101 protein-coding genes, 1 pseudogene and 1 riboswitch (1 of these 103 running past the window's edge) are annotated in these 115,343 nt (G+C 27.0%); of the genes and pseudogenes, 84 read left to right on the forward strand and 18 right to left on the reverse strand.

Annotated elements, in window-relative coordinates; all coding sequences use genetic code 11:
- The first annotated feature begins 297 nt into the window (after positions 1-297).
- The 7 genes from hsdR to I4U89_RS03750 all read left to right on the forward strand — a co-directional run bounded on the left by hsdR (position 298) and on the right by I4U89_RS03750 (position 10,533).
- Positions 298-3,573, forward strand: coding sequence for a type I restriction-modification system endonuclease (hsdR, locus tag I4U89_RS03720; RefSeq protein ID WP_195938452.1), 3,276 nt, complete (start codon positions 298-300; stop codon positions 3,571-3,573).
- Positions 3,574-3,588: 15 nt separating this feature from the next.
- Positions 3,589-5,004 carry a class I SAM-dependent DNA methyltransferase gene (locus I4U89_RS03725; RefSeq protein WP_195938453.1) on the forward strand — a complete coding sequence of 472 codons (1,416 nt, stop codon included), beginning with the start codon at positions 3,589-3,591 and terminating at the stop codon, positions 5,002-5,004.
- Between the two features lies 1 nt (position 5,005).
- Positions 5,006-6,331 carry a restriction endonuclease subunit S gene (locus I4U89_RS03730; RefSeq protein WP_195938455.1) on the forward strand — a complete coding sequence of 442 codons (1,326 nt, stop codon included), beginning with the start codon at positions 5,006-5,008 and terminating at the stop codon, positions 6,329-6,331.
- Positions 6,332-6,481: 150 nt separating this feature from the next.
- A complete protein-coding gene (locus tag I4U89_RS03735) occupies positions 6,482-7,582 on the forward strand; it encodes a type II toxin-antitoxin system RnlA family toxin (protein ID WP_195938457.1) in 1,101 nt (366 codons plus the stop codon).
- Between the two features lie 48 nt (positions 7,583-7,630).
- Positions 7,631-7,999: a type II toxin-antitoxin system RnlB family antitoxin gene (locus tag I4U89_RS03740; RefSeq protein WP_195938459.1), complete on the forward strand. Its 369-nt coding sequence runs from the start codon at positions 7,631-7,633 to the stop codon at positions 7,997-7,999.
- Between the two features lie 409 nt (positions 8,000-8,408).
- The gene (locus I4U89_RS03745) at positions 8,409-9,491 is read left to right on the forward strand and encodes an ATP-binding protein (RefSeq protein ID WP_195938461.1); all 1,083 of its coding nucleotides are present in this window, start codon (positions 8,409-8,411) and stop codon (positions 9,489-9,491) included.
- A gap of 631 nt (positions 9,492-10,122) precedes the next feature.
- Positions 10,123-10,533 carry a DUF3427 domain-containing protein gene (locus I4U89_RS03750; RefSeq protein ID WP_334298959.1) on the forward strand — a complete coding sequence of 137 codons (411 nt, stop codon included), beginning with the start codon at positions 10,123-10,125 and terminating at the stop codon, positions 10,531-10,533.
- Positions 10,534-10,718: 185 nt separating this feature from the next.
- Here I4U89_RS03750 and I4U89_RS03755 read toward each other — a convergent pair whose 3' ends face one another.
- Positions 10,719-12,317 (reverse strand): peptide chain release factor 3, encoded by a 1,599-nt coding sequence (locus I4U89_RS03755; RefSeq protein ID WP_195938463.1) that lies wholly within the window; start codon positions 12,315-12,317, stop codon positions 10,719-10,721.
- A 325-nt stretch (positions 12,318-12,642) separates the two neighbouring features.
- On the opposite strand from I4U89_RS03755, the gene I4U89_RS15790 reads away from it, so the two are divergent.
- Together I4U89_RS15790 and I4U89_RS03765 are read left to right on the forward strand one after the other, a co-directional pair.
- Positions 12,643-15,291, forward strand: a complete 2,649-nt coding sequence (locus I4U89_RS15790) for an AAA family ATPase (protein ID WP_279311294.1) — start codon at positions 12,643-12,645, stop codon at positions 15,289-15,291.
- Between the two features lie 4 nt (positions 15,292-15,295).
- Positions 15,296-16,558 (forward strand): McrC family protein, encoded by a 1,263-nt coding sequence (locus tag I4U89_RS03765; protein WP_195938465.1) that lies wholly within the window; start codon positions 15,296-15,298, stop codon positions 16,556-16,558.
- 109 nt (positions 16,559-16,667) lie between these two features.
- On the opposite strand, the gene I4U89_RS03770 is transcribed toward I4U89_RS03765, so the two are convergent.
- A complete protein-coding gene (locus tag I4U89_RS03770; protein ID WP_195938467.1) occupies positions 16,668-16,883 on the reverse strand; it encodes a hypothetical protein in 216 nt (71 codons plus the stop codon).
- A gap of 227 nt (positions 16,884-17,110) precedes the next feature.
- On the opposite strand from I4U89_RS03770, the gene I4U89_RS03775 reads away from it, so the two are divergent.
- From I4U89_RS03775 to rocF, 5 genes are all read left to right on the forward strand, one after another.
- A complete protein-coding gene (locus I4U89_RS03775; protein WP_195938469.1) occupies positions 17,111-18,520 on the forward strand; it encodes a Na+/H+ antiporter NhaC family protein in 1,410 nt (469 codons plus the stop codon).
- Positions 18,521-19,003: 483 nt separating this feature from the next.
- The gene (locus I4U89_RS03780) at positions 19,004-19,675 is read left to right on the forward strand and encodes a YkgJ family cysteine cluster protein (RefSeq protein ID WP_195938471.1); all 672 of its coding nucleotides are present in this window, start codon (positions 19,004-19,006) and stop codon (positions 19,673-19,675) included.
- Positions 19,676-20,085: 410 nt separating this feature from the next.
- Positions 20,086-20,349, forward strand: a complete 264-nt coding sequence (locus tag I4U89_RS03785; RefSeq protein WP_092926106.1) for a Mor transcription activator family protein — start codon at positions 20,086-20,088, stop codon at positions 20,347-20,349.
- 153 nt (positions 20,350-20,502) lie between these two features.
- Complete coding sequence (locus tag I4U89_RS03790) at positions 20,503-21,453, forward strand: aminotransferase class IV (protein WP_195938473.1); 951 nt, start codon at positions 20,503-20,505, stop codon at positions 21,451-21,453.
- Positions 21,454-21,707: 254 nt separating this feature from the next.
- A complete protein-coding gene (gene rocF / locus I4U89_RS03795) occupies positions 21,708-22,616 on the forward strand; it encodes an arginase (RefSeq protein ID WP_195938475.1) in 909 nt (302 codons plus the stop codon).
- Positions 22,617-22,928: 312 nt separating this feature from the next.
- Here the strand turns inward: rocF and I4U89_RS03800 are convergent.
- A pseudogene (locus tag I4U89_RS03800) lies at positions 22,929-23,360 on the reverse strand (tryptophan transporter); the annotation flags it as partial.
- 110 nt (positions 23,361-23,470) lie between these two features.
- On the opposite strand from I4U89_RS03800, the gene bioB reads away from it, so the two are divergent.
- The 13 genes from bioB (at position 23,471) to yjeM (ending at position 38,734) form a co-directional block, all read left to right on the forward strand.
- On the forward strand, positions 23,471-24,421 hold the full coding sequence (gene bioB / locus I4U89_RS03805; RefSeq protein WP_195938479.1) for a biotin synthase BioB: 951 nt from the start codon (positions 23,471-23,473) through the stop codon (positions 24,419-24,421).
- A gap of 22 nt (positions 24,422-24,443) precedes the next feature.
- On the forward strand, positions 24,444-25,139 hold the full coding sequence (gene bioD, locus I4U89_RS03810; protein WP_195938481.1) for a dethiobiotin synthase: 696 nt from the start codon (positions 24,444-24,446) through the stop codon (positions 25,137-25,139).
- Positions 25,140-25,212: 73 nt separating this feature from the next.
- The gene (bioA, locus tag I4U89_RS03815) at positions 25,213-26,583 is read left to right on the forward strand and encodes an adenosylmethionine--8-amino-7-oxononanoate transaminase (RefSeq protein WP_195938483.1); all 1,371 of its coding nucleotides are present in this window, start codon (positions 25,213-25,215) and stop codon (positions 26,581-26,583) included.
- 1 nt (position 26,584) lies between these two features.
- On the forward strand, positions 26,585-27,124 hold the full coding sequence (locus I4U89_RS03820; RefSeq protein WP_195938485.1) for a hypothetical protein: 540 nt from the start codon (positions 26,585-26,587) through the stop codon (positions 27,122-27,124).
- A gap of 140 nt (positions 27,125-27,264) precedes the next feature.
- Positions 27,265-28,056 carry a 6-carboxyhexanoate--CoA ligase gene (locus I4U89_RS03825; protein WP_195938487.1) on the forward strand — a complete coding sequence of 264 codons (792 nt, stop codon included), beginning with the start codon at positions 27,265-27,267 and terminating at the stop codon, positions 28,054-28,056.
- A gap of 16 nt (positions 28,057-28,072) precedes the next feature.
- Complete coding sequence (gene bioF / locus I4U89_RS03830) at positions 28,073-29,209, forward strand: 8-amino-7-oxononanoate synthase (protein ID WP_195938489.1); 1,137 nt, start codon at positions 28,073-28,075, stop codon at positions 29,207-29,209.
- A 55-nt stretch (positions 29,210-29,264) separates the two neighbouring features.
- Positions 29,265-30,203 (forward strand): adenosine deaminase, encoded by a 939-nt coding sequence (locus I4U89_RS03835; RefSeq protein ID WP_195938491.1) that lies wholly within the window; start codon positions 29,265-29,267, stop codon positions 30,201-30,203.
- 205 nt (positions 30,204-30,408) lie between these two features.
- Positions 30,409-31,668 (forward strand): MFS transporter, encoded by a 1,260-nt coding sequence (locus I4U89_RS03840; protein WP_195938493.1) that lies wholly within the window; start codon positions 30,409-30,411, stop codon positions 31,666-31,668.
- A 166-nt stretch (positions 31,669-31,834) separates the two neighbouring features.
- A complete protein-coding gene (locus I4U89_RS03845) occupies positions 31,835-33,181 on the forward strand; it encodes an alanine/glycine:cation symporter family protein (RefSeq protein ID WP_195938496.1) in 1,347 nt (448 codons plus the stop codon).
- A gap of 94 nt (positions 33,182-33,275) precedes the next feature.
- Positions 33,276-34,928: a M20/M25/M40 family metallo-hydrolase gene (locus I4U89_RS03850; RefSeq protein ID WP_195938498.1), complete on the forward strand. Its 1,653-nt coding sequence runs from the start codon at positions 33,276-33,278 to the stop codon at positions 34,926-34,928.
- Between the two features lie 141 nt (positions 34,929-35,069).
- A complete protein-coding gene (locus tag I4U89_RS03855; protein WP_195938500.1) occupies positions 35,070-35,753 on the forward strand; it encodes a hypothetical protein in 684 nt (227 codons plus the stop codon).
- A gap of 41 nt (positions 35,754-35,794) precedes the next feature.
- Positions 35,795-36,562, forward strand: a complete 768-nt coding sequence (locus I4U89_RS03860) for an EFR1 family ferrodoxin (RefSeq protein ID WP_195938502.1) — start codon at positions 35,795-35,797, stop codon at positions 36,560-36,562.
- Positions 36,563-37,201: 639 nt separating this feature from the next.
- Positions 37,202-38,734, forward strand: coding sequence for a glutamate/gamma-aminobutyrate family transporter YjeM (yjeM, locus tag I4U89_RS03865; protein WP_195938504.1), 1,533 nt, complete (start codon positions 37,202-37,204; stop codon positions 38,732-38,734).
- A gap of 66 nt (positions 38,735-38,800) precedes the next feature.
- Here yjeM and I4U89_RS03870 read toward each other — a convergent pair whose 3' ends face one another.
- The gene (locus tag I4U89_RS03870) at positions 38,801-39,079 is read right to left on the reverse strand and encodes a hypothetical protein (protein ID WP_195938506.1); all 279 of its coding nucleotides are present in this window, start codon (positions 39,077-39,079) and stop codon (positions 38,801-38,803) included.
- Between the two features lie 229 nt (positions 39,080-39,308).
- Here I4U89_RS03870 and I4U89_RS03875 point away from each other — a divergent pair, with 229 nt between their 5' ends.
- A complete protein-coding gene (locus I4U89_RS03875; RefSeq protein ID WP_195938508.1) occupies positions 39,309-39,776 on the forward strand; it encodes a hypothetical protein in 468 nt (155 codons plus the stop codon).
- Between the two features lie 63 nt (positions 39,777-39,839).
- On the opposite strand, the gene I4U89_RS03880 is transcribed toward I4U89_RS03875, so the two are convergent.
- Genes I4U89_RS03880 through I4U89_RS03895 form a run of 4 tightly spaced genes read right to left on the reverse strand, consistent with a single transcriptional unit; the run spans position 39,840 to position 42,354 of the window.
- Positions 39,840-40,652, reverse strand: a complete 813-nt coding sequence (locus tag I4U89_RS03880) for an energy-coupling factor ABC transporter ATP-binding protein (protein ID WP_195938510.1) — start codon at positions 40,650-40,652, stop codon at positions 39,840-39,842.
- A 9-nt stretch (positions 40,653-40,661) separates the two neighbouring features.
- Complete coding sequence (gene cbiQ, locus I4U89_RS03885) at positions 40,662-41,342, reverse strand: cobalt ECF transporter T component CbiQ (protein WP_195938512.1); 681 nt, start codon at positions 41,340-41,342, stop codon at positions 40,662-40,664.
- Positions 41,343-41,642, reverse strand: a complete 300-nt coding sequence (locus I4U89_RS03890) for an energy-coupling factor ABC transporter substrate-binding protein (RefSeq protein WP_092926066.1) — start codon at positions 41,640-41,642, stop codon at positions 41,343-41,345. It lies immediately after the preceding gene.
- Positions 41,626-42,354 (reverse strand): energy-coupling factor ABC transporter permease, encoded by a 729-nt coding sequence (locus I4U89_RS03895; RefSeq protein WP_195938514.1) that lies wholly within the window; start codon positions 42,352-42,354, stop codon positions 41,626-41,628. The genes I4U89_RS03890 and I4U89_RS03895 overlap by 17 nt, the downstream gene beginning before the upstream one ends.
- A 328-nt stretch (positions 42,355-42,682) precedes the next feature.
- A riboswitch (cobalamin riboswitch) is annotated at positions 42,683-42,861 on the reverse strand.
- A 197-nt stretch (positions 42,862-43,058) separates the two neighbouring features.
- Between I4U89_RS03895 and I4U89_RS03900 the strand changes: the two genes are divergently transcribed.
- From I4U89_RS03900 to I4U89_RS15795, 5 genes are read left to right on the forward strand one after another with little or no spacing between them, the layout of a single operon-like run.
- The gene (locus I4U89_RS03900; RefSeq protein WP_195938516.1) at positions 43,059-43,433 is read left to right on the forward strand and encodes a GntR family transcriptional regulator; all 375 of its coding nucleotides are present in this window, start codon (positions 43,059-43,061) and stop codon (positions 43,431-43,433) included.
- Position 43,434: 1 nt separating this feature from the next.
- Positions 43,435-44,262 (forward strand): ABC transporter ATP-binding protein, encoded by an 828-nt coding sequence (locus I4U89_RS03905; RefSeq protein ID WP_195938518.1) that lies wholly within the window; start codon positions 43,435-43,437, stop codon positions 44,260-44,262.
- 1 nt (position 44,263) lies between these two features.
- The gene (locus tag I4U89_RS03910) at positions 44,264-44,905 is read left to right on the forward strand and encodes an ABC-2 transporter permease (RefSeq protein WP_195938520.1); all 642 of its coding nucleotides are present in this window, start codon (positions 44,264-44,266) and stop codon (positions 44,903-44,905) included.
- 10 nt (positions 44,906-44,915) lie between these two features.
- Positions 44,916-45,458 carry a hypothetical protein gene (locus tag I4U89_RS03915; RefSeq protein WP_195938522.1) on the forward strand — a complete coding sequence of 181 codons (543 nt, stop codon included), beginning with the start codon at positions 44,916-44,918 and terminating at the stop codon, positions 45,456-45,458.
- 49 nt (positions 45,459-45,507) lie between these two features.
- On the forward strand, positions 45,508-45,639 hold the full coding sequence (locus tag I4U89_RS15795) for a hypothetical protein (protein WP_271932849.1): 132 nt from the start codon (positions 45,508-45,510) through the stop codon (positions 45,637-45,639).
- A 65-nt stretch (positions 45,640-45,704) separates the two neighbouring features.
- On the opposite strand, the gene I4U89_RS03920 is transcribed toward I4U89_RS15795, so the two are convergent.
- From I4U89_RS03920 to I4U89_RS03930, 3 genes are all read right to left on the reverse strand, one after another.
- A complete protein-coding gene (locus tag I4U89_RS03920; RefSeq protein WP_195938524.1) occupies positions 45,705-46,601 on the reverse strand; it encodes a CPBP family intramembrane glutamic endopeptidase in 897 nt (298 codons plus the stop codon).
- 166 nt (positions 46,602-46,767) lie between these two features.
- Positions 46,768-47,862, reverse strand: coding sequence for a DUF1648 domain-containing protein (locus tag I4U89_RS03925; protein ID WP_195938526.1), 1,095 nt, complete (start codon positions 47,860-47,862; stop codon positions 46,768-46,770).
- Positions 47,855-48,244: a GntR family transcriptional regulator gene (locus I4U89_RS03930; RefSeq protein ID WP_195938528.1), complete on the reverse strand. Its 390-nt coding sequence runs from the start codon at positions 48,242-48,244 to the stop codon at positions 47,855-47,857. Before I4U89_RS03930 ends, I4U89_RS03925 begins: the two co-directional genes overlap by 8 nt.
- A 162-nt stretch (positions 48,245-48,406) precedes the next feature.
- On the opposite strand from I4U89_RS03930, the gene I4U89_RS03935 reads away from it, so the two are divergent.
- Both I4U89_RS03935 and I4U89_RS03940 read left to right on the forward strand, forming a co-directional pair.
- Positions 48,407-48,943 (forward strand): sigma-70 family RNA polymerase sigma factor, encoded by a 537-nt coding sequence (locus I4U89_RS03935; protein WP_195938530.1) that lies wholly within the window; start codon positions 48,407-48,409, stop codon positions 48,941-48,943.
- Position 48,944: 1 nt separating this feature from the next.
- Complete coding sequence (locus I4U89_RS03940) at positions 48,945-50,363, forward strand: hypothetical protein (RefSeq protein WP_195938532.1); 1,419 nt, start codon at positions 48,945-48,947, stop codon at positions 50,361-50,363.
- Positions 50,364-51,022: 659 nt separating this feature from the next.
- On the opposite strand, the gene I4U89_RS03945 is transcribed toward I4U89_RS03940, so the two are convergent.
- Complete coding sequence (locus tag I4U89_RS03945; RefSeq protein WP_195938534.1) at positions 51,023-51,868, reverse strand: AraC family transcriptional regulator; 846 nt, start codon at positions 51,866-51,868, stop codon at positions 51,023-51,025.
- A gap of 217 nt (positions 51,869-52,085) precedes the next feature.
- On the opposite strand from I4U89_RS03945, the gene I4U89_RS03950 reads away from it, so the two are divergent.
- The 3 genes from I4U89_RS03950 (at position 52,086) to I4U89_RS03960 (ending at position 56,389) form a co-directional block, all read left to right on the forward strand.
- On the forward strand, positions 52,086-53,252 hold the full coding sequence (locus tag I4U89_RS03950; RefSeq protein ID WP_195938537.1) for a glycoside hydrolase family 5 protein: 1,167 nt from the start codon (positions 52,086-52,088) through the stop codon (positions 53,250-53,252).
- A 21-nt stretch (positions 53,253-53,273) separates the two neighbouring features.
- Positions 53,274-54,920 (forward strand): glycoside hydrolase family 43 protein, encoded by a 1,647-nt coding sequence (locus I4U89_RS03955; protein WP_195938539.1) that lies wholly within the window; start codon positions 53,274-53,276, stop codon positions 54,918-54,920.
- 92 nt (positions 54,921-55,012) lie between these two features.
- On the forward strand, positions 55,013-56,389 hold the full coding sequence (locus I4U89_RS03960; RefSeq protein ID WP_195938541.1) for an MFS transporter: 1,377 nt from the start codon (positions 55,013-55,015) through the stop codon (positions 56,387-56,389).
- Positions 56,390-56,478: 89 nt separating this feature from the next.
- Here I4U89_RS03960 and I4U89_RS03965 read toward each other — a convergent pair whose 3' ends face one another.
- Positions 56,479-57,498 (reverse strand): LacI family DNA-binding transcriptional regulator, encoded by a 1,020-nt coding sequence (locus I4U89_RS03965; RefSeq protein WP_195938543.1) that lies wholly within the window; start codon positions 57,496-57,498, stop codon positions 56,479-56,481.
- Between the two features lie 210 nt (positions 57,499-57,708).
- On the opposite strand from I4U89_RS03965, the gene xylB reads away from it, so the two are divergent.
- The 5 genes from xylB (at position 57,709) to I4U89_RS03990 (ending at position 65,419) form a co-directional block, all read left to right on the forward strand.
- Positions 57,709-59,178: a xylulokinase gene (gene xylB, locus I4U89_RS03970; protein WP_195938545.1), complete on the forward strand. Its 1,470-nt coding sequence runs from the start codon at positions 57,709-57,711 to the stop codon at positions 59,176-59,178.
- Positions 59,179-59,190: 12 nt separating this feature from the next.
- Positions 59,191-59,805 carry a DUF4867 family protein gene (locus I4U89_RS03975; RefSeq protein ID WP_195938547.1) on the forward strand — a complete coding sequence of 205 codons (615 nt, stop codon included), beginning with the start codon at positions 59,191-59,193 and terminating at the stop codon, positions 59,803-59,805.
- 29 nt (positions 59,806-59,834) lie between these two features.
- Positions 59,835-61,310 (forward strand): L-fucose/L-arabinose isomerase family protein, encoded by a 1,476-nt coding sequence (locus I4U89_RS03980; protein ID WP_195938549.1) that lies wholly within the window; start codon positions 59,835-59,837, stop codon positions 61,308-61,310.
- Between the two features lie 237 nt (positions 61,311-61,547).
- Entirely contained in the window at positions 61,548-63,893 is a 2,346-nt protein-coding gene (gene yicI / locus I4U89_RS03985) for an alpha-xylosidase (RefSeq protein ID WP_195938551.1), read from the forward strand.
- A gap of 149 nt (positions 63,894-64,042) precedes the next feature.
- Entirely contained in the window at positions 64,043-65,419 is a 1,377-nt protein-coding gene (locus tag I4U89_RS03990) for an MFS transporter (RefSeq protein WP_207744113.1), read from the forward strand.
- A gap of 27 nt (positions 65,420-65,446) precedes the next feature.
- Here I4U89_RS03990 and I4U89_RS03995 read toward each other — a convergent pair whose 3' ends face one another.
- Positions 65,447-66,298 (reverse strand): AraC family transcriptional regulator, encoded by an 852-nt coding sequence (locus tag I4U89_RS03995; RefSeq protein WP_195938553.1) that lies wholly within the window; start codon positions 66,296-66,298, stop codon positions 65,447-65,449.
- A 391-nt stretch (positions 66,299-66,689) separates the two neighbouring features.
- Between I4U89_RS03995 and I4U89_RS04000 the strand changes: the two genes are divergently transcribed.
- The 8 genes from I4U89_RS04000 to I4U89_RS04035 all read left to right on the forward strand — a co-directional run bounded on the left by I4U89_RS04000 (position 66,690) and on the right by I4U89_RS04035 (position 76,452).
- Entirely contained in the window at positions 66,690-67,040 is a 351-nt protein-coding gene (locus tag I4U89_RS04000) for a GIY-YIG nuclease family protein (protein WP_195938556.1), read from the forward strand.
- A gap of 594 nt (positions 67,041-67,634) precedes the next feature.
- A complete protein-coding gene (locus I4U89_RS04005) occupies positions 67,635-68,834 on the forward strand; it encodes a S41 family peptidase (RefSeq protein WP_195938558.1) in 1,200 nt (399 codons plus the stop codon).
- Positions 68,835-69,244: 410 nt separating this feature from the next.
- Entirely contained in the window at positions 69,245-69,406 is a 162-nt protein-coding gene (locus tag I4U89_RS04010) for a hypothetical protein (RefSeq protein WP_243279129.1), read from the forward strand.
- Between the two features lie 232 nt (positions 69,407-69,638).
- Positions 69,639-70,511 (forward strand): DUF4300 family protein, encoded by an 873-nt coding sequence (locus I4U89_RS04015; RefSeq protein ID WP_195938560.1) that lies wholly within the window; start codon positions 69,639-69,641, stop codon positions 70,509-70,511.
- Between the two features lie 430 nt (positions 70,512-70,941).
- Positions 70,942-71,652 (forward strand): LytR/AlgR family response regulator transcription factor, encoded by a 711-nt coding sequence (locus tag I4U89_RS04020; RefSeq protein WP_195938562.1) that lies wholly within the window; start codon positions 70,942-70,944, stop codon positions 71,650-71,652.
- Between the two features lie 500 nt (positions 71,653-72,152).
- Positions 72,153-72,983, forward strand: coding sequence for a sensor histidine kinase (locus I4U89_RS15665; RefSeq protein ID WP_243279130.1), 831 nt, complete (start codon positions 72,153-72,155; stop codon positions 72,981-72,983).
- A gap of 182 nt (positions 72,984-73,165) precedes the next feature.
- The gene (locus I4U89_RS04030) at positions 73,166-75,739 is read left to right on the forward strand and encodes an ABC transporter permease (protein WP_243279131.1); all 2,574 of its coding nucleotides are present in this window, start codon (positions 73,166-73,168) and stop codon (positions 75,737-75,739) included.
- Positions 75,740-75,783: 44 nt separating this feature from the next.
- Positions 75,784-76,452, forward strand: coding sequence for an ABC transporter ATP-binding protein (locus I4U89_RS04035; RefSeq protein ID WP_195938566.1), 669 nt, complete (start codon positions 75,784-75,786; stop codon positions 76,450-76,452).
- Positions 76,453-76,557: 105 nt separating this feature from the next.
- Here I4U89_RS04035 and I4U89_RS04040 read toward each other — a convergent pair whose 3' ends face one another.
- The 3 genes from I4U89_RS04040 to I4U89_RS04050 form a co-directional block, all read right to left on the reverse strand.
- Positions 76,558-76,953, reverse strand: a complete 396-nt coding sequence (locus I4U89_RS04040; protein ID WP_195938568.1) for a (deoxy)nucleoside triphosphate pyrophosphohydrolase — start codon at positions 76,951-76,953, stop codon at positions 76,558-76,560.
- 141 nt (positions 76,954-77,094) lie between these two features.
- On the reverse strand, positions 77,095-77,934 hold the full coding sequence (locus I4U89_RS04045) for a MerR family transcriptional regulator (RefSeq protein ID WP_195938570.1): 840 nt from the start codon (positions 77,932-77,934) through the stop codon (positions 77,095-77,097).
- Between the two features lie 164 nt (positions 77,935-78,098).
- On the reverse strand, positions 78,099-79,463 hold the full coding sequence (locus tag I4U89_RS04050) for an MATE family efflux transporter (RefSeq protein ID WP_195938572.1): 1,365 nt from the start codon (positions 79,461-79,463) through the stop codon (positions 78,099-78,101).
- Between the two features lie 403 nt (positions 79,464-79,866).
- On the opposite strand from I4U89_RS04050, the gene I4U89_RS04055 reads away from it, so the two are divergent.
- The 4 genes from I4U89_RS04055 to I4U89_RS04070 all read left to right on the forward strand — a co-directional run bounded on the left by I4U89_RS04055 (position 79,867) and on the right by I4U89_RS04070 (position 83,423).
- A complete protein-coding gene (locus I4U89_RS04055; protein ID WP_195938573.1) occupies positions 79,867-80,487 on the forward strand; it encodes a flavodoxin family protein in 621 nt (206 codons plus the stop codon).
- 85 nt (positions 80,488-80,572) lie between these two features.
- Positions 80,573-81,256: an MBL fold metallo-hydrolase gene (locus tag I4U89_RS04060; protein ID WP_195938575.1), complete on the forward strand. Its 684-nt coding sequence runs from the start codon at positions 80,573-80,575 to the stop codon at positions 81,254-81,256.
- A 337-nt stretch (positions 81,257-81,593) separates the two neighbouring features.
- The gene (locus I4U89_RS04065) at positions 81,594-81,959 is read left to right on the forward strand and encodes a CGGC domain-containing protein (RefSeq protein ID WP_195938577.1); all 366 of its coding nucleotides are present in this window, start codon (positions 81,594-81,596) and stop codon (positions 81,957-81,959) included.
- Between the two features lie 129 nt (positions 81,960-82,088).
- Complete coding sequence (locus I4U89_RS04070; RefSeq protein ID WP_195938579.1) at positions 82,089-83,423, forward strand: ClC family H(+)/Cl(-) exchange transporter; 1,335 nt, start codon at positions 82,089-82,091, stop codon at positions 83,421-83,423.
- A 101-nt stretch (positions 83,424-83,524) separates the two neighbouring features.
- Here the strand turns inward: I4U89_RS04070 and I4U89_RS04075 are convergent, their stop codons facing one another.
- The gene (locus I4U89_RS04075) at positions 83,525-85,447 is read right to left on the reverse strand and encodes an FUSC family protein (protein ID WP_195938581.1); all 1,923 of its coding nucleotides are present in this window, start codon (positions 85,445-85,447) and stop codon (positions 83,525-83,527) included.
- A gap of 230 nt (positions 85,448-85,677) precedes the next feature.
- On the opposite strand from I4U89_RS04075, the gene I4U89_RS04080 reads away from it, so the two are divergent.
- The 29 genes from I4U89_RS04080 to I4U89_RS04220 all read left to right on the forward strand — a co-directional run.
- Complete coding sequence (locus I4U89_RS04080) at positions 85,678-86,373, forward strand: response regulator transcription factor (protein WP_195938583.1); 696 nt, start codon at positions 85,678-85,680, stop codon at positions 86,371-86,373.
- Positions 86,363-87,424 carry a sensor histidine kinase gene (locus I4U89_RS04085; RefSeq protein ID WP_195938585.1) on the forward strand — a complete coding sequence of 354 codons (1,062 nt, stop codon included), beginning with the start codon at positions 86,363-86,365 and terminating at the stop codon, positions 87,422-87,424. Before I4U89_RS04080 ends, I4U89_RS04085 begins: the two co-directional genes overlap by 11 nt.
- Before the next feature lie 171 nt (positions 87,425-87,595).
- The gene (locus I4U89_RS04090) at positions 87,596-88,285 is read left to right on the forward strand and encodes an ABC transporter ATP-binding protein (protein ID WP_195938587.1); all 690 of its coding nucleotides are present in this window, start codon (positions 87,596-87,598) and stop codon (positions 88,283-88,285) included.
- The gene (locus tag I4U89_RS04095; protein ID WP_195938588.1) at positions 88,272-90,836 is read left to right on the forward strand and encodes an ABC transporter permease; all 2,565 of its coding nucleotides are present in this window, start codon (positions 88,272-88,274) and stop codon (positions 90,834-90,836) included. Before I4U89_RS04090 ends, I4U89_RS04095 begins: the two co-directional genes overlap by 14 nt.
- 313 nt (positions 90,837-91,149) lie before the next feature.
- The gene (locus I4U89_RS04100) at positions 91,150-93,138 is read left to right on the forward strand and encodes an elongation factor G (protein ID WP_195938590.1); all 1,989 of its coding nucleotides are present in this window, start codon (positions 91,150-91,152) and stop codon (positions 93,136-93,138) included.
- A 160-nt stretch (positions 93,139-93,298) separates the two neighbouring features.
- Positions 93,299-94,345 carry an HD domain-containing phosphohydrolase gene (locus I4U89_RS04105; RefSeq protein WP_195938592.1) on the forward strand — a complete coding sequence of 349 codons (1,047 nt, stop codon included), beginning with the start codon at positions 93,299-93,301 and terminating at the stop codon, positions 94,343-94,345.
- Positions 94,346-95,143: 798 nt separating this feature from the next.
- The gene (locus tag I4U89_RS04110) at positions 95,144-96,067 is read left to right on the forward strand and encodes a PocR ligand-binding domain-containing protein (RefSeq protein ID WP_195938594.1); all 924 of its coding nucleotides are present in this window, start codon (positions 95,144-95,146) and stop codon (positions 96,065-96,067) included.
- Positions 96,068-96,091: 24 nt separating this feature from the next.
- Positions 96,092-97,102, forward strand: a complete 1,011-nt coding sequence (locus tag I4U89_RS04115) for a phosphotransferase (protein ID WP_195938595.1) — start codon at positions 96,092-96,094, stop codon at positions 97,100-97,102.
- A gap of 142 nt (positions 97,103-97,244) precedes the next feature.
- Positions 97,245-98,105 (forward strand): hypothetical protein, encoded by an 861-nt coding sequence (locus I4U89_RS04120; protein ID WP_195938596.1) that lies wholly within the window; start codon positions 97,245-97,247, stop codon positions 98,103-98,105.
- A 209-nt stretch (positions 98,106-98,314) separates the two neighbouring features.
- Positions 98,315-98,593: a propanediol utilization microcompartment protein PduA gene (gene pduA / locus I4U89_RS04125; protein WP_092926003.1), complete on the forward strand. Its 279-nt coding sequence runs from the start codon at positions 98,315-98,317 to the stop codon at positions 98,591-98,593.
- A 35-nt stretch (positions 98,594-98,628) separates the two neighbouring features.
- The gene (gene pduB, locus I4U89_RS04130) at positions 98,629-99,441 is read left to right on the forward strand and encodes a propanediol utilization microcompartment protein PduB (protein WP_195938597.1); all 813 of its coding nucleotides are present in this window, start codon (positions 98,629-98,631) and stop codon (positions 99,439-99,441) included.
- Between the two features lie 27 nt (positions 99,442-99,468).
- A complete protein-coding gene (locus I4U89_RS04135; RefSeq protein WP_195938598.1) occupies positions 99,469-101,130 on the forward strand; it encodes a propanediol/glycerol family dehydratase large subunit in 1,662 nt (553 codons plus the stop codon).
- Positions 101,131-101,153: 23 nt separating this feature from the next.
- Positions 101,154-101,831 (forward strand): propanediol/glycerol family dehydratase medium subunit, encoded by a 678-nt coding sequence (locus I4U89_RS04140; protein ID WP_195938599.1) that lies wholly within the window; start codon positions 101,154-101,156, stop codon positions 101,829-101,831.
- Between the two features lie 15 nt (positions 101,832-101,846).
- Positions 101,847-102,371 (forward strand): diol dehydratase small subunit, encoded by a 525-nt coding sequence (locus I4U89_RS04145; RefSeq protein WP_195938601.1) that lies wholly within the window; start codon positions 101,847-101,849, stop codon positions 102,369-102,371.
- Between the two features lie 21 nt (positions 102,372-102,392).
- A complete protein-coding gene (locus tag I4U89_RS04150; RefSeq protein ID WP_195938603.1) occupies positions 102,393-104,204 on the forward strand; it encodes a diol dehydratase reactivase subunit alpha in 1,812 nt (603 codons plus the stop codon).
- Positions 104,205-104,213: 9 nt separating this feature from the next.
- Positions 104,214-104,573, forward strand: a complete 360-nt coding sequence (locus I4U89_RS04155; RefSeq protein ID WP_195938605.1) for a glycerol dehydratase reactivase beta/small subunit family protein — start codon at positions 104,214-104,216, stop codon at positions 104,571-104,573.
- A 94-nt stretch (positions 104,574-104,667) separates the two neighbouring features.
- On the forward strand, positions 104,668-105,249 hold the full coding sequence (locus tag I4U89_RS15800) for a BMC domain-containing protein (RefSeq protein ID WP_195938607.1): 582 nt from the start codon (positions 104,668-104,670) through the stop codon (positions 105,247-105,249).
- A gap of 3 nt (positions 105,250-105,252) precedes the next feature.
- Positions 105,253-105,528: a propanediol utilization microcompartment protein PduA gene (gene pduA, locus I4U89_RS04165; RefSeq protein WP_092925987.1), complete on the forward strand. Its 276-nt coding sequence runs from the start codon at positions 105,253-105,255 to the stop codon at positions 105,526-105,528.
- A gap of 20 nt (positions 105,529-105,548) precedes the next feature.
- Complete coding sequence (locus I4U89_RS04170) at positions 105,549-106,196, forward strand: phosphate propanoyltransferase (RefSeq protein WP_195938609.1); 648 nt, start codon at positions 105,549-105,551, stop codon at positions 106,194-106,196.
- 4 nt (positions 106,197-106,200) lie between these two features.
- Positions 106,201-107,022 carry an ethanolamine utilization protein EutJ gene (gene eutJ, locus I4U89_RS04175; protein WP_195938611.1) on the forward strand — a complete coding sequence of 274 codons (822 nt, stop codon included), beginning with the start codon at positions 106,201-106,203 and terminating at the stop codon, positions 107,020-107,022.
- 11 nt (positions 107,023-107,033) lie between these two features.
- Positions 107,034-107,879 (forward strand): flavoprotein, encoded by an 846-nt coding sequence (locus I4U89_RS04180; RefSeq protein ID WP_195938613.1) that lies wholly within the window; start codon positions 107,034-107,036, stop codon positions 107,877-107,879.
- Between the two features lie 15 nt (positions 107,880-107,894).
- Complete coding sequence (locus I4U89_RS04185) at positions 107,895-108,161, forward strand: EutN/CcmL family microcompartment protein (RefSeq protein ID WP_195938615.1); 267 nt, start codon at positions 107,895-107,897, stop codon at positions 108,159-108,161.
- A 10-nt stretch (positions 108,162-108,171) separates the two neighbouring features.
- Positions 108,172-109,179, forward strand: coding sequence for a cob(I)yrinic acid a,c-diamide adenosyltransferase (locus I4U89_RS04190; RefSeq protein WP_195938617.1), 1,008 nt, complete (start codon positions 108,172-108,174; stop codon positions 109,177-109,179).
- A 24-nt stretch (positions 109,180-109,203) separates the two neighbouring features.
- Complete coding sequence (locus I4U89_RS04195) at positions 109,204-110,598, forward strand: aldehyde dehydrogenase family protein (protein WP_330615521.1); 1,395 nt, start codon at positions 109,204-109,206, stop codon at positions 110,596-110,598.
- An 11-nt stretch (positions 110,599-110,609) separates the two neighbouring features.
- Positions 110,610-111,935: a 4Fe-4S dicluster domain-containing protein gene (locus I4U89_RS04200; protein ID WP_195938619.1), complete on the forward strand. Its 1,326-nt coding sequence runs from the start codon at positions 110,610-110,612 to the stop codon at positions 111,933-111,935.
- Between the two features lie 21 nt (positions 111,936-111,956).
- The gene (locus tag I4U89_RS04205; protein WP_195938621.1) at positions 111,957-112,877 is read left to right on the forward strand and encodes a hypothetical protein; all 921 of its coding nucleotides are present in this window, start codon (positions 111,957-111,959) and stop codon (positions 112,875-112,877) included.
- 118 nt (positions 112,878-112,995) lie between these two features.
- Positions 112,996-113,544, forward strand: coding sequence for a BMC domain-containing protein (locus tag I4U89_RS04210; protein ID WP_195938623.1), 549 nt, complete (start codon positions 112,996-112,998; stop codon positions 113,542-113,544).
- A 244-nt stretch (positions 113,545-113,788) separates the two neighbouring features.
- Positions 113,789-114,520, forward strand: coding sequence for a DUF4184 family protein (locus I4U89_RS04215; RefSeq protein ID WP_195938625.1), 732 nt, complete (start codon positions 113,789-113,791; stop codon positions 114,518-114,520).
- Positions 114,521-114,962: 442 nt separating this feature from the next.
- Positions 114,963-115,343, forward strand: the 5' end (the start) of a protein-coding gene (locus tag I4U89_RS04220) for an OPT family oligopeptide transporter (protein ID WP_195938627.1). Its footprint extends 1,551 nt past the window's final position; 381 of the gene's 1,932 nt are visible here — the first part of the coding sequence; it begins with the start codon at positions 114,963-114,965; its stop codon lies off the right edge, out of view.

Consider the following 115,343-nt stretch of genomic DNA (forward strand, 5'->3'; position numbering starts at 1 on the left):
ATCATCAATTCAAATATAACATATTAAATACAAAGAGGAACGTTTCGTTCCTCTTTACTTGTAAACTTAAAATATAAAAAAATCCTGGCAGAAATATATAATAATAAGCTTTAATACAATTTCTTCCAAATTAAAATAAAGAAAAATGAATTTAAATATGTTAAAATAAAGTAAAATCTTAAATTAAGATTTTTAATGATAATTTTGTTAAAATATTATTGTATAAGAGTAATTGTCAACAAATAGATAATAGATAATTATTTAGCATTATAAAATAAGTAACTTAAGGGGAGAACTATGAGTAACTTTAACTTTCTAAATGAAAAATATCCAGAGCTTGCCAAGTTAGGCGAGTTTGCTGAAAAATACATATACCAAGACTCAAATACAGCTTTCATAAAGCTAGGAATATTTGGAGAAACAATAGTAAAATATATAATAAAACTAGAAGATATAGACGAAATATATATAAGTCATGACAAAAGTCAAATAAACAGAATAAAACTTCTAAAAAAAGAAGACCTACTACCAGAAGAAATAGAAAGCATATTACAAATACTAAGAAAGAAAAGAAACCCAGCAGCACACGAAGGATACGAAAATGTAGAAGAGGCAAAAGTAAATTTAAGACTTGCACACAAACTAGCAAACTGGTTTATGGAAGTATATGGGGATTACTACTTTGAAGCACAAGAATTTGTAATGCCAGAGGAAAACAGCATAGAAAGTAGTAGTGAAAATCTAAAAAAACTAGAAGAAGAATATCAACAAAAAATAAAAGAATATGAAAATCAACTTAATAATCTAAAATCACTTAATGAAAATAAAACAGAAGACATAGCTAAAAAAGAAAAATATCTAAGAAAAGAACGCTCTAAAAAAATCGCTAAAAACATGGATTTAAGTGAAGAAGAAACAAGAATGATAATAGATGAACAACTAAGAAATGCAGGGTGGGAAGCAGACACTAAAAACTTAAGATATTCAAAAGGAACAAGACCTGTAAAAAACAAAAATATGGCAATAGCAGAATGGCCAACATCATCTAAATACAAAAAGAGTGGATATGTAGACTATGCACTATTTTGTGGAGAAAAATTAGTAGGATTTATAGAAGCTAAAAAATACTCACAAGATGTAGGTAGTCATATGATAGAAAATAAAATATATGCTAAAGGTGTAAAAGAAGAGCACATAGACTATGTAGTTGGCGGATGGGAAGAATACAACGTACCATTTTTATTTACATCAAATGGTAGAAAATATATAGAAGAAATAAAAGAAAAAAGTGGAGTACATTTTCTAGATTGTAGAAAGCCTACAAATAACCCTAAAGTACTTCAAAACTTCTACACACCACAAAATATAATGGAACTTTTACAAAGTGACTTAGAAAAATCAAATGAAGAACTAGACAAACTATCATTTGACTTTTTACAAGATCCTAAAGGAGTAGGACTTAGATATTACCAAGTAGATGCCATAAAAGCAGTAGAACTTGCTATAAAAGAAGAAAAAGAATCAGCCCTTATAACAATGGCAACAGGAACAGGAAAAACAAGAACAGTACTAGGCCTTATATATAGACTACTTAAAACAAATAGATTTAAACGTATACTATTTTTAGTAGATAGAACAAGTTTAGGAAACCAAGCTAGTGAAACATTTGAAGAGGTGAAGATAACAGACTTATTAACACTTAATCAAATATACAACATAAACAAACTAGAAGATAAAAAAATAGACAAAGAAACAAAAGTACATATAGCAACAGTACAAGCAATGGTAAAACGTATAATGTACAATAGTGATGAATCTCAAATACCAGGAGTAGGAGATTATGACGCTATAATAGTAGACGAAGCTCATAGAGGATATATACTAGACAAAGAAGTATTAGAAGAAGAACTAGAATACAAAGATGAAAAAGACTTTTTAAGTAAATACAAAAAAGTAATAGACTACTTTGATGCATTTAAAATAGCACTAACAGCAACACCAGCACTACATACTACACAAATATTTGGACCACCAGTATATAGTTATACATATAGAAATGCAGTAATAGATGGATACTTAGTAGACCATGAACCACCACACATAATAAAAACAAAACTAAGTGAAGAAGGAATACACCTTAAAAAAGGACAAACTGTAGTAAAATATGATCCTGTAACAAAAGAAGTAATAAATGGTGCAGAACTTGAAGATGATGTAGAATTTGAAATAGATTCATTTAACAAAAGAATAATAGTAGAAAGTCATACAAGAGAAGCTTTAATGGAAGTGGCTAAATATATAAGTCCAGATGATGAAGGAAAAACACTAATATTTGCAACAAATGATTATCATGCAGATATGATAGTTAGAATACTAAAAGAAATATATACAGAGCTACTAGGTGGAGTAGATGATGATAGCATATTAAAAATAACAGGAAAGTTAAAAGATCCTGAACTTGCTATAAAACAATTTAAAAATGAGAAATATCCAAACATAGCAGTAACAGTAGATTTATTATCAACAGGAATAGACGTACCAAGAATAAATAAACTAGTCTTTTTAAGAAGGGTAAAATCAAGAATACTATATGAACAAATGCTAGGAAGAGCAACAAGACTTTGTGATGATATAGGAAAAACTCACTTTGAAATATATGACTGTGTAAAATTATACGAAGCACTAAAACACGTTACAACTATGAAACCAGTAGTAGTTGATAGTAAAGAAAGCTTTAAACAATTACAAGAACAACTAACTGGGGATATAAATATAGAAGCAAAGAAAAACATAGTAAATAAAGTAATAGCAAAACTACAAAGAAAGAAAAAACTAATAAAAGAAGAAGCAGTATTTAAATCATTAAGTGGAAATAAATCTCTAGCAGAGTTTATAAAAGAATTAAAAGAATTAGATACTCAAAGTGCTATAAAGACATTAATAGAAAATGACAAACTAATAAGCTACTTAGATGAAAAAGCAATAAATAAAAATCTAATAATAGTAGCTAATGAAATAGATGAAGTAGTAGAACACACTAGAGGATATGGAAAAGGTAAAAGACCAGAAGATTATATAAATGAATTTGAAAACTATATAAAAGAAAACATGAATGAAATAGCAGCATTAAATGTATTATGTACAAAACCAAAGCAAATGACTAGAAATGATTTAAAAGCTATAAAAGCAATACTTGATGATAATGGATTTAGTGAAGAATACCTAAAAACTGCATATAAAGATATGACAAACGAAGAAATAACAGCAGATATAATAGCTTTTATAAGACAAAAAGCAATAGGAAGCGCGCTTATGTCTAAAGAAGAACGAGTTAAAAAAGCTATGAGTAAAATAAAGAAAGAATTTAAATTTACACCACTTCAAGAAAAATGGCTACAAAAAATAGAGAAATATATGATAAAAGAAGTTATAATAGACAAAGAAGTATTTGAAATTGGTAACTTTAAAAGAGAAGGTGGATTTAAGAGATATAACACAGTATTTGATGATAAATTAGATGAAGTTATAGATAAATTAAAAGAGCATATGTTTAGTGATAATGAATTAGCATAAGAAAGGAAAGACAACATGAACACACAAGAAATAGTAAACAAACTTTGGAACCTTTGTAACGTACTTAGAGATGATGGTATAACATATCATCAGTACGTTACAGAACTAACATACATTTTATTTTTAAAGATGGCAAAGGAAACAGGAGTAGAAGATAATATACCAGAAGGTTATAGATGGGGCGATTTAACAAAACTATCTGGTATAGAGCTTAAAAAGTTCTACAAAGAATTACTAACACATCTAGGAGAAGACTGTGATGGTAGAGTAAGGGAAATATACAATGGAGCTTCAACAAACATAGAAGAGCCTAAAAACTTAGAAAAAATAATAAAAAGCATAGACGAACTAGACTGGTACTCAGCAAAAGAAGAAGGACTAGGAGACTTATACGAGGGACTACTTGAAAAAAATGCATCTGAGAAAAAATCAGGAGCAGGTCAGTACTTCACTCCAAGAGTACTAATAGATATTATGGTTAAATTAATAGATCCAAAACCAGGAGAAAGATGTAATGACCCTGCATGTGGTACATTTGGATTTATGATAGCAGCAGACCATTATATAAAATCTAAAACAGATGACTTATTTGATTTAGAATTAGATGAACAAGAATTCCAAAGAAATGAAGCATTCTCAGGATGTGAGTTAGTACATGATACGCATAGACTAGCTATGATGAATGCTATGCTTCATGATATAGAAGGAAATATATACCTAGGAGATACATTATCAAACTTAGGTAAGCAAATGAAAAACTTAGATGTAGTACTATCTAACCCACCATTTGGTACGAAAAAAGGTGGAGAGAGAACTACTCGTGATGACTTAGTTTATCAAACTTCAAACAAGCAGTTAAACTTTTTACAACATATATATAGATCACTTAAAGCAGATGGAAAAGCAAGATGTGCAGTAGTTCTTCCTGATAATGTATTATTCCAAGAGGGTGATGGTACTAAGATTAGAACGGACTTAATGGATAAGTGTAATTTACACACTATACTTAGACTTCCTACAGGAATTTTCTATGCACAAGGTGTTAAGACTAATGTGCTGTTCTTTACTAGAGGTGTTGATGAGAAGGAAAATACTAAGGATGTTTGGTTCTATGATTTAAGAACTAACATGCCTAACTTTGGTAAGACTAATCCACTTAAGGAAAGTCATTTTGATGATTTTGTTAAGGCTTATATGGCAGAGGATAGAGAAGCTATAGAGGATGAGAGATGGAATAAGATAAGCAGGGAAGAGATAAGAGAGAAAAATGATAATCTTGATTTAGGGCTTATTAAGGATGATAGTATACTAGATTATGAGGATTTGCCAGATCCTGTTGAAAGTGCTGAGGAAGCTGTTGCAAAGCTTGAGGAAGCTACTGATTTACTTATGAGTGTTATTAAGGAATTAAAGGCTTTAGGTGGTGAGTAGGATGGCGAAAAAGAAGTTGACGATTGATGATGTGCTTGTGCCTAAGGATGAGATTCCTTATGAGGTGCCTGAGAATTGGTGTTGGGTTAAGTTAGGTTATATATCTAAAGTAACTATGGGACAAAGTCCTAAGGGAAGTAGTTATAATGATGAAGGAATAGGTGAAATACTTATAAATGGGCCCGTAGAGTTTGGACCAACTCCATTTTCAAGAACACTAGAAAAGAAATGGACTACTGAACCCACTAAGATGTGTGATAAAGATGATATTATAATGTGTGTAAGAGGATCTGTAGGTAAGTTAAATATCGCTGGAAATAGTGCTTGTATAGGTAGAGGAGTATGTGCTATAAAACCATTTATAAATGAAAAATATTTACTTTATATTCTTAATTTTAAGCAAGATGAAATAAGTAGAATGGGGACAGGAACTACATTTTTAAATATAAGTAGCAAAGATATACATAATATATCAATTCCAGTACCTCCTTTAGCTGAGCAAGAAAGGATTGTTAATAGGATTGAGAGCCTTTTTGAAAAGGTTGATAAGGCGGCAGGACTTGTTGATGAGGCTAGGGAAGGTTTTGAGAAGAGAAGGGCTGCTATTTTGGAGAGGGCTTTTAGTGGTGAGTTGACTAAGAAGTGGCGTGAGGAGAATGGTGTTAGTGATGAGTGGAATAAAATAAGTTTAGAAGGTATATGCTCTTTTAAAAATGGATTGTCTAAAAGGAGTGGTAAAGAAGGAATAGATAAAAAAGTATTAAGATTAGCAGATATAAATATTAAAGAACATAAGATATATTGTGATGAATCAAGGGTAATAAAACTAGTAGATAAAGAGATTGAAAAATATAAAGTTGAAAATAATGATTTGTTATTAATAAGGGTAAATGGAAGTAGAAATATTGTTGGAAAAGTAGTTGTTTATGAGGGGAATGATATAGTTGCATATTGTGACCATTTAATAAAGATTACACCAGATAATAAATTAATACTTAATAAATATTTGTGGTATTTAATAAATTCAGATTCAGTGAGAAAAATACTGCTAGATAGAGTAGTTTCCTCAGCAGGTCAAAATACTATAAGTCAAGGCAGTTTAAGTGGAATTATAGTTAAACTTTCGACTATAGATGAGCAAAATGAAATAATTTATACTTTAGACAAGTTATTCAATAGTGAGTTTAATATTGAAGAGTTAGCAGGTATTGGTGAAAATATAGATATTATTAAGAAATCTATTTTAGCCAAGGCTTTTAGAGGAGAGCTTGGAAGTAATGATTTGGATGAAGAAAGTAGTATTCAATCATTAATAAAATTAATATAGAACTATACTATGTAGACTTAAGACCTATATTTTATATAGGTCTTTTTAACATAAATTTATTATATAATTTGTTTATAACTTAAACTATATTGAGAGAGTATTTAAATTATGGTAAAATAAACCTATGAAAAAATAGAGGAGTATTAGGTAATGAATGATAATTTTAAAAATTTAAATATCAACAGAAATAATTTAAATGGTTTGATTAAATCATATTGTGAAGCTAACATTGAGGGGGAATTTAAATTTACTGAAATAATATCAATTAATGATAAAAATAATGTATATCAAGCTCAAGTTGAAAGCAATGGCAAAATATCATTATTGAATTTTTACTATAATAGAAATGGTACAACAACAATTTCATATAAAGTTGGCAAAAATCAAGCTTTGTCATTAGAAATATCAAGATACATAAAACAAAATGGAGTAGTGGATGATAGAAATAATATACACTCTACTATTAAAAGTGTTGATACTGAAAGTTTTGAATTATTAGTTGAGTATATTTCTGAAGAAGTAGATACTGACATTATTGAAAAGTTAGAGATACCATATGGTTATAAATATAAATTTAAGAGTAATAAATTTAATGATTCATTAACATTAATTCATTACTATACTAAAAATAAACTTACAATTCAAGGAAAACCATTATATTTATACAGTGAAGTAATTAGTTTCTTATCTGAATTTATAGGATTTGAAGAGATAATTGATAGCCAAGCTGCTATGTATAATATTGATTTGAAAGCTGAAGATGTCAGAACAGAAATCAATGAATGTTTAGAGAAGAGTTATGACTATTTAGGAGAAAATTTAAAGAGTGTTTTAAGTCCAGCATTTGCATTAAGAAAAATTGAGATAGAAATGGATGACTATTCTGTATTTGTTTATCCAGCGCTGAGAGCATTAGAGGGATATCTTAAAAAAATAATATTTGAAAAAAATATTGAAATAGATAGGAATTTTAATATGTTTGAAGAACATTCTATAAATAGAGGATATTATTGCTTAAAATATAAAATAGCACAGGAATTGGGGTGCAGTAAAACAAGAAATTGTTTAGAAAAAATTTATAATTTCTTAAGGGTAAACAGGCATCCTTTATTTCATGCAAGCTATGATGACTCTTCAATATTAATAATTAAAGATAGAAAAGAGGCAAATAGAATTGTTAATGAAACTATTGCTTTAATAGAAGAAACTTATTGTGAAATAGAACATACAATAAAATGTGTATTAAATTAATTTATAGTAGTAATAATTATATAAGGATAAAGAAAAGGAGGTGGAATTATGCAAATATATGAAATAGCAAAAACTAAAGATATAGAGTATAGCAGTATAATATTTTCCACCGACTGCAGTAATCCAATTGATGATTTAACTAACATAGAAAAAGATTTAAGACATGAAGGATATATAGGTAAAGTTATATTTGATTTATTGCTAGTAAATGGTAATTGCAATAACAGATTTATTGAAGCATTTTTTAATGGACAGAAATTCGATAGACAGAGTTTTAAAAATCATAATTTAATATCTCAAGAACTTAAAGCTATAATAACAGATTTCTACTATATAAATTCTGGTATTGTAGAAAATAGCAGACTTTCTAAACCTATTAAGTTTTTAATAAAAAGAAAAAAGTTACCTTTTAATTAATTTTACATAAATGAAATTTAAAGATTAATTAATTAGAAATAACAATAGAAATATGCCTTGTATAATATTAAAAAGTCCTCTTTATTTTAGGGGACTTTTATAATATATAAAATAATATAATTTATCATACTGTAACTACTACTATATACAGTAAAACAACTAGAAAATATATGGGTACATTGGAAATAATAACATAAATTCAATAACTACAAAAGTACTATACAAAATAATAAATTTAAATAAGCAAGCAAACTTACTTATCGCGTCTTTGGGATGTAGGAGGTATTGAAAAATACCTTACTCTATATAAGGAGATAAAGTGTTGAGTTTACATTAATGTTACAAAAAATGGAATTTTTTTTAAATTCTTGCATATCATATAGTAATTTTTAAGTATCTATATGAGGGGATGATTATAATTAAAGATAATAAAATTAATGTAGGGATAAAATACCTAAAAACAAATTTAAAATACGAAATAGAGGGTATTAAAAGCTCTATATGTCAGCTGATTCATAATTCTGTTGAGGCAAGAGATAATAAATTGACAAAAGAAGATCCTTGTAAAATTAAAATTATAATAGATACAGACTCAATTTCTATTAATGATAATAGTGGAGGAATAAAAAAAGAAATTGATAGTGATGGGTTATTTACAATTGAGATAGATAACTCCAATCTAAATTCAGGAATAGGCATGAAAAGAGCTTTTCTAACTTTAGGAAACAGCATGACAATTACATCTAATCAAAAAAGTAACTCTAGAAAATTTATAATAGAGCCAAATGATAAGAATACGAACCTAATACATAAAAGTTATAATACAAAATATGAATCTACAGAACCTGAAGGTACAAAAATAGAAATAACAAATCTAGAAAAAGTAATTATTAAAGAAATAGAAAAAGTTGAATTTTATAATAAGCTTATAAGAGAACTAGGTTATATATACAGGTATCTTATAAATAAAGAATTGTTACAAATTGTTGTTGAAAATAAAAAAAATAATGAGGATCTAAATATTTCTGCAATAGATATAGATGGACAATGTATAGATGAAACAGTATTAACAAATAATGCAACATGCTATTTATATAAAACTAATGGTAATAATTTGAGCGGGGTTGAAGTTTTTAGTAAAGATTTAATGAGATATAATGCTAATGAAGGAAAAAAGATAGTTAAATGGAATCAACTAAGTGAGATTGGTCATTCATACAAAAACTGTTTGGTAGTAATTATAGATTATGAAAATAATACTAGTATAGATAATATTTTTAACGGAGAAATTTGTGAAGAAATAGAAAGTTTTATCCAAAAGAACAGTTTTAAATTTAGAGTAAATGAAACTAGTATTCAATTTTCTAAACCTATAAATGAAGTTGAAAAATTAAAGAAATATTATAATGTTGAAAATAATAAAAAGCTGGGAGAGAAAGGATACTTAAAACTTCTAGCAGAGTATGATGATGACAATGATAAATTTAAATAGTTATATAAAATAAAAGTATAATTTCTTCTATATAATAAGATTATCACAGTAGATAAAATAGCATAGTATATTAATAAATTAATAAAAACTTTCATTTATTGGATTATTATGAAATTCAGTTTTAAGTATAAATTGAGAAATAGAATATAAGCAAAGAACTAGTCTAAGACTAGTTCTTTGCTTAGTAAGAAATAAAACTAATTTTTTATTAGAAAATCAATAACTACAAGTATATAAACGAAAAATAGAATGGATGTGAGAAATACTAAACAAGTACTAAATCTCCACTCTTAATTAGAACGAACAACTACTGTAGAAGAAAGAGGTAGCCTATGTTTTCTTCTATAAGGATAAAAAATAAATACTCCTTTTGGACTAGACATATCAAAAAATATATGGGATATATAACCTAAAGGTATAGGTAGAATATAAATTTTATACTCTTTATAAATATTAAAATAGAATATATTTATTAAAACATGATGTTATAGATTTTCCTAGAGCAAAGTCTGCGATTTTAAAGTATATTAAAGATGTTGATGATGATAGTATGTATCATGCTTTTTAGTATTTAAATCAAGATTATTATGATTCAGTTCAGAAAAAAGGTAAGCTTAAGTTAGTACATTATATAGATGGAAAGTTATATAAAAGTGATGCTTTTGCTAAGGTTTTAGATGATGCTGAAAGTAGACAATACATTGAATATGTTATTAATTATGGTATTCTTAGATATGAAAAAGAGTTTAAGGAAGAGTATTATGGAGCACCATTCTTTAAGCTATATGAGCAGTATAGTATGGTAGATGCTGCGTATTTATCTAATTATAGAAAGATACATTCTTCTTTTAGAGGTAGTGGGTTACTTGTTAATGATAATGATTATTTCCTATTTATTGATCTTCACAAGGAAGAGGGTATTGATGAGAGGATTAATTACAAGGACAAGTTTATAAGTGAGGGGTACTTCCAGTGGCAAAGTCCTAATGCTACTAAGCAAGATAGTGATATGGAAAGAATATTATTTTTAACAAGGATATAGGGGTTAGTCTTCATTTGTTTGTTAGAAAGTATAGAGAGCTTGATGGAAAATCTGAGCCTTATATTTAGAGGGAATTTTTGGAGAAGGTATAAAGTTATAAATAAAATATTATATAAGATAATATTCAATTAATCCCCCTACGTTTAAAAATAGACGTAGGGGGATTTACATTTATTATTTATTTTTTACAAAGAAGTTTCTTTTAAAACTAAATTTTCGTTTCTCTCAATTAGAGTTCTAATAGACCATTCATTTTGGAATAACACTACTGGGTTGCTATTTTTATCCTCAACTAATAATGTATCCATTGGCATTGAAAGCTTACCATATTTGGAAAGATCATTTTCAATCCAACGTACATAGCGATAAGGTAGTGAATTCATTAGCATCTCAACACCATATTCTTGTTTTAGACGATATTCTAAAACTTCAAATTGTAAAACTCCAACTACACCTATAATAAGTTCTTCCATACCAGAATTAGGTTGTTTGAATACCTGTATAGCACCTTCTTCTGATAACTGTGTAATACCCTTTACGAACTGCTTTCTCTTAAGAGCATTTTTTGTAGATACTCTTGCAAAATATTCAGGCGCAAATTGTGGTATACCACTGTATTGTAAATTTGATTGCTTTTCACTTAATGTATCACCAATGTTAAATATGCCTGGGTCATGTATACCTATAATGTCACCTGGGTAAGCTGTATCTATTATAACACGGTCTTGTGCTACAAACTGTTGAGGTTGAGAAAGTTTTATCTTTTTCTTTCTTTGTACATGATTTACTGTCATACCTTTTTCAAATTTACCAGAGCAAATTCGAAGGAATGCAATCCTATCTCTATGAGATTTATCCATATTGGCTTGAATTTTAAATATAAATCCTGAGAAGTTATCCGAACTAGGGTCAATATCACCTAAATTACTACTACGAGGAGTTGGTGGTGGTGTTATTTCTAGGAACGATTCTAAGAATGGTTCTACACCAAAGTTAGTAAGGGCACTTCCGAAGAACACAGGCGTTAATTCACCATTTAATATTTTATCTAAGTCAAAATTATCTCCAGCAATATCTAAAAGTTCAATATCTTCTAGCAATTTTGAATGAAGAGCATCACCTAATAAAGTATTAAATTTTTCATCAGATACATCTCCAGTTATAGAATTAGCAATAGATTGTCCATGGTTACCATCATCAAATAATTCAACTTGATTTTTATGACGATTAAACACACCTTTAAATTCTTTACCAGAACCAATTGGCCAGTTTACTGGACAAGAACGAATTCCTAAGACATTTTCAATATCTTCAAGTAGCTCAAATGGATCTTTTCCTTGACGGTCCATTTTATTGATGAAAGTGAATATTGGAATTCCTCTCATTTTACAAACATGGAATAATTTCTTTGTCTGATCCTCAACACCTTTAGCAGAGTCAATAACCATTACTGCACAGTCTGCTGCCATAAGAGTTCTATAAGTGTCCTCACTGAAATCTTGATGCCCAGGAGTATCAAGAATATTTATACAAAAGTTATTATATTCAAATTGAAGAACACTTGATGCAACTGATATACCTCTTTGTTTTTCAATTTCCATCCAGTCAGATACTGCATGTTTTTGAGATCTTCTTGATTTAACTGATCCTGCTTCACGAATGGCACCACCATATAATAGAAACTTTTCAGTTAATGTAGTCTTTCCTGCATCGGGATGGGAAATGATTGCAAAGGTTCTTCTTCTTTTAACCTCATCAATCAAGCTTAAATTTTGTTGTGTCATTTTTTATCATCCTTTATTTTAATTTTATGATTATATAAATATAAAAAGTTATACTTAATAATAGTTTTAAAATGAACATAATTTTCTATGTACTATAAAAAACTACAGTCTTTTTGATATTATAACTTTATTGCAAAACTGTCAATATAGAAACTTTTTTATATTCTATTTACATTATTATAATAATTTTCAGGAACGTTAGGTGTAGGTTATAATACAATCTTTTAATATATTAAAGTTTAGCATATAATTACAGTATAAATAGATGATAATTATAGTTTTATAAAAGATATAGATATATTAGATTTACATTTGGAGGAGAAGCATGAAAAAATATGATGAAGTAGAACTAGCTTTATGGGTTGCAGGTGCAGCTATGACTTACAATACTTATAAGAGAGATATAAAATCAGGGGATTTAAAACTGGATAATTTTATGTTCAAACAATCAGAAATATTAAAAGAAGCAGAAAAAATTTGTACAAAAACAATAAATGTTGGAAGGATTTCTAGAACTGTAAATGGGGATCATCAAAGCAACATTTATAATTATTATAGGGATTTTAATCAAAGAAGAAGACTTAGCTATATTGGTGAATTTGATGGAGATAGAGAGTATCCCTCTAATCTAAATAAAGAAGATGTGGTAATCACAGACTATGGGAGTATAAAGATAAAAGAAATATTAGATTTTCTAGAAAATGAATACAAGGATCTAATTATTAAAAATAGACAAAACAAATTAATAGAAATATTAGATTTCCTAAAAATATATGCATACAAATCATATAAAAATCCAGTAAATGAAACAAATCTAGTAGAAAAGTATATGCTAGAAAATATAAAGTCTAAAGGTCAAAATGCATTATCTTTATTTAAAGGTATGTGTACATCTCTAGAAGATGAAAATTATAAAAATAAATTATCTACAAAATGGCTAGATGGAAGCAATAGATATGTAAGAGGCTACTTATGGTCAGAGCTAAAACATAAAGATAAAAAAGATCTACCCAGTAGTATCTCAATAGTTGCAGAGAAAAAAAATGAACAAGTAAAATTTATAATATATTTAGAAATAAGAGATGAAGATTCTAATAAAGAATATTATGTAAGACACAATAAATTCTTAGATACACTTGATATTGATAACGAAGATTTTGAATATTTCGGAACTACGCATAAAGGTATATCATTAAATGATCTTGATAAATCTGAAATAAAAAAACACATTAAAACGGTTATGGATAAAGAAACTCAAAAAGTACGTATAGGAAAATCTTTTAGTTATGATTTTGTTAAAGATAATAGCAGTGAATATATAATTGATATTATGAAAGACACTGTAAATAGATTGAAAAAGTATTATGAAATAGCTGTTCAAGAAGGGGATGAGATGGATATGAGTGCAACTAAAAACAATAGTGGTCCTAAGAATGTAATACTATATGGTCCTCCTGGTACGGGAAAGACTTATAATGTTTGTAACAAAGCTCTAGAAATAATAGACTATGAAAAATATAAGGAAATTATAAATGATCCTTTAAAAAGGGATGAAGTAGTTAAAGAATTTAATAAGATAAAAGAAGATGGATTAATAGGATTTTGTACATTCCATCAGTCATATTCATATGAAGAGTTCGTAGAAGGTCTAAGAAGTGATAATAGTGGAGGATTTACTCCAAAGGATGGTATATTCAAACAATTATGTAAAGATGCAAATATACAGGGGCAAAGAGAACTTCCAAAGTATGAATTTGATGAAAAAAAGATAGCAGTACACAAGATGTCACTAGGAGATACAAATAGTAAAGAGAATATGATATTTGATTACTGTATAAAAAATAACTGTGTTGCATTAGGATGGGGTGAAGACATAAATTATTTAGGATGTAATGATAGGGACTTAGTAAAATTAGAGTTTAGAGAAAAATTTGAAAAAGCTAAGGACAATGATTTTAATATAACTGCTATACATAGATTCAAAAATGTAATAGAAGAAGGCGATATAATTATAATATCTCATGGAAATCACAAAGTAAGAGCAATAGCAAAAGTTACAGGTGAGTACTATTATAATCCTAATACAGAAATTAGATACAATCATTTCAGAAATGTAGAATGGCTATATAATGGAGAGCTAATAGATGTAAACGTGATCATGAAAGATAAGGTATTTTCACAGCAAGCTATATATACATTCTATGATGAAGATTTAAGATTTAATGCTATAAAAGAGATTATATCATATAAACCACAAGAGGATGATGATAAGAAAAACTATGTACTTATAATAGATGAGATAAACAGAGGTAATATATCTAAAATATTTGGAGAGCTTATAACACTTATAGAAGAAGATAAAAGAATAGGAGAGAAAAATGAATTGAAAGTAACTCTTCCATATTCTAATGAATCTTTTGGAGTTCCAAATAATCTATACATAATAGGAACTATGAATACAGCAGATAGATCAATCGCACTACTTGATACTGCACTTAGAAGAAGATTTGACTTTATAGAGTATATGCCTAATGAAGAATTACTTTCAAAAGATGTAGAAGGAATAAATGTATCTAAGTTACTAAAGACTATAAATGATAGAATTGAGTTTTTACTTGATAGAGATCATAAAATAGGACATGCATATTTTATAAAAGAAAAGCTAAGCTTTATAGACCTTATATCTATTATGAAAAATAAGGTTATTCCATTACTTCAAGAGTACTTCTATGATGACTTTGAAAAAATAGAAATGATTCTAGGAGGTAGTGGCAAGATTGGAAATAATGACTACTTACTAAATAAATCAACTATTAAAGCAAGCAGTTTATTTAAAAATAGTCAAGCTTTTATGTATCCGGATCAAGTTAAGTATAGCGTAGTAGAGAAGCCTAATAAAGAAGCTTTCATAAGAGTATATGATGATATAAAAGATGAAACTTTAGATAATACAAATCCATACAATGAGGAATAGTTTTATGAGACATATAACTATTTATGAATGTTATGATAAACTTAAAATTACAAAAGAAGGATCAAATACATCAATAAGTGTTAAAGAATCTGATGAGTTAAGTAGATATATAGAAAGTCAAAAACTAGATAATAGAAATATAATTTGGTCAAGAGATAATGTAATTTTTATAAATTATGTTGGATTTATAAAGCTATCTACTGTATCTATAGAGATATTACCTAAGGTTGATATAAATAGTAGTGACTATGAGGGCAGTAGAAAAGCATTACTCAATATGCTTAATAAAAGTGGAATAATAAATTTTAATTATTCAAATTTGGGTATGCTTAGTATATATAAAATGGATTTGAATGAAATATTGGCTCTAATTTTTGCTAAGATTCTTCAAAGTCAGTTGATAATAGGGCCATATTTAGAGTATGTGAATGTAGAAGAAAACAGCAAATCTTTAAAGGGACGCATATTAGTTAAAGATCATATCAAAAATATATCTAGATGTAGAAGTGATGTATTTTGTAAATTTGAAGAGTTTTCTATAGATAATACATTAAATCAAATATTTAATACTTGTATAAAAAAGACTATAAAAAATGTAAAAAACTCAGAGACTTTGAAGATTTTAAGTCATATAAATGTTATATTTTCTGAAGTATCATATATTGATACGAGTAATAAAAAGATATTAGATTATAAATTTACTAGGTTAAACTCTAGATTTGAACCAAGTTTATTATTAGCTAAGATGCTTTTAAATGGATATTCATCTATTGGGAATAAAGGTGATGATAAGTCTTTTGCTATATTATTTGAGATGAATGATGTTTATGAAAGATATATAACTAATTTGCTTAGATTAAATTTAGATAAATATGTAGTTCATTCGCAGCATAGTAAGTATAAACTACTTAAGAATGAAAAAACTGATAGAGATATATTTTCACTTCAACCAGATATTGTTATAGAAATTGACGGTAAGGAAAAATTAATTATAGATACTAAGTGGAAAAAGATTGATGAAAATTTAAATAGATATGGTGTGAAAAGAGATGATTTTTATCAGATGTATGCTTATTTAACCAGGTATGAGGACGTTAGAAGTGCTATTTTGTTATATCCTAGTAGTTGCGATGAGAGTAGTGAATATTTAGAGTCTTGGTACTTAGATCAGAATAAAAATAAGAAGATAAGAGTGCATGCTGTAAGTCTTTATGATGAATATAGAACCATAGAAATACTCAAGAGTATTATAGAAAATAATATTTAAAATTTAATAATATATTCCTGTACTAAAATTTAGGTTTGGTAAAATAGAAAGAAATAAATTATAAAAATAGATAGTTGATGTAGTTATACTATATCAACTATCTATTTTATTATTCATTAATAAGTTTATTAACAGCAGGAGCCCACTTTAAAGACTCTAAATTTTCTCTTTTAAACCATATAAGTTCAGAATGCTCATTAGAAGTAGGAACACCTTCAATTATCCTACATTTCATGCATATAAGATTAACTATAACATTTTCATACTCATGAGTGTTATCATGAAAAACTTCTAAAGCTTCAACTCTACAATCTAACTTTTCCACTATTACCTCGTTCTTTATTATACATAATTATACAACATGTTTAGAAATGGTTAAACAGGTAACATAATCTAGATAAAAGAGCAATTAAGTGGAAGGATTGTGTGAATATATTAAACAATTTTATGCTTATGCAAATACTAACAAAAAATAATAAGAAGAAATTTCAAATCATATAGTATAAGAAGGATAGATTTATTACCATAAAAATAAAATGGAGGGATTGTGTTATGGATGATAACAAGAAAATCCAATTTTATGGAGGCAGATGGATATCTTTCTTACCATTTCTAGTATTCTTAATAGTAGCAATATACATATCTATACTGCAAGCACCAGATGTAAAAGGAATGTGGATTGGTGCACTATTTGGAATCATGATAACTTTTTTATTATCAAAAGACAGAATGTATTATGCTCAAGTAGTTATAGAAGGAATGGCAGACAAAACAGCTATAGTACCAATAGCTTGTTGGATATTTGCAGGAGTATTTTCAGCAGTATTAAAAGACTCAGGACTTGTAAATGGTATAATATGGTTAGCATATAATCTCGGTGCAAGTGGTACTGTGTTTACAGTAGTAACATTTTTAGCATCGGCCCTATTTGCAACAGCAGCAGGGACAGGGTTTGGAACTATAATGGCAGGTATGGCAGTATTGTATCCAGCGGGTGTTTTACTAGGATGTAATCCAGCCGTTTTAGCAGGAGCAATAGTAAGTGGTGGTATATTTGGAGATAACTTAGCTCCAGTATCAGATACAACCATATGTTCAGCAACAACACAAGGAGCAGATGTTGGTGGAGTTGTTAAATCAAGACTTAAATATGCACTAGCGGCAGCAGCCATAGCTATAGTAATATTTATAATATTTGGTGGAAAAGGTGGAACAGTTTCAGAAGTTCCATATGATATGATAGCACAGTACATGAACCCAGTAGGGCTTGTTATGTTAATACCAGCTGGTATAACAATATACGTAGCAATTAAAAAAGGAGATATAATAGTTGCAGCAACTATAGGAACTATTTTATCGATAATATTTGCTTTAGTATTTGGTCTTACTACATTTGAAAGATTATTCTTTGTAGAAGATGGTGCAGTTGGAGGAGTGCTAGTTAATGGTATAACTGGAATGGTTGATATATGTATATTAGCATTATTAATACTTTCATGTGTACATATTATGAAGGTTGGTGAAGGTGATAAGAAGTTATTACAACTAGCTGAAAAGTTTGTACATTCAGTAAGAGGTGTTGAAGCATCTATAGCAGCTTTAGCAATAAGTTTATCTGCTATAATGGGGCTTAATGCACCACCTATATTAGCAATTGGTAGTTCTTTTGCAAAACCATTAGGTGAAAAATATAATATACATCCATATAGAAGAGCTAATCTATTAGATGCAACAGCTTGTACGCTTGTTTATTCTCTACCATGGACACCAGCACTACTTATGACACAATCTTTAGCTCAACAGGCAAATGCAGATTTTGGAAGTTTAGTTCCTGCACTTACTACAACTCAAATAGTGCCATGGGTAGTTCATGCATGGGCATTATTAGCAGTTATGATATTTGCTATAATAACTGGATGGGGTAGACAGGAAATAAAGAATAGTGATAGCCAAGTTGGATAGTTAGACTGATGAATTATTATTATCATAAAATATAATTTTAGTAAAATTATATTTTGTATGCTGATGAAAGGTTATAGTTAATGGATATGTAAACATCAATACTCTTTAAATTAAGTAATATATGGAATGATATACAAGATATATAGCAGAATATAAACTATAACACCCTACGTCTTAAAAATAGACGTAGGGTTTTTATTTATAAAAAATAAATTTATAAAATAAGTTAAAGGATTAAAATATTATAGTTAAATCTTGGTTAAATAGACTAAAATATGAAGTATAAGTTAATTAAAGTAGTATATAAATAAAAATTGTAGTTGATATGTAGTAAATTTAAATAACATATAATTGTGTTTAAAAGATAAAAGTTTTTATATTCAAATAGGTTTTGTTTGGATAAGTTGTAAGAATATTTTTAGTATGGTAATATCTTATTTGGCATTTAATAAAATCTAAATAATAAATGAGGATGAGAAATATATGAAACGTATAAACATACTAGAAGAAATATCAGATGGAAAATTATATGACATTGAAGACACAGTAAAGGCAGATACATGTGGCTGTGATGGGTGTAGTGATTGTTGTTGTGATGTTGGAGAACTAGTGGTGCTTACACCTTTTGATATATATGAAATGGTAAATTATTTAGGTGTAGGATTTGATGAATTACTAGGAAATCAAATTAAATTACGCGAAAACAACAAAATTTTATTACCATATTTAAATATGCAAGATGATAATAAGAAAAGATGTAGCTTTTTAAACGAAGAAGATAGATGCAGCATTCATGCTAAACGACCAAATATTTGTCGTTTATTCCCTCTTGGAAGAGTGTACAAAGATGATGATTTTAAGTACTTTTTACAGGTAGGAAATTGCCCTAAAGAAAATTTAAAAGATGTTAAGGTTAAAACGTGGGTAGGAATTGAAAACTATGATGAAAATAAGAAGTTTATTTTAGAGTGGCATAAATTTATTAAAGCATTAACTTTCCGTTTAAAGTTTGTAAGAGATGAGAGTGAAATAAAAGAAATAAATGAAATTTTACTAGATGAATTTTATCGTATTAAGATAGATGAAGGAGAGAATTTTTACTTTGTATTTACAAAAAATTTACCTAATATAAAAAATAGATTAGGTGTTATTTAAAAAGAGTATAGAAAAAATAAATCAATATAAATAGCAAAGTCACTATTAGATGTTAATATTATAGTTTTAAAAATAAGACTAAGTATTGAATAATTGAATAATTTAAAATATAGTCCTATAATAAAATAAAAAATCAAGCTTTTAGCGTTAGTTAGGAGCTTCATTTTTTAAAAATACTTTTAATTATTATTGAAAGATAATTTTTCATCTTTTGATTTTCCTAAAATGATTATAGAACGTATATTAATATATAGCTAGACCTAATTGAATATAATAGTGAAGCATAGAGAATATGATTAAAATAAATATTATGTTGAAATAAGCAGAATAAATAACGTTTATATAGGTATATATAGGTGGTAAAATAATTATAAGTATTACAATCTATATTTATTATATGGAGGAATATTATGCTTAAGTATTTAACTAAAGAAGATTTACCAGAGTCTTTAATTGATATTGAAGAAGTAATAGGACTTGATAATGTTAAGGAACTTATAAAATTAGCTGGTGGAAGTAGTGTTTATATACCTAGTGAAAATAGTGTATTAAAACCTATTAGAAATAAGATAATTAGAAAATCTTTTAATGGTAATTATAAAGAGCTATCGAGAAAGTTTGGTATAAGTGAAGTACAAGTTAGAAACATCATCAATTCAAATATAACATATTAAATACAAAGAGGAACGTTTCGTTCCTCTTTACTTGTAAACTTAAAATATAAAAATTTCCTGGTAGGAATATATAGATTATAATTTATATGTTTTGTATTAAAAATAAAATAATAACATATATATAATTAAATATAAAACTAGGGGGGATAATCTATGGAGTATGCTGATTTAGACTGGAAAAACCTAGGATTTAAATATAGAGAAACAGATTATAGTTATATATCTAGATATATAGCTAATGATTGGGATGAAGGTAAAGTAAAACAAAATAGACTAAGTATAGATGAAAAAAAATTAGATATAGATTATATAAAACAGTATTTCGAAGGACTAAAAGCATATAGAAGTAAAGAAGGAGATATATACTTATTTAGACCTTATGAAAATATAGTGAGATTAAATAGAAATTGTGAAAAGCTATTAATGCCAAATATACCAAAAGAAAAGTTTATAAAAGCATTAAAAGATGTAGTGAGAGCTAATGAAAGATTCGTACCACCATATGATAGTAAAGCTAGCTTATATATAAGACCATTTATAAGTGAAATATCAAACCAATCAAACCTTAAAATACCAAAAGAATACATATTTTCTATATATGTAACGCCAGTAGGACCTACACCTATGAATCTTTCAAATATTATAATAACCAAAGATAGGAAAAGAATAGATGAAGTTAGTAATAGTACTAAAAGCTTAAAAGATAAAGAACTTATATATATAAATAAAAATAACAAACTTGAAGACATAAATAATACAAATCTTTTTGTTATAACTAAAAATGATGTGTTTATAAGTTTAAAATCTTCATCAGGACTACCTAGTATAATAAAAAATTCCCTTATGTATATTGCTAAAAGCTATTTAAATATGAAGGTAGAAGAAAGAGATATATATTTAGAAGAAATAGATAACTTTTGTGAAATTGGAACTTGTTCTACTAAATACATGATAAAGCCTATAAAAAGTATTATATATGAAGATAAAGAGTATATAGTGCAAAAGAATAAGATTGGACCTATTACTAATGAACTTTATGATATATTAAGAGGAATACAATATAAAGATATACAAGGACCAAAAGATTGGGTCATTAAAGTTTAATTAGAATACTATTAAACTTTGATGTAGTTTATAAATATTATAATATAAAAATAGGGAGCTAAAAACTAGCTCTCTATTTTTATATAACATGGATGGATTTAGATTATTATTAAAAAATAAGAAGATAAAAGGACAAGCTAAATAGTAATTAATAAAAATAGCTTAAGAATAACTTAAAAAATGCATCATAAAATAATTACTAGTAAAGGTAGATTTTTAACTATAATAAGTAATTTCTACAAGGGGGATTTTTTATGAATGTAAATTTAATAGGTGTACCTACAAATCATGGATGTGACAGAAATGGAGCTCAATACGGGCCTAAAAAGCTTAGAGAAGCTAATATAGTAAACATAATGAAAAAAAATAAACTAAGTATATATGATATGGGAGATATCTATGTAGAAGATATTAGAGAGGAAGATAAGTTTTTAAGCGATAAAAATATAAAGTACTATAATAGCATATATAATGTTAATCTAAATTTAGCACACATGGTATATACATCTTTAAATAATAAAGATTTTCCAATTATAATAGGTGGGGATCATAGTATAGCATTAGGAAGTATATCAGGTGCAAGTTCATACTTTAAAAATTTAGGTGTAGTTTGGATAGATGCACATGGAGACTTTAACACAGAAGTAATATCAGAAAGTAAAAATTCTCATGGTATGCCTTTAGCTTTTTTATGTGGTTATGGAGATGAAAGATTAGTAAACTTATATAGGCATAAAACTAAACTACATGAAGAGAATGTATTTCATATAGGTGGAAGAGATATAGATATAGAGGAAAGAAAATTATTAGATAATACTAAAGTTAGTATGTATGACAAAAATAGAATTAATAAGTTAGGAATTGAAAAGATAATACATGAAATAATTGAAAAATGTAAAAAACAAAATGTAGATGCAATTCATATAAGTTTAGATATAGATTTTATGGATAAAGATATAGTTAAAGGAACAGGAACAAGAGTTAGTGATGGATATAGCATAGAGGATACAAAACTTATATTAAAAGAACTTATAAATAGTGGACTTGTTAAATCTATGGATTTTGTAGAATTTAATCCGATTTTAGATGAAAACAATGAAACTCTTAATATATGTACGAACTTATTAGAATATACATCTAACTTAATTAAAAAGTTAAAATAAATAAAATAATTACAGATATATAAGTTATAAATAAGAACGATTTGTAGATAGATGCAATAGTATAGTAAGGGGTGAAGATATGACAAAAGCATATTATTGTCCTTACTGTAAAAACAGACTACAAGTAAAAACTTGTTGAGGAGGAGCAAAATATAATTGCAGGTTCTGCAATAAGATAATTGCAAATGCTTATGTTTTGACAGAGGAGAAGTTAAGAGAAGAATTAGATAAAAAAGATAAATAAGTGTATAAATAATAAATAAAGCTACCTAATATTAGCTAAATTATAGGTAGCTTTATTTATTGTTTATTTTAAGATCTAAAACTTCTTTTTAAAGATAAATTGACAATATTATATAAAAATATACCCACAAATAAGTTTATAATACAAGTAGGTAGTACTATTGTTAAAAATAAAGGTAAAAATGGAGCAGGAAGTCCTACGATAGCTTTAGCAAATATTAAAAATATGGTACCACTAACTAAAGTACCAAAAGGTAGTATAATCATAGCTAATACACTTTCTTTTTTACTTTTAAGAAATTTATCTAAAAGCTTTATTTTATAAAACATAAACATTAGTAAATATATAAAATTAGCAGTTATAACTTTATCTAATAAATTTGGTATTTGACCACCTGGAAACTTTGTAGTTAAAGCTGTAAATATTCCAGTGACAATTGCAGATATTACACAAGTTTTATAATCATCTTTATTAAGCATCATTACTATAAATAACATAGCAAGTGTAAAATTAGATTACATAGGTAAACCTAAAACAAAAAATAGGTTGACGTAAATGAAAAAATAAACTACTATATAATTAGTACCAGGTAATAAAAGGAGAATACAAAATGTTATATGAAATGACAAATAAAATAAAAAATGGATATTTAATAAATAGAAAAGAAGCAATAAAACTATTAGACTATGACTTTGAAAGTTTAGGAAAGTTTGCAAATGAAATAAGAGAGTATTTTTTACAAAATGAATTTGACATTTGCTCAATAGTTAATGGTAAAAGTGGAAGATGTAGTGAAGACTGTAAGTTCTGTGCACAGTCATCTTATCATACTACAGATATAGAAGTTTACCCACTAAAAGATACAGACTATTTTGTAGAAGATGCAAAATATCACAAAGATAGAGGGATAAAAAGATATTCAATAGTAACATCAGGAAAAAAATTAAGCAATATAGAAATAGATAAAATAGTAAACTCTTATAAGTCTATAAACAAATATGTAGACATAAAAACATGCGCATCACATGGTTTACTTAGTAAAGAAGATTTAAGAAAACTTAAAAAAGCTGGTGTCAAAAGATATCATAATAATTTAGAAACATCAAGAAATTACTTTGATAATATATGCACAACACACACTTATGATGAAAAAATAAAAACTATAAAAGACGCACAAAGTGTAGGACTAGAAGTTTGTAGTGGAGGTATATTTGGTCTTGGAGAAAGTGAAATAGATAGAATTGATATGGCTTTTGAGATTAGAGATTTAGGGATAAAGTCGATACCACTTAATGCACTAGATTATATAAAAGGAACAAAAATAGATAGTAAATCTATTAAGGAAGAAGAATTTTTAAAGATGGTAGCCATATATAGATTTATAAACCCAAGTGCTCAAATAAGATTAGCAGGTGGTAGAAATTTACTAACAAACTATGGAGAATTAGCTTTTAAATGTGGTGCTAATGCTACTATAAGTGGTGATTTATTGACAACTTGCGGAAATAGCATAGCTGACGATATAAAAATGATAGAAAAATTAGGATTTGAAATTAGATAATTTAAAAGATTGGATGATAAATATGGGAAAAGGTATATTTGTAATAGGAACTAACACAGACATAGGAAAGACTTTTGTAAGTGGAGCTATAACTTATAAATTAAAAAAACATAATAAAAATGTAATACCATATAAGCCAATACAAAGTGGAGGTATAGAAGAAAATATAAAAATAATACCGCCAGATATTAAATATATAAGAGATATTTGTGATTTAGATATAGATTATAATACTATGAATACTTACTGTTTAAAAACAGAGGTATCACCTCATTTAGCGTGTAATATAGAAAATGTATATATAAATAAAGAAAATATAATAAATCATTATAACAAACTTTTAAAAATATATGATTATGTTGTAGCTGAAGGTGCTGGAGGTATAGTTGTTCCAATAACTAATGATTATTTTTTATATGACCTTATAAAAGACTTAAATATGGATGTAGTAATAGTAGCAAGTGCATCTGTTGGAACTATAAATCATAGTGTATTAACCTATGAGTTTTTAAAGTCTAAGAATATAAAATGTAGAGGAATATTTATAAACAACTACAAAAAAAAGTTTTATGAAGACGATAATATAAAAATGATAAGGGAAATAACAAAACTTGATGTAGTAGGTATATTAAATAAAATTGATAACTTTACAAAAGAAAATATAAAAAAAGAATACGATAAACTTGATTTAGACAATATAATCTCACTATTTGAGTAGATAATTATATTTAAAATAATAATTAGAAATTTAAAAATATATTTTTATTAAGTTAAGGGAGGAGATTATAAGTATGAAAAAACTTCAAGAAAAAGACTTAAAATATATATGGCATCCTTGCTCTCAGATGAAGGACTATGAAACCTTTAAGCCTATAGTAATAGAAAAAGGTAAAGGAGCATTTTTAGAAGATGTTAATGGGAAAAAATATTTAGATGCAGTTTCATCTTGGTGGGTAAATTTATTTGGACACTCAAACGAAAGAATAAATAAGGCCTTATACAATCAAGCAAATACGTTAGAACATACTATATTTGCAAATTTTAGCCATAAGCCAGCCATAAATCTATGTGAAAAAATTATAAGTATAACTCCAGATAGATTAGATAAAGTATTTTTTGGAGATAATGGATCTTCAGCTATAGAGATAGCTTTAAAGCTAAGCTTTCAATATCATCAACAGATAGGAAAGTGTAAAAAAACAAAGTTTGTAAAAATTAGTGATGCTTATCATGGAGAAACAACAGGTGCTTTAGCAGTTTCTGATATGGATTTATACAGTAAAATATATAAACCAATGTTACTTGATACTATAAAAGTAGAAGGACCAGATTGCTTTAGATGTAAGTTTGATAAAAATAGAGACACTTGTAATGCAGAGTGTTTTATAAATATGGAAAATACTATAAAAAAAATTCATGAAGAAGTAAGTGCAATAATAGTAGAACCCATAGTTCAATGTGCAGCAGGTATGAAAATATATTCGCCTAAGTATTTAGTTCACTTAAGAAAATTATGTGATAAGTATGAGATAAATCTAATGGCTGATGAAATAGCAGTAGGTTTTGGGCGTACTGGTAAAATGTTTGCTTGTGAGCATAGTGATATTTCACCAGATATAATGTGTTTATCAAAAGGACTTACGGCAGGGTATATGCCATTATCATTAGTTTTAATGGGTAATAAAATATATGATGCTTTTTATGATGAATACAATACAATGAAGGCATTTTTACACAGTCATAGTTATTCAGGAAATGCACTAGGATGTAGTGTAGCAGTTGAGACTTTAAAAATATTTGAAGAAGAGAATGTATTAGATAAAAATAAAGATAAAAGTAATTATTTAAGAAAAAAGGTAGAAAGTGTATTAAAAGATATACCATATGTTGGTGAGTACAGACAAATAGGTATGATAGGTGCTATAGAATTAGTTAAAAATAAAGATACTAAAGAACCATTTGAAAGTGAAAAAAGAGTAGGATACAACATATATCAAAATGCCTTAGAAAAGGGAGTTTTACTTAGAGCTTTAGGAAATATAATATACTTTATGCCACCATATGTTATAAGCAAAGAAGAAATAGACTTTATGGTAGAAGTAGCTAGAGATAGTATAATAAAATACTTTAAGGAAAATCCAGTTATTGATAAGGAGATGTAATATGAATAATAAAACTAGAGAGATAACACTAGTAGCATTATTATCAGTAATAATATCAATATCAGGAACATTTAAATTACCAGGACTTATACCAGGAACAGAATTTCAAATGTCAGCACCAATTGCTATAGGTATATGTTCTACTTTTGGATTTAAAAGATATATAAGTGCAGGAATAATAGCTAGCATGATAAACCTTATTATGGGGACTCATACAATTTTAAATGTAATAGTAGCTATGACATTTAGAGTAGTAGCAGGCTCACTAATAGGTATTTTAGGTAGTAATATAATAGTAGTATCAACAGCTGGTATAGTAGGTACAGCAGTAGGTAGAGTAGTAATGGCAAGTATTACAGGTACGCCATTTAAAGCATTACTTTTATCAGCATTACCTGGTATGATTTACACATTATTGTCTTCATATTTTGTATATAAAACAATAGAAAAAATAGTAAAAGTAACACCTTATAAGTCATTTATAAAAAAGTATGATAAAAAAGAAAATGCAGTAGTAAATATTAAAGAAGAGCTAGTATAAATCTATAAAAATAAATTATAGATTATTAAAGCATAAACTAAAATAGTTTTAAAATATAAAATGCTATATTCAGAAGTGATATTTTATCTGAATATAGCATTTTAATTATAATTCTAAAATTAGATAAAGGATGATAACAAATGAATTTATATAGTATAAAGATGAGAGGAGCAAAAGAGCATAATCATATATCTGGAGCTGAAAGTATAGTAAGTGAAAAAGATTTACAAAATGCAGTTAGTGTTTTAATAAAAAGAGCATTAACACACTCAAAAGGAAAAAGTGATTCTATTAATATAAAAATAGAAGAGATTAATAAAGAAGAAATAAAATATATAGATCCACTTTATGTTACAACTTTAAATACTAAAAATAAAAAAGAAAGCTATGAGTTTTTATATAATAGTTTATTAAAATTAAATATAAATAGTAAAAATGCTATATACATTATAGACTTATTTAAAAGTATAAAAAATATGAGAGGTGCAGTACTTCTTGATGTTAATAATATTAAAAGACTAGAAAAAGATAAGTTAAGAGGAATAAGGGCCACTTATATGGATTTTGAAGATTCAAAAGTAGATAGGTTAGATAAACAATATGAATGCACTGATAACTTAAACAAAAATGAAAAACTACTTCAAAATACACATTTTATAGAAGCATTATGCCTATCATCTAAGGTATGTAATGCTCCTAATATAATAGGTGAAATATGTTGTTCTGATGATAAAAATTATACAACAGGATATATAGCAAGTAAAGAATTTGGATATATAAGAGTTAAACATATGAAAGATATAGGTGAGGATAGAGGAGGAAGAATATTTTTATATGATCCTACTATAGACTCTAGGTATACACTTGAAGACACTATAAAATATCTTGAAAATACTAAAGTTATAATTAAAGACAAAATCATATTTAAATAATAAATAAGGAGATATAATGGATAATATAAAAGCAAAACTACAACAAATAAAAGAGAATAATCTTTATAGAAAGATAAAATATTTAAATAAACCACAAGATAAATATACAACTATAAATAAGAAAAAAGCACTTTTAATGTCTTCTAATAATTATCTTGGCCTTTGTAATAATGAAGGAGTTAAAAAAAGTGCAATAGAATCTATTAACAAATATGGATTAGGTTCTGGAGGTTCAAGATTAACTACAGGTAGCTATGATTTACACAAAAAACTAGAAGAAAAAATAGCGAAGTTTAAAGGGTATGAAGATGCTATAATATTTAATACTGGGTATATGGCAAATATAGGGGTAATCTCAGCTATATGCGATGAAGATTATTATATATTTAGTGATGAATTAAACCATGCATCTATAATAGATGGGTGTAGATTATCAAAAGGAAAAACTATAGTATATAAGCATAATGATATTAAAGATTTAACTAATAAGATAAATGAAATAAATCCAAAGCATGGAATAATAGTTACTGATAGTGTATTTAGTATGGATGGAGATATATGTAAATTAGATGAAATAGTTAAAATAGCTAAAAAACATAACCTTATATCTATAGTAGATGATGCACATGCTACAGGAGTAATCGGTAAAACTGGAAGAGGAAGTAGTGAGTATTTTAATATAAAACCAGACATAACAATAGGAACACTTTCTAAGGCAATAGGAAGTGAAGGTGGATTTGTATGTGCTAGTAATGATATTATCGATTATTTAAGAAATAAATCAAGAAGCTTTATATTCTCAACAGCACTTTCTCCAGCAGTTATAGGAGCATCAATTAAAAGTTTTGAAATTATTGAAAATAATCCATACTTAGTTAAAAAGCTAAAAGAAAATGTAGAGTATCTATGTAAAGTTCTTAAAAATATTGGATTTGATATTGATAGAGAAACACCAATTATACCTATATTAATAGGAGATGAAAAAAAGGCAATAAAAATAAGTGAAAGTTTACTAAAAGAAGGTATACATATACCAGCAATAAGATATCCAACAGTAAAAAAAGGAGAAGCTATACTTAGAGTTACACTAATGGCAACTCATGATTTTTGTGATATAGATTTAGTAGTAAAAAGTATTAAAAAATTAATATAGTAAGAAAAATAACTATGATATGTTATAATGGATTAAAACGCCTAAGGAGGAAAATATGACAAATAGCCAAAACTTTAAGAGATACCTAAAAGAAAATGATTTAAAAGGATTAAAGACAATAAAAAAAGCAGAACTTCATAATCATTGTGGCTTAGGTATGAAATTTGATAATATACATAGTTATACAAAAGGCAAAATAAAAAGACCTTCTAAAGATATGAAGGGAATAAAAGGATTAGATGATTTTATATTTAATGAATATATGAATCATATAAAAACTAAAGAAGATTTCCTATGGACAATAGAAGCAACTATTAAAGATGCTATAGATGATAATATAGTAATACTTGAAGCTAGTGTAGACTGTCATGATATATTAAGATTTGAAAATGATAAAGATTTTTTTGATTGTATAGGAAGCTTAGTTGATAAGTATAAAGATAAAATAGATTTTAGGCCAGAAATAGGAATCGCAAAAAGTATAAGTGATGAAAATCTTGAAAATTTAATACCTAAAATTATAGATAGTAAAGTGTTTAAGTCTATAGATTTATATGGAGATGAAGAAATAGTTGGATTTGATAGATATAAAACATACTATGATTATGCTAAGAAAAATGGACTAAAATTAAAAGCGCATACAGGGGAATTTTTAGGTGCAGAAAATGTTAGAGAAGCTATAGAAATTCTTAATATAGATGAACTTCAACATGGATTTAGAGCAGTTGAAAGTGATTATGTACTAGATATGATAAAAGAAAGAAATATAAGATTAAATATATGTCCTACTAGTAATGTATATCTAGGAGCAGTAGATGATATAAAAAAACATCCAGTTAGGAAAATATATGATAAAGGTATAAATATAAGTATAAACACTGATGACTTGATAGTATTTGATTCTACTGTAAGTGAAGAGTATTTAATGCTTTATAATAATCATATATTTAATGAAGATGAACTTGATAAAATAAGAATAAATTCTTTAAGATAAATGCCATTTATATGGCATTTTTTTTATAAATATTTAGAGTACATTTATTATAAAGGTAGTTTTAATAAAAAAGCATAATTAAAATTACATTTTAGCAAAATAAAAAGTCTTTTATAAAAATTATAGTTTATTAACAAGTGAAATATTTGTATACTGAAATAGTAAGGTAAAATAATTAAAAATAGTAAAAGGATAGGGGAGTAAGATGAAAAACTATAATAAAACTAAATGGGGTATATGGTCTGTACTTACATTTTCTTTTGTAATAGCTTATTTTCTAAGGTTATCTACGGCAGTTATATCTGATAATTTATCCTTAGAATTAGGATTTAGTAATATAGAAATATCTAATATTGCATCATTTACTTTATATGCATATGCACTTATGCAAATACCAGGGGGGATACTTCTTGATAGATTTGGACCTAGAAAAGTATGTAGTATAGGTATGCTTATAGGTGGAATTGGTTCTATATTGTTTGGATTTATAGAAGGGATAAAAGTAGCCTATCTATCTAGAGTAATGATAGGTGCGGGAGTATCTGTAACTTTACTTTCTGTGTTAAAGTTTCAAGGAAGTTGGTTTAAAAAAGAAGAGTTTACATCAGCTACAGCTAAGTTTTCTTTTATAGGGTGCTTAGGTGGTGTATTTGCAACATTTCCATTAGTATTTCTAAATGATATTATAGGTTGGAGAAATTCTTTTATATTAATAGGTATTATAGGAGTTTTATGTGGAGTAGTAATATATTTAGTAGTTAGAGATACCCCAAAAGAATATGGATTTAAAGTTGATATAGAAGTTATAAAAGAAGAAAAAGTAAATTTACTTAAAGGATTAAAGTCTGTATTTAGAAATAAAGCGACTTGGTATAATTCTTTAATTATGTTTTCTATGGTTGGTATAACTACCGCGTTTAGTAGTTTGTGGATAGTATCGTATATTACAGATGTTTATGAAGTTAAAAAGAGTATAGCAGCTTTTATTGCATCATTTTTGACTTATGGTCTTGTATTTGGTGCTTTATTTATGGATTATGTATTTGCTAGAATAAAAACTAATAAATTTAATGTTATAAAATTTGGCAACATAATAAATATATTCATATGGTCTTATATAATACTTATAAGTAATGTCAAGCCACCTATTTTCACTCTTCCGATATTATTTTTTATAGTGGGAACTATAAATATGAGTCATATACAAGCATTTAATGATGTTCAATATAAAAATGAAGAAAAATACTCAGGATTATCTACTAGTGTTGTAAATACTTGTGAATTTATAGGTAGCGGTATAATAAATTTATTTATAGCTTTTACTATAGATATGAATGCTAGTAATGCAGTGCTTGGGTATAAATTAGGATTTGTGATATTTATAGTCATGAATATCATAGCTTTAATATCTGCTAATATAGGTATTAAAGAAGACAAAAAATCTTTGGCTATAAAGGTAGGTTAATATTTAATTAAATAAAAACACTAGTGTATAGGTAGTAATAAATTTTCATACATTGGTGTTTTTTATTATATTAAAAATAAAAACTTTATACATTTATTAGATAGCGTAGGAATATTGTTTAATAAATAGAAACTTCTCTATTTAATAAAACTATGGAGTTGGTATAATGTTTGAATTATTTGAAAGTTTTACTAATTGGCTATGGACATATCCTGTTTTAATTATATTAGTAGGTGGTGGCATAGTAATGACTTTCACACTCAGGTTTTTTCAATTTACTAAGTTACCATTTATACTAAAACAAACTTTTGGGAAAATGTTTGCCAAAACTGATGGAGATGGGACTATAAGCCCATTTCAAGCAGCGACTTCAGCGCTTGCATCTACTATAGGAGCATCAAATATAATAGGAGTTCCACTTGCAGTGGCTACTGGGGGACCTGGAGCTATTTTTTGGATGTGGCTTATAGCATTATTTGGATGCGCCCTTAAGTACTCAGAAATAATACTTGGTATAAAGTATAGAGTGAAAAATGAAGAAGGAGAGTATGTAGGTGGACCAATGTATTATATAAGAGATGGATTAAAATTACCTTGGCTTGGTAGTTTATTTGCATTTTTCCTAATGATAGAAATAGCTCCTTCAATAGCAACGCAATCAGCATCTTTTGTTCAAAGTGCAGAAACTATAAATATAGCACCTATTGTATCTGGAATATTATTAGTGGCATTTGTAGGTTTTGTAGTATATGGTGGTATAAAAAGAATAGGAAAGATAACAGAAAAGTTAGTTCCTATAATGGCATGTCTATACATAGTTATGGCCTTAATAGTTATTGGTCTTAATTTTACTGAAATACCTAGAGCATTTATGCTAATAATAGAGAGTGCTTTTACACCTGTAGCAGCCTTTGGTGGATTCGCGGGTTCAGCAGTAGCATCTACCATAAAAGCAGGAGCAGCAAGAGGAGCTTATTCAAATGAAGCTGGTATGGGTACATCTACAATAGCACATAGTGCAGCAATAACTGATCATCCTGCAAGACAAGGTTTATGGGGAGTATTTGAAATAATAGTAGCTACATTAATAATATGTACTATGTCAGGATTTTTAGTATTAACAACAGATATATGGACAAAAGTGGGTGCGGATAAGGCAGCAGCTATGCCAGCTATGGCAATGCAAACTGTATTTGGAAGTAGTTTTGGTGGAGGAATGTTAACTATTTGTATGCTTTTATTTGTATTTTCAACTATGATAGTAATAATTTTTTATGGAGAAAAACAAGCTGAATATTTATTTGGAAGTAAGTTTGCTAAGGTTATGAGAATAGTTTACTTGGCATTTATAATGGTAGGTGCTTTAGTAGATTTAAGAAGTGTAATTGTATTATTAGACTTTACTTTAGCTGGAGTAATAGTTACTAATATGATAGGAGTACTACTACTTAGAAAAGAAGTTAAAAAAGAGTCTGATAGCTTTTTTAACAATAAAGAGTTAATGAATAAATAGTTATTATAAATAAGTTTAGATTAAATACTCTTGACTGATTTATCTTTAAAGGAATTTATATAATTTTTATATATAAAATTAGGGGGAAAATTTTATGTGGTTAAACAGTGAAGAACTTAAAAACTTAGCTATTGAGTTAGTAGGTCAAAATAGTGTATCAGGAACTAATAACGAAGAACAAATGGCAAAATTGGTATATAAGAAATTATCACAATTAGATTATTATAAAGAAAATCCAAGCCATTTACATTTGCTACCTTTAAATGATAGTTTGAACAGATGTTTTGTATGTGCACTTATGAAATCTAAAAAGCCAACTAAAAAAACAATACTTACAGTAGCACATATGGATACTGTAGGTATAGAAGATGCAGGGAGCTTAAAGGAATACATATTAAAACCATACGAATATACTAAAAGACTAAGAGATAATATAGATAATCTAGATGAAGATTCTAAAAAAGATTTATTATCTGGAGATTGGTTATTTGGTAGAGGGATAATGGATATGAAAACAGGTCTTTCTATACAAATGTCTTTAATAGAGTATTTTAGTAAATTAGAGGACTTTGAAGGAAACATAATGTTACTTGCTGTACCAGATGAAGAAACAAACTCAGAAGGTGCAATAAGTGCCATTCCTTTTGCTAATAAACTATTAGAAAAAGAAAACTTAGAAGCTATAACAGTACTTAACTGTGAACCAGATTTTGCATCTTATCCAGGTGACGATAATAAATACATATATCTAGGAACTTGTGGTAAACTACTTCCAGGTTTTTATGTAGTAGGAAAAGAAACTCATGTTGGAGAAAGCTTATCTGGAATAAACGCCAACTTAATAGCTAGTGAACTTATAAGTAGATTAGATGTTAATACAGATTTTTGTGAAGAAGTAAATGGTGAAGTTACTATGCCTCCAACTTGTCTAAAATATAAAGATACTAAGGATTTATACAATGTTCAAACTCCAATATCTTCTATAATATATTATAATCTACAAACATTTAAAATGAACCCTAAGGAAGCTATAGACAAATTTAAAGCAGTGTGCAAAGAGTCTATAAATGAAGCTTATAATAAGGTTAAGAAATATCAAGAAATATACAAAAATAAAAGTAATCTACCAGTAAAGGATATGGATTTAGATGTTAAAGTTCTTACTTTTGATGAATTTTATAGCCAAGTGATAAAAGATAATGGTAAAGACTTCAAAAATCATTTAGATAAAATGATAAATACATGGATAGAAGACAAAACTTTAGATGAGAGAGATGTTAGTGCAAATATTGTTAAAGAAGTTCATAAATTTTCAAAAGATAGAAACCCTATGATAATAATATTTTTTGCACCACCATATTATCCACACGTAGGACTTGACGAAAGCAGAGAGTTTGATAAAAAACTTATTAAAGTAGCTGATAAAATAATAGAAAAAGGTAAGAAAGAATATAATGTAGAGATTAAAAAACAAAAATACTTCCAAGGATTATCTGATTTAAGTTATTTTGCACTACAAGATGCAGATGATGTTATAGACTTCTTAAAACCTAATATGCCTTCTCTTGGATATAATTATAAGTTACCGCTAGAAGATATTAAAAAATTAAATCTTCCTGTTATAAACTATGGACCTCATGGAAGAGACCCTCATAAGTTTACTGAAAGAATATTAGTAGACTATTCTTATGAGGTAGCTCCAAAACTTATAAGAGAACTAGTTTATGAGATATTTAATATAAAATAAAATTAACAAAAAAGCTATCTATTAAAGATAGCTTTTTATATAAACAAATGGATGTATAGATATAATATAAATTTGTTTATATAATTTTAAATTGTAGTAAAATATTAAATATAGACAAATAAAAAATGAGGAGCACATGGTATGGACAAAAGAAAAAAAATTATAATGAGTAGCATAGTAGTAGTTTTAATCATAAGTGGCTTTTTTATATTTAATAAGAAAGAAGAAAAAGAAGTTACTATAACCCCTACTAAAAAAGAAGAAAATGTATCAAACAAAACAGATAGTATAAAATTTTTAGAGGCAGTAGCTGGAATTAAAGCAAATAACGTAGAGATAATAAAAAATCCAGTAGGTGTAAAAGGGCAATTTATAGCGCCTAAAGAAGCTATTTTAAATGGGGTTAATTATTTTCTAGAAAAAACTAAAAACAATAAAATAAATAAATTGAGTATAAATATAGAGGATGGATATATAAAAGCAAGAGTAAATTATGAAATAATGAAAAATATAACAACTCCAATAGAAGTTAAAGTTATACCATCTTTAAATAAGGATAAAGACTTAGTATTAAATATAGAGGAAGTAAAATTACTTGATTTAAAGATAGCTAATTTTATAGTAGATATGGGATTAAATAGTTTTATAAAAGATTGGTTTCCAAAAGAAAAAGGTATATTAGTAGATTTTAATGAAGGAAATGTGATAGTACATAAAGAAAACTTCAAAGATGTAAAATTAGAAAAGATTAAATTAAATTCTAAAGGACTTAATATTGATATGATAATAAACTTAGAAAATATAATGCTAAAAGAGTCAAAATAAAGCTTTGTGTTATATATGAGATATGAAAAGGAGGCGATTATTTGTATAAACAAGGGGCAGTAATTTATTTTTCAGGAACAGGAAATACAGAGTACGTAGCAAGGTTATTTAAAGAAAATTTTGAGTTGAGAAATATAAGTATAGATCTTATAGATATACAAAAGTATAGTAAATTAGATCGAGAGTATGATTTTTATATATTTGGTGGACCAATACATGCTGATATGATACCTGATATTTTAATAGACTGGATAAAAAATATAAAAGATACAAACAAAAAATGTATAATATATTCAACACTCGCAGATAAAGAAGACAAACAAGGAAGAAAATACCTTGGTAAAGTAGTTAGTGAAAAAGGATTTGAAGTGTTAGTAGATGAAGCTATTTCTATGCCAAATAATTACTATGTAGCATTCTTTAAAAGAGACAGTGAAGAAGATATAAAACAAAGTATAGATAATTCAAAACCAAAAGTAGAGGCTATAGTAAATAAGTTTTTAGAAGAAGATTTAAAAACTATAAACTATAGTAAAAAGGTATTTAGCAGTAAAATAGTTTATGATATATTTTTAATGTATACTAAAAAATTTCCTAAAAAGAAATTTTCTTTAGATAAAGATAAGTGTATAGGATGCAATATATGTGAGAAAAATTGTCCTACTAATAATATATCTATGAATAATAATCAATTAACATTTAAAAATCAGTGCATAGGATGTTTAAAGTGTATACATAAATGTCCTACTAATGCTATTTTATACAAAAAACAAAACTTTAAACAATACAACATAAACCAATATATATAAAATAAAAGATATATAAGCTAGTAAAAAGCTTCTATATCTTTTTGTATATAGTACTTATACTTTGAATCTTTTAATTATTGCCATTGGTTTAATATATAATAAAAATATTGAGTAATTTTAAATTGAACTTTATATTTTTAAAGAAGAAAACAATTGCAAATTTATAGTTAAAAGTTTGTCAATGCAGGGATACAGTAATCATAATAATAAAAATAAAAGAAAAATTATTTTTTTAAAATCTTCTTATTAGTCTTTCGTTTGAATAAAATTTAATCAATTATTCAAAAAAATCAAAATGTGAAAAATATTAAAGATAATTAATGAATTAAATGCTTAAATGATTTGAAAATACTAGTGTGAAAACAAGGTAAATATATTGAAAAATGTAGTATAAACATATGTTAACTTCAAAAAGGCAAGTACTTATATAAAGAAAAAATTATATAATAATGAAAATATAAAATTAGAAAAAGTTAATTTTTAGAAAAATAAAATAAGTGAGAATATAGAAAATATTGTAAAAACATTGTAGAGTATTGTCGAAATAGCTTGTCAAATGTTATAATTTTATCATCCCTTAAGTAATACAGATGAAATTACAAAAGGAATAATCAAAAATAAATATTATGAGGTGCAAAAATGGGAAACAACACAAGTAGTGCAAAGAAACTTACTTTAATGTCATTAATATTAATGATATTTACATCAGTGTTTGGTTTTGCTAACATGCCAAGATCATACTACTTAATGGGATATGGAGCTATACCTTGGTATATACTAAGTGCATTAGTATTCTTCATACCTTATGCATTCATGATGGCAGAATACGGATCATCTTTCAAAAATGAAAGTGGTGGTATGTATTCATGGATGGAAAAATCTGTAGGACCTAAGTATGCATTCATAGGAACATTCATGTGGTATGCTTCTTATATAATATGGATGGTTAACGTATCTTCAGGTATATGGATACCGTTTTCGAATGCTATATTTGGAGCAGATTTAACTCAAAGTTGGAGTTTATTTGGATTAAGTTCAACTCAAACTATAGGAATACTTGGTGCTTTATGGATAGTATTTGTTACAGTAGTAGCAAGTAAGGGTGTTGAAAAGATAACAAAGGTTACTTCTATAGGTGGTACATTTGTTGCTTTATTAAACATAGTATTATTAGTTGGAGCATTAGCTGTAGTTATATTTAATGGTGGAGAATTAGCTCAACCAGTAAATAGTTTTGCAGATGCATTTTTAACTTCTCCTAACCCTGCTTACCAAAGTCCATTAATGGTATTATCATTTGTTACATTTGCAATATTTGCATTTGGAGGACTTGAAGTTTTAGGAGGATTAGTTGACCAAACTGAAAATGCTGAGAAAACATTCCCTAAAGGACTTGCAATATCTGCTATAGTTATATCTGTAGGATATGCTGTTGGTATATTTGCATGTGGTATGTTCACTAACTGGGCTGATATATTATCAGACAAGAGTGTTCACATGGGTAACGTTGCATATGTTTTAATGCAAAACTTAGGATACCAATTAGGACATGCTATGGGAACTACTGATGCTGTAGCTATGCAAATGGGTGCTTGGACAGCTAGATTCGTTGGTTTATCAATGTTCTTAGCATTTATGGGTGCATTCTTCACATTAACATATTCTCCACTTAAAACTTTAATATCTGGTTCACCTAAAGAAATATGGCCAGGTAAGTTTGCTGAGATGAAAAATGGTATGCCAGTAAACGCTATGAAAGTTCAAGCTATAATAGTAATAGTTATAATATTAGTAGTAGCATTTGGTGGTAAAGGTGCAGCTGACTTCTTCAATATATTAGTTCTTATGACTAACGTAGCTATGACTATACCATACTTATTCTTATCATCAGCTTTCCCAGCTTTCAAGAAAAAGCAATTAAATGGTGAAGTTGATAAGGCATTCGTAGCTTATAAGACTAAAGGTGCAGCAACAACTGCTGCTTGGATAATAGGAATAATGGTTGGATTTGCTAACTTATTCTCTATAGTACAACCAGCAATAGATGGAAAACCATTTGATACAATAATGATGATATTAGGACCAACATTATTTGGCTTTATAGCATTCTTGTTATATAATAGATATGAAAAGAATCATTTAAGCAAAAATAATACAAAAAAAGCAAGCTAGAATATAACTGATAATTAAAATAAATTTCATGTTTGAAACTTTAAAATATAGCTATTTAAGTCTAACTTAATTAGCTATATTTTTTTGTATATAATTTAGAGAATCATCTAAACTATTAAATGTTTTTTTAGGTATTATAAGTCTTTCTATGTTATTGCCAACAGTATAAAAATCAAATATTTTATCTATTCTTATTTCTATAAAATCATCAATATAACTTATATATATACATTTAGTATATTTAAAATATGTTTTAATAATTACAGCTTTAGTATTAGTAGTTTTTATTAATGTATAGTCATATAAATTTAAGTTTTTTTCTAGATAATTTATATAGTCATCCATATAATTCCTCCTAAGAATATATTATAATTAGATTATTGACAAAAGATAAAAAAATAATCTATAAAACATTAAATTATATACTTAAACAAATTAAAAATAGTTATTATTAACTTATGTTTTAATAATAAAAAGTTTGATTTGTCCATTTTGACGATGGCTTTGTAAAACTTGTAAAATAAATAACAATTGTGTATGATAAACTTATTATAATAAATTTATGGAGGCAAATATGAAATTAGTAGATTTAAACAATTACATATTAAATGATTCTGATAAAAATATTTTCAAAAGGATGACTAAAGATAGTGAAGCAAATTTAAATAACTATGTTTGTAGTGTTATATGTGATTTAGTAAATTTTATACCAATGGATGAAGAATTAAAAAAAGAAACAAAAGAAAATATAAAAAATTGTGATGAAAGAGAAGTAGGCGAGATAGCTACTTACACAAGTCTAATACCTTATGTTCAATTAGAACTTAAAGACAATAAAGATGTGGCTATAATTGCTAATAGCTTAGTTGAAAAGCTTATAAGTTATATAGTTGGATACTTAAGCAAAGAAGAGTTTGATAAAAGCTTAGAAAATATCCAAGGTATGTTAAATATTTCTTATATGTTTTATGATGGGCTAGTTAAGTACTTTACTTTTAATAAGGAGTATATAGTAAATACCATAGAAAAAAATATAAAATAATAAAAATGCTAGATAGAGTAATATACCTTATCTAGCATTTTTATTATTTTATAACAATAAAGGTTAGCTATTGTTTACATATTGATTAAAGTAATTATATAAATCTATTTCCTTTTTAAATAGAGGCAAATTCATATTCTTATGAACTTTTACAAGCCAAGGAATATTTAATCCTACTTTTTCAATAGTTTCAGCTTCTTTAAAAACTTCCATACAATTACCTTCAATAACAATACTACCTTTATTTAAAACATATATATAATCACAAATCTCATATATTAAATCCATATCATGACTTGAAATAACTACTTTAATTCCCTTATCGCATAAATTTTTTAAAATATTTACTATAGCTTTTGTGCTTTTAGGGTCAAGTCCTGCTGTTGGTTCATCTAAAAGAACCACTTTATTTTCCATAGCTATAACAGAAGCTATAGCTACTCTTTTTTTCTGACCATAACTTAAAAAGTGTACTGGTTTATCTATTAGATCTAAAGCATTGACTAATTTTAATGCATTTTTTACTTTTTCCTTTATTCTATCTTCGGGTACACCTATATTTCTTAGTGAAAAAGCAACATCATCATATACTCTTGAATAAAATATTTGCTTATCTGGATCTTGAAATACTATACCTACTTCTTTTCTTAAATTGTACAAATCTTTCTTTTTATAAGAAAGCTCTTTATTATTATAAAATATATTTCCTTCAGAAGGCTTTAATATACCTACTAGATTCATAAACAAAGTAGACTTACCAGAACCATTAGCTCCAATTATCCCGATCATATTTCCTTTTGAAAAATCTAGACTTATATTGTTTATTGCTTTATTTTCTTTTTCATATTTGTATGTTAAATTATTTACCTTAAACATGATATTCTCCTATATATGAAATTTCCCATCATACAACTTCATATCTAAGGTTATACTCATATCTTCATATTTTCTCATCATTCTAAAGAATAAGATTTTTATAAGTAGAGCAGTTGAGTTATAAGAATTTTTTAGATTTATATAACCAAATCTTAATTCTTGAGATTTATAAATATCCTTTATTTCTTCTAAAAATATGAATATGAATCTATATGTCAAAACCATAAGTTCTACTAATGTATCTGGGATATGTAATTTTTTTAATATAATTATTAATTGATTAAATGGTGTAGTAAGTATTAAAAAATAAATAGATATAACTGAACTTATAGCCCTTAGTAATATATATAGAGAGCTTTCAATTGAAAATAAAGTTATTCCTATATATAAGTTAAAAACTTTGATATTAAATATAAAGCTTTGATTTTCTAAGGATATATTAATCATATTAAGTATAGTTCCTATAATTAAAAAATATATAGGTATCTTTAAACATTTTATATATAGTTTAATATTAACTTTTGCTAGAAAAATGATTAAAATACTTACTATCAACATTATCAACAAATGGAGTATTACATTGTTTGTAATTACAGAAAGAGTTAAAGCTATAAAGCTAATAATTAATTTAACCATAGGATTAGTATTTCTTAAAGCATTTGTATATGCACACTTGTCAATTTCAAGCATTTATTTTTTTTCACCTTTTTTTCTTCCTAGATAGTAGCCTATAAATCCAGCTCCTATAGCTGCTTGTGTAGAGAATAGTAAGCTCTCTATTTCTCCACTAGGTGGCTCGTATAAGCTACTAAACCAAGGTTTATAATCCGGATTTATCTCTGTTATTAGGCCCTCTGCCTCTCCATCAGCACCACCATATTCAGCTGATGAATTTAATAATAAAGGAGTTATTATAAGTATTATGGTTAAAGCTAATAATATTAAATTTTTATTTCTAAGTTTGTTTTTAGTTTTAGAATTTGTACTCATTAATTTCAACTCCTTCTTCATTTTGTGTTATTAAGTTATATACTAAAGTAGTTAATAATCCTTCTGCTATAGCTATTGGTATTTGAGTCGTGAAAAATACTCCTAAAAACTTAACTAAAGACATCATAACTCCTCCACTAGGGTCAGGGAAGGCTAGTGCCAATTGAGTTGCTGTTATTGTATATGTAGCCAAATCGCCTAAGGCTGCTGCTAAAAATACACTCATACCAATACTTACATTTCTTTTTCTGCAAAATTTAAATATTAAATAGGATACTATTGGTCCAACTATTGCCATTGAAAATGCATTAGCACCTAAAGTAGTTAATCCTCCATGTGCAAGTAATAATGCTTGGAATAATAAAGCTATTGTTCCTATTACTGCCATAACAGCTGGTCCAAATAATATTGCACCAAGTCCTACTCCTGTAGGATGTGAACAACTACCTGTTAAAGACGGTATTTTTAGTGCTGATAACACAAATACAAAAGCCCCTGCTAAGGCTAATAAAACCTTCTTTTTAGGATCTTGTTTTACTATGGTATTAATAGATTTTAACCCATATATGAAAAATGGAATAAATACTATTGTCCAAAGTATAGACCATTTTGCGGGTAAATAACCCTCCATAATATGCATAGCACTAGCACTTACTGGGTTTAAAATGATAAGTAGCACACCTGCTACTAACGATAGTGGTAAAAAATTCATCTTTATACCTCACTTTCAAAGTTTATTAAATTTTTATGTGACAAATTAAGATAAGTATATAATGGGTAAAGACGAAATTTGATTTGTTTTAACTTGGTGTTTAAAATTCATATTATTCATAATTTAAAATTAGATCAATTGATTAGATATATAGTTAAGACACTTAAAATTAAGTGATTTAAAACTACATATTTAAAATTAAATAGAGTTCATTACGAATTAAAAAATCCTAATCATTGGATTAGGATTAAAATAACTTTTTAATTAATACCTATGTTTATTAAAAATAAGGTATTATTTTTTATTATTTTCCTTCACCCCGAAGAATATAATTTGAGTATTATAGGCAGGTCTCCTGGCTTAGCTTCATCTTACTACTTTCCCTTCCCGTAAAAAATTACAGTGGTTTTTGAAAGTTTCATCAGCTTTACAGTAGCGGGGGCTGCAGAGGAATTTAACCTCTTTCCCTATTAATTTTATAAAAAAACCTAAAATACAAATTTTTAATTTATCACATGTTTATATAATACTACAACTTTTATTATATTCCTCTATTTTTTTCAAAAAAAATTAAAAATTTTAATTAAACCTTAAAACATCTAGATTAAAAAATAATATTTATTCAAAATTTATTGACTAAGTATAAACTAACTGTATAATATGTATATATACAGTATATACATATTATACAGAAAGGAGATAAAATGAACATAATAATTTCAAATACTTCTGACCTACCTATATATATGCAAATAGTAAATCATATAAAGAAAAACATATTAAATGGTACTTTAGAAGAAGGAAAAGCTCTACCATCCATAAGAGCATTAGCTAAAGATTTAGGGATAAGTTTTATAACTACTAAAAGAGCTTATGAAGAATTAGAAAAACTAGGGCTTATAAACACCGTACCAGGTAAAGGATGTTATGTATCTTCTTTTAATAAAGAACTAGTGTATGAAGCTAAAATAAGAGAAATAGAAGAAAAATTAGAAGAATCTATAAATCTATCTAAAATGATGGGTTTATCAAAAAGTGAATTAATAGAAATATTAGAGAGTCTATACGAGGGGGAGTAATATGTTAAGACTAGAAAAGGTGAGTAAAGACTTTGGTAAATTTAAGCTAGAAGATATATCTTTTGAATTAAAAAAGGGATATATTATGGGGCTTATGGGTCACAATGGTAGTGGAAAAACTACTATTATAAAACTAATAATGAATTTACTAAATGTGGATAGTGGAAATATATATTATATGGGAGAAGATATAAGAAAAAACTTAAAAAAATTTAAAGAAGAAGTAGGATTTGTATATGATGAATTATATTTTTATGAACATCTTAAGGTTAAAGATTTTAAAAATATAGTTAAAAGTTTCTATAAAAACTTTGATAATAATAAATTTAATAATTACTTAGAGAAATTTAATATAGATAAAAACACTAAAATAAGAAACTTATCAAAAGGGCAAAGTATAAAGCTAATGCTAGCAAATGCGCTAAGTCATAATGCTAAGTTATTAGTGCTTGATGAGCCAAGTAGTGGGCTTGATCCAATATTTAGAAAAGAAATGATAAATATAATTCAAGAAGAATTAGAAAGTGGAGATAAATGTGCTATATTTTCAACACATATATTAACTGATTTAGAACAATGTGCAGATTATATAACACTTATAAAAAATGGGAAATTAGTATTAAGCGAAAGTAGTGAATATATAAAAGAAAATTACAAGGTAATAAAGGGAAGTAAAAAAGAATTAGATGATAGTAATATAGATTTTATAAAAAGAGAAGATAATAATTATTATAGTCAAGGCCTATTTATAGAAAATGGATATGATATGACAAACAATATAAGTATAGCAACGATAGAAGATATTATATATTTTATGGGGAGAGATTAAAATGATTAACATTATAAAAAAAGATTTAAGGGCATGTTTTATGACAGATGCTAAAACTATTATAAAGTTAGTAGCAGGACTTTTTATATTTTCATCTATATTAATGGGATTATCTAGTGTAGCTATACCATTGTTTTTAAGCTATATATTTATATTCAGAAGTTTTTACTTAGATGAAGCTAATAATTGTGAGTACTTTTTTAATAGTATGCCAATAGATAAAGGAGATATAGTGTATAGTAAGTATATAGTATCTACATTAATTATAGTATTATCTATATTATTTACTTATTTTTATTCAAAAATATTAAAACATATATTTTATATAGATTTAATGTACACTCAAACAATGTTAAGTATTTTAAATATATTACTTATACTAGTATCTGTATCATTTCCTATAATGTTTAAATATGGATACAAAAAATCTTATATACCTATAAATTTAGTAATGGGTATTATACTTGTATCTAGCTTATATATAACACTAAAGCCAAGAGCTGATATACATATAGAGGGACAAGAAAATTTAATTATAAGTGATCCTAAGTTACTTATTATAAGTGGCGTTTGTGTAGTTATTTATATAGTATCTATGTATATATCTACTAAAATATACAATAAAAAAGAAGTAGCACTTTAAGGGGGACAATATGAATAAAAAGTTTATAAAGGCAAGTACTATAGTATTAATACCTATAATACTTTTAATAGGATTTAGTGTATTTTATGTTAAGGATATAAATGATTACTCTTATGATGATGATTTTGAAGAAAGACTAAAAATAGAATTTAAAAATTATAAAGAAGATAAATATAGCCATATATTAACTATAAAGATAACTAATAACACAAAAGATATAGCTAGTCTGTATGATATGGAGCTTTCATTTGATCATACAGAAGAATTTATGGAAAAATTTAATGGAGTAACTCCAAGTGATGTAAGAATTGTAGGTCGTGAAGAAGATTGGTTTGAAGAAGATCATAAGATGGGTATAGAAGCAGGTGAAAGTGAAGATATAGTATTTAAGATACCAAAGGGACTTAGTTTAGATGAAAAGGTATTTAATATAAAAAATCCTATAATAAACTACAATGTAAGTTTTTATAAATTTAGAACTTCACAAAATTCACTTATGATAGGAAGCGGAAGTGAAGGTGGAAGTAAAACTTTATTCTTAGAGGAGTATTAAAAAAAGAGTAGGTTATACTAATAAAAAGTATTTAAAAGGATGGTGTTTTATGAATAACTTTTCTATGATGCTTATTGGTATTATACCTATGATTATATGTTTGGTGTTATGGATAATGCTTATATATGCATTATTTTTAGGAATAAAAGCTTTAAAAATATACATAAATAAAAATATTTAATAGCTACCTTTATTAGGTAGCTATTTTTTACATATATAAGCTTAATTAATTTATTTAATATAATTTTAAATAGTTTCTTTTTGAATATCTAATTTTTTAGTTTTTAATAAGCATATAACACCTACTACTATAAAGAAGAATCCCCCAATAATACCAGTAGGAACGGGGCCTATAAACATATTAGGAGAAGGTACATTTAAAAATATAACACTAGCTGATGCAAAACCATTTAAACTACCATGAGCAAATATAGCTGGGATACAGCTTTTGGTTTTTATAGCTATATAATTAAATATAGAACCAGTTGCTATACAAAATAAAATCATAGCAAATATTCCTAAAAATGGAGCACCTATATATCCTGTACCGTAATTGTGTCCCATAGCTATCATAGGAGCATGCCATATACCCCAAATAATACTACATATTAAACTAGATTTAAAATAACTATTATTTTCTGCTAATTTAGGTAGTAAATATCCTCTCCAACCTAACTCTTCACCAAGACAAGGAATAAAGTTTAATATAGGTGATAATAAAATACCGACAAATAATTGGATAATCATAGTAGATTTAAGCTCTGAGTCACTTGGAACTACTTGACCTAGTGATTGTAACTGAAGCTTAAGATTTGATAAACCAGTATTCATACTTAAATCAAGATGAGATGGAAATATTATAAAGTATAAAACTGCACCTAGTATAATTAAAATTACAGGTGAGAAATATCCTATAAGGTAGTATTTTATATTTTTCTTAAAGTTTGGTTTTATCCAAATTTCTTTGAAACTAGATTTTGTGATTAGAGTTGTAATTAATACAGACAAAGAAGGCATCATCATACAAAGTATTAAACCAATATATGCAAAAGATCCAATTAAGCCTCCTGTTTTAAATATTATAAATGTTATTGACCAAGTAAGTAGAAATGTTATTAACAAGAATATATTTACTTTTTTCATTTAAAAAACCCCTTTATAATTATTATTTTATAAATTTTACTAGGTGATAATAGCATATAAATTTTATTGTAGGTTAGATTAAGTTATGCTAATTTTATAAATTATTTTAGTGAACTGTTAATTATGATAAGGCTTTAAGGATATATTATATCCTTAAAGCTATTTACTATAATGAAAGCAGTGCAATGAATATCATTATAAATGGAAATATAAAAAGTATTTTACCTTTTAAATGACCAATATTTATAGTCCATCCAGCACCAAATCTTTTGTAGACAAATAATGATGGGTCATTAGGATTATTGTAAAAAGTACCCCATATCCATAAATCATCTTCATCATCAATAGAATATACAGCGTCCTTAGATTTAACTGGTGATTTATAGTATATATAAGTTAGGTATATAGATGATAGTATAATTAATATAGTACAAACTATCATTATAGCCTGATTTATATCACCAGATTGAGCTATAGCTATTATCATATTTATAAATAAAATTTGAGTAAGGGCATTTAATATTAAAAATGCTATACCACTTTGATTTAAAAACCTAAGGTTTGCTTTTTTACTATTTTCAAAATCTTTGCTAGACAGCTTTGCACGAGATTTTAAAGAATAAACAGCAGAGATATATATTATAACTGATAAACCAACTTGCATACTTATCATTCCAAATACACTCATAAATGATTTTTTAGTAAAACCATCGGCCTTTCCATTAAATCCCCAGTGGATAGGAATTGTATCAGGAATAGAGTTGTATTTAGTTAAAGTATAAATACCAACAATAAAAACTATAATTAGAGGTATAGTGTATAATATAGAGTATCTTTTTATGATTCTATCTTTTTCATTTAAAAAATCAGTATCTAATATAATATTAGTTCTTTCTAATTCTATATCATTAACAGTTGAGGCTAACTTTCTTTTTAAAGCCTTTACTTTGTTATAGACATCTATATATATGACAAATTCATATATAGCAAATCCTAGTATTGGAACTATAGAAGATCCCACATAGTTTTTAAGAACATATATCATAAATAAGCAAAGTATAACAGATACTATAAATCCAAGAGTCAATAAACTTTTAAACCTCTTATCTAATCTCTTAAATTCATCTTTAGTAAAATAATCACTATTTAGACTAACTCCATAAAATTGTCTTTTACCACTTAAAGCTTGTGTAAAATAAGTAAGTACATATACTAACGCTAAAATAGGTAAATTAATAATTAAAGCCAAAGTATTATTCATAGTCTTTCACCTCATATTTATCAAATAATTTGATACTATACTCTAAAAATTCCTCACGAGAGATACCTAAAAGATAACTTTGAGCTACTAATAAATCTAAATTTGATTTTATATTATTGTAATTAGCATCATTTTTCTGTAGAGGAAGGGAATTTACAACAGCTCCTTTTCTTCTATCTATATTTATGTAACCCTCATCCTTTAGTAAATTATATGCTTTATTTACTGTGTGTAGATTAACTCCAATTTCACTAGCCATATTTCTGACAGATGGAAGTGATTCATTTATTTTTAAATCACCACTAGCAATTGATTTTATTATTTGTTCCCTTATTTGGGTATATATAGGAACCTCGCTATTAAAATCTAAATCTAAAAGCATATTGCACCTCCTAATCTATAAATTCTATCTGTTATATATATTATATAACAGATATGTAAAATGTTACAACTAAAATAAATTTATTTAATACAATTTATTAAAAAAGTTTAAGAGATTTTAAAAATATTAGACGTAGTATATAGTATATAGGGGAGGATATATATGGAAAAAAGAATGATTAAGAAAATAAAAAGAAAAGACCCAAAAGGTCTAGATTATATAATTTATACTTATAGTAGTAAGGTTTATTTTTTAGTAAATAAAATAATAGGACTTTATGGTAAAGAAGAAGTAGAAGAGTGCGTAAGTGATGTATTTTATAAGGTGTGGGAAAGTATAAATGAATTTGATGAAAAAAGAGGAGATTTTAGTAAATTTATATATATGAAAACTAAATATTTAGCACTAGACTATAAAAGAAGATTAGAAAAAAGTAAGCTACATAATAATTTAGAAAAAGATATACCAAATGATATAAGTGCAGAACATATAGTACTTGATAAAGAAAGCAGTGAGGAAATAATAAAAGTTATAAATGGTTTTAAAGAACCTGATAAAACCTACTTTTATCTTAAATATTTTATGTATTATAAGAATGATGATATAGCAAAAAAATATAAAACTACAAAGGCATCAGTAGAAAATAGATTATATAGATGTAGATTACAAATAAAAGAAATATTAGAGAGGAGGTATTAATATGAAAGATAAGTATACACAAAAATTAATTGAAGGTATTGAGAATATAGATAAATTAGACTTTAAATTTGATGATTTCAATGAAGCTATAAAATTAGATAAAAAAGATATAGAAAATATAAAGAAAAAAACCTATGATAAAATAGGAAAATCCAATCTTAAAAAATACAAAAATAAAAAAATAAGAACTTTAATAGCATCTATATCATTAATATTAATAATAGGAACTCCTACAATAAGAGCATTAGTAGACCATTTATATAAATACGATATTTCTAGTGGAAAAATAATAAAAAGTGAAGAAGCTGTATATATCCTAAAAGAACCTATAACTAAAAAAGTAGGTGATGGAAATATAACAATAGATAGCTTTTATATAGATGCACAAGAAAAAAATATAATAATAAATGAAACTGCAAAAAATATAAAAGGATTTGAATATATTAAAAGTGGATTAATGGTAAACAACAAAGATATAATGAAGGACACTTATACAAAATTAGATGAAAATACTTGGACAAAGCATACAGGAACATATCTTAATAATAAGTACGATAAAAATGATAAGGTTAAATACATCATAAAATTAAAAGATAAAAATGATAATATAACTAAAGTTGAATTTGATATAGACTTAGTAGAAGCAAAATCAGTTGAAGAATATAATAAAAATATAGCAAAAGACACTAAAAATGATATAACACTAAGTGCTTTAACTACTAAAGAAAATGATAATTTATATGTAGATTTTATGGCGATACCTAAAAATGAAAATATGCATTTTGAAGTATACAACTATGGGAATGATGTAAACAAAAACATAGGTAGCGGTATATATTTAATAGATGATAATGGGAAAAAGATAGAAGGGGAATATGTACTAGAAGGGATTAGTAACAATAAATTTAAATTTAACACTAAAGAATTACAAAGGCCTTATAGGATAGAGGTAAGTAATATCGATATAAATATTAATAGAGAGGAACAAAAGCTTAAAAGCACAAATGTAAAATTACCAAAACTAAAAGTTAATGAAAAGTTAGAAATTAATAAAACTATAGACATCAAAGATAAAAGTAATGAGTTAACATCTAAAAATAGCAAAGTAATAATAGAGAGTGTGGAAAGGAAAATAATAAATAAAGAAGATATTTATAATATAAAGGTTGCTTATCCAGATAACAAAGATAATAATGTGAAGATGAACTATATAAGTATAGGTCCTATATCGAGTATATTAGGTGGATTTAAATTTAATTTTGTTAGCTCATCACAAGATGCCATAAAGGATGGAATGTATGGAAATATTAATATATATATGATTAACAAAGATATAAATAAACCTAGAGGTATAGAATTTAATATATCACCATCTAATTATACAGTAAATGGACCTTGGGTAATAAAGTTAAATGATTAGAAAAATAACTCTATAAATTTTAAAAAGACGGGGTGTATACTCTGTCTTTTTAGATTAAATAAGTATAATTACAAAAATATTCAGAAAATATTTCTTGGGAAATTCACATAATTATTTAAATATAAATTTATATAGTATTTATTACCTTCATAAGTCAAATATGATAGAATGATTTTATCAACTTCATTGTCCACTTGATAAATTGCATCTATAGATTTATCAAACTCAGTATAAGAAAGAGTATAGAAGTGAGTCTACAAAATATGAACATTAAACTATCTTATAAAAAATAACGTGGAATTTTTGTATATATTATATAGATAATTAATAATCTAAATAAAGTAAAATATAATGAGTGAAGTATCCTATCAAGGAATAATAAAAAAGCGTAAAATAGTAAAAATAATGTTAACATAATATTTGAACTTGTAAACTATAGATATTTAAATAAAGTATCTATTAGAATAAGTACAGAATAAAGTTGTAAAATATTAATAGAGCTAGATGAATCTGTAGTAAGTATAATAATAGAGAAATGTAGTAATTACCTAGTAGGATTAAAGAATGATATATAATAAAAAAAGGTATCTACAATATTCGCCTTTATTATTAAAAGCCAAAAAAAGTATTATCATAGTACTATGATAATACTTTTTAAACTATATCAATTTTTTCCTTATCTCCTTAGGAGTACAATTGAATTTTTTTCTAAAAAGCTTGTAAAATAATTTATTATTAGTAAATCCATGAGATTCTAAGATACTACATAAGGTATTATTTGTATTAATTAAATCTCTGTAAATATAAGAAATACGCACATCATTTAGATATTCTAAATAGGTTTGTCCCATATATTGCTTAAACTTTCTACAAAAGTACTCAGGCTGTAAGTGTGCAATTTTAGCTATTTCATTAATAGAAATAGAATTTTTATAATTAAGTTTTGTATATTCTAAAACAGGCTCAAATTTTGATAACTCAAGAGGACTGTTTATCGTATTCTTATCACCTATAGGTATTCTGAAATTTGTATAAATTTGAAATAAAAATTCAAATAATAGACCTGTGAAACGTAAATTTCCTGCTTGAGGTGATGTAATTTTTATTTCTTTCATATCTTTTAAAATAGTTTTAATTTTAGCCAAATTTGTTTCATAATTATAGTCATTAATATTAACTTTAAAGTCAAAATAACTATCTTTGCAATCGGGAATATATTTATTTAAAAAAGATAATGGTATTTGTAATAATATAGCAGTGTTTTCATAAATGCATCTAGTTGAATGAATAATGCCTGAATTAATGATTATACAGTCATTAGCTTTTAAATTATAAGTAGACCCTTCCATGTTAACTTGCAAATCTCCAGAAATTAGATAGATTATTTCTAAAGAATTATGCCAATGATTTGAAATATAACTCCCACTATCTTCAAATAATTTAAAATTTACATCTAGATTTTCGATTGGTTCAATAATTTCATGCAAAAAATCTCTTTTATCCATAATAAACCTCCCCTGTAATTCAATATTATAATTATATGATTTATAAAATTCAATATTTAAAAAAGATAATATCGACTAATAAATTGGATAATAAATATACTTAGAAATATATATATAGTTGTATATAATGGGGTTAAATAAGAAAACACTGAAAAAATCATTATAATAATAGTTCAAAATATACCTATAATTATGATGAAGAGGGGAGATAGTTATTATGTACATAAAAGGTGTAAACTTAGGCAATTGGTTAGTACTAGAAAAGTGGATGAGTCCTAGTTTATTTGAAGGAACAACAGCAGAAGATGAATACTATTTACCAAGACAGCTTTCAAAAGAAGTCTATGAAGCTAGAATTAAAGTTCATCGTAGTGAATATATCACAGAAAGAGATTTTGCAACGATTAAATCTATAGGATTAAATTCAGTTCGCATACCAATCCCATATTTTATTTTTGGGGATTGTGAACCATTTATAGGATGTGTTGAAGAATTAGATAAGGCATTTTCTTGGGCCGGGAAATATGGGTTAAGTATATTAATAGATCTTCATACAGTTCCAGGAAGCCAAAATGGATTTGACAATGGTGGTATATCAGGTGTATGTAAATGGTCTAAACAACCAGAAAGTATAGAATTTACCCTAAGTGTATTAGAAAGATTAGCAAAACGTTATGGAAAAAGAAGTGAGCTGTGGGGAATTCAAATTTTAAATGAGCCAATTACGGAAAGAATGTGGAACATAATGGACGTTCCTAATAGGTACAAAGCTGTAGATGAAGAAATGTCAAAAGGCAGTGGTCCTAATTCATTAGAATTTCTACGCGAATTTTATATAAAAGCATATAGAGTAATGCGTCCTCATATGCGTGAGGAAAACGTTATAGTGTTCCATGATGGTTTTGAATTAAAAGCATGGAAAGATTTTATGAGAGAAGAAGAATTTAAAAATGTCGTTTTAGATACACACCAGTACTTAATGCTTGCAGAAGCTGAGGGGTGTGAGCAAAGTGTTGATGGTTATATAAAATATATTCAAGAAAATTATGCAAAAGATATTGCTGAGATGCAAAAATATTTCCCTATTATATGTGGAGAATGGAGTCTATTTAACTCTTACGGATGTGGTATAGATACTGCTGGAGGTCAATCTCCACTAAATGGAATAGAGTCAAATGTAGATAAGTTATCAAAAAGTGAAAAGAAAGAATTATATAGAGAAATAGCCAAAGCTCAACTTGATGCATGGAGAAATGGTATTGGTCATTATTATTGGAACTACAAATTATTACTAGATACAGTTAATGAAGGTGGTTGGATAGGTTGGGATAGTTGGGACTTAGGTAAATGTGTAGCACAAGAATGGTACCCAGTAGAATACTAAAATAGAATTGGAGGAGAAGAAATGATTAAAAATCCTATACTTCCAGGTTTTAACCCGGATCCTTGTATTTGCAGAAAAGGAGATGATTATTATCTTGCAGTTTCATCTTTTGAGTGGTTCCCAGGAATACCCATTTATCATTCAAAAGATTTAAAAAACTGGGAGCTATATACTCATGTTTTAACGGACGACACAATGGTTGATTTAAAAAAGCTTCCTTCAGCAAAAGGAATTTGGGCTCCTTGCTTGACTTATTGTGAGGATGAAGATTTATTTTATGTGATTTATGGTGTTATGAACTCTATGAATGCTAGATATTTTGATGTTGATAACTATTTAATTACAGCAAAAGATATAAAGGGAACATGGAGTGAACCAATATATATTCACTCTTCTGGATTCGATGCATCTATTTTTCATGATGATGATGGAAGGAAGTGGATCTCATCTTTAGAGTGGGAAACTAGAGAAGGTTATGAAAAACCAGGTGCAATATGTCTAGTAGAATACTGCCCAAAGAAAAAAGAAATAATAGGATATCCTAAGAGAATATGGTCAGGTGGAACTGATAGAGGATGCATTGAAGCACCACATATAACAAAGCGTGGTGAATATTATTATATAATGTGTGCAGAAGGTGGAACAGGATATGGACATGGAGTAACAATGGGAAGATCTAAAAATGTATGGGGAACTTACGAAAAAGATCCAATGAATCCTATAGTTACATCTATCCCAGGCGATTTTTATGAAAGACATGATCCTGATCACTTAAAACCAAAATATTATAACCCTGAATCAATACTTCAAAAATCAGGTCATGGTAGTTATGTAGAAACACCAGCAGGAGAGGTGTATTTAGTACATCTTACATCAAGACCATTTGCACCAGAACTTAGATGTACTCTTGGAAGAGAAACAGCTATCCAAAAAATGAAATGGACAGAAGATAATTGGCTTCGTATGGAAGATGGAACAAATTTAGCTAAAGAACATGTAGTTGAAAGTAAGCTTGAAGAGTATTTAGTTCCATCCATACCTGATTTTGATGATTTTAATTCAGATGAACTTGGGTTACAATATTATGCTCCTAGAATTTCGCCATTATCATTTGCAGATGTTAAATCTAGGCCAGGGTATGTAAGAATTAGAGGACAAGAATCGAGAACATCCTTAAATAAAGTAAGTATATTAGCAAGAAAATTAACTTCAGTATACGCTAGAATTACTACTAAAATGGAATTTTATCCTGAAGTACATCAACATAGTGCAGGTTTAATTATGTACTATGATAATATGAATTATATTAACTTAAGAAAATATTATAGCGAAACTTTAGGACAAAGTGCATTATCAATAATACATCTTGAAAATGGAGAAAAAACAGAGTTTTTAAATACAAGAATCCCTATAGAAGATACACCAATATATCTTCGTTTAAATATACAAGGACGTAAATCATATTTTGAATGGAGTTATGATGGAGAAAATTATGAAAAAATAGGTAAAATATTTGATACTACTAAGTTTTCAGATGAGTACTGCAAGTATGGAGAATTTACAGGTACATTTGTAGGAATTACATGTGCAGACCGCGTAAAACATAAGCATTATGCGGATTTTGATTTCTTTGAATACATAGCAGATGAATCAAAAAATGTAGATTAAGTTATCATGATAATAATTCCTGAGTATTAAAAAGTACTCAGGAATTAAAACGACAAATAGGAAAACTATTCTTAAAAAGGGGAGACTATATTATGGAATTTGAAGCTAGCATTAAAAAAAATAATATTCAATCTTCAAGAATATCGATAGGAGAAAGATTTGCTTACGGATGTGGAGATTTAGGATGTAATATTATATATTCAGCAATGTCAGCATTTTTATTATTTTATTACACTGATTATGCAGGGGTTAGTGCAGCAGCAGTTGGGAGCATAATGTTTATTTCCAGACTTTTAGATGGATTTAGCGATTTAGCAATGGGAGTTATAGTAGATAGAACTAAATCTAAATACGGGAAAGCAAGACCTTGGATTTTACGTATGGCAGTTCCTTTTGCTATAGCAGCAGTATTATTATTTTCAGTTCCAGCGAACCTTGGAGATACAGCTAAATTAGTTTATGTTTTTATTACTTATAATTTAGTTTCCACTATTATTTATACTGCGATAAACGTACCTTATGCAACATTAAACTCATTAATAACTCAAGACCAATATGAAAGAGGAGTACTGAGTATATTTAGAATGATACTTGCTACTTGTGGTAGTTTAATAATAAATGGACTTACATTACCTTTGGTCGAATATTTTGGTAACAATGCATCAGCATGGACTAAAACATTTATAGTATTTGGGGTAGCATCAATAATAGTGTTTCTAATAACATTTGTAGGAACTAAAGAAAGGGTAGTATCATCTAAAAAAGAAAAAAATGAAATAGTACCATTTAAAGTAGGCATTAAGGCATTGTTTAAAAATAAATACTGGATACAAATAACACTATGTTTAGTTTGTATTTTTATAGTATTTTCAATAAATGGAGGTTCTTCTGTATATTATGCAAAGTTTATTTTAGGTGATGAAAAACTATTTGCCCCTATAAATATGACCTCTAATATATCTCAAATTATAGCTATGTTTATTATGGCTCCTTTTATAAAGAAATTTGGCAAAAGGAATGTGCTAATATCAGGGTCTGTAATACTAATATTATCAAACATAATGTTTATGGTAGGTGGACAAAGCTATTTTAGTATAATATTTGCAAGTATTATAAAGGGAATCGGTAATGCAGGAGTTGGGGCAACAATGTTTGCTATAGTTTCAGATACTATTGAATATGGAGAGTGGAAAACAGGATATAGAACGGAAGGTCTTATAAACAGTGCATCTAGCTTTGGGTTTAAGGTTGGTAATGGTCTAGGATCAGCAATATTAGGTGCAATATTATCTATAGGAGGATACATAGGTAGTGCAGCTGTTCAAAGTGATTCAGCTTTAATGGCAATAAAAGTATGTTTTATATATTTACCTATAATTATTACAGTGTTACAAATTATAATAATGAGTTTCTATAAACTAGATAAGGAATATGATAATATACTTGAGGAGTTAAATAGTAATAGTTAAATAAATTTATTTTAATGGAGCTATGGCAAAAACAATAAATGTTGTTGTTCATAGCTCTTTGATGTATTATAAACAAGATTTAAATTTAATTACATATTTTCTTTAATACGTATATCAACTGAAACATAATTATATTCCTCTTTTGGAAAATCGCCAGTAGTTAGATAATTAAATAAAATATCAATAGGTTTTTCACCTTGAATACCTGGTTGTTGGCAGATTATTGATTTAATGATTCCTTTTTTAAGCATATTTTTTGTTGTTGGAACATCATCAAATGCAATACTTGTAATATCAGTATGTTTGTTTAATGCTATGATAGATCGACATCCACCATAAACTCCTCCTGCAACAAAAAATAAGGCATTTATATTAGGATGTTTTTTTAGCAATTTTGAAGTTAGCTCATAACTTTCAACATCATCATCATTATTATAAATTGTATCTACTATTTTTATATGTGGGTAATCATTATATACACAATCTTTAAAACCTGCAATACGTTGACTATGACAAAGTACATTTTCAAGACCACTGATAATACCAACATACACATCATCTTTAGCCATTAAGTTCATTAAACCTGCCGCTGTTTTGCCAGAAAGATAATAATTACTTCCTACATATGCGATACGTTTAGAATTTTCAATATCTGTGTTTAGTGTAACAACTGGGATTCCCATATCAGATAATTCATTAATTTTAGAAGATATTTTTTCATCGTTATAAGGTGTAAGGGCGATACCGTTTATACCTTCACTTACGAAAGAATCAATAGCATCAAGTTGATCTTGAACTTTTGTTGGTATACGTTTTATTTGAATAGTACAATTATAGCCTTCTAATTCCTCTTGTTTTCTTTTTATACCACTTACAACATCATCAAAAAATGGATTTGTAGTACCGAATAAAATAACTCCAATTTTTAAATTTTTCTTTTGAGCGCTTAAAATAATTGCAGCTTTATTTGGTTTGTATCCAAGTCTTGTTGCAATTTCTCTAACTTTATTTGCAGTATTAGCATTAACAGAGCCTCGATTATTTAATACACGATCAACTGTTCCGCGAGATACACCAGCAATCTCAGCAATTTCTTTTATAGTTGCCATAAATATTATCTCCCTTAATTAAAATATATTAAAAAAATAGCATATTCTAGCATAAAAGTCAATGTGTACGTGCACGTATTAAGATAAGTATATAAATTTAAGAATAATAAAATATTGATTAAATAGTTGAAATTAGAAAAAAATAGTAATAAAATAAAAATGTGCTCGTGCACAATATCTAAACAAATAAATAAAACCTAGGGGGTAGGAATGTTATATATTGGTGTAGATCTAGGAACTTCAGCAGTAAAGCTTTTATTAATGGATGAAGAAGGAAAAATAAAAAATATAGTATCGAAGGAGTATACATTATCTTTCCCGCAAAATGGGTGGTCAGAACAAAATCCAAAGGATTGGTATGAACAAACTATATTAGGAATAAAAGAATTAATAAAATATTTTGATAAAAGTCAAATTGCAGGTATTAGCTTTGGAGGACAAATGCACGGACTTGTAGTACTAGATGAAAATGATGAAGTTATTCGTCCTGCAATACTTTGGAATGATAGCAGAACAACTAAGGAAACTAACTACTTAAATAATGTAATAGGAAAAGATAAGCTCTCACAACATACTGCAAATATTGCATTTACAGGTTTTACTGCACCTAAAATATTATGGATGAAAGAAAATGAACCAGAAAACTTTAAGAAGATAAGTAAAATAATGTTACCAAAAGACTATATTGCTTATAAGCTTTCTAATGTATTTTGCACAGATGCTTCAGATGCATCGGGTATGCTTTTATATGATGTTAAAAATAGATGTTGGTCTAAAGAAATGATAAATATCTGTGGAATAAATGAAAATCAACTGGCGAATGTTTTCGAAAGTTATGAAGTTGTAGGAACTCTTACAAAAGATATAGCAAAAGAACTTGATTTAGATGAAAATGTTAAAGTGATTGCTGGTGCAGGAGATAATGCAGCGGCAGCAATAGGTACTGCAACTGTAGGAGAAGGAAGATGTAACATATCACTTGGAACTTCAGGAACCGTATTTATTGCAAGTGAAAAGTTTGGTGTAGATGAAAATAATGCATTACATTCATTTGCACATAGTGATGGAAACTATCATCTAATGGGATGTATGCTTAGTGCAGCATCATGTAACAAATGGTGGATAGAAGAAATACTTAAAACAAATGATTACAATAAAGAATTGAATAATATTGAAAACCTAGGAGATAATAAAGTATTTTTCTTACCGTATTTAATGGGAGAGAGATCACCACATAATGATCCAAGTGCACGTGGGTGTTTCATAGGGCTGAGCATGGACACTACGAGAGAAGAAATGTCTCAAGCTGTTCTTGAAGGCGTTGCATTTGCATTAAGAGATAGTTTTGAAGTTGCTAAATCTCTTGGGATAAAAATAGAAAGTACTAAAATTTGTGGTGGAGGAGCAAAGAGCCCAATTTGGGTAAAAATGATTGCTAATATACTAAATATCAAAGTAGAAAGAATTGAAAGTGAAGAAGGTCCTGCATTAGGTGGAGCAATACTCGCAGCAGTTGGATGCAAAGAGTTTACTAGCGTAGAAGAAGCAGCAAATAAAATTGTTAAAGTTATAGAAACAATAGATCCAGATCCAGTACTTGTAGAGAAGTATGAAATAGCATACAGAAAGTTTGCAAAGATATATCCTACAGTAAAAAATTTATATCCAGAATTAATGTAAAAGGGGTGTAACATGAGGATTTTAAATGTAAATGATAGTGCCTTTAGAAAATATGGTAAGATACTTAAAAATCACAGCTACAACGAAATTCTAGAGATTATGAAAAACGTAGAGTGTCCTAAAGAAGTTATATATAATCCATCTGTAAAAGAGTTAGAAAATACATCTGAAATGAAAGTATTATCTAATGAAATTTATGGAGGAATGCCTATACAAATAGGTTACTGTAATGGACATAATAATAAATTAAATGCTGTAGAGTACCATAGGGATAGCGAGGTTAATATAGCAGCTACTGACTTAATATTATTATTAGGTTATCAGCCAGATATAACTGGTGACTTCACTTATGATAGCTCAAAAATAGAAGCATTCTTAGTTCCTAGTGGCACAGCTATAGAGGTTTATGCAACTACACTTCACTATGCACCATGTGGGGTAGATGGAAATGGATTTAAATGTGTAGTAGTTTTACCAAAAGGAACAAATACAGATATTGATTTTTCTATACCTAAAGATGGAGAAAATATGTTGTTAATGTCTAGAAACAAATGGTTAATAGCTCATGAAGATGCAAAAATAGAAAATGCATTAAATGGAATTAAAGGAATTAACATAACACTATAAAAAATATTAAATAAAGGGGAAGATTAAAAATGAATAATATGCCATCAATAAAAATAGGAATTGTAGCAGTAAGTCGTGACTGTTTTCCAATGTCACTTTCAGAAAATCGTCGTAAATCAGTTGTAAAAGAGTACAATAAAAAATACGGAGAAATTTATGAATGTCCAACTTGTGTGGAAAATGAAATACATATGAGAAAAGCTTTAAGTGAAGTTAAAAAAGCAGGGTGTGATGCTTTAGTTGTATACCTAGGAAACTTTGGTCCTGAAACAGCAGAAACATTATTAGCTAAAGAATTTGGTGGACCAGTTATGTTTATAGCTGCAGCTGAAGAAAGTGGAGATAAACTTTTAGACGATAGAGGAGATGCATATTGCGGAATGCTTAATGCAAGCTACAATTTAAAGCTACGCAACATAAAAGCTTATATACCAGAATACCCAGTTGGAAATGCAAGTGAATGTGCAGATATGATACATGAATTTGAGCCAATAGCAAAATCAATTTATGGACTAAATAACTTAAAAATAATATCATTTGGACCTCGTCCACAAGACTTCTTAGCATGTAATGCTCCAATAAAGCAACTGTACAATTTAGGAGTAGAAATACAAGAAAACTCAGAGTTAGACTTATTTGAAGCGTTCAAAAATCATGAAAATGATGATCGTATACCAGCTATAGTAAAAGAAATGGAAGAAGAGTTAGGAAAAGGAAACAAAAAGCCAGAAATATTATCTAAATTAGCTCAATATGAACTAACATTATTAGATTGGATAGAATCAAATAAAGGCTCTCGTAAGTTTGTTGCAATAGCAGGTAAATGTTGGCCAGCATTTCAAACTCAATTTGGGTTTGTACCATGTTATGTAAATAGCCGTTTAACAGCTAAGGGGATACCTGTTTCTTGTGAAGTTGATATATATGGAGCTTTAAGTGAGTTTATAGGAACTGTAGTAAGCAATGACACTGTTACTTTACTTGATATAAATAATACAGTACCTAAAGACATGTTTGAAGAAGAAATAAAAGACAATTATTCATATACACTAACAGATACATTTATGGGATTCCACTGTGGAAACACTGCAGCTAGTAAATTAGCATTCTGTGAAATGAAATATCAAAAAATAATGGCACGTGCATTACCAGAAGAGGTAACTCAAGGAACATTAGAGGGGGATATAATTCCAGGAGATATAACTTTCTTCCGTTTACAAAGTACATCAGATGCTAAATTATGTGCATATATTGCTCAAGGTGAAGTTTTACCAGTAGCAACTAGATCATTTGGAGCAATAGGAGTATTTGCAATACCAGAAATGAGACGTTTTTATCGTCATGTATTAATTGAAAAGAATTATCCGCATCATGGAGCAGTCGCATTTGGACATTTTGGAAACACTTTATATGAAGTATTTAAATACTTAGGTGTTTCTGTTGAAGAAATAGATTACAATCAACCAAAATCTGTACGTTATAAAACTGAGAACCCATTTTTTTAGTAATTAAAAGATATATAATAAAAAATTAATAAATTTATAAAATATGAGGAATTATCTTTAAAGACAACAAATTAATTGTCTTTAGATAATCCCTTTAAAATTTTTATAAATAGAAACAAAAAGCTAAAAAAGACCTATAAAGTAGTATAGAAAATACCTAACATATCATTAAAAAATAATATAAACTATACTTAAAGTTGAATCAAAATTAATATTAGTTGGGGGAGGCATATTAAATTGAAATTTAGCAATGGAATGTGGTTAGACAAAGAGAATTATAAGATTTTATATCCTGCTGAGCTTTATGATATGGATATAGAAGAAGCTAAACTAACAGCATATTGTCCTTTTGTAAAAGTAAATACAAGAGGAAACACTTTAGATGGGGGAATGTTAACTACAGAGATATCTTCTCCTATGGAAAATATAATTAAAGTCAGAATTACTCATCATGCAGGAGTAAATGATAAGTCTTACTTTAAATTAAATGAAAACACGCCAGATATTAAAATAAAAGAAAATTATGATAACTATGAATTTATATCAGGTAGCTTAAAAGCACAAATAGGAAAAGGTGAAAATTGGGGAATCAAATTCTATAATAATGATAAGTTATTAACTGAAACAAGTAAAAAAGGTACAGCTCATATTACAACAGATAAAAAAGAAGTTTATATGAGAGAGCAATTAGCACTAGGAGTAGGAGAATTAGTATATGGCTTGGGAGAACGTTTTACTCCTTTTGTGAAAAATGGTCAAGTAGTAGATATTTGGAATCAAGATGGTGGAACTGCAAGTGAACAGTCATATAAAAATATACCTTTTTACTTAACAAATAAAGGATATGGAGTTTTTGTTAATCATTCTGAAAATGTATCTTTTGAAGTAGGCTCAGAGTTAGTTAGTAAAGTTCAATTTAGTGTAGAAGGTGAAGTCCTTGAGTACTATATAATAGGTGGAAATGACCTAAAAGAAGTTATAAATAACTATACAAATTTAACTGGAAAACCTACACTTCCACCAGCGTGGTCATTTGGTCTTTGGTTAACGACTTCTTTCTGCACAAATTACGATGAAGAAACAGTAATGACATTTATAGATGGAATGTTAGAAAGAGATATACCACTTGAAACTTTCCACTTTGATTGTTTCTGGATGAAAGAATTTGAATGGTGTAATTTTGAATGGGATAATAGAGTGTTTCCAGACCCAGAAGGAATGTTAAAAAGAATTCATAATAAGGGTATAAAAGTTTGTGTTTGGATAAACCCATATATAGGTCAAAAATCACCTCTATATAAAGAAGGTACTGAAAAAGGATATTTTGTCAAAACTGGAAATAATAAAATATGGCAATGGGATAGATGGCAAGCAGGTATGGCTTTAGTCGATTTTACTAATCCAGAGGCTTGTAAGTGGTATAAGTCACACCTTGAAAGATTAATTGACATGGGAGTAGATAGTTTTAAAACCGACTTTGGTGAAAGAATACCTGTTCAAGATGAATTCTATGGAATAGATGCACTAAAATATGGTATAAAATACTACGATGGATCAGACCCTAAGAAAATGCATAATTATTATACTCAATTATACAACAAGGTAGTATTTGAACTTTTAGTAGAAAAACTAGGAAATGAACAAGCGTGTGTATTTGCTAGATCAGCAACAGTTGGAGGACAAAATTTCCCAGTACATTGGGGAGGAGATTGTTTATCTAATTACTCTTCTATGGCAGAATCATTAAGAGGTGGATTATCTTTAAGTCTTTGTGGATTTGGATATTGGAGTCATGACATAGGTGGATTTGAAGAAGGGTGCACAGCTGATATTTACAAAAGATGGACTCAATTTGGACTTTTATCGTCTCATAGTAGATATCATGGAAACATTGAGTACAAAGTACCATGGGTATATGATGAGGAAGCTGTTGAAGTAACTCGTAAATTTACTAAATTAAAAATGAAGCTTATGCCTTATTTATTTAAGTATGCTGTTGAAGCAAAAAATACTGGTATACCTATGATGAGACCTATGATACTTGAGTATTGCGATGATGAAACTTGTATAAACCTAGACCGTCAATATATGCTTGGTAAAGACTTATTAGTAGCTCCTATATTTAGTAATACTGGAGATGTAAGTTATTATTTACCAGAAGGAAGATGGACAAATTTATTAAATAATAAAGTATCTGAAGGTGGAAGATGGTACAAGGAAAATCATGATTATATGTCACTACCACTAATGGTCAAAGATAATACTATAATTCCTATAGGATATAATGATAAAAAGCCAGATTATGATTATTTAAAGGATATAGAACTTAACATATTTGAATTAGATGAAAATAATAAAATAGAAACTATATTATATAACTCACTTGGAAAAGAAGCAGGAAAAGTATCTGCAATAAAAGTTAAAAATAAGATAACTGTTAAGACAGAAGGAATAAGTGGATACTATAAAATAGTACTTAGAAACCTTAATGCAATATCTGAAAATGCTAATTGTAAGTATAATTTAGAAATAGGAACAGTGGCACAAGCTAAAGATAGTGAAGTTATATTTACAGTAATATAAATGTAGAACTAACTAAAGTCAATGAAGTTATATTAAAATTATAAAAGTATTGACAGGGATAACTTTAAAAGTATTTAGAATTAGGTAATTTTATTATAAAATGAGTTGGTATAAATTTATACCAACTCTAAATTAGGGGGACTAATTATATGGGAAATACTATGAACCAAACTATAGATAGTGATACTCAAGTAAATGACAAACTTTCAGGGTTGGAGAAGGTTGGTTATGCTACAGGAGATTTAGCATGTAACTTAATATTTAGTACAGTTGGAGCATTTTTAATGTATTTTTATACAGATGTATATGGATTAGCTCCAATGGCGGTATCTATGATTTTCTTAGTCGCAAGAATTTGGGATGGTATAAATGACCCTATAATGGGTGTTATAGTAGATAGAACAAAATCAAAGCACGGTAAATTTAGACCTTATCTTTTATACGGTGCGCTACCGTTTACATTATTAGCTATTTTATGTTTTACAGTACCTGATTTTTCTCCTACTGGTAAACTTGTATATGCATATGTTACATATATAGGATTAGGTATGGTATATACCTTAGTAAATGTACCTTATGGAGCATTAACATCAGCAATGACACAAGATTCTACAGAGCGTGCTAACCTTTCTGTAGTAAGAATGTTCTTTGCATCAGTAGGAACTCTTATAGTAACTTATGGTGTACCTAAGTTAAGTATAATGTTAGGTGGCGGAAACTTAGCTAAGGGTTATCAACAAACAATGACAATATATGGCATAGCAGGTGGATTATTACTATTATTCTGTTTCTTCACCACTAAAGAAAGATATAGTGTAGTAAATGAAAAGGGTGAAAAAGCTGGGTTTAAAGATATAATAGTTTTACTTAAAAATAACAAGCCATTAGTTATATTATCACTAATATTTATATTAATGTTTGGTATTATGTCTATAATGGATGCTGTTGGCATATATTTCTTTCAATATGTATTAGGTAGAGAAGACTTAATTCCAACATATATGGTATTAGGAAAAGGTGCTGTATTAGTTGGATATGCTGTTACTCCACTTTTATTAAAGAAATTTGATAAGAGAGAAATAATATTTTGGTTTACTGTAGTTACTTTATCTCTTCCAGTAGGCATGATGTTCTTAGGAAAAGAACATATAACTTTACTTATGATCCTTAGAGTAATTCATGGTATAGCTTATTCTAGTACTGGAATAATGTGGAGTTTAGTTCCAGATACTATTGAATATGGGGAATTAAAAACAGGAAAGAGAAGAGAAGGTATAACTTATTCTATAATAGGGTTTTTCTTTAAGTTTGGAATGGCTTTAGGTGGATTAGTTCCAGGTGTAGTACTATCTATGACAGGATATGTTGCAAATGTTGCTCAAACTCCACAAGCTTTAGCTGGTATTCGTGCTGTAAATGGTATTATACCGGTAGTACTTACAGTAGGTATGTTAGTACTTATAAAGATGTATCCGTTAACTGAAGCAAAATGTAGAGAGATAGTAAGTGAATTAAGAAGTAGATAATACATATAAAAGGTGAGGGAAAATTTCTCACCTTTTTTTAGTTTCATTTATTTGTTGGCGCTTTTGGCTTGGTGTACAATTATATATTTTCTTAAATAACTTCATAAATTGTTTATAATTATAAAATCCATTATCCTGAATAATATCTAATATATTGTTATCTGTATTTATAAGGTCATTATACATATTTTCAAGTCTAATATTGTTTACATAAGAGGTAAACGTTATTCCTATATGTGTTTTAAAAAATCTAGATAAATATTGAGGTGTTAAGTTTACAACTTCACTTGCTGTAGATAGAGAAATTTGTTCTTTGTAGTTTTCTTTTACATAATCAGTTATAATTTTTAATCTATCGAAATATTTATCTGTATCTTGATAAGATATTGAATCTGTAGAAATTGAATAATTACCATATAAAATATATAAAAATTCATATAATAAGGCTTTTGAGTTTAATATATATAGTTGGGGTTCTTTGCTATATACTTCATATAATTTATTTAAAGTGTTTTTTAATTTATTTACAGTAACATCATCAATATTATCAAGTAATTCTCTGTAATTAATATGTAACTCACTTATATTAGGTATATTTTCTTCTAAAAACTTATACGGAATTTGAAGAACTATAGATTCATTACTATCAGGACAAATAGCTGAATGAACTTGCTTTGGATTTAATATTATTAAATCATTTGATTTTAAACTCAATTTTTCATTGTCTATAAAAAGATCAAAACTTCCATTAAGTATAAGAATAACTTCAAGACTATAATGCCAGTGTTTAGCTGTAAAACTTCCGTTATCAACAGATAGATACAGCTTTACACCTATATCATCATGGATATTTACTGATTCATGTTTAAGTGTATTCATAATAGACTCCTAAATAAAACAATTTTTTTGATTTTTCCTAAATATCTGATATATATAAATATTATCATAGATACTAAAAAAAAATAAATGAAAAATGTTATTGAGTTGATGTTCTTTGAAGTTTTTTTATAAGCAGATGTTTTAAATGGTGTCATTGGAATTATTAATACTGGACTTATTGTAAAATATATAATAAGCGCCCTATAGAATCTAACTCTACGGAACGTTTATTGTATAGAAAAACAAATTAGCATAAAATTATATATGTGATTGCAACAAATGTATAGTAGCAAAGTTTAGTTAGATATAAGCTAGATGATATTAGGTAGCGGCATTTTGTAAAGCAAATTATTAAATAATAGATTATTACGGAATATATAGGAGATAAGTTATGGATAAATCAAGAAAAAAAGAATTAATACAACAATACAAAGAAATGAAACCAGAGATGGGTGTATATATGTTTAAGTCTATAAATACAAATACTGTTTATTTAGGTTGTGACAAAAACATAAAAGCAACAATAAATGGTGATAGGTTTAGATTGAATTTAAACAATCATAGATGTAAAAAACTTCAAAAAGATTGGAATGAAAACAAAGAAGAGAACTTTGAAATAAAGGTAGTAGAAGTACTTTCTTATGATGAGGATGAAAGTAAAGTTGATTATAGTGAAGATCTAAAAATATTAAGAGAAATGTGTAAAGATAGATTTACGGATGAAAATGTAGAGGAAATATAGAAAGTAGAATATAAGCTAATTTAAAAGCTATGATAAATATTGAAGTTATTAGTTATGGTATAATTAAATTAATTAACTAACTCAATAAATTTTATCGTAAAATAGGGTCAACTTTAGCTTCAACAGTTGCAAGTTATGCCCTAGGGTTAATAGGATACATTGTAGGAGCTGTATCTCTGCTGAAAATATAAGATACTTAAATACAGGTATGATAGTTGTAACATGTATACTTGAAATTATAGGAATATATTTAAGATTTAATTTAAATAATAAAAAACTCAGCAAATGTATAATGAATTAAAAGAAAGAAGATGAAGGGGAGAATAAAAATACGTACTCGTTTTTTACCTAGATTAACAAATTATGAGGTTGAAAAATATTTAGATAAAGAAGATATAAGTATATTTAAAAAAATTTACTTATATCTTTTTTTACGACTATCAATAGATAGATAAAACTTTTCGATTATTATTTAAGTTATATCACAAAATATCTGTATAAAATTAAATATATAGAGAATTTAGTAATCTAGATTTTCTTGTAAAGTAATGTTACAATGTTTAAAGTTATTGGAATAATAAGGATGTGAACTAGATGAAAAAGAAAGTATTATTTTTAGCAATTATTTTTATATTTATAATAACAATAGGTAATTGCATTTATTCTAAAAATGATCAACTATCTAAAAGAGAAAAGGTAGAGGACTTTGAGTATGTGTACAATGCTATCAAAAATGGATATCCTTATCTAGATGTAAATAAGAGACGTAACAATCTAGATTGGCTAGGAAATAAGGATAAATATCTAAAAAGAATTAAAAATACTAAAAATGACGAAGAATTTATAGAAGAAATGTCATCTATATTATCTGACTTAGATAATAGGCACACTGAATTAATAGATAATAAAAAACGATATGAACTTTTTAAAAAATCATATTCTAATAATAATTGGTATGATTTTCTTGATGATAAAAAAGTGGTAGAGAGATATAATTCTATAAAGCCTAAAATAAAAATATCAAAGGATATTTTTTTAAAAAAAGAATTAATTTTAAAAGATGTAATTAAGAATAAGGTTGGATACATATATTTACCATCAATGGCATCAAGGAATGGATCTACAGATAAAGATCTAAAGATGATTGGAGATTATATTAAAACCTTAGGAAAACACAAAGCTTTAATTATTGATATAAGAGGAAATTTAGGAGGAAGCGATAGGTATTGGCAAGGAATAGTATCTAAGCTTATAAAAAATGATATTAAAATAAATGGTTATAGAACTTATAGAAATAATAGTAAAATAGTTAAAAGATATACTGATGTAAGAAATATAAAGTTAGAACCTATAGAAAATCTACCAATGAATGTAAAGAAGAATGCACCAGAGGAAACTTTAAAAAATTTTAGTGATTTTGAAAATACGTCTTATACTATAAAAGCTAATAATGATTTGAAATTTGAAGGCAACATATACTTGCTTGTAGATGAAAAAATATATTCATCATCAGAGTCATTTTCTATGTTTTGTAAGGAAACTAAATTTGCAACATTAATAGGACAAACTACTGGAGGAGATGGTGGAGGACTAGACCCTGTATTGTTTAAGTTAAAAAACAGTGGCTTAATAGTTAGGATGGCAAGTGGTATGTATTTAAATAAATATGGTATATGTGATGAAGAATTTAAAACTACTCCAGATTTTAAAATAAAAGATTGTAAAAGAACTACAAATTTTAAAGATGATAACTGTATAAAAAAGGTATTAGAACTTGAAAATATTAATGATTAAATAATAATCAAAATCTACCTAACGTTACTTTCTTAGTTGGAAAAATGAAAGAGGAAAATCAACACTTTTAGAAGCTGTAGAAGTGGGTTAGGGATTTAATCTAGATGTTAGGATAAAGTACTATTTTATAAGAAGTAACTTTTAATAATGTATGCTATGTTTATTAATACTAATACTTTAAATATATAGAAATTATCTTAATTACCAATGTAGTATCTATCTATACAAAAGGGAATAGAGCTAGAATACATAGATGAGACAAAAGGAACTGATTACATCTTCTCTTTGTTTTTGTGTTCAAGTAATTTTTCAGTAATTGTTATTTGTAAAAAAGAGCCAATAATTATAAATGAAAATTAGATTAATAAAAGGATGTAATTGTAATAGATAAAAAGAAAGTACCTGTAAAAATGGTTGATATAGTATCACTAAAATTAATAAAAGAAAGTAGTGTTCTATATGTAACTGTAAAAATAAGTAGTCATTATGATGCTTGTAGATTAGTGGAGAATTTTTTAGTAGATAGTGATAGAGAAAAGTTTGAAGTAGCATGTTTAGATATAAAAAATTAGGAAGTTATCATAGAAGTTGTAAGTATATATAATAAGTAATTTTTGTATAGTATAGTAATAAAAGGTAATTATATATAAGTCTAAAAAGTTTTAAAAAACATAAAATTTTTTATAACAGATTTGTAACTAAAAACCTGTTGAAAGTTTAATGTTATATGTTTTATACTACAAAAGTCGACACGTAAAAATAAATTAATTTAAGAATAAAATTTTATATCGGAGGATAAAATATATGATAAAACGTATAATTCCAGTAATACTATCTGCAACATTACTTATGACAGGCTGTACAAACACTAAATCAGAAACAAGCGATACTATAGAATCAACAAAACTTACGTATTCTAATTTAATAGATGAAAAAACTCAAAATGAGATAAGAGATATATTAATAGAAAATAAAATAGATAAAAAACAAGCAGATTATTTTATTAAACTTGTGCAAAATTATAATGATAAATCAGATATAAATAAGTTAAAAACATCTAAGCAAGATTTTACAACTATAAAAACTCAGCAAGTTCCGTATGATGAATTATATCTAGATGAAAAATGGGACTTTAATAAATTGAACTATATGGATTTTAACTGTAGATTAACTGCATTTTCAATATTTAAAAATTTCATTAAATCAGAAGATAAATTTATAGGTGATTCCACTTCATTAATGTTTGATAAAGATGCAATAAATGATAATCCTATGAGTAAATTTAGCAAAGAAGATATAGATAAATTTACTAATTTATATGCAGCTGTAAAAGTGAAAAATACACAAGATATAAATAAGCATGCAGAAACTATAAAGAAAGAATGGGAAAAAAGAAAAATATCATTTGTAGGTAATAAAAATATATCAATGATAAATGTATTTTTACATTCACCAGAAGATAGTGAGGTATTTGTAGGACATGCAGGTATTTTGTTACAAACAAAAGATGGATTATTATTTATTGAAAAATATGCACCATCTTTACCATTCCAAGTTTCTAAATTTAAAAATAAATTAGAACTAAAAAAATATTTAATGGATAGATTGGATAATGATACATCTGGTAATGGTTCATCAAAACCAATAATAATGGAAAATAATGAGTTAATTAAATAGAGTAAATTGAAAGTTTCAACTTAATTTCTTTAGATATATAATGTTCGTTTCCAACATTGAAATTCACGAAAAAGGTATTGACTAAATCGTCAATACCTTTTATTTATATATATGTGAACTTAGATATAATGATTTTTATGATAAAAAGTGCTTAAAATAGGAGCATTTTCTAAATTATTAACAATTAGAATTAGCATGTTAATATATATTCATATGTGTCTTCTTTTGTAAGTATTGCTAAAACTCAAGTGTTAAGTAAAGCAGATACTAATGAAATGATATTTTTACTTCCTTTAATTGTAATAAATTCTTAATAATATAAAATAGGACTAAATTTAATGTCTTGATAATAAGAATGAAAAAATGATATGCTAAGTATTAGATAAAATTAAGAATTTAAGTAATATAAATGGGTTTGAGGTGGTATTAGTTGATAAAAATAGCAATATGTGAAGATGAAAAAGAACAACAAGGGTTGTTGAAAACATATATAGATCAAATATTTGAGGGATTAGCTCTTAAATATAAGTTGGAGGTATTTAATTCGGGGGAAGCATTACTTGAAAGCTATCAAAAAGATACTGACGTACTTTTATTAGATATACAAATGGGGCAAATCAATGGAATGGATACTGCCAGAAAAATCAGAACGTTAGATGATAAAGTAGAAATTATATTCATTACATCATTAATAGAATACGCACTAGAAGGCTATGAGGTAAGAGCTTATAGATATTTAATAAAACCAGTGAAATATGAAAGTCTAAAAGAAAATATAATAAATTGCATAAAAGAAGTGGATATAAAAAATAAATATATTATAGTAAAAGAACAAGGTAATCAAATTAAATTAGATATAAATGAAATAACTTATGTAGAAGTACAAAAAGAAACTATAATTATACATACTTTAAATGAGGTTTATAAAACTAAGGGAACAATGAATAATATTGAAAAGGAGATAGATTGTAGCAGATTTTTCAGATGTCACAAAAGCTTTTTAGTTAACCTAGAGCATGTAAAAAGTATAAAACAGTATGTTGCAATACTTGAAAATAGTGAGGAAGTACCTGTTAGTAGGTATAGATTTAAGGAGACAAAAGATAAATTTTTTGATTTAATAGAGGCTAAGTTATGTTAGGTTTTTATAGAGCTTTGAGTATTATAAATATGCTTATGTTCATGTTTTGTTTTTTTATGCTAATGAATAAAATAAGTTATGCTTATAAAGATAAAATTAATATTAAATCACCATCAATTTTATTACTAGTTATATGGTTGGTCGTAAGAGGTATACCTTTTGGATTTGTAGCACTACAAATTTTAATCAGTATAGTTTTAATATTAGTTTTAATTTGTAAAGTTATTTATAAAATAGATATAATAAAATCTATCATTTATTCTGTAATGTATAGTTTAATATATATATTGATAGAATGTAGTATTTATTGGTTTTTATTAATAACGTTTAAATATATGGGTTATTATATATATATATTGAATCTCGGAATAAATTTTTTAATTATTTTTTTATGTATTTATTTTCTTGATAAGCTAGAAGAGTTTTATAAAAATAACAAGTATTATTTATATATATGTTTAACCATAATCGTTAATATATTTATAATTGTACTTCTAAATATGTCAACTTCAAAAATAAGTGATTTGTATAGTATAGTAATAAAAAATAATATTGAATATAACAATATTGTATATACGGTTAAGATATCTAGTTTTATGGAATATGTATTTCCTTATATCTTATCTATAACAAACATAATTTTGATATTTATTTTTATAAATTCTGTAAAGTCAGAAAAAGAAAAAGCAAAAAAGGAACTTGCAAATGAAAAGTTAGATATGCAATATAAATACTTTTTAATAGTAAAAGAATCACAAGAAAAAATGAAACGAATATATCATGATATGAATAATCACATGGAAAATATAAAATCATTAAAAAATAGTAGTGAAGATGTAAATAAATATATTAACAATATAGAAGATGAAGTAAAAGAAACTAAAAATATTTATAACACAGGAAATGTACTACTAGATATTATCTTTCATGAAAAAAGCAAAATATGTATAGAAAATGGTATAGATTTTAATGTAGGTATAGATTTTAGTAAATGTGAATTTATAGAGATGATTGATATAAGTAGTATATTTTCAAATTTAATAGATAATGCAATAGAAGCATGTAACAAAATTGATGATAATAATATAGAAAAATATATAATTATAAAAAGCACTTTTATAAAAGGGTACTATGTAGTCAGATGTGAAAATAGCAAGACAAATAAAGTAATAATTAAAAATAATAAGATTTTTACATCTAAAAAAGATAAATTCTTTCATGGGATAGGTCTTGAAAGTATAAAGTCTTCAATAAAAAAATACAATGGAGAATTAAAATTTAAGGATAATGAGTATAAATTTATAGCTACTATTTATATACCAGTTGAATAAAAATTTAATAGGATTATTAATTTAGTAAACTTGCAAGTTAGGATTTAGTATGCTAGTTATCGGTGAAAAAATACCACTTGTCGGACTTATATTGAATCGAAATTTTAAAGATGTTACCTTTTATACAGAGAAGGTAGCATTTTTTTATACGATGATTTAGTACAAGAAGAGGAGGTAAAGTTTTGACTATATTTAAACTAGCAATAGCGTATATGAAAAAACAAAAGGGAAAAACAGTAGCACTGATATCAAGTATTGCACTTTCAGTAATGCTTATTTTTTCTATGATTGTAATTAGGGATTCAGGATATGATTCTCAAATACAAGAAGCAAAAGATTTACATGGAGGGTATCAAGTATGGTTTGAAGGCATTGGCATAGACAAAGTCAAAGAACTAGAAAGTGATAGTCAAATAAAAGAATCAAGTAAAGTTAAATATTTATGTGAAATAGTAGATAAAGAAAGTGGAGTTAAATTTAATTTAAACTCATTTGATAAAGATTTTATAGAATCTCTTAAGTATAAGATGGTAGGAAGAACACCTACAAAAGATGGAGAAATAGTAATAGAAAAAGAAACAGCAGAGCAGATGGGTATAAGTGACCCATTAAATAAGACTATTGATTTAATGTTAATGAATAAGTATGTGGATGATGATGGAGCTAATCAGATAGATAGTGTTAACAAAAGCTTTAAAATTGTCGGAATACTTGAAAAGCCAGATAGATATTATGAATCTTTATCTAGCTCAATAAGTGGAGTTAAGACTCAAGCTTTTATATATGAAGATGCTAAGCTCCCACTAAAAACTGAAGGTACATATAAAGGAACAATATTTCTTAAGTCAGAAAAAAATACATCTAAGTTTTTAAGTAAAATGGGAAAAAAGTTAAATCTTAGCTTTGATAATTTACGTGAAAATTCGGAAGTTAGTGCAGCTAAGTCATTAAAAGTCAGATCTGAAAATAGCATAGAAAATATTAAGAAGACTATTATTTTAATTATTGTGTCTTGTCTTGTAATATACAATATTTTTAATATTATTTTACAAGATATGATAATACAAATAGGACTTATGAGAGCAATTGGTATGTCAATGAAGAAAATTAAGAGTATGTTTGCAGAGTTGAGTCTTATTTATATAGTTTTAGGGACGACAATTGGTATATTATTTGGAATAATCCTATCGTACATGGGAGTGAAAATGGTGTATGGATATAGCTCTATGTTAACCATAGGAATTCCAAGTATAATTTATTCTTTTGCAGTTGCAACAATATCAGTATCTATAAGTAGTTTTATAGTAGTCAGAAAAGCTATGAAGATGTCTATAATTGATTCAATAAGAAGTAGTGAAAAGTATGAACGAAAATCAAAATCTAAAAATATTAAAACAAACAGAACACATAAAAATATGATTATAAGTATTGCGAGGAGAAATGTATGGAGAAATAAATCTAGAACTATCATAACAATGATTGTAATTACAATGGTCGGAATAATGTTTATATCTACATTTGCAGTAAAAGATACATTAAAAACTAATATAGAGGAGGGTATAACAGGCGGTATTTGGGGGATGTCTTATGGAAGTGTAGATAAAGCGGTAAGTGGTAGCTATAATGGAACAGAAAGCCTATTTTACAAAATTGATAAAGATATGATACAAAAGGTGAAAAATATAGATGGAGTAGAAAGTGTAGAGCCACACTTTAATAATCCTAATGGGTATATATTACTTTCCAAAGATCAAATATCAAAAGCTTATCAAGATGAATTAAACAGAAAAAATGTACTATATCAAGAAAATCATAATAATGAATATCCTCTTCTTATAAGAGGTTATAGTGATGAAATGTTAAAAAGTAGAGAATCTTTTATTAAAGAAGGAAAAAACTTGATAAATCTTAAAGAAGGACAATACAAAAAAGTTATACTAGTAAATAATACAAACTCACAAGTTACGCATTCATTTGAGGCAAAAGTAATTGATGGTGCAAAGGTTGGAGATGTTATAGATATAAAATTACCTGTATATAAAGGTGGTATAAAAAAGTATGAAATATTTAATGTTGAAGTTAGTGCTATTATGAAAGAAGTTTATGCAGCAGCTCAAGATGGTAATGTTGATGCCAATGGAGCACAGGTAATATTTCGGGAAGATGACTATAAAGAGTTAACAGGTCAAAAGGATTATAACAAAGTTTTTGTAATGACTCAAAAAGGTGAGTTATACCCAGTTGAAAAAAGATTAGAGAAACTAACAAAGGATTATGCATTTACATCAATCGGTGGTAAAGGTGAAGATTTAAAATTTATTGGAGCACAACAAAATTCAGAGGACAGACTATCAGTAATATATCAGTGCTTAATTTTACTTATACTTTCTGTGAATAGTATTTTTATTATGAGGAGCAATATCATTGCACGAAAAAAAGAAATATCAACACTAAGAGCGCTTGGAATGAGTATCAAGGACATCAAAAAAATACTAATAATTGAAAGTGAGTTTTATGGAATGGTAGCCTCTACAATAGGAGCTATAATTGCAACAGCTTATCATAATTGGGGTATTGCAAGCACTAATAAAACTCTTATTGCAGGAAGCTTTGAAAGGACTATAGAGCATAGCATTCCTTTAAAACAAATACTTATGCTCTTTGCGATTTTTAGTATCATAGGACTTGTTGCAGTATATTTATCTAAAGACAAGATAGAAGGGACATCAATAACTGATGGAATTTCACAAAATTAAAACAAATATATCTGAACATATAAATGATATATAAGGAGGATATTATGAAAAAATTAAAAGCATTAAGTTTAAATAAAATATATGGAAAAAATAATAATGGGGTCAGAGCTATTAATGAAATAACCTTAGAAATACAGCCTAATAAATTTACTGCAGTCGTAGGAGCAAGTGGTAGTGGTAAAAGTACATTGCTTCATTGTCTAGCAGGTCTTGATAAACCTACTTCGGGGAAAGTATTTATAGATGACTTAGATTTATATACTTTAAATGATGATAACCTATCAAAGATAAGAAGTGAAGAGTTTGGATTTATATTTCAAAGCTATAATCTAATACCAGTTATAAATGTTTATGACAATATAGTACTTCCTATTTTACTTAGTAGAGGGAAAATAGATAAAGACTATATAGATGATTTAATAGTTAAATTAGGGATAAGACCTCAAATAAAAAAATTTCCGAATGAATTATCAGGAGGACAGCAACAGAGAGTAGCAATTGCTAGAGCACTTGCAAATAAGCCTTCAATAATATTTGCAGATGAGCCTACTGGTAATTTAGATAGTAAAACAACTGATGAAGTAATGGATTTATTAAAGTTCTGTGTAGATGAGTATAAACAGACATTAGTTATGATAACTCATAATGATGAAATAGCTAACAGTGCGGATTATATTATAAATATTAGTGACGGTAAAATTATTTCAAAATAATTATATTTATTTTTATCATAGAAGTCTTATTATTAAAGTATTTATTAATATACAAAATGAATAATATAGAAAATATAAAAATAGAACCTAATTTAGGTTCTATTTTTATATTTCTTTAATCAATTCTTTAACAGCACATACATCAGCAGGAGCCCACTTTAAAGAATCCAAATTATCTCTCTTTAACCATAGAAGCTTAGAATGTTCATCAGCAACAGGAGTACCATCAACCAATTTGCATTTTAAACATGTAAGATTTACAATAATTTTCTCATACTCATGAGTATTATTATTAAAAACATCTATAGCCTTAACATCACACTTTAGCTCTTCTTTTATCTCACGCTCTATAGCTTCATGTAATGATTCTCCTTCTTCAACTTTACCACCTGGAAACTCCCACATATTAGGAAGTACCATTTGTGGTGATCTAAGTGCACAGAGTATTTCATTATTACCATTTTCTATTATAGCGGCAACTACTTTTACTTTTTCCTTCATTTAATTCACCTCAACTATTTTATATCTATTTATTATACCCCATATTTAATAAGTTTTCATTTGATTATGAAAAGTTAGAAAAAAGATAAATAAGTATAAAAATCCAAAGTATATAAAATAATAAAAAATAGATGAAGATAATTAGTCTTCATCTATTTTTAAATTTATATTAACAAAATACATTACATCTTCTATTTTTTTAGGTAAATAAAATTTATAGGTTACATAGGCACTATTATTGTCAGGACATTTAAAATACTTATTAATAGATAGTATATATTCATTTATTTGACTTACTGTACCATAAAAATCAACTGAAATATATTTTCCACTAATATCTTTTTTCATAGAGTCTATATCTTCTTTACTGAAATATTTATTAAGTATATGAGTATTTTGAGTATTTTTTATTACAAAAAGAAAGTTTTCATCTTCTTTTGCTGTAGTATTTTCAATAATATTATAAAGGTAAATATAAGTATCACTTATTTCTTCATTTAAATAAGCTAACTCTTTTTCTAGAGAAATAGTATTTATTGAATAACTATTTGAATTCAATAGCTTTTTCATATCTAAACCATAAAGAGTATCATTTATTTGTGTTACTTTTAAATTTTTAAAGTTATACTCATTTTCAAAAGCAGTTACAATTTCTAATATTTCTTTACTTTTATTTAAGTTATGTTCTAAATGTTCTAGTTCTTTCTTTTTCATTTCTAGTATTTCTTCTTGTTTTAATACTAAGTTTTTGTATTCATTTAAGTTTTCACTTTCTATAGTTTTCTTTATATCTGACAAGGATATACCTAAAAGTTTTATCCCAAGAATCAAACTTAGTTGTTCTAAATCTTTAAATAAATAATATCTATATCCATTTTCTTTATTAACCTCAGGTTTTAAAATTCCTATCTTATCATAGTATCTTAGTGTTTCTTTACTTATATTGAAAATTTTACTAACTTCACCTATTGAAAGCTTCATCTATAGCACTCCTTTTATATTTAGTATATATATTTTACCTAATCTATACAAATGTTTATAGTGAAAATAGTTAGATCCAAAATAAAAAAATTTCTTATGCATTAAAAAAAGTTACAAGAGATACAATTGCTTATATATCTTATAATATAATTATTTATATAGAGTTATTTTGTACTAGCATATTCTAGGACTTGTATATTCTTAGGAGTAGAGGGTAATTTGTATTTATACATCAAATAGAATGAAATAATGCAGGTAATTACTTCAGCAAAAGGAATTGTAAGCCAAATACCACTTATACCTAGAAGCTTTGGCAATATAATAATTCCTATAACTATAAATATTAACCCTCTACTTAAAGCTATTATTATAGATTCTTTAGCATATCCTATAGCAGTAAAATATGATGAATATATTATGCTAAATCCACTGAAAATAAATGCAAAAGCATATATTTTAGCTCCATTTTTAGCTAGATCTAGAACAAATTTATCTGAACCAACAAATAGATTAATTAAACTATCACTAAAGAAAAATAGTGTTATAAATGTAGATATGCATACTACAAATGATATTATTAACGATAGTTTTACTATAGCTTTAACCCTATCAAATTCTTTTGCACCATAGTTATAGCTTATTATAGATGTTATACCATCTGCAATTCCAAATACTGTTAGCATTCCAAATTGAGATATATAGTTAACACTTGTGAAAGCCGCAATCCCTGATTCACCAGCAATTTTAATAAATGCATTGTTAAATAAATATGCAGATACAACAGTAGCTAATGCGGACATAGCTTCAGATGAACCATTATACACAACAGGGATTATAGTATCTTTATTAAATTTACCTACAAAGAAGTTTATAAAATTCTCTTTTTTTAACATTGGTGATACAACCACAATAAATACAGAAGAGTATGAAAGTCCTGTAGCAAGACCAGCGCCAGTTATTCCAAACTTTAACTCTTTTATTAATATATAGTTTAAAATTATATTTACTAGTAAACTTACAATCATACCTTTAAAGTACAAATCAGGTTTTTCCACAAGTCTATCAGCAAATCCAATTAAAAAGGCTAGGCACATTGGTAATATACATATTGATATCACTCTTATATATTTTGAAACATTATCAATCAATATATCATTAGCACCTAGAGTAAAACCTATGTTTTTACTAAATAAAACTCCTATTATTGAGAATAAAATAGCACAGATGCTTAGCAATATAAGCGATGTTTTGAAAATATCTTGAGTTAATTTTTCATTACCTTCACCTAAACTTCTACCCATAAAGCTCAAAGAGCCTACACTAATTAACATTGAAAATCCTATAATAAATTGTATATATGGACTACCTAAGCTAACACTAGCCATAGCATTTGGTCCAATTAAATTTCCTAAAAACAAACCATCTATTACAGTTTGCATACCTGCAATTACCATGGCTATAATAGCAGGGACTGAGAATTTTATAAACAGTTTTGAGATTTTACCTTGTTTTAATATGTTTTCTTCCATATTGTTACCTCCATAATTAAGTTATGTTTTTGATTATAGAGGGTGAAGTAACTTCAAGGTCAATACATATTTTTTACTTTAATATTATTATGTCAGAATAATTGCAAAATACATAAACTATCTATAAGAAATGGACTTATATTAATATATACAAAGAAAAAATAATACCAAATAATAATTTAAAGCTTTGTACAGAAAAGAAATAATTATTTAATACTAGATAAAAAATCTATGTATATAATAGACATAGATTTTTTCTTGTTTTGAATATAGTTATGATGCTAATATTTTAAGCTTAAATATAAAGTAAATAATTACACAAAACACTTAATAAGTAATATATAATAAAATCGTAAGTAAGTTTTAGAAATTATAACATTTATAAAGTATAAGGAGGGTGGATATGAAAGTATTATTAGTAAATGGAAGTCCGCATTTAAAAGGATGTACTTATACAGCTCTAGAAGAAGTAGCAAAATCACTAGAAGCAAACGGCGTCGAAACAGAAATATTCCAGTTAGGAACAAAACCAATTTGTGGATGTATAGGATGTGGAACATGTACAAAAATTGGAAAATGCTTTATTGATGATAGTGTAAATGAATTTATAAAAAAAGCAAAAGGAGCAGATGGATTTATATTTGGTTCACCAGTTCACTATGCAGCAGCATCTGGGGCCTTAACTTCATTTTTAGATAGAGTATTTTATAGTGGTTCAAAACACCTTTCATATAAGCCAGGAGCATGTATAACAAGTGCTAGAAGAGGAGGAACTACTGCAACATTTGACCAACTTAATAAATATTTTACAATAAATAATATGCCAGTAGTAAGTTCTCAATATTGGAATATGGTACATGGAAATACTCCTGAAGAAGTAAGAAAAGATTTAGAAGGTATGCAAGTTATGAGAGTGTTAGGTGCTAATATGTCATGGTTAATAAAATGTATAGAATTTGGAAAATTAAATGGTATAGATATACCACAAAAAGAAGAGAGAGTAGCAACTAATTTTATTAGATAAAGTGTACATATGAAATTAAAAATTTAAAATAATAGATTATAAATTAAAATAAAGGATATAACTTCATATGTAAGGGAGGGATAATATGAAAGTAACATATATATACCATGATAGTTTCTCTGTAGAGTTTAATGAAGCTATATTGCTATTTGATTACTTCCAAGGAAAATTACCAGACTTTGACAAAAATAAAAAACTTTATGTTTTTGCAAGTCATAGTCATAGTGACCATTTTAGTCCGGTAATATTTGACTTAAGATCGAAGTATAAAAATATAAAATACATATTATCAGATGATATAAAAGTAACAAAAGAAAAAGACATTTACTTTGTAAAGGAAAATGAAACAGTATACATTGATGACTTAAAAATAGAAACTTTAAAGTCAACAGATCTAGGAGTAGCATTTATAATAACTGTAGAAGGTAAAACTATTTACCATGCAGGAGATTTGAACTGGTGGCATTGGGAAGGCGAAATTGATAGTGAAAATAAAAAGATGGAAAAGATGTATAAGCATGAAATAGAAAAGATAAAAAATAGATACTTTGATATTGCATTTGTACCACTTGATTCTAGACAAGGAAAGTATTTTTATTTAGGGTTTGATGAATTTATGAGAAATACCAATACTAAATTAACTTTTCCTATGCATTGTTGGGGGGACTATTCTCTTGTAGATAAGTTATCTAAAATGGAGAAATCTAAAGATTATAAGGATAGAATTATTAACGTTAATGAAATAAATAGAGAATTTGATATCAAGTAAGAAGTAAGTAGAACATATTGATAGTTACAAAAGAAATTTATACTGTATATAATGATAAATATATAGAATAAAAGAGGGGGTCGTGAAATACGATACCCTCTTTTATCATACTTATAATATTTTTAGTATTTGGATGGAATTTTGTATAACTAAGTTTCATTAAGTTTTATTCTTTAAATGTATAAATTTATAAGAAAAGTTACTTATATTTATATAGTTGTAAAATGTATTTGTAATTAAAATTTTAAAATAAATTTTACTATTAATTGAAAAAAAGGTAAAATAATGTATAATTATATATAAATACAATAAAAATAAAAAGCATAGGAGGAAGAAATTGAAAAGAGTTGCTATATATACTTGTGGGGATGTTTCACAAAGATGTACTGCTAATGGATGCTTTAGGGCATTTAATGAATGTAAAGATTCATTTGAGAGATATGAAGGTAATTGTAAATTAGTTGCTTTTAATACTTGTAATGGTTGTGATGAAAAGCCATTAGAAAGTTTAGATATAAAAATAGAAAAATTAAAAAAAGCAGAAGTTGATGTAATACATATATCTACATGCATAAGAGGGAGATGCTCTCATTACGAAGAGTACGCTAAAGAATTTGCTAAGCATTTTGAAGTAATTGGATATACACATGGGTCAAAAGAAGGCAAAAAGAACAATAATATAAATATACTAAAAAGTGAATAATCACAAGAAAGCCAGGTTAAAGACTTGGCTTTCCTATACAATCAATCAAAATTATCTATTTTTAGAAAATTTAAATAGAAAAAGTTATGTAGCTATTTAATTGGGTAATATTATATACGAGGTGATGAAATGGATAATTTAGAAAGTAGTTGTATACCTGACAATGGAAATTGCTCAGATTCTTTTAAAATAAGAATTGTTTTTGAAAGTATTTTAATAGGAGTAGGTGTAGGATTTATAGTTTCCTTGTATAGGTTATGCTCAAAATATGCAGAAAAAATTAGTTTAAATATCTATAATTTTATGGCTAACTATTTGGAATATGTAATTTTGGGAATACTAGTGTTTGCTATTATAGGATATATTGTTGGATACTCAGTTGAAAAAAATCCTATGATATCAGGTAGTGGTATTCCACAAATTGAAGGATGTTTAAAAGGAAGATTAAAAATAATTCATTCTTTTAAAATTTTAGTAAGTAAATTTGTAAATGGTGTACTAGCAATGGGCGCTGGACTATCTCTTGGTATAGAAGGTCCATCTATTCAATTAGGTGGGAGTTTTGCACACGCTATATCTAGACGATTTAAACTAAGTAAAAAAGAATTTGTATATTTATATTCAACAGGAGCGGGAGCTGGTCTTGCAGCAGCATTTAATGCACCATTTGCTGGAGTTATGTTTATCTTAGAAGAAGTACATAAAAGTTTTTCTCCAGTACTATTTATAACAGCAGTTGCAGCTTGTGTAAGCTCTGATTTAGTTACATGGATATTTTTTGGAGAAACGCACACTTTAATAGTTGACAAAGTTTTAAATATGCCAGCTAATTACTACATATCTTTAGTAATACTTGGAATAGTTATTGGTTTAAGTGGTGTTATATATAATAAAGGATTACTTAAAACTATAGACATATATTCAAATATAAATACAAAATTAAGATATAAAATGATTATACCTTTTATGTTAGCCATTGTATTTGGCATGTTTTTACCTCAAGTTTTAGGTGGTGGGGATAAGCTTATAAATAGTATATTATCTAGTGGACTTACTACTAAGTTAGCTATAATATTATTAATAGGAAAATATATATTCTCACTTATAAGTTTTGCACCAGGAACTCCTGGAGGTATACTATTTCCTATTTTAACATTAGGTGGATTAGTAGGAATTATATTTGGAAAAGTTTTAGTTTTAATGGGAGTTATAGATACTTCATATTTAAATAACTTTATATTATTAGCAATGGCAGGGATGTTTACATCTGTTGTCAGAGCTCCTATTACTGGATTTATATTAGTATTTGAAATGAGTGGAGCACTTACTCAGCTAGGACCTATTATAGTAGTCTGTGGGGTTGCGTATTTAGTAGCTAATTTATTAAATTGCCCTCCTATTTATGATTCTTTACTTGAAAATAAAGTTAAAGCTTATGATAAAATTAAAGAAAGCAGTAAATAATATTTAAATAGAAAAAAGCTAAGCATTAAGCTTGGCTTTTTATTTTAGTTTATTTAGCTTTTAATAGTAATTCACTTTGTTTAATGAATAACCTTATTTTATTATAGAGTTTTGTATATAACTTTTGATATATCTTTAGATTCTATAGTAGTTTCTTTTAACTCAAGTACATTTATTAATATTAACTTACTCAATCTATCATCTATATTATTTAAGAAATCTATAATATCTTTTGTAGAAATATCCTTATTTAAAAGCATATCTATATCGTAAAATAAAACTAAGTTATGTGATGAATTTTTATTAGTGTATTTCTTAAAGTTATTTACTAAGAAACGTAGTTTATTAATAAATATATGTTGCTTATGTACAAATTCATTTAAATCATCTGATAACAAAATATTATTATTAAAATATATCTTTTTATTAAGACGTATATTTTGAGTAATTACATCCTTTAAATCATCATTAATAGTTCCATTCACTAATCCTGTATTGTATAACTTGGCAAGTATTTGCTCATTTAAACTTAAGGAATTCTTAACTTCGTTTTTTGTAACATCACTCATTTTATATGGTAAAATTACTTTGTTTGCATATAGAGCAATTATAGTACCTAAAAGAACGAAAAATATTCTACTGATAGATAGCTCATTTATATTATTACCAATAGATGCTGCTCCTAGAGCCGAAATAGTTGTGCATATCATTTGATACTTATACTCTGTTTGGTAATTACTGATATATCCAACTATAAGTATAATAAAAGCTCTCATAGAATTATCTGTTACTATAGAGAATAAAATTTCAAATATAATTAATCCAATTATAGTTCCTAAGATTCTTTCCCTACCTTTAGTTTGTCCAGATTCAAGATAAGGCTGGACAATAGATGATAGACTGAAAACTAACCATTTACCATGTGGTATATTAAAGAAAGCAACTACAAATACACCAATACTAGTAATTAATGCACCTCTAAATGCAAAAGTAAACTTAAGAGAGTCCTTATTTAAATTATTTTTTAAATCATTTAATCTATCAACTGCATTTGATACGAAATACTTTTCACAAACTTCTTTTGAATTTTTTTCTTTTGAAAGTATTAAGTCTTCTTTTAATAAAATTACGCAACCTTGTAATTCATAAATTTTGTAGTACTTTGAGTTAGATTTTTCGCTAGCAATTAAGAATTCATCTATTTTAAGTATAACATCATCAACTGTTATATTTCTATCTATAAACTCATCTATATTACAAAGTAATGCTTTTATTTTATTTAAGATATAAGTAAATTCTTCATTAATTGTATTGTTTTTAACTTCATCTAGTATTAAGTTTACACTTTCTAAAAACTGACATATAAATAATGATTGGATTAATGAAACTGGAAGTTCAATATTTTTATCCAATCTTTTATATACATCTGATATATGCTCTTTTAGTGTATCATAAGTTTTAGAATTTAAATTATTTACACTTTCTATACTATCATTATTTATCATTAATACTATTTCTTCATTAATAGACTCTATTACCGTTTTAATAGTAACTTTAGATTGCTTTTGTAACTTATTTTTATTTGCAATCATTTGTACTGTCATTATAAAAAGTCCACAAAATATAAGAGATACTAATCTAGTAGGCAATTCATTGATGCTAACAGGTGTATAAAGCATAAAGAAATAACCTAGTGTAAAAGCAATATATGTAGGTTTTTTTGTATTATATGTAAATTGGTATAATATAAAAAATATAATGGCAAAAGTTATAACTAATCCTAAAAAAGCATTAGTTGATGCTAAAAATGAACTAACCCCAAGTAATACTTCAATAAATACAAAATATATAGTACTTTTTATTGGTGTTATTGTATAATCAGTACCAAGTAAAGAAAGAGCTGCTGTAATGCCTGCAACTCCAACTAAGGTATTAATTTCACCAAATATAGATTTAAAACCTATTATAGCAGCAACTATAACTAAAAACATTATAGTTGTTGAAATTACTTTTTTCTTATCCATGTCAAAGCTCCTTTGTAGTTTGAAAGTTTAATTTTTTATTAATTATACCCGTATTCTTTATACTTAAATCTAGAGTGTTACAGTTTTATCATTAACATATAATGATATTTTTATTGAACATGATATAGTTTAAACAAAGGCATATATGAATTTGAAAATTTATTTAAAATAATGATATAATTATTTGATAATATAATAAAATGTATAACTTATAAAGGGGAAAAATCAAAATGAGAAATATACTAGTAGTAGAAGATGACATTATGTTAAACCATGGAATCTGCTTTAATCTACAAGCAGATGGGTTTAATGTAATACCTGCATACAATCTAAAAGAAGGGGAAAATTTTTTTAATAGTAATACTATAGACTTAATAATACTAGATATAAACTTACCAGATGGAAATGGTTTTGAATTTTGTAAAAAAATTAGAAAAAATTCTAATGTAGGAATACTATTTCTAACTGCATGTGATATGGAATCAGACATTATAAATGGATTTAAAATAGGTGCTGATGATTATATAACAAAACCATTTAGTATAAATATATTAATGCAAAGAGTAAGAGCTTTGCTTAGACGTTGTAGTAATAAAGAAAAACATGAAGATATTCTACTTGAAGGGGAATTTGAATTTAATTTTGAAAAAATGCTAGTAACTAAAAATAAAGTAAATATTTTACTATCACCAATAGAATACAAAATACTGAAAAAATTAGTAAAGTGTAAAAACCAAATAGTTACAAGACAAGCACTAATAGATTCAATTTGGGATAATGATTCAGAATACATAGAAGAGCATGCCCTAACAGTAAATATTAATAGACTAAGAAGTAAAATAGAAGATAAATCGTCTAATCATAAATACATAAAAACTGTATATAAAATGGGATATATGTGGGTTGGTGAAAAGAATGAAAAATAGCAAAAATATTTTTAGTAACTATTATATAAACTTTTCTATTATATATATAATAATATCAATAATAGCACTTCTTTTAATCCGACAACAAACAGAAAGTATTATATATATGTATCCAAACTCTTTTGAGGAAGTTAAAAAAATTAACAATATAAGTTTTTGTTTTCTATTTTTATCATTAATAATAGGGATATTATTTATATATATTGTGAGAGTAAATATTATTAAATTTAGTAATGATATTATAGATAATATAGACGCTTTTATATCTGATAAAGAAATAATTTTAGAAACTAATGATGACACTTTACTATCTAAAATACAAAATAAATTTAAATATATGATAGAAATTATGGAAAATAAAAATAGCAGATACTTAGAGGAAAAAGACAATATAAAGTCTTTAATAGCTAATATTTCTCATCAAATAAAAACTCCAATAGCCAATATTTCTATGTATAATGAAACCTTAATAAATAGAGAACTAGATAGAGATAAACAGATAACATTTTTAAAAAATATGCAACAGCAAGTTAATAAATTAGAGTGGCTAGTTAAGTCCCTCATAAAAATGTCTAGGTTAGAAAATGGAATAATAGCATTAAATATTCAAAGATATAGAATAAGTGATACAATTGCAAATGCACTTAGTGGGGTATATTTAAAAGCAGAAGAAAAAAACATATACATAGATGTAGATATTGATGAAAAATTAGAACTTTATCATGATAAAAAATGGACTAGTGAAGCAATATTTAATATTGTTGAAAATGCAGTAAAATATACAAAAGAAAATGGGCATATAAATATAAAATTAGATAAAATGGAGCTATTTACTAAAATAAGTATAGTAGATAATGGTATTGGAATAGATGAAGGTGAGATTAATCATATATTTAAGCGATTTTATAGAAGTTGTGATGTAATAAACACAGAAGGTGTTGGAGTTGGTCTTTATCTAGCAAGGGAGATTATAAATAAGCAAAGTGGATATATAAAAGTAGAATCTAAAAAGGATGCAGGAACAACTTTTTATGTATATATGAAAAATTAATATACAAAATATCAAGCACTGTTAATTTAACAGTGTTTATTTTTGTTAAATATCTCAAAATTGTTATTATTCATATAAACAATATCACAATACTGTGAGGATTTTTAAAATATTTATATGATAACATTTAAGTAAATAAGATGAAAAAAATTAAAAGGGGATTTTAATTAAATGAAAATATTAGAAAGTAAAAATTTAAAAAAATACTATGGAACAGAAGAAAATATAGTAAAAGCACTGGATGGAGTTGATATAAGAGTAGATAAAGGAGAGTTTGTTGCTATAGTAGGTACATCAGGGAGTGGTAAAAGTACATTACTACATATGTTAGGAGGACTTGACAGACCTAGTGAAGGAGAAGTGGTAATTGATAACAATAACATATTTAAAATGAGCGATGAAGAACTTACCATATTTAGAAGACGTAATGTTGGATTTGTATTTCAAAACTATAATCTAGTTCCTATACTTAACGTTTTTGAAAATATAGTACTACCAATAGAACTTGATGGATGTAAGATAGATAGTGAATATATATATGAAATAATAAACACATTAGGGCTTAGTAAAAAAATAGACGCCTTACCTAACAATTTATCAGGAGGTCAACAACAAAGAGTAGCAATTGCAAGGGCTTTAGCCACAAAACCATCTATAATACTACTAGATGAACCAACAGGAAACCTGGATAGTAAAACTGAACAAGATGTCCTTGGGCTTTTAAAAGTAACTAGCAATAAATTTAGTCAAACTATAATAATGATAACTCACAACGAACAAATAGCACAAATGGCAGACAGAATTATAAGAATTGAAGATGGAAAAGTTGTAAGTAGAGGTGAGAGCCATGCTACGAAATAACAATCAAGAAATTATAAAAAAGCTAATTAAAAGGAGCTTTAAGGTTAATAAAATTAGAAATACTATATCTATTATAGCCATAGCATTAACCACAGTCTTATTTACATCACTATTTACAGTAGGAATATCTATGATGGATGCTTTTAATAGTTATATGATGATGGAATATGGAACAAGTTCTCACGTACAGATGCAAGATATAGATAAAAGACAGATAGATATAATAAAAAATAATGAAAGTGTAGACAAAAATAGTATAGGTATAGTTAAGAATATTGATAGTGCTAAAAATCCAGAGTTTTCAACTCAAACTGTAAACTTAGCAGTTTATGATAAACAAAGTGTAAAAAATTCTATACACACAGAAATGATAGAAGGGAGTTTACCGAAATCTAAAGAAGATATAGTTATGCCAATAGAAGTATTAGATATGTTAAAACTGCCTCATAAAATAGGTACTAATGTGAGTATAGATATTCCAGTAGTTAAAGATGGTGCTTATACTGGAGAAAATAAAACTTATAAGTTTAAATTAAGTGGATATTTCACATATAAGACAGCAACAGCTATTCCACTTCATGATATGTATGTAAGTGATGATTTTTACAATGAATATAAAAAATATAATGAAATAGGTCCTTTATGTATAAATTTTAATTTTAAAAATGATAAAAACTTAGAAAAACAACTTGAAGATTTAATTAATGAAATTAAACCATATTCAGGAAAATACAGTGTAAATCCAACATTTTTAGATAATCAAGTAACAAATCCTAGTGAATTTATAAAAAATGCTCTTCCAGTAGTTTTATTAGTAATTGTAATACTTACAAGTGGATATCTTTTAATATACAATATATTCTACATTTCAGTAGTAAAAGATATAAAACATTATGGACTACTTAAAACTATAGGAACATCACCAAAGCAATTAAGAAAATTAATAGTAAATCAGGCTAATAGATTATCATTAATAGGTATACCAATAGGACTATTTTTAGGATTTATAATAGGTAAAATATTACTTCCTTTAGCTATGAAATTTACTACTATGTCAGATTTAAAATCAATAGACTCAAGCAATATAGCTATATTTATAGGTGCTACTATATTTTCATATGTAACAGTAAGAATATCTTGTATGAAACCTGCAAAGCTTGCAAGTAGTGTATCTGAAGTAGATGCTACAAGATATAGCGACAGAGATAGCAATATAAAGAGAAAAGCAAAAAAAGGAAAAAGTGGCTCTAAGATTCATAAAATGGCACTTTCAAATATGTTTAGAAATAAGAAAAAAGCATTGTTGGTCTTAATGTCTATGTCTTTAAGTTGTATGATATTTTTAAGTGTATCAACTATAATAAGTAGTTCAGACCCAAAAAGAGCAGCAGAAGGTATGATGGTAGGTGATATAGAAATACAACATGGAGAAGCACAAAACTCAAGGATACATGAAAATATCATACCAATAGATGAAGAATTTATAAAAGATGTTAAAAACTTAGATGGAGTAAAAAGTGTAGATAGAATATATAAAGACTATCTAGGGCTTGTAGCTTATGAAGGAGCAATAAAAGAAGAATTACTAAGCCAACCAATAAATGAAGACCATGTAAAAAGATTTTGGAACGGGTATGATTTTAAAGAAGCTGCAGATACTAACAAAAGCGTAACATTAGATATAAGTGGAGTATCTTCAGGGAAAATAATTAAAGAAATGATAGAAAATAATATGTTAGATTATTATGGTGAAGGAAATATAATAGAAGGAAAGTTAGATATAGAGAAATTTAACAAAGGTGGATACATAATAATTAGAGGACATGAAAATAGTAAGATAAAAGTAGGAGATAAAATTAAGTTAAAATACCTTAAAGGAAATACTATAGAAGAAGGGTATACAGAGAATGAATTTGAGGTAATGGCAATAATTGGTGCAGGGGAAAACTTCAGCATGGATGTATATGTAAATGAAGATGACTATAAAAAAATAGTACCAAAAGCATATGTACAAAATGTAGTAGTTAATGTATACAAAAATGTAGGTGAAGTTGAAAAGAGTATAGAAAAATTAAATGATAGTTACGCCAATCCATATACTCATATTTCTTCAAAGAGAACATATATAGAAGAAGCTAAGGAAACTCAAGCTATGATAACTACTATAGGAATGAGTGGGGTATTTATAATAGGATTAATTGGAGTTTTAAACTTTATAAATACTATGGTAACTAATATAATGTCAAGAAATCAAGAATTTGCAATGCTAGAAGCAGTAGGAATGACTAAAAAACAACTTAAAAAGATGTTAGTACTAGAAGGTATGTATTATGGAGTTATAATAACCTTTATAAATCTTACTTTTGGTAGTTTAGCTACTTTTCTAGGATTTAATATTATGAAGCTTAGATACTCTGTATATACTTATCCAATAGAAGCTTTATTAATATGTACAGTGTTAGTACTTTTAGTAAGTGTAATTGTTCCTTTAATAGTTTATAAAGTAACTTCTAAAGAAAGCATAGTAGATAGAATTAGAGTAAGTGAATAAATTATAAAAATGTTTTTTAGTGAATTAAAAAAGCAAAACATTTATATACCACAACTTAATAGTTGTGGTATTTTTATATAGTATTTGAAATCTTAAATACGTATAATTACTTAAAATTTAAAGGATAGAAATTGTAAAAATGCTTATATCTTAGTTATTGAGTAAGTGTAAATCATATTAAGAGAATTTTAAAAGAATATGACTAATATTATAAAACTCCTATATATGATAAAATATAAATTATAAAACTTAAAAAATAGAAGGCTAATATACTAAATATAATAATGGTATTTATATAAATAGGAGAAAAATTATGAATAAGACAATAGGGGTACTAGCTCATGTTGATGCAGGTAAAACTACATTTTGCGAACAGATATTGTATCACACAAAAGCAATTAGAAATAGAGGTAGAGTAGATAATAAAGATACATTTTTAGATAACCATAACATAGAAAAGCAAAGGGGTATAACAATATTTTCAGAACAAGGAATGTTTAACTACAACAACTCTAGTTACTATTTAATAGACACTCCAGGGCATATAGACTTTTCACCAGATATGGAAAGATCAATATCTATAATGGATTATGCAGTTATAATAGTAAGTGGAGTAGATAAAATACAATCACATACAAAAACAGTATTTAGACTACTAAAAAAATACAAAGTTCCAACAATATTTTTTGTAAATAAAATGGATAGAGAAGGGGCAGAATTAAACCTAGTAATAAAAGATATACAAAATAGCTTAACTAAAGATGTTATAGATATAACTAATATCGATGTTAACAGTATCTTAAATGAAGAACTTATAGAATTTATTGCTGAAAGAGATGATAATTTATTTGAAAAGTATCTAAATGATGAGTATGATTACAATATTTGGATTGAAAATCTTAAAAATATGATAAAGGAATTAAAGATATATCCCCTATTAAGTGGTTCAGCTATTAATTATATAGGAATAGATAATTTTCTAGAAAAGCTAGATTTTTTAACATATACAAATTACAAATTAGAAGAAAGATTTATAGGCAAAGTATATAAGATAAAACATGATGATAATAAAAATAAGTTAACTTATATAAAAGCACTGCAAGGAAAAATTAAAGTAAAAGATGAAGTTTCATACATTGTCAGTGAAGAAATAATAATGGAAAAGGTAAATAACATAAGAAAATATAACTCTAATAAGTTTGAAGTTGTAAATGAAGCTGCTTGTGGAGAATTATTTGTTGTAAGTGGCCTAAATCATACTGTAGCGGGAGATTTCGTAATGGAATCTAGTTTTGAAAAAGAAGAAATAGAGAAAATATATAGTAGAAAAACTAAATATGAAATGGCTCCAACATTAAAATCAAAGGTTAAATTTGATAGCTCATTAAACATAAAAGAAGTGTTAAATGCTTTTGAAATATTAAATAAAGAAGAGCCTGCATTAAATGTTTTATGGGATGAAAAGCTTAAAGAAATACACATACATGTAATGGGAAAAATTCAATTAGAAATCTTAAAAGAAGTAATAAAAGAAAGATTTAACTTAGATGTAGACTTTGGAAAATGTGAAATACTATACAAAGAAAGTATATTAAAAAGTACTATAGGGTACGGGCACTTTGAGCCACTTGGACATTATGCAGAAGTACATTTGCTAGTAGAACCAAATACTAGAAACTCAGGGATTACTTTTAATAGTAAAGCACATATAGATGATTTAGCCATAGGTCATCAAAATTTAGTTAGAACTCATATATTTGAAAAAGAACATAGAGGAATATTAGGTGGATACCCATTAATTGATTTAAATATAATTTTGCTTACTGGTAGGGCACACAAAAAGCATACTAGTGGTGGTGATTTTAGACAAGCCACTTTAAGAGCTTTAAGACAAGGATTAGAAAAAGTTGAAAATGTATTACTTGAGCCATACTATAAGTTTAAAGTTGAGACAAACTTAGATTATATGGGAAGAGTAATATCTGATATTCAAAAGATGAACGGAGAATTTGAAACGCCAATTATCAATGAAAATTTAGTAACAATAGAAGGGAGAGGACCTGTTGCTACTTTTATGGATTATAGCTTAGAGTTATCTGCTTTTAGTAAGGGAAGTTCAAGTGTTAGTTTCATATTTGATGGATACGATGTGTGTCATAATCCTGACTATGTTTTAGAAAATAGGTCTTATGATAAAAATAGTGATAGTGAATATACATCAAACTCTATATTTTGTTCAAAGGGACAAGGTTATGTTGTAAAGGGAAGTGAGGCTAAGCTGCATATGCATTGCATAAAATAATAAATAAGAGCAAATAACATGTAAGGTTAACTATTATTAAGAAATATATTAGTTTTAAATTAAATATTTTATAATAAAAAAAATTTAATTTAAAATATTAAAAAAGCTAATGAATGATAGTATAATATAAAGAAATACAAAAGATTTAAAGGGAGAATTTATGAAAAATAAGCATATATTAATCGTAGATAATAGCGTAACAAATTTAAAAAGAGCAGAACAAATTTTAAAACCACATTGTAAAATTAGCTTACTTACATCTGGTGCACAGACTTTAAGATTTCTAACGAAAAACAAACCAGATTTAATATTATTAGATATAAATATGACGGATATGAATGGATATGAAATCTTAGAAAAAATAAAATCTAATAAAGATTTGGTTGATATACCAATAATATTTCTAACCTCACAAGTAGATATAGAAAGTGAATTAAAAGGAATTGAAAAAGGAGTTATAGACTTTATTAGAAAGCCATTTGTTCCTCAAATTATGATAAGTCGTATAAAGATGCATCTAGAATTATATGACTATAGGATAGATTTAGAAAAAAAGGTAATAGAAAAAACCAAGATGATAGAACATCTTCAAGATGTTATGATGATATCCATTGCAGAACTTGTTGAGTGTAGAGATGAAAATACTGGGGGTCATGTTAAGAGAACTGCAAAGTATGTAGAAATACTAACTAATGCTTTAGTAGAAAGAAATATATATAGTGATATATTAAGTAAAGATTATGTAAAGGATATGATACGTTCAGCACCACTTCATGATGTAGGTAAAATAGGTATAAATGATAAAACTTTACTTAAAAATGGATCCTTAGATGAAGAAGAATTTGAGTTTATGAAAACTCATAGTAAACTTGGAGGAGAGACTATTCAAAGAATGATAAATCAAACTGATGGAGAAAGTTTTTTATATATAGCTAAGGATATGGCACAATCTCATCATGAAAAGTGGGATGGAACAGGTTATCCAGATGGATTAAAGAAAGAAGAAATACCACTTAGTGCTAGAGTAATGGCAATAGCAGATGTTTATGATGCACTAACAACAAAGAGACCTTATAAAGAAGCTTTTACACATGAAAAAGCAGTTGAAATTATATTAAATGGTAAGGGGATAGCCTTTGATCCTGTTATAACTAAAGTATTTGAAGAAATAAATTCTGAGTTTGAATTAGCAAAACGTGTTCTTTAGGGAAATTTTATGTAATCAATTCTAGTTAAAATTCGCAATTATATAAATTTAATAAATAATATCTAAAATTTTTTTAATATATTTGATTATGATGAAATTTTAAATGGTTAAAAAATATAATAAAAAAGATATAGAACACCTTCTATATCTTTTTTATTATATTAATACTAAAGTCTATCATTAAATTATAGTAATATATAGTTATTTTGGATAAACATAAGATGTAAAATATAGCTTACCTGATGATATGATATATTTTTAAGATATAGTATTTAGTTTACTTTAATTACTACTAAGATTGCAATTAAATTGTTTAATGCGCAATTTTTATAAAAGGTAAAGTAAAATTTTTTGTATAACGCAATATAGAAAAGAAAACACAAATATCAGCATTAGAAATGAACGGTTGTATTTTACGTTTGGCACAAAAAAAGATGTAGAAGGGTATTATCATCAGAACTTTAATCCATTCGATAAAGAAATGAATGGAAAGAAATATAGGGTGTTATATAAATTATAATTTACCTAATTAGAAATATATATTTATATGAATAATTATATATGTACCGCGAATTAAGTTGAGTAATAGTATAAAAACTATTGCTCTATTTTATTGTACAATTTTGGATATTGTTATAAAGGTATCATAAGAACAGTTATAATGATTTAGAAATATATTTAACTTGTTTACTAAAAAATAAAATGTATTTTATGACAGGATTTAATAAATATAAGTAGAAATATATAACTAAATAATACAAATTATAAATTAGGAATAATAATTTAAGGAGGTATTTAATGGAGAAGTTTTTTGAACTAGAAGAGTATGCTCAAATTGAAGTTCTCCAAAATATCCAAGATAGCTTTGCAAATTCACTTGGTATGGGAGCAGTTATAGTAGACTACAAAGGTGAGCCTATAACGAAAGAAAGTAATTTCACTAAGTTTTGTACATATATAAGAAATAATGAGGAATTAAAAGGAAAGTGTTATAAATGTGATGCATATGGAGGGGTACAATCAGCTATTACAAAAAAACCACATATATACAAGTGTCATGCAGGATTAGTAGACTTTGCTATACCTATAATGGCAAACAATACATATATAGGAGCAATATTAGGAGGTCAAGTAAGATTAAAAGAAGATTTAAAAGAAGAAAACAATGTTTTAGATGATAAATATAATGAAGAATTATCTAAATATTATAAAGATATAAACATAAAGACTTATGAAGAAGTGAAATATGCAGCAGATCTTATGTACCAAATATCAAATTATATTATAAATAAAGATATAGTTAAAATAAATTCTGATTTTAATAACAATAAAGTCAAAATAGATAGAGCTACAAATATTGAATTAATAAAAGAATATAATTTAGATAATGAACAATACTCTGAAGAAATATACAAAGCAATAAACTATATTCATTCAAACATCAAAAAGAACATTACACTAGAGGAGGTAGCAAGTTATATAAATCTAAGTCCAAATTATCTGAGTAAGACTTTTAAAAAAGAGATTGGTATAAACTTTATAACCTATATAACAAATAAAAAAATAGAATTAGCAAAAGAAATGTTAAAAGATACAGATATACCTATTCTAAATATATCTATAGATTTATCTTTCAATAAACCTAACTATTTTAGCAAAGTTTTTAAAAAAATAGTAGGTTTAACGCCGAGTGAGTATAGGTGCACATTACAGAATAAGTAAATAGATGCTTAAAGGAGGAATTTTTTGAGTGCATTAAAAAAAGAATCAATAAAAGATCTTCTAAGTAAAGATTATTTAATGGAAATACTACCTGGCTTACGAGATATAAAGTTAGAAAATATAAAAACAAATGGTTTATCAGGAGCTAAAATATATAAAGTTACATTATTTTCTAGTGAGTATGATAAAAGTTTATATTTAAAAATAAACAATTTAAAAGAAGATTGGCTAGCAAAAGTAAATAAAGATGAAGGAAGAGAATTATCTATATTTAAGGATGATATATATTCAAAATTAGAAGAATTTATAAATGACATTTACTTAGGTTATTACGTAGGGAATAATAGTTATGCAATACTTATGAATGATATGTCTGCATATAAAAAAACAAATAACTCAGAGGAAGAGTGTCTTTACTATTTAGATAACCTAGCTAAATTCCACTCTAAATTTAAAGAACATGACGTAATAAATTACAAGGAATTATTAAGTGTTGATGAATATTGTAATTTTTTAACAAAGACTAAAGTAAGTGAAGTTGAGGAATTTAAAGAAAGTTATAAAAAGGGAATAATAATATTAAAAGATATTTTAGAGGAAAATTTATTTAATAAGTATAATGAAATAAAGGAAATAGACAGCCTGTTTTCTTATTATCCTAAAACCTTTTTACATGGAGATTATAGACCAGATAATACACTTTATATAAATCAAAATGATATAAGAATTATAGACTGGGCTAATAGTGGATGTGGACCTTGTACATTAGATGTATTTTGGTATCTTATGACATCTGTAAGTGTTAGATTCGATAAAACAATACTACTAAACCATTATAAAATGAGCTTAGAAAAGTATATTGGCTATAAATTAACTCAAAAAACTTGGGATACTTTATTAAAAGTTGGAATTTTAGCTTCATGCAAGATGTATTTAGTAGCACTAGTAGCTAATTCAACTTTAGAGGATAAATATGAGTATGCAGATATATATTATTGGGTAGAGAATCTAAAAAATGTATTGATAGACTTATAGATATAGTGCGTAAATAATTTTAGATAGGTAATTAAAAAAATTAAATAAAAGAGTAATAGTAGGAGCAAAAGCTTAAGACGATATTGCAAATAAAGTTATAAAAAACACAAGAAGTATAAATAAGAAAAAGTGGGGAATAAATGTGATAAAAGGTTTGTTTGTTAAAATAATAGGACTTACAACTATATGTGGTTTGCTTATTACAGGATGCACTAGCACAATAGAAAACAAAGAAAGCTTAAAAAATACATACTTTGAAGTTGTAAAAAGTGAACGAAATAGTAATGAAATAAAAGCTGTGGATCTAGAAGAAAAACTAAAGGATAAAAAAGTAGATATTTCAGATGGAATTGTATATTTAACTGGTGAAAATGGAGAACAAAAAGATTATTCAACTAAAATTTATACATTTAAAGAAGATAATAAATCTCTTAGTGTTTCTTATTTAGATAATGATAAAAAAGAAAATTTAAAAGATATAAAATTTGCTTCATATATTATAACCAAGGAAGAGAAAGAAGAAACTTATGCAGAAATTTATTATCAAGATATATCAGAAGCAAATGGAATATTTAGTTTTCAAATGTATCCAGAAAGCGTACAAGAACAAAAAAAATTAGTAAACTTGCTAAACAATAATAAAAGTAGTTTGTATGAAGCGTATTACAAAATAGCACAAAGTATAGAAGATGATAGTTCTTTAGAGTTAGGGAATATAGATCAGATAATAGATGATAAGTTAAAAAAAATAAATGGATTTGTTAACAATGACAATGAAAATTTAGTATCTTATTCTTTAAATAAAGATGGTTTAAATTTAAATTTAGTATTTGACGAAAAGACAAATAAGGCTGAAAGTGTAATAGTTGAAGACATTGAATCTAATAATATATCTTTAAGTTATTATAAAAATATGGAATATGGTATACAACTTTATAAGGGGAATAAAGATTTGAAAGAACAAGAAGAAATGGTAGATAAATTATTAGAATATGAAAAATAGTAAGGGTGATTCCTTACTATTTTTTTATATGAATATTAAATTAAAAATGTAAAGAAAAATATGGTGCAAAAAATTATCCTATTAAGATAAAATTTATCATAAAAATATTTAAAAAGTCTTAAAATTTACACTATTTAGATAAAATATTTCCATAAAAGTATACTAGAATTTAAATAAGAAGAAAAATAATTTTTGGAGGTACTCCCATTATGCAAAAAGAAGCTTTAGGAATGGTTGAAACAAAAGGACTAGTAGGGGCAATAGAAGCTGCTGATGCTATGGTAAAATCAGCAAATGTACAACTAGTAGGATATGAAAAAATAGGTTCAGGATTAGTAACAGTAATGGTAAGAGGAGATGTAGGAGCTGTTAAAGCATCTGTAGATGCAGGAGCAGTAGCAGCAGAGAAAGTTGGAGAAGTTGTATCAGTTCATGTAATACCAAGACCACATACAGATGTTGAAAAGATATTACCAAGTAACAACTAATATTAGATAAAAATTTAGGTTAAGGGGGAAATTTTATGAAAGAAGATTTAATGTCAAAGATAATGGATGAAGTAATGAAAAAAATGGGAGAAACTGAAATATCAGAAGTTAAGGAAGAAGCAGCAAAAGAAGTTAAATGTGAAGAAGCTAAGAGCTGTAGTTTAACAGAATTTGTAGGAACTGCAATAGGAAATACTATAGGTCTTGTTATAGCTAATGTAGATTATAACTTACACGAGTTAATGAATATAGATAAAAAATATAGATCAATAGGTATAGTTGGAGGAAGAACTGGGGCTGGCCCTCATATATTTGCAGCAGACGAAGCTGTAAAGGCAACTAATAGTGAAATATTATTAATAGAACTTCCTAGAGACACAGAAGGAGGAGCAGGACACGGTTCTTTAATAATATTTGGTGCAGAAGATGTATCAGATGCTAGAAGAGCTGTTGAAGTTACATTAAATGAATTAGAAAGAACTTTTGGAGATGTTTATGGAAGTAGTGCAGGACACTTAGAATTCCAATACACAGCAAGAGCGAGTTATGCACTTAACAAAGCATTTGGAGCACCTATTGGAAAATCTTTTGGAATAACTGTTGGAGCACCAGCAGCTATTGGAGTATTACTTGCAGATACTGCTGTAAAAGCTGCTAATGTTGATGTTGTAGGATATTCAACTCCAGGAAATGGTGGAACTAGTTATTCAAACGAAGTAATTCTTACATTCTCAGGAGATTCAGGAGCTGTTAGACAGTCTATAATAGCAGCAAGAGAAGTAGGAAAGCAATTATTATCAACTTTAAGCACTGAAGAATTAAAGTCATCAACAATACCATACATATAAGATTTTAAAATAAGGGGAGTGAATATATTGAAATCTAAACGTTTCGAAGTTCTAAGAAATAGACCAGTAAACCAAGATGGTTTCGTAAAGGAGTGGCCAGAAGTTGGTCTTATAGCAATGGATGGGCCAAATGACCCAACACCTAGTATAAAAATAGAAAATAAAATAGTAACAGAGTTAGATGGAAAGAAAAGAGAAGACTTTGATATGCTAGACTTTTTTATAGCAGATCATGCTATAAATTTAGAAAAGGCAGAAGAAGTTTTAAATATAGATTCATTAGAATTAGCTAGAATGCTTGTTGATATAAATGTTGGAAGAGAAGAAATAGTAAAACTTACAACTGCTATGACTCCTGCTAAAATAGTCGAAGTTGTAAGCCAAATGAATGTACTTGAAATGATGATGTCAATGACAAAGATGAGAGCAAGAAAAATGCCTTCAAATCAATGTCATGTTACTAATTTAAAAGACCACCCAGTTCAAATTGCAGCAGATGCAGCAGAAGCAGCTTTAAGAGGATTTGATGAACAGGAAACTACAGTAGGTATTGCAAGATATGCTCCATTTAATGCATTAGCTTTATTAGTTGGTGCACAAGTAGGTCGTCCTGGTATACTTACTCAATGTGCTGTTGAAGAAGCAACAGAATTAAAATTAGGTATGAGGGGATTAACAGGATATGCTGAAACTGTATCTGTATATGGAACAGAGTCTGTATTTATGGATGGTGATGATACTCCTTGGTCTAAAGGTTTCCTAGCATCTTCATATGCATCAAGAGGTCTTAAAATGAGATTTACATCAGGAACAGGTTCTGAAGTTCAAATGGGATATGCAGAAGGAAAGTCAATGTTATATCTTGAAGCTAGATGCCTATTCTTAACTAAAGGTTGTGGAGTTCAAGGAATACAAAATGGTTCAGTAAGTTGTGTTGGAGTACCAGCAGGAGTACCTAGTGGAGTTAGAGCTATACTTGCAGAAAACTTAATAGCTGCAATGTTAGATCTTGAATGTGCATCTAGTAATGACCAAACATTTACACATTCTGATTTAAGAAGAGTTGCAAGAAGTTTAATGCAAATGGTACCAGGAACAGATTTTATATGTTCAGGATATAGTGCGACTCCAAACTATGATAATATGTTTGCAGGTTCTAACTGGGATGCAGAAGACTATGATGACTGGAATATAATCCAAAGAGATTTAAAAATAGATGGTGGACTAAAGCCTGTTAGTGAAGATGAAGTTGTTAAAGTTAGAAATAAGGCAGCTAGAGTTATACAAGTATTATTTAAAGAATTAAATCTTCCAGAAGTTACAGAAGAAGAAGTAACTGCTGCAACTTATGCAAATGGAAGTAAGGATATGCCAAATAGAAATGTAGTTGAAGATTTAAAAGCTACTGAAGAAATGATGAACAAAGAAGTAACAGGAGTAGATGTAGTTAAAGCACTTTATAAAGGTGGATTTGAAGATGTAGCAGATAGTGTATTTAATATGTTAAAGCAAAGAATAGCAGGAGACTATTTACATACAGCAGCGATACTTGATAAGAATTTTAAAGTAAAAAGTGCTGTAAATTATCCAAATGATTATAGAGGTCCAAAAACTGGATATCAAATAAGTGATGAAAGATGGGAACAAATTAAAAATATTGAAAATGCAGTAAGTCCAGAAGATTTCTAAAAATAGAAAAAGAGGTGAAAATTGTGTCTATAGATGAGAAGTTATTAAAAAGTGTAATAGAAGAAGTATTAAAAGAAATGGTGGAAAATGATAATGTAGAGTGCAATAGCAAAAAAGAAGAAAAGAAAGAAAATATAGTATTTGATGATAATAAAAAATTAGAACTAGTAGAAGCAGGAGATTTGAAAAAAGGTACTAGAAGTGATGAAGTAGTTATAGGTTTAGCACCAGCATTTTTTAACCATCAAACTAAAACTATAGTTGGTATAGAACACGATAAAGTATTAAAAGAAGTTATAGCAGGTATTGAAGAAGAAGGCTTAACTTATAGAATAGCAAAAATTTATAGAACGTCTGATGTTTCTTTTATAGCACATGATGCAGCAAATTTAAGTGGTTCAGGAATAGGAATAGGGATACAGTCAAAAGGTACGACAATAATACACCAAAAGGATTTATTTCCTTTAAGTAACTTAGAATTATTCCCACAAGCTCCACTTATAGATTTAGAAACATTTAGACAAATAGGTAAAAATGCAGCTAAATATGCTAAAAATGAATCGCCAACTCCAGTACCAGTAAAAAATGACCAAATGGCAAGACCAAAATACCAAGCAATTGCAGCGCTTTTACATATAAAAGAAACAGAATATGTTGATAGAAACAAAAAACCTCAAGAATTTAAGATAACATTTAAATAAACAAGGAGGGTAATGATGAACCAAGATTTATTAATAAAACAAATTGTAGAGGAAGTACTAAAAAATATGAACTCTACTAATATAAATGAAGTTTCAGATATTGTTAAAGATGTTTTAAAAAGTGATAAAGTTACAAGTGCTAATTATCCATTAGGAGAGAAAATGCCAGAAAAAATAAAATCACAGTCTGGAATAAAATTATCAGATGTAACTTTAGACAAGGTGATAAAAGGTGAAATTGGATCTAAAGATATAAGAATATCTAAAGAAACTCTAGAACTACAAGCACAAGTAGCCGAATCTGTTGGAAGAAATGCATTTGCTCAAAATCTAAGAAAAGCAGCAGAACTTATAGCGGTTCCAGATGATAGAATTCTTGAAATATACGATGCACTAAGACCATATAGATCAACTAAGCAAGAGTTATATGATATAGCAGATGAACTAAAAAATAAATATGGATGCACTATAAATTCAGAGTTTGTTATAGAAGCTGCAAATGTTTATGAACAAAGAGGAAGATTAAAAGTAGTGGATTAAAAGTAGTTTGGAGGGTATTAAATGAAGATAGTAGCTGGTGTAGATATAGGTAATGCTACTACTGAAGTGGCCTTAGCAAAAATAGATGAAAATAACATTGAATTTTTATCAAGTTCTATAGTTAAAACAACGGGAATCAAAGGAACTATGAAAAATATCAATGGAGTATTTAAATCTTTAAAAGATTCTTTAGATAAGGCTAATCTAAAAATTGAAAATTTAGATGAAATTAGAGTAAATGAAGCTGCTCCAGTAATAGGAGACGTAGCTATGGAAACTATAACAGAAACCATAATAACAGAGTCTACAATGATAGGCCACAACCCTTTAACACCAGGTGGCGTAGGAGTCGGTGTTGGTGAAACAGTAAAAATTGATAAACTAGAAAGTGTAGATAAGAATAAAGATGTAATAATTGTTATACCTAAAGAATTTGACTTTGAAGTTTCATCTAAATTAATAAATTTATACTCAGATAAATTAAATATAAACGGAGCTATAGTAAAAAAAGATGATGGAGTATTAATTAATAATAGATTGAAAAAGAAAATTCCTATAGTAGATGAGGTTAGTTTAGTTGAAAAAGTTCCTCTAAATATGAAGTGTGCCATAGAAGTTGCACCAATTGGAGGTGTTGTTGAAGTCTTATCTAATCCATATGGAATAGCGACATTGTTTAATCTAACTTCAGAAGAAACTAAACATGTTGTTCCAATAGCTAGGGCATTAATTGGAAACAGATCAGCAGTTGTTATAAAAACGCCTAAGGGAGATGTTAAAGAAAGAAAAATACCTGCTGGAAATATTGAGATAGTTGGATTAAATAAAAAAGCTTTTGTTGGCATTGATGAAGGTGCTAAAAAAATTATGAATGCTATAAAAAGCGTAAATATTGTTTGTGATGTTAAAGGAGAACCTGGAACCAATGTAGGTGGAATGCTTGAAAAAGTAAGACATGTTATGTCTAATTTAACAAATCAACACCCAAAAAACATTAAAATACAAGACATATTATCAGTAGATACATTTGTTCCTCAGATTGTAAAAGGTGGTATTGCTAATGAGTTCTCATTAGAAAATGCAGTAGGAATAGCAGCTATGGTAAAAGCTGATAAACTCCAAATGCAAAAAATAGCAGATGAATTAACAAAAAGTCTAGGAATAAATGTAAATGTAGGTGGAGTAGAAGCTGATATGGCAATTCGTGGAGCATTAACTACTCCAGGAAGTAATAAACCACTTGCCATATTAGATATGGGGGCAGGTTCTACTGATGCTTCTATAATTACAAAAGATAATGAAATAAAATCAATACACTTAGCAGGTGCTGGAAATATGGTGACTATGCTTATAAAATCAGAACTAGGAATAGATGATTTTGAATTAGCAGAAGACATAAAAAAGTACCCATTAGCTAAGGTAGAGAGTCTTTTCAATATAAGGCATGAAAGTGGGGCTGTAGAATTTTTTAGTAAATCATTAGATCCTAAATTATTTGCTAAGGTTGTAATATTAAAACCAGAAGGTATGATTCCTATTGAAATAGATGAATCATTAGAGAAAATAAAATTAATTAGAAAAAGTGCTAAAGAAAGGGTATTTGTTACAAATGCTATAAGAGCACTAGAAAAGGTAAGTCCAACAAATAACGTAAGAGATATAGCATTTGTTGTTTTAGTTGGAGGAAGTGCACTTGATTTTGAAATTCCTCAATTAGTTACAAATGCACTATCTCAGTATAATGTAGTTGCTGGAAGAGCAAATATAAGAGGTGTAGAAGGACCTAGAAATGCAGTTGCAACAGGACTTGTTCTACATTTAAAAGAAGAATAGGTGAGTTTTATGGCTAATAATATAAGTGTTACGAAAAAGCCAAGTATAAAAATATATTATAATAAAAAGCAAATAGATGAGTTGAAATTTAGAGAAATTATGCTTGGCATAGAAGAAGAGAATGTACCTTATGAAGTTTTAGGAATTTGTGAAGGGGATTTTATAAACTTAGGATACAATGCTTGTAATGACTCTATATTAGGAGTGGGAATTGGGATAAATAAAGATTTTATAATACTTCACTATAATAAACTAGAAAAAGATAGCCCTCTTTTTACTATAAAAACATCATCTGAAAAATCTATAATGAGAACACTAGGTCAAAATGCAGCTAGATTAGTCATAAAAAAGTATTTCAAAGAATTTTAAAATATTTATAGTATCATATAGGTTATCTAGTAATTGGATAGAGTTTTATATGTACTATAATATTATTTAAACATTATATTAGGGGGAGGGTAAAATGTCTCAATTAGCTATTGGAATTATAGAGACAATTGGCCTTGCAGCTTGTATAGAAGCAGCAGATGTATGTGTAAAATCTGCAAATGTTAATTTAATCGGATATGAGCTCTCAAAAGGTGGAGGTATGGCAACATTAAAAATAGAAGGAAATGTAGGAGCTGTTAAGGCAGCTGTAGAAGCTTCTGTTGTTGCTGCTAATAAGATAAGTAAGGTATTTTCTTATAAAATTATACCTAGACCAAGTAAAGAAATAGATATCTTAATTAAGAATAAAGAAACTGTAGGATATAAAGAGATACAAATAAATAATGGATATAAGGAAAATGAAGATTTATACAATGAAGATGATAAAGAATTAGTTAAAGATATAGTTGAAAATGTAAAAGTAGTTAATTTAGAAGATGATTTAAATTATATAAAAAGTGAAGAATTAGAAAATACCATAAAAGAAAATAACTTAGATAATAAAGAACATTATACTTGCAACTTATGTAAAGACCCAGAGTGCAAAAGACAAAAAGGAGAATTAAAAAATGGTTGCATTCATTACAATGAATTAAATGATTTTAAGGAGGAATAGAAAATGGGAGAGGCATTAGGATTAATAGAAACTAAAGGATTAGTAGGTGCAATAGAGGCAGCAGATGCAATGACTAAATCTGCAAATGTTGAGTTAGTAGGATATGAAAAGATAGGATCAGGATTAGTTACAGTTATGGTTAGAGGAGATGTAGGAGCTGTTAAAGCATCAGTAGATGCAGGGGCAGTAGCAGCTGAGAAAGTTGGGGAATTAGTATCTAAGCATGTAATACCAAGACCACATACTGATGTTGAAAAGATATTACCAAAATCTGAATAATATATAAATAGGTGATTAAAATGGATTTTAACAATAATGAATTAGTAGAAAAAATAACTAAAATAATAATACAAAAACTACAAGAAGAAAAAGAAGTTTTAATCCCTATAGGTATCTCAAATAGACATATACATTTATGTGAGGAAGATTTTAAAATACTATTTGGCAAAGACAAATCACTAAGTAAACTTAAAGACTTAAAACAACCAGGTCAGTATGCCGCAAATGAATGTGTAACTATAAAAGGCCCTAAAGGAGAATTAAAAAAAGTTCGAATTTTAGGGCCTTTAAGAAATGAAACACAAATTGAAATTTCTGTATCAGATGGCTTTAAATTAGGGGTAAACCCACCTATAAAAGAATCAGGAAATTTAAAAGATACTCCAGGTATTGAAATTATAGGACCTAAAGGTAAGGTTACCAAAGAAAAAGGTGTAATTTGTGCATTAAGACATATACACATGTCGCCAAGTGATGCTAAAAAAATGAATGTATGTGATAAAGATATAGTAAATGTTGAGATAGATGGGATTAGGAAAGCTATCCTAGGAAACGTATTAGTTAGAGTAAGTGAAAATTTTAAACTAGAAATGCATTTAGATATGGATGAAGCTAATTCGTGCTTAATAAAAAATAATGACTTAGTTAAAATTGTAGAAAATAGGTGAGAATGTGAATCTAAATGACTGCAATAATAAGGTAAAAGAGTTTTCAAGACTTATAAAAGAAAAAAAGTGTAATAAATACAAAGGAAAATTAAAAGTTGGAGTAGACTTAGGGACTGCAAATATTGTTTTATCTGTTGTAGATGAAAATAATAACCCTATAGCTGGAGCTATGAAGTCTTCATCTGTAGTTAAAGATGGAATAGTTGTAGATTATATAGGTGCAACTAGTATACTTAGAAAATTAAAAGCAGAGGTAGAACAAATTATAGGATGTGAACTAACTTATGCTTCAACTGCAATACCACCAGGAATTACTGAGGGAAATACTAAAGTTATATGTAATGTAGTAGAATCTTGTGATATGGAAGTTTTAAATGTAATAGATGAACCTAGTGCAGCAGCTACATTACTTAAAATAAATGATGGAGCGGTAGTTGATGTGGGTGGAGGAACTACAGGTATAAGTATAATAAAAAATGGCGAAGTGGTATTTACTGCCGATGAACCAACAGGTGGAACTCATATGACATTAGTTCTTGCAGGATTTAATAAAATATCTTTTGAAGAAGCAGAAATTATAAAAAAAGACAAAAAGTATGAAAAAGATACGTTTATAATAGTAAAGCCTGTCATTGAAAAGATGGCATATATAGTTAAAAAATATATAAAAGATTATGATGTAGACACTATTTATGTTGTTGGTGGTGCTTGTTGTTTTAGTGAATTTGAGAAAGTATTTAAAAAAGAAATTAAAATAGAAACAGTAAAGCCACTAGAACCACTTCTTGTAACACCTCTTGGAATAGCAATGAACTGTGGTGTATAGAAGGTGATAAATTGGATTTTAAAAATCTTGAAAATATAATTAATGAAAGAGTTGAAAAAGTATTTATAGATTATATAGTAGAAAAAGTATTTGAAAAGCTAGATAACTACAATAAAAAATTGTTAGTAGTATTTACTGGTGCTAGTATTGGATTTGAGGAGGCATTTAAATGTATTAAAAAACTTCAAGGTAATGGATTTAAATTAACAATAGTATTATCAAATGGAGCTTTAAATGTATTTAATGAAGATTTAATAAAAGAATTTTTCAAAGTAGAAAAAGTTATAAAAGAATATGATAATGAAAATATAATAAACCTAGTAAAAGAAAATACTATTATAATAATACCCACATTAACAGTTAACACCTGCAGTAAAATTGCAAATGGAATAAGTGACAATATAGCTACTAATATAATAAGCTACTCTTTAATTAGTGGTAAAAAAGTAATAGCAAGTATCAATGGATGCTGTCCAGACAACAAAGAAAGAATATCTGTATTTAAAGATAATATGAGTAATTCATATAAAGATTTACTTAGAAACAATATAAAAAAATTAAAAGATTATAATATTATATTAACTACATCAGTAAATTTAGAAAAAAAAGTTATAAAAGTATATAAAGATAATTTTAGTTTAAACATTAATAACAAAGATAATGATGAAAGTGATTATATATGTAATAAACAAAATATAGAATGTAATGAAATAGCCTTAAATAAGAAAATAATAAGTAAAATAGACATATATAGTTTAAAAAATTATAAAGTAATAAAAATTAATAAAGACTCTATAATCACTCCATCAGCTAAAGATGAAGCATTAAAATACAATATAAATATATTAAAAATATAAAGCTAGGTGAAAAATATGTATCTAGGAACTGTAGTAGGAACAGTAGTATCAACTACTAAAAATGAAGGATTAATAGGAACAAAACTTCTACTTGTAAAACAATTAAATGAAAAATTAGAAGTAGTTGGAAGTACACATGTTGTAGTAGACTCAGTAGGTTCTGGAGTCGGAGAAACTGTAATTGTTGCAACGGGAAGCTCTGCAAGAAAGATATTTTCATCTGATTCTCCTATAGACTGTGCAATAGTTGGAATAGTAGATAGTATAGAAGTTAACAATTAGGTGGGATAGTATGGCTAATTTATATACAAAAACGGGTGATAAGGGAAGTACTAGTTTATTTGGTGGTAAAAGAGTATCAAAAAATGATTTAAAAGTAGAATGCTATGGAACAATAGATGAGGCTATATCAATGCTTGGAGTTGCATATTCTCAAAGTAAAAATGAAGATATAAAAAGTTATTTAAATAAAATACAAAGAAAATTATTTATAGTAGGTGCTGAACTTGCTAGTGATGAAAAAGGATTGTCTATGTTATCATATACAGTCAATGAAGAAGATATAAAAGAATTAGAACATATAGTAGATGAGTGTAGCAAATTAAATGGAAGACAAAAAAGTTTTATAATACCTGGGAAAAATAAACCTTCAGCATCTATTCATGTTGCAAGAACTATAATAAGAAGAGCAGAAAGAAATATAGTTACGTTAAAAGAAAATGATAGTATTAGAGATGAATTATTAAAATATGTAAATAGATTATCAGATACCTTATATGCATTAGCAAGATTAGAAGAAACTTATTGTAAGATAGATGATATTAAAAATAAGGTTATAGATAAGTTAGAAAAAATGGATAATGTAGAAAAACAAAGTGAAGAGAATATAGAGTTTAACTTAGAAAATATAATAAAGATGGCCAATTATGCTCAAAGAAAAGCAAAAGAATTAAATGTTCCTATAGTTTTTTCTGCAGTAGATAGCGGCGGTAATCTTATATTACTCAATAGAATGGAAAATTCATTACTTGGTAGTATAAATATAAGTATGAACAAAGCATATACTGCGAATGCCCTAAAAATGCCAACTCATAAACTAGGTGATCTTTGTAAAAGCGGAGAAGCACTTTATGGTATTCAAAATACTAATGACAATAAAATAGTTGTATTTGGTGGAGGATATCCAATATATAGCAATGAAAAAGTAGTTGGAGCCATAGGGGTAAGTGGTGGAAGTGTAGAAGAGGATATGGAGATAGCTTTATACTCAATACAAATGATGAAAATGAAAAGCAATTAAGCAAAAGGTAATGGGGGGATAATAGTGAGTACGTTAAATGTTGAAGAAATAGTAAAAAAGGTCATGAGTGAATTAAATAATGTAAATTCTTTAAAAGAGTGTGAGTATGGAATATTTGAAAATATGAACGATGCTATAGAAGCATCATTCATAGCCCAAAGAAAGTATTTAAATCATAGTCTAAGTGATAGAGATAAATACATAAAGTCTATAAAAAATGAATTCTATAAAGAAGAAAATTTAACAAAGATATGTAAAATGACAGTTGAAGAAACTGGTATGGGAAATTATAGCCACAAACTCTTAAAAAATAGATTAGTATTAGAGAAAACACCAGGTGTAGAAGATTTAAAAACAGATGCTTATACAGGTGACAATGGGCTTACTTTAGTAGAGCTTTCTCCATTTGGAGTAATAGGGTCTATAACACCTACAACAAATCCAACAGAAACTATTCTTTGTAATACTTTAGGAATGTTAGCAGCAGGAAATTCAGTAGTTTTTAGTCCTCACCCAAGAGCTAAAGAAGTGTCTTTATTTACTATAAAGCTTATAAATAAAGCATTAAAAGAAGCTGATGCCCCAGATAATTTAGTGGTAACAGTAAAAAATCCTACAATAGAAAATGCAAACATCATGATGAAACATGAAAAAGTTAAATTACTAGTGGCAACTGGAGGACCAGGTGTAGTTAGATCAGTATTATCTACTGGAAAAAAAGCCATAGGAGCAGGGGCAGGAAATCCACCAGCAGTAGTTGATGAAACTGCAGATATAGAAAAAGCTGCAAAAGATATAGTTAATGGATGTAGCTTTGATAATAATCTTCCATGTATAGCAGAAAAAGAAGTTATATCAGTAGATGAAATTACTGATTATTTAATATTTAATATGAAAAAAAATGGAGCTTATGAAATAAAAGATAAGGAAACCTTAAATAAATTACAAGACTTAGTTTTGTCTAAGGATTTAAAGTTAAATACTGAATGCGTTGGAAAGAGTGCAAAATATTTATTGGATAATATAGGAATAAAAGTTGAGGATGATATAAAGGTAATAATAATGGAAACAGATAAAAATCACCCATTTGTTATAGAAGAGTTAATGATGCCAATACTTCCAATAGTTAGAGTAAAGGATGTTGATGAAGCTATAGAACTTGCCATAGAAGTTGAACATGGAAATAGACATACAGCTATAATGCACTCTAAAAATATTGATAAACTAAGTAAGATGGCTAAATTAATTCAAACTACTATATTTGTTAAAAATGGACCATCATATTCTGGTATAGGTGTAGGTGGAGAAGGATATACAACATTTACAATAGCTGGACCAACAGGAGAAGGTTTAACAAGTGCTAAAACTTTTGCTAGAAAAAGAAGATGTGTACTTGTAGATGGATTTGATATCAGATAAGAGGTGAGACTATGGAAAAAGATTTAACAAGCATTATTAAAGATGCTGGTATAGTAGGTGCTGGTGGAGCTGGATTTCCAACTCATGTAAAATTAAATGCAAAGGCAGAGTATCTAATAATAAATGGTGCTGAATGTGAACCTCTTTTAAGAGTAGACCAACAACTTATGGCTAAAGAATCTAGAAAACTTTTAGATGTTATAGATTTAGTTAAAAAACATATTGGTGCTAAAGTTGCAATAATTGGATTAAAATCTAAGTATAAAAAAGCTATAGAAAATATAGAAAATATAATTAATGAGTATGAAAACATAAAAATACATAAAATGCCTAACTTTTATCCAGCAGGAGATGAACAGGTATTAGTGTATGAAACTACTAAAAAAATAATACCAGAAGGTTCAATTCCACTTAGTGTAGGAGCTGTGGTATTAAATGTGGAGACTTTATTAAACATATATGATGCTTATTATAATGATTTAAAAGTGATTAATAAATATGTAACTGTAACTGGAGATGTTAAAGAAAAAATAACAGTTAATGTTCCTATAGGTATATCCATAAAAGAAGTTATAGATTTAGCAGGAGGAAGTACTTTAAAGGAATTTGTTGTTATAAATGGTGGACCTATGATGGGTAAAATAGTTTCATTAGATGATGTAGTTACAAAAACAACTAAAGGTCTTATAGTATTACCTAAAGAGCATAGTCTAGTTAGATCTATAAATAAAAATATATCTCAAACATTAAAGGAAGCTAAAACTTCTTGTATGCATTGTAGTTTATGTAGTGAAGTATGCCCAAGAAATCTATTAGGTCATAATATAAACCCACATAAATTAATAAGAATAGCAAGTTATTCAAGTATCTGCGATACTAAATCTAGTTTAACAACAGCATTTTTATGTTGTGAATGTAGGCTATGTGAATATGCTTGTGTTATGAACCTGCAACCTTGGAAATTACATTCAAATCTAAAGAAGCAAATGTCGTTAAATAATATAAAAAATGATAATAATAATATACCAATAGATGTACACCCATTTAGAGAATATAAAAGATACCCAGTAAGTAAGTTAATATCTAAATTAGACCTTTCAAAATATGATGAAAATGCAGATATAATAAACACTGAAAAAGAATTTGATAAAGTAAAGATATTATTAAATCAGCATATAGGAGCAAGTGCAACACCTATTGTAAAAAAAGGAGATAAAGTTCTTAAAGGGCAACTAATTGCATTTACAAAAGAAGATAAGCTAGGAACATCAATTCATTCAAGCATAGAAGGCTTAGTAAAAGAAGTAAATGAGAAGTATGTATTAATAGAAAGATAAATTTTTATTAGGAGGAGTAATATGGATATATTTGCAATGGTAGCAGCTTTTGGGGGAGGAGCATTTGGAGCTTTGATCGGAGCATTACCAGCATTTATACTTACAGGGGTAATAGCAATAGCGGGTGCAGCTATAGGTATGGCAGGTGGAGCGGACTTAGTTATTGGAAATGTAGCTTTTGGTTCTTTTTTAGGACCTCATATAGCATTTGCAGGTGGGGTTGCAGCTGCAGCTTATGCAGCAAATAGAAGAAATGTAGGTACTTCTAAAGTAACATCCACTGGAGAAGAAATTTTAGGTAGTGATGAAGTAGAAAGTGGAACAGCAATAGATTTATCTTTAAATCTAACAGGAGACTATAAAGTTTTATTAGTTGGTGGAATATTTGGAGTATTAGGTTTTTTAGTAAATTATTTGTATGCATCAGTTCTGGTACTTCCAACAGATACTCCAGGGATGACAGTTTTTACATTGGGTGTAATATCGAGATTAGTTCTTGGAAATAGTGGATTATTTGGGAAATATGATAAAAATGAAAAAAGAAAATACTTCTCTACTGGAAAAATACTTGGATATAACATAGTATTAGGTGCATCACTAGGAATAGTAGTTTCTTATGTAGCAGCATCACTTTCTAATACTTTTGAAGTAGCTCCAGAGGTAATATCATTATTCCCAACACTATGTTTTGGAATAAGTGCACTTTCTTTAATATTTACACAAACAGGCTCAGCAACACCGGCAACACATCATATAACATTAATATCAGCACTTGCAGCTGTTGTTTCAGGAAATCCTATATTTGGAGTAATATTTGGAGTTATAAGTTGTTTAGTAGGAGACTTTGGAGCTAATACACTTAACAGTAATTGTGACTCTCATATAGATCCACCAGCATTTTCAATATTTATATGTACATTTATAATAAATTTCATATTTTAATTAGAACTAAATAATAATTTTAAAATTTTGTATATAATTTTACATATTTAAATTATAGATAAGTATAATTTTAATAAAAAATATTAGCAAACATTATAAGAAATTAGGGGGACACAATATGAAAAAATCAATTGGACTTGTGGAATTAAAAAGTATTCCTATAGGAATAGAGGTTGCAGATATCATGTTAAAAACAGCAAATGTCGAATTAGTGTTAGCCAATCCAATTTGTCCAGGAAAATATGTAATAATAGTAAGTGGAAATGTAGGTTCAGTAGAAAATGCTATAAAAGCAGGTAAAGATAGAGCAGGAATATTTTTAATTGAAAGTCATGTGATAAATAATATACATGAAGATGTAATACCAGCCTTAACTGGTACTGTAGAACCAGGAAATATTAAATCTATTGGATGTATAGAAACAATATCCGCATTAACAGCTATAAAAGCTGGAGATGTAGCTCTTAAATCATCTAATATTAAGTTAATAGAGATAAGACTTGCAAGAGGTCTTGGTGGAAAGGGATTTATAGTAATGTGTGGAGACATAGCATCTATAAATTCTGCTATAAAATCTTGTACAAATGAATTACAAGAAAGTGGGGAGATAACAAGTACATCTTCTATAGCATCTCCTCATAAAGATCTGATAAATAAATTAATGTAGAGTAAAAATAATTAAAAAAATCTAACTTAATTTTATATATAGAATTGAGTTAGATTTTTTTTGCACATTATTAGGTGTTTTATAGAAATATATTAAAATAATATATCTTCTATTAGCTAGATTTTTCTAGATATAATAAAAGATATAAAAAACTAACTATATATATTTCTAATATTAATTTATGATATAATATTTTTTTAATTAATATTATATCATAAATTAATATTAGAAAGGAATTTACAATATGCCATTTACATTTTCGCATCCTGCCATAGTACTTCCATTTAAAAATAAGTACCTTAACTTTAGTGGATTAATACTAGGCTCCATGGCACCTGATTTTATATACTTTGTACTATTTAGTCCAAGTAGTAATATAGGGCATGAATTTTTAGGATTTTTCTTTTTTAATCTCCCAATGTGCTTTTTAATAAACTATGTATTTTACAAATATATACAAAAAGTACTTATATTAAGTATGCCTAATTTTATATTAAATAAATATATGTACCTTACTAAATTAAAAAACACATTACCTAGTAAAAAAGAAAAACTAAAGTTTGCAATATCATGTTTGATAGGTATGATAACTCATGTATTTTGGGATAGTTTCACTCACATTAGTGGATTTTTTGTTAATAATATGGATTTTTTAAGAGGTAGTATTAATGTATTTAATATGTCTATTTCAATTTATAAAATAATCCAACATAGTAGTACAATAGTAGGATTTTTAGTTATATTTATATATCTTTATACTATTAAAGATAAAAACACTTTTTATCCAAAAATGAACAAATCTAAGCTATATTTAAGCCTTGTATTAGTATTTATAATTGCTATGATTATTTCTTTATGTATTTTTGTTAAAATAGGTGCTTTTATAGGTATTGGTAGATTGGTTGTAACATTTATCAATTCTTTATTTATATCTTATTTAATAACTGGTTTTTTATTAGATAAAAATATAATTTAATAAATATTTTTATATAGAAAAAAATAGTGCATAGATATCTATGCACTATATCGAAATATCTACAAACACCTACATCTTTATAAAAATAAGAACTAATTATTGCAAATTATATACCAAGTCCTTTATATATTCTTATAATATCTAGATTATGATGTAAAAAACATAGCTCATATCTATGTGCTTTATGTAAATTGTAAAAATAAAGTTAATATATGGTTTATTTTTACATTAATAATATAGACTAATATATATTGAAAAATAGTGTAAAATAACCATATAATAAATAGTTACCATAGAGAAGTTATTGTGCAAAATATCTAATAGGTAAAATGTAGATAAATATTATGAAAATTCATAATGAAACTAAAATTGCGTAAAAAGGTCAGAATTCAACATAGTATGATATAATTAAGAAAATTAAATAAAGGGAAGGTGAATCTTAATGAGCAACAAAAAATTATCTAAAGGTGCTTATGGGGGTATATCAGGAAAAGATTATGTTCCTTACATAACAGACAAATCGAAGACTGGTGCAAATATGGCAGTATTAATAATAGGTATTATATTAGCCATAATATTTGCAGCATCAACAGCATATTCAGGAATGAAGGCTGGTCTTACAGTCGCTGCTGGTATTCCAGGTTCCATTATAGGTTCAGCATTTATAGCCGCATTTGCAAGTGGAAAAGGTATTCTTGGTAAAAATATTGTACAAGGTATGGCAAGTGGTGGTGAATCAGTTGCAAGTGGTATGATTTTCGTTTTACCTGCAATTTTATTAATAGGTAGCCAAGTTACATTTTTAGAAGGATTTATAGTTGGA

It is taken from the genome of Romboutsia sp. 1001713B170131_170501_G6 (assembly GCF_015668195.1).
In the GTDB taxonomy this organism is placed as follows: Bacteria; Bacillota; Clostridia; order Peptostreptococcales; family Peptostreptococcaceae; genus Romboutsia_C.

What these genes read in the sequence shown, in the direction of transcription:
- I4U89_RS03945 (WP_195938534.1), bottom strand. Translation starts at nt 51,868, where the DNA reads ATGGATAAAAGAGATTTTTTGCATGAAATTATTGAACCAATCGAAAAT.
- xylB (WP_195938545.1), top strand. Translation starts at nt 57,709, where the DNA reads ATGTTATATATTGGTGTAGATCTAGGAACTTCAGCAGTAAAGCTTTTA.
- I4U89_RS15790 (WP_279311294.1), top strand. Translation starts at nt 12,643, where the DNA reads ATGAAAAAATATGATGAAGTAGAACTAGCTTTATGGGTTGCAGGTGCA.
- I4U89_RS03835 (WP_195938491.1), top strand. Translation starts at nt 29,265, where the DNA reads ATGACAAATAGCCAAAACTTTAAGAGATACCTAAAAGAAAATGATTTA.
- pduB (WP_195938597.1), top strand. Translation starts at nt 98,629, where the DNA reads ATGAAAGAAGATTTAATGTCAAAGATAATGGATGAAGTAATGAAAAAA.
- I4U89_RS03950 (WP_195938537.1), top strand. Translation starts at nt 52,086, where the DNA reads ATGTACATAAAAGGTGTAAACTTAGGCAATTGGTTAGTACTAGAAAAG.
- I4U89_RS03880 (WP_195938510.1), bottom strand. Translation starts at nt 40,652, where the DNA reads ATGTTTAAGGTAAATAATTTAACATACAAATATGAAAAAGAAAATAAA.
- I4U89_RS04010 (WP_243279129.1), top strand. Translation starts at nt 69,245, where the DNA reads ATGGTTGATATAGTATCACTAAAATTAATAAAAGAAAGTAGTGTTCTA.
- I4U89_RS03825 (WP_195938487.1), top strand. Translation starts at nt 27,265, where the DNA reads ATGAATTTATATAGTATAAAGATGAGAGGAGCAAAAGAGCATAATCAT.
- I4U89_RS04090 (WP_195938587.1), top strand. Translation starts at nt 87,596, where the DNA reads ATGAAAATATTAGAAAGTAAAAATTTAAAAAAATACTATGGAACAGAA.
- I4U89_RS04170 (WP_195938609.1), top strand. Translation starts at nt 105,549, where the DNA reads ATGGATTTTAACAATAATGAATTAGTAGAAAAAATAACTAAAATAATA.
- I4U89_RS04060 (WP_195938575.1), top strand. Translation starts at nt 80,573, where the DNA reads ATGAAAGTAACATATATATACCATGATAGTTTCTCTGTAGAGTTTAAT.
- I4U89_RS04070 (WP_195938579.1), top strand. Translation starts at nt 82,089, where the DNA reads ATGGATAATTTAGAAAGTAGTTGTATACCTGACAATGGAAATTGCTCA.
- I4U89_RS03900 (WP_195938516.1), top strand. Translation starts at nt 43,059, where the DNA reads ATGAACATAATAATTTCAAATACTTCTGACCTACCTATATATATGCAA.
- I4U89_RS04100 (WP_195938590.1), top strand. Translation starts at nt 91,150, where the DNA reads ATGAATAAGACAATAGGGGTACTAGCTCATGTTGATGCAGGTAAAACT.
- bioB (WP_195938479.1), top strand. Translation starts at nt 23,471, where the DNA reads ATGTTATATGAAATGACAAATAAAATAAAAAATGGATATTTAATAAAT.
- I4U89_RS03890 (WP_092926066.1), bottom strand. Translation starts at nt 41,642, where the DNA reads ATGAGTACAAATTCTAAAACTAAAAACAAACTTAGAAATAAAAATTTA.
- I4U89_RS03820 (WP_195938485.1), top strand. Translation starts at nt 26,585, where the DNA reads ATGAATAATAAAACTAGAGAGATAACACTAGTAGCATTATTATCAGTA.
- I4U89_RS04035 (WP_195938566.1), top strand. Translation starts at nt 75,784, where the DNA reads ATGAAAAAATTAAAAGCATTAAGTTTAAATAAAATATATGGAAAAAAT.
- I4U89_RS04080 (WP_195938583.1), top strand. Translation starts at nt 85,678, where the DNA reads ATGAGAAATATACTAGTAGTAGAAGATGACATTATGTTAAACCATGGA.
- I4U89_RS04055 (WP_195938573.1), top strand. Translation starts at nt 79,867, where the DNA reads ATGAAAGTATTATTAGTAAATGGAAGTCCGCATTTAAAAGGATGTACT.
- I4U89_RS04215 (WP_195938625.1), top strand. Translation starts at nt 113,789, where the DNA reads ATGCCATTTACATTTTCGCATCCTGCCATAGTACTTCCATTTAAAAAT.
- I4U89_RS15665 (WP_243279130.1), top strand. Translation starts at nt 72,153, where the DNA reads ATGTCAACTTCAAAAATAAGTGATTTGTATAGTATAGTAATAAAAAAT.
- I4U89_RS03940 (WP_195938532.1), top strand. Translation starts at nt 48,945, where the DNA reads ATGAAAGATAAGTATACACAAAAATTAATTGAAGGTATTGAGAATATA.
- I4U89_RS03855 (WP_195938500.1), top strand. Translation starts at nt 35,070, where the DNA reads ATGGACAAAAGAAAAAAAATTATAATGAGTAGCATAGTAGTAGTTTTA.
- I4U89_RS04040 (WP_195938568.1), bottom strand. Translation starts at nt 76,953, where the DNA reads ATGAAGGAAAAAGTAAAAGTAGTTGCCGCTATAATAGAAAATGGTAAT.
- I4U89_RS04185 (WP_195938615.1), top strand. Translation starts at nt 107,895, where the DNA reads ATGTATCTAGGAACTGTAGTAGGAACAGTAGTATCAACTACTAAAAAT.
- cbiQ (WP_195938512.1), bottom strand. Translation starts at nt 41,342, where the DNA reads ATGCTTGAAATTGACAAGTGTGCATATACAAATGCTTTAAGAAATACT.
- I4U89_RS03850 (WP_195938498.1), top strand. Translation starts at nt 33,276, where the DNA reads ATGTGGTTAAACAGTGAAGAACTTAAAAACTTAGCTATTGAGTTAGTA.
- I4U89_RS04210 (WP_195938623.1), top strand. Translation starts at nt 112,996, where the DNA reads ATGAAAAAATCAATTGGACTTGTGGAATTAAAAAGTATTCCTATAGGA.
- I4U89_RS03990 (WP_207744113.1), top strand. Translation starts at nt 64,043, where the DNA reads ATGGGAAATACTATGAACCAAACTATAGATAGTGATACTCAAGTAAAT.
- I4U89_RS03960 (WP_195938541.1), top strand. Translation starts at nt 55,013, where the DNA reads ATGGAATTTGAAGCTAGCATTAAAAAAAATAATATTCAATCTTCAAGA.
- I4U89_RS03740 (WP_195938459.1), top strand. Translation starts at nt 7,631, where the DNA reads ATGCAAATATATGAAATAGCAAAAACTAAAGATATAGAGTATAGCAGT.
- I4U89_RS15795 (WP_271932849.1), top strand. Translation starts at nt 45,508, where the DNA reads ATGAATAACTTTTCTATGATGCTTATTGGTATTATACCTATGATTATA.
- pduA (WP_092925987.1), top strand. Translation starts at nt 105,253, where the DNA reads ATGGGAGAGGCATTAGGATTAATAGAAACTAAAGGATTAGTAGGTGCA.
- I4U89_RS04085 (WP_195938585.1), top strand. Translation starts at nt 86,363, where the DNA reads ATGAAAAATAGCAAAAATATTTTTAGTAACTATTATATAAACTTTTCT.
- I4U89_RS04075 (WP_195938581.1), bottom strand. Translation starts at nt 85,447, where the DNA reads ATGGATAAGAAAAAAGTAATTTCAACAACTATAATGTTTTTAGTTATA.
- rocF (WP_195938475.1), top strand. Translation starts at nt 21,708, where the DNA reads ATGAATGTAAATTTAATAGGTGTACCTACAAATCATGGATGTGACAGA.
- I4U89_RS03875 (WP_195938508.1), top strand. Translation starts at nt 39,309, where the DNA reads ATGAAATTAGTAGATTTAAACAATTACATATTAAATGATTCTGATAAA.
- I4U89_RS04015 (WP_195938560.1), top strand. Translation starts at nt 69,639, where the DNA reads ATGATAAAACGTATAATTCCAGTAATACTATCTGCAACATTACTTATG.
- I4U89_RS03935 (WP_195938530.1), top strand. Translation starts at nt 48,407, where the DNA reads ATGGAAAAAAGAATGATTAAGAAAATAAAAAGAAAAGACCCAAAAGGT.
- I4U89_RS04205 (WP_195938621.1), top strand. Translation starts at nt 111,957, where the DNA reads ATGGATATATTTGCAATGGTAGCAGCTTTTGGGGGAGGAGCATTTGGA.
- I4U89_RS04145 (WP_195938601.1), top strand. Translation starts at nt 101,847, where the DNA reads ATGAACCAAGATTTATTAATAAAACAAATTGTAGAGGAAGTACTAAAA.
- I4U89_RS15800 (WP_195938607.1), top strand. Translation starts at nt 104,668, where the DNA reads ATGTCTCAATTAGCTATTGGAATTATAGAGACAATTGGCCTTGCAGCT.
- pduA (WP_092926003.1), top strand. Translation starts at nt 98,315, where the DNA reads ATGCAAAAAGAAGCTTTAGGAATGGTTGAAACAAAAGGACTAGTAGGG.
- I4U89_RS03735 (WP_195938457.1), top strand. Translation starts at nt 6,482, where the DNA reads ATGAATGATAATTTTAAAAATTTAAATATCAACAGAAATAATTTAAAT.
- I4U89_RS04190 (WP_195938617.1), top strand. Translation starts at nt 108,172, where the DNA reads ATGGCTAATTTATATACAAAAACGGGTGATAAGGGAAGTACTAGTTTA.
- hsdR (WP_195938452.1), top strand. Translation starts at nt 298, where the DNA reads ATGAGTAACTTTAACTTTCTAAATGAAAAATATCCAGAGCTTGCCAAG.
- I4U89_RS03765 (WP_195938465.1), top strand. Translation starts at nt 15,296, where the DNA reads ATGAGACATATAACTATTTATGAATGTTATGATAAACTTAAAATTACA.
- bioD (WP_195938481.1), top strand. Translation starts at nt 24,444, where the DNA reads ATGGGAAAAGGTATATTTGTAATAGGAACTAACACAGACATAGGAAAG.
- I4U89_RS04045 (WP_195938570.1), bottom strand. Translation starts at nt 77,934, where the DNA reads ATGAAGCTTTCAATAGGTGAAGTTAGTAAAATTTTCAATATAAGTAAA.
- I4U89_RS03925 (WP_195938526.1), bottom strand. Translation starts at nt 47,862, where the DNA reads ATGAATAATACTTTGGCTTTAATTATTAATTTACCTATTTTAGCGTTA.
- I4U89_RS03845 (WP_195938496.1), top strand. Translation starts at nt 31,835, where the DNA reads ATGTTTGAATTATTTGAAAGTTTTACTAATTGGCTATGGACATATCCT.
- I4U89_RS04095 (WP_195938588.1), top strand. Translation starts at nt 88,272, where the DNA reads ATGCTACGAAATAACAATCAAGAAATTATAAAAAAGCTAATTAAAAGG.
- I4U89_RS03975 (WP_195938547.1), top strand. Translation starts at nt 59,191, where the DNA reads ATGAGGATTTTAAATGTAAATGATAGTGCCTTTAGAAAATATGGTAAG.
- I4U89_RS03915 (WP_195938522.1), top strand. Translation starts at nt 44,916, where the DNA reads ATGAATAAAAAGTTTATAAAGGCAAGTACTATAGTATTAATACCTATA.
- I4U89_RS03780 (WP_195938471.1), top strand. Translation starts at nt 19,004, where the DNA reads ATGAAACGTATAAACATACTAGAAGAAATATCAGATGGAAAATTATAT.
- I4U89_RS03955 (WP_195938539.1), top strand. Translation starts at nt 53,274, where the DNA reads ATGATTAAAAATCCTATACTTCCAGGTTTTAACCCGGATCCTTGTATT.
- bioF (WP_195938489.1), top strand. Translation starts at nt 28,073, where the DNA reads ATGGATAATATAAAAGCAAAACTACAACAAATAAAAGAGAATAATCTT.
- I4U89_RS03895 (WP_195938514.1), bottom strand. Translation starts at nt 42,354, where the DNA reads ATGAATTTTTTACCACTATCGTTAGTAGCAGGTGTGCTACTTATCATT.
- I4U89_RS04155 (WP_195938605.1), top strand. Translation starts at nt 104,214, where the DNA reads ATGGCTAATAATATAAGTGTTACGAAAAAGCCAAGTATAAAAATATAT.
- I4U89_RS03730 (WP_195938455.1), top strand. Translation starts at nt 5,006, where the DNA reads ATGGCGAAAAAGAAGTTGACGATTGATGATGTGCTTGTGCCTAAGGAT.
- I4U89_RS04105 (WP_195938592.1), top strand. Translation starts at nt 93,299, where the DNA reads ATGAAAAATAAGCATATATTAATCGTAGATAATAGCGTAACAAATTTA.
- I4U89_RS03930 (WP_195938528.1), bottom strand. Translation starts at nt 48,244, where the DNA reads ATGCTTTTAGATTTAGATTTTAATAGCGAGGTTCCTATATATACCCAA.
- I4U89_RS04200 (WP_195938619.1), top strand. Translation starts at nt 110,610, where the DNA reads ATGGAAAAAGATTTAACAAGCATTATTAAAGATGCTGGTATAGTAGGT.
- I4U89_RS03980 (WP_195938549.1), top strand. Translation starts at nt 59,835, where the DNA reads ATGAATAATATGCCATCAATAAAAATAGGAATTGTAGCAGTAAGTCGT.
- I4U89_RS03920 (WP_195938524.1), bottom strand. Translation starts at nt 46,601, where the DNA reads ATGAAAAAAGTAAATATATTCTTGTTAATAACATTTCTACTTACTTGG.
- I4U89_RS03725 (WP_195938453.1), top strand. Translation starts at nt 3,589, where the DNA reads ATGAACACACAAGAAATAGTAAACAAACTTTGGAACCTTTGTAACGTA.
- I4U89_RS04050 (WP_195938572.1), bottom strand. Translation starts at nt 79,463, where the DNA reads ATGGAAGAAAACATATTAAAACAAGGTAAAATCTCAAAACTGTTTATA.
- bioA (WP_195938483.1), top strand. Translation starts at nt 25,213, where the DNA reads ATGAAAAAACTTCAAGAAAAAGACTTAAAATATATATGGCATCCTTGC.
- I4U89_RS03910 (WP_195938520.1), top strand. Translation starts at nt 44,264, where the DNA reads ATGATTAACATTATAAAAAAAGATTTAAGGGCATGTTTTATGACAGAT.
- I4U89_RS04005 (WP_195938558.1), top strand. Translation starts at nt 67,635, where the DNA reads ATGAAAAAGAAAGTATTATTTTTAGCAATTATTTTTATATTTATAATA.
- I4U89_RS03755 (WP_195938463.1), bottom strand. Translation starts at nt 12,317, where the DNA reads ATGACACAACAAAATTTAAGCTTGATTGATGAGGTTAAAAGAAGAAGA.
- I4U89_RS04110 (WP_195938594.1), top strand. Translation starts at nt 95,144, where the DNA reads ATGGAGAAGTTTTTTGAACTAGAAGAGTATGCTCAAATTGAAGTTCTC.
- yjeM (WP_195938504.1), top strand. Translation starts at nt 37,202, where the DNA reads ATGGGAAACAACACAAGTAGTGCAAAGAAACTTACTTTAATGTCATTA.
- I4U89_RS03905 (WP_195938518.1), top strand. Translation starts at nt 43,435, where the DNA reads ATGTTAAGACTAGAAAAGGTGAGTAAAGACTTTGGTAAATTTAAGCTA.
- I4U89_RS04000 (WP_195938556.1), top strand. Translation starts at nt 66,690, where the DNA reads ATGGATAAATCAAGAAAAAAAGAATTAATACAACAATACAAAGAAATG.
- I4U89_RS04150 (WP_195938603.1), top strand. Translation starts at nt 102,393, where the DNA reads ATGAAGATAGTAGCTGGTGTAGATATAGGTAATGCTACTACTGAAGTG.
- I4U89_RS03840 (WP_195938493.1), top strand. Translation starts at nt 30,409, where the DNA reads ATGAAAAACTATAATAAAACTAAATGGGGTATATGGTCTGTACTTACA.
- I4U89_RS03870 (WP_195938506.1), bottom strand. Translation starts at nt 39,079, where the DNA reads ATGGATGACTATATAAATTATCTAGAAAAAAACTTAAATTTATATGAC.
- I4U89_RS03995 (WP_195938553.1), bottom strand. Translation starts at nt 66,298, where the DNA reads ATGAATACACTTAAACATGAATCAGTAAATATCCATGATGATATAGGT.
- I4U89_RS03745 (WP_195938461.1), top strand. Translation starts at nt 8,409, where the DNA reads ATGATTATAATTAAAGATAATAAAATTAATGTAGGGATAAAATACCTA.
- I4U89_RS03775 (WP_195938469.1), top strand. Translation starts at nt 17,111, where the DNA reads ATGGATGATAACAAGAAAATCCAATTTTATGGAGGCAGATGGATATCT.
- I4U89_RS03785 (WP_092926106.1), top strand. Translation starts at nt 20,086, where the DNA reads ATGCTTAAGTATTTAACTAAAGAAGATTTACCAGAGTCTTTAATTGAT.
- I4U89_RS03790 (WP_195938473.1), top strand. Translation starts at nt 20,503, where the DNA reads ATGGAGTATGCTGATTTAGACTGGAAAAACCTAGGATTTAAATATAGA.
- I4U89_RS03965 (WP_195938543.1), bottom strand. Translation starts at nt 57,498, where the DNA reads ATGGCAACTATAAAAGAAATTGCTGAGATTGCTGGTGTATCTCGCGGA.